This is a genomic window from Salmonella sp. SAL04157, from assembly GCF_046551635.1.
In the GTDB taxonomy this organism is placed as follows: Bacteria; Pseudomonadota; Gammaproteobacteria; order Enterobacterales; family Enterobacteriaceae; genus Salmonella; species Salmonella enterica.
Map to the genome: position 1 here is coordinate 1 of NZ_JBGDVS010000011.1, position 115343 is coordinate 115343.

The 115343-nt window shown below is 52.1% G+C and carries 108 protein-coding genes, 5 pseudogenes and 1 riboswitch (1 of these 114 running past the window's edge); of the genes and pseudogenes, 50 read left to right on the top strand and 63 right to left on the bottom strand.

All coding sequences use genetic code 11. The annotated features are described in order from the left end of the window. Window positions 1-180: 180 nt before the first annotated feature. The 3 genes from clpA to ACLJRE_RS19150 all read right to left on the bottom strand — a co-directional run bounded on the left by clpA (window position 181) and on the right by ACLJRE_RS19150 (window position 2981). Complete coding sequence (gene clpA, locus ACLJRE_RS19140) at window positions 181-2457, bottom strand: ATP-dependent Clp protease ATP-binding subunit ClpA (RefSeq protein WP_000934064.1); 2277 nt, start codon at window positions 2455-2457, stop codon at window positions 181-183. 30 nt (window positions 2458-2487) lie between these two features. Then, complete coding sequence (gene clpS / locus ACLJRE_RS19145; protein ID WP_000520789.1) at window positions 2488-2808, bottom strand: ATP-dependent Clp protease adapter ClpS; 321 nt, start codon at window positions 2806-2808, stop codon at window positions 2488-2490. 95 nt (window positions 2809-2903) lie between these two features. Continuing rightward, entirely contained in the window at window positions 2904-2981 is a 78-nt protein-coding gene (locus tag ACLJRE_RS19150; protein WP_212742690.1) for a hypothetical protein, read from the bottom strand. Between the two features lie 150 nt (window positions 2982-3131). Between ACLJRE_RS19150 and cspD the strand changes: the two genes are divergently transcribed. Continuing rightward, on the top strand, window positions 3132-3353 hold the full coding sequence (gene cspD / locus ACLJRE_RS19155; protein ID WP_000447499.1) for a cold shock-like protein CspD: 222 nt from the start codon (window positions 3132-3134) through the stop codon (window positions 3351-3353). 129 nt (window positions 3354-3482) lie between these two features. Here cspD and macB read toward each other — a convergent pair whose 3' ends face one another. Continuing rightward, window positions 3483-5429, bottom strand: coding sequence for a macrolide ABC transporter ATP-binding protein/permease MacB (macB, locus tag ACLJRE_RS19160; protein ID WP_000125891.1), 1947 nt, complete (start codon window positions 5427-5429; stop codon window positions 3483-3485). Beyond that, window positions 5426-6544, bottom strand: coding sequence for a macrolide transporter subunit MacA (gene macA / locus ACLJRE_RS19165; RefSeq protein WP_023212628.1), 1119 nt, complete (start codon window positions 6542-6544; stop codon window positions 5426-5428). Before macA ends, macB begins: the two co-directional genes overlap by 4 nt. A 145-nt stretch (window positions 6545-6689) precedes the next feature. Between macA and ACLJRE_RS19170 the strand changes: the two genes are divergently transcribed. Continuing rightward, window positions 6690-7640, top strand: coding sequence for a VirK/YbjX family protein (locus ACLJRE_RS19170; protein ID WP_001542594.1), 951 nt, complete (start codon window positions 6690-6692; stop codon window positions 7638-7640). Here the strand turns inward: ACLJRE_RS19170 and ACLJRE_RS19175 are convergent. Further along, entirely contained in the window at window positions 7637-9295 is a 1659-nt protein-coding gene (locus tag ACLJRE_RS19175) for an ATP-dependent endonuclease (RefSeq protein WP_000599759.1), read from the bottom strand. The genes ACLJRE_RS19170 and ACLJRE_RS19175 overlap by 4 nt on opposite strands. Window positions 9296-9495: 200 nt before the next feature. Between ACLJRE_RS19175 and ACLJRE_RS19180 the strand changes: the two genes are divergently transcribed. The 7 genes from ACLJRE_RS19180 (at window position 9496) to ACLJRE_RS19210 (ending at window position 18640) form a co-directional block, all read left to right on the top strand. Then, window positions 9496-10395 (top strand): lysine exporter LysO family protein, encoded by a 900-nt coding sequence (locus ACLJRE_RS19180; RefSeq protein WP_000491118.1) that lies wholly within the window; start codon window positions 9496-9498, stop codon window positions 10393-10395. Window positions 10396-10538: 143 nt separating this feature from the next. Beyond that, window positions 10539-12191: a hydroxylamine reductase gene (gene hcp, locus ACLJRE_RS19185; protein ID WP_000458787.1), complete on the top strand. Its 1653-nt coding sequence runs from the start codon at window positions 10539-10541 to the stop codon at window positions 12189-12191. 11 nt (window positions 12192-12202) lie between these two features. Continuing rightward, window positions 12203-13171, top strand: a complete 969-nt coding sequence (gene hcr, locus ACLJRE_RS19190; RefSeq protein ID WP_001538209.1) for an NADH oxidoreductase — start codon at window positions 12203-12205, stop codon at window positions 13169-13171. 157 nt (window positions 13172-13328) lie between these two features. Further along, a complete protein-coding gene (poxB, locus tag ACLJRE_RS19195) occupies window positions 13329-15047 on the top strand; it encodes a ubiquinone-dependent pyruvate dehydrogenase (protein ID WP_000815324.1) in 1719 nt (572 codons plus the stop codon). Between the two features lie 38 nt (window positions 15048-15085). Further along, entirely contained in the window at window positions 15086-16087 is a 1002-nt protein-coding gene (gene ltaE / locus ACLJRE_RS19200; protein ID WP_000566346.1) for a low-specificity L-threonine aldolase, read from the top strand. A gap of 10 nt (window positions 16088-16097) precedes the next feature. Beyond that, entirely contained in the window at window positions 16098-17531 is a 1434-nt protein-coding gene (locus ACLJRE_RS19205) for an SDR family oxidoreductase (protein ID WP_000068993.1), read from the top strand. 95 nt (window positions 17532-17626) lie between these two features. Further along, window positions 17627-18640 carry an NAD-dependent epimerase/dehydratase family protein gene (locus ACLJRE_RS19210; RefSeq protein ID WP_000866907.1) on the top strand — a complete coding sequence of 338 codons (1014 nt, stop codon included), beginning with the start codon at window positions 17627-17629 and terminating at the stop codon, window positions 18638-18640. Here the strand turns inward: ACLJRE_RS19210 and ACLJRE_RS19215 are convergent. Together ACLJRE_RS19215 and ACLJRE_RS19220 are read right to left on the bottom strand one after the other, a co-directional pair. Then, on the bottom strand, window positions 18637-19467 hold the full coding sequence (locus tag ACLJRE_RS19215) for an N-acetylmuramoyl-L-alanine amidase (RefSeq protein WP_001202296.1): 831 nt from the start codon (window positions 19465-19467) through the stop codon (window positions 18637-18639). The two genes, ACLJRE_RS19210 and ACLJRE_RS19215, sit on opposite strands and share 4 nt — an antisense overlap. Then, window positions 19464-19787, bottom strand: coding sequence for a heavy metal-binding domain-containing protein (locus ACLJRE_RS19220; RefSeq protein ID WP_001160725.1), 324 nt, complete (start codon window positions 19785-19787; stop codon window positions 19464-19466). The genes ACLJRE_RS19215 and ACLJRE_RS19220 overlap by 4 nt, the downstream gene beginning before the upstream one ends. 127 nt (window positions 19788-19914) lie before the next feature. Between ACLJRE_RS19220 and ACLJRE_RS19225 the strand changes: the two genes are divergently transcribed. The 6 genes from ACLJRE_RS19225 to artJ all read left to right on the top strand — a co-directional run bounded on the left by ACLJRE_RS19225 (window position 19915) and on the right by artJ (window position 24495). Beyond that, window positions 19915-20430, top strand: coding sequence for a lipoprotein (locus ACLJRE_RS19225; protein ID WP_001270724.1), 516 nt, complete (start codon window positions 19915-19917; stop codon window positions 20428-20430). Window positions 20431-20658: 228 nt separating this feature from the next. Then, on the top strand, window positions 20659-21387 hold the full coding sequence (gene artP, locus ACLJRE_RS19230; RefSeq protein ID WP_000027186.1) for an arginine ABC transporter ATP-binding protein ArtP: 729 nt from the start codon (window positions 20659-20661) through the stop codon (window positions 21385-21387). A 17-nt stretch (window positions 21388-21404) separates the two neighbouring features. Then, window positions 21405-22136 carry an arginine ABC transporter substrate-binding protein ArtI gene (artI, locus tag ACLJRE_RS19235; RefSeq protein ID WP_000756586.1) on the top strand — a complete coding sequence of 244 codons (732 nt, stop codon included), beginning with the start codon at window positions 21405-21407 and terminating at the stop codon, window positions 22134-22136. 6 nt (window positions 22137-22142) lie between these two features. Continuing rightward, window positions 22143-22859 (top strand): arginine ABC transporter permease ArtQ, encoded by a 717-nt coding sequence (artQ, locus tag ACLJRE_RS19240; protein ID WP_001001677.1) that lies wholly within the window; start codon window positions 22143-22145, stop codon window positions 22857-22859. Further along, on the top strand, window positions 22859-23527 hold the full coding sequence (gene artM, locus ACLJRE_RS19245) for an arginine ABC transporter permease ArtM (RefSeq protein ID WP_000895393.1): 669 nt from the start codon (window positions 22859-22861) through the stop codon (window positions 23525-23527). Before artQ ends, artM begins: the two co-directional genes overlap by 1 nt. A 236-nt stretch (window positions 23528-23763) precedes the next feature. After that, window positions 23764-24495 (top strand): arginine ABC transporter substrate-binding protein ArtJ, encoded by a 732-nt coding sequence (gene artJ, locus ACLJRE_RS19250; RefSeq protein WP_000737539.1) that lies wholly within the window; start codon window positions 23764-23766, stop codon window positions 24493-24495. A gap of 218 nt (window positions 24496-24713) precedes the next feature. Here artJ and ACLJRE_RS19255 read toward each other — a convergent pair whose 3' ends face one another. The 13 genes from ACLJRE_RS19255 to ACLJRE_RS19315 all read right to left on the bottom strand — a co-directional run bounded on the left by ACLJRE_RS19255 (window position 24714) and on the right by ACLJRE_RS19315 (window position 36931). Continuing rightward, on the bottom strand, window positions 24714-26201 hold the full coding sequence (locus ACLJRE_RS19255) for a sulfatase (protein WP_023212629.1): 1488 nt from the start codon (window positions 26199-26201) through the stop codon (window positions 24714-24716). 9 nt (window positions 26202-26210) lie between these two features. Continuing rightward, entirely contained in the window at window positions 26211-26531 is a 321-nt protein-coding gene (locus ACLJRE_RS19260) for a PTS sugar transporter subunit IIB (RefSeq protein ID WP_000655399.1), read from the bottom strand. 29 nt (window positions 26532-26560) lie between these two features. Further along, window positions 26561-27904, bottom strand: coding sequence for a PTS sugar transporter subunit IIC (locus ACLJRE_RS19265; RefSeq protein WP_000399318.1), 1344 nt, complete (start codon window positions 27902-27904; stop codon window positions 26561-26563). 294 nt (window positions 27905-28198) lie between these two features. Further along, window positions 28199-29326: a 23S rRNA (uracil(747)-C(5))-methyltransferase RlmC gene (gene rlmC / locus ACLJRE_RS19270; RefSeq protein ID WP_001633252.1), complete on the bottom strand. Its 1128-nt coding sequence runs from the start codon at window positions 29324-29326 to the stop codon at window positions 28199-28201. Window positions 29327-29368: 42 nt separating this feature from the next. Further along, complete coding sequence (locus ACLJRE_RS19275) at window positions 29369-29842, bottom strand: YbjO family protein (RefSeq protein ID WP_000505788.1); 474 nt, start codon at window positions 29840-29842, stop codon at window positions 29369-29371. Between the two features lie 73 nt (window positions 29843-29915). After that, window positions 29916-30761, bottom strand: coding sequence for a putrescine ABC transporter permease PotI (potI, locus tag ACLJRE_RS19280; RefSeq protein ID WP_023212630.1), 846 nt, complete (start codon window positions 30759-30761; stop codon window positions 29916-29918). Beyond that, on the bottom strand, window positions 30758-31711 hold the full coding sequence (potH, locus tag ACLJRE_RS19285; RefSeq protein ID WP_000105453.1) for a putrescine ABC transporter permease PotH: 954 nt from the start codon (window positions 31709-31711) through the stop codon (window positions 30758-30760). The genes potI and potH overlap by 4 nt, the downstream gene beginning before the upstream one ends. A gap of 9 nt (window positions 31712-31720) precedes the next feature. After that, window positions 31721-32854 carry a putrescine ABC transporter ATP-binding subunit PotG gene (potG, locus tag ACLJRE_RS19290; protein ID WP_001000698.1) on the bottom strand — a complete coding sequence of 378 codons (1134 nt, stop codon included), beginning with the start codon at window positions 32852-32854 and terminating at the stop codon, window positions 31721-31723. 87 nt (window positions 32855-32941) lie between these two features. Continuing rightward, window positions 32942-34054 carry a spermidine/putrescine ABC transporter substrate-binding protein PotF gene (potF, locus tag ACLJRE_RS19295; protein WP_000125769.1) on the bottom strand — a complete coding sequence of 371 codons (1113 nt, stop codon included), beginning with the start codon at window positions 34052-34054 and terminating at the stop codon, window positions 32942-32944. A 348-nt stretch (window positions 34055-34402) separates the two neighbouring features. Further along, window positions 34403-34879 carry a YbjN domain-containing protein gene (locus ACLJRE_RS19300; RefSeq protein WP_000624810.1) on the bottom strand — a complete coding sequence of 159 codons (477 nt, stop codon included), beginning with the start codon at window positions 34877-34879 and terminating at the stop codon, window positions 34403-34405. A 95-nt stretch (window positions 34880-34974) separates the two neighbouring features. Further along, window positions 34975-35877, bottom strand: a complete 903-nt coding sequence (rimK, locus tag ACLJRE_RS19305) for a 30S ribosomal protein S6--L-glutamate ligase (protein WP_000684366.1) — start codon at window positions 35875-35877, stop codon at window positions 34975-34977. 57 nt (window positions 35878-35934) lie between these two features. Beyond that, window positions 35935-36657, bottom strand: a complete 723-nt coding sequence (gene nfsA, locus ACLJRE_RS19310) for a nitroreductase NfsA (RefSeq protein ID WP_000075300.1) — start codon at window positions 36655-36657, stop codon at window positions 35935-35937. Continuing rightward, complete coding sequence (locus tag ACLJRE_RS19315) at window positions 36641-36931, bottom strand: YbjC family protein (protein WP_001259137.1); 291 nt, start codon at window positions 36929-36931, stop codon at window positions 36641-36643. The genes nfsA and ACLJRE_RS19315 overlap by 17 nt, the downstream gene beginning before the upstream one ends. 169 nt (window positions 36932-37100) lie before the next feature. Between ACLJRE_RS19315 and ACLJRE_RS19320 the strand changes: the two genes are divergently transcribed. After that, a complete protein-coding gene (locus ACLJRE_RS19320; RefSeq protein WP_000495513.1) occupies window positions 37101-37364 on the top strand; it encodes a GrxA family glutaredoxin in 264 nt (87 codons plus the stop codon). Between the two features lie 31 nt (window positions 37365-37395). Here the strand turns inward: ACLJRE_RS19320 and ACLJRE_RS19325 are convergent, their stop codons facing one another. Next, window positions 37396-37773, bottom strand: a complete 378-nt coding sequence (locus ACLJRE_RS19325; protein ID WP_000680850.1) for an inner membrane protein YbjM — start codon at window positions 37771-37773, stop codon at window positions 37396-37398. Between the two features lie 270 nt (window positions 37774-38043). On the opposite strand from ACLJRE_RS19325, the gene ACLJRE_RS19330 reads away from it, so the two are divergent. Then, window positions 38044-39729 (top strand): aspartate:alanine antiporter, encoded by a 1686-nt coding sequence (locus tag ACLJRE_RS19330; protein WP_001024853.1) that lies wholly within the window; start codon window positions 38044-38046, stop codon window positions 39727-39729. Between the two features lie 116 nt (window positions 39730-39845). Here the strand turns inward: ACLJRE_RS19330 and ACLJRE_RS19335 are convergent, their stop codons facing one another. Further along, entirely contained in the window at window positions 39846-40466 is a 621-nt protein-coding gene (locus ACLJRE_RS19335) for a TetR/AcrR family transcriptional regulator (protein ID WP_023212631.1), read from the bottom strand. A 167-nt stretch (window positions 40467-40633) separates the two neighbouring features. Between ACLJRE_RS19335 and ACLJRE_RS19340 the strand changes: the two genes are divergently transcribed. Together ACLJRE_RS19340 and ACLJRE_RS19345 are read left to right on the top strand one after the other, a co-directional pair. Continuing rightward, on the top strand, window positions 40634-41845 hold the full coding sequence (locus tag ACLJRE_RS19340) for an MFS transporter (RefSeq protein WP_000217430.1): 1212 nt from the start codon (window positions 40634-40636) through the stop codon (window positions 41843-41845). Next, window positions 41842-42657, top strand: coding sequence for a Cof-type HAD-IIB family hydrolase (locus ACLJRE_RS19345; RefSeq protein WP_000023542.1), 816 nt, complete (start codon window positions 41842-41844; stop codon window positions 42655-42657). Before ACLJRE_RS19340 ends, ACLJRE_RS19345 begins: the two co-directional genes overlap by 4 nt. Before the next feature lie 53 nt (window positions 42658-42710). Here the strand turns inward: ACLJRE_RS19345 and ACLJRE_RS19350 are convergent, their stop codons facing one another. After that, entirely contained in the window at window positions 42711-43943 is a 1233-nt protein-coding gene (locus tag ACLJRE_RS19350) for an MFS transporter (RefSeq protein WP_001181284.1), read from the bottom strand. A 312-nt stretch (window positions 43944-44255) separates the two neighbouring features. Between ACLJRE_RS19350 and ybjG the strand changes: the two genes are divergently transcribed. Both ybjG and deoR read left to right on the top strand, forming a co-directional pair. After that, window positions 44256-44864, top strand: coding sequence for an undecaprenyl-diphosphate phosphatase (ybjG, locus tag ACLJRE_RS19355; RefSeq protein WP_001531378.1), 609 nt, complete (start codon window positions 44256-44258; stop codon window positions 44862-44864). Between the two features lie 71 nt (window positions 44865-44935). Then, window positions 44936-45694, top strand: coding sequence for a DNA-binding transcriptional repressor DeoR (gene deoR / locus ACLJRE_RS19360; protein WP_000450106.1), 759 nt, complete (start codon window positions 44936-44938; stop codon window positions 45692-45694). A gap of 44 nt (window positions 45695-45738) precedes the next feature. On the opposite strand, the gene dacC is transcribed toward deoR, so the two are convergent. Continuing rightward, window positions 45739-46941 carry a serine-type D-Ala-D-Ala carboxypeptidase gene (gene dacC, locus ACLJRE_RS19365; RefSeq protein ID WP_000195712.1) on the bottom strand — a complete coding sequence of 401 codons (1203 nt, stop codon included), beginning with the start codon at window positions 46939-46941 and terminating at the stop codon, window positions 45739-45741. A gap of 243 nt (window positions 46942-47184) precedes the next feature. Between dacC and ACLJRE_RS19370 the strand changes: the two genes are divergently transcribed. Beyond that, the gene (locus ACLJRE_RS19370; RefSeq protein ID WP_000631907.1) at window positions 47185-47811 is read left to right on the top strand and encodes a glutathione S-transferase family protein; all 627 of its coding nucleotides are present in this window, start codon (window positions 47185-47187) and stop codon (window positions 47809-47811) included. Here ACLJRE_RS19370 and ACLJRE_RS19375 read toward each other — a convergent pair. Beyond that, entirely contained in the window at window positions 47808-48347 is a 540-nt protein-coding gene (locus ACLJRE_RS19375; protein WP_176209279.1) for a PQQ-dependent sugar dehydrogenase, read from the bottom strand. The genes ACLJRE_RS19370 and ACLJRE_RS19375 overlap by 4 nt on opposite strands. A gap of 60 nt (window positions 48348-48407) precedes the next feature. After that, window positions 48408-48503: pseudogene (locus ACLJRE_RS19380) on the bottom strand (IS1 family transposase); the annotation flags it as partial. 343 nt (window positions 48504-48846) lie between these two features. Between ACLJRE_RS19380 and ACLJRE_RS19385 the strand changes: the two are divergent. Together ACLJRE_RS19385 and ACLJRE_RS19390 are read left to right on the top strand one after the other, a co-directional pair. After that, window positions 48847-49272 (top strand): GntP family permease, encoded by a 426-nt coding sequence (locus ACLJRE_RS19385; protein WP_000287110.1) that lies wholly within the window; start codon window positions 48847-48849, stop codon window positions 49270-49272. 264 nt (window positions 49273-49536) lie between these two features. Further along, window positions 49537-50427, top strand: coding sequence for a LysR family transcriptional regulator (locus ACLJRE_RS19390; RefSeq protein ID WP_023197647.1), 891 nt, complete (start codon window positions 49537-49539; stop codon window positions 50425-50427). Window positions 50428-50432: 5 nt separating this feature from the next. Here ACLJRE_RS19390 and ACLJRE_RS19395 read toward each other — a convergent pair whose 3' ends face one another. From ACLJRE_RS19395 to bssR, 8 genes and pseudogenes are all read right to left on the bottom strand, one after another. Next, window positions 50433-52118: an electron transfer flavoprotein-ubiquinone oxidoreductase gene (locus tag ACLJRE_RS19395; RefSeq protein WP_085336053.1), complete on the bottom strand. Its 1686-nt coding sequence runs from the start codon at window positions 52116-52118 to the stop codon at window positions 50433-50435. A 448-nt stretch (window positions 52119-52566) separates the two neighbouring features. Continuing rightward, complete coding sequence (locus ACLJRE_RS19400) at window positions 52567-53730, bottom strand: acyl-CoA dehydrogenase family protein (protein ID WP_000835387.1); 1164 nt, start codon at window positions 53728-53730, stop codon at window positions 52567-52569. After that, the gene (locus ACLJRE_RS19405; RefSeq protein ID WP_001528824.1) at window positions 53727-53990 is read right to left on the bottom strand and encodes a hypothetical protein; all 264 of its coding nucleotides are present in this window, start codon (window positions 53988-53990) and stop codon (window positions 53727-53729) included. The genes ACLJRE_RS19400 and ACLJRE_RS19405 overlap by 4 nt, the downstream gene beginning before the upstream one ends. 32 nt (window positions 53991-54022) lie before the next feature. Next, complete coding sequence (locus ACLJRE_RS19410; protein WP_000157772.1) at window positions 54023-54976, bottom strand: electron transfer flavoprotein subunit alpha/FixB family protein; 954 nt, start codon at window positions 54974-54976, stop codon at window positions 54023-54025. Window positions 54977-54986: 10 nt separating this feature from the next. Continuing rightward, a complete protein-coding gene (locus ACLJRE_RS19415; protein WP_001523061.1) occupies window positions 54987-55736 on the bottom strand; it encodes an electron transfer flavoprotein subunit beta/FixA family protein in 750 nt (249 codons plus the stop codon). A 22-nt stretch (window positions 55737-55758) separates the two neighbouring features. After that, window positions 55759-56274 (bottom strand): CoA ester lyase, encoded by a 516-nt coding sequence (locus ACLJRE_RS19420; RefSeq protein WP_001521476.1) that lies wholly within the window; start codon window positions 56272-56274, stop codon window positions 55759-55761. A gap of 325 nt (window positions 56275-56599) precedes the next feature. Beyond that, window positions 56600-56885, bottom strand: a pseudogene (locus ACLJRE_RS19425) (IS4 family transposase); the annotation flags it as partial. A gap of 102 nt (window positions 56886-56987) precedes the next feature. Further along, on the bottom strand, window positions 56988-57371 hold the full coding sequence (bssR, locus tag ACLJRE_RS19430; protein ID WP_000259651.1) for a biofilm formation regulator BssR: 384 nt from the start codon (window positions 57369-57371) through the stop codon (window positions 56988-56990). 230 nt (window positions 57372-57601) lie between these two features. Here bssR and rimO point away from each other — a divergent pair, with 230 nt between their 5' ends. Continuing rightward, on the top strand, window positions 57602-58927 hold the full coding sequence (gene rimO / locus ACLJRE_RS19435) for a 30S ribosomal protein S12 methylthiotransferase RimO (protein ID WP_410957486.1): 1326 nt from the start codon (window positions 57602-57604) through the stop codon (window positions 58925-58927). A gap of 90 nt (window positions 58928-59017) precedes the next feature. Here the strand turns inward: rimO and gsiD are convergent, their stop codons facing one another. From gsiD to iaaA, 5 genes are read right to left on the bottom strand one after another with little or no spacing between them, the layout of a single operon-like run. Continuing rightward, complete coding sequence (gene gsiD, locus ACLJRE_RS19440) at window positions 59018-59929, bottom strand: glutathione ABC transporter permease GsiD (protein ID WP_001236024.1); 912 nt, start codon at window positions 59927-59929, stop codon at window positions 59018-59020. Window positions 59930-59931: 2 nt separating this feature from the next. Next, window positions 59932-60852 carry a glutathione ABC transporter permease GsiC gene (gene gsiC / locus ACLJRE_RS19445; protein WP_000936069.1) on the bottom strand — a complete coding sequence of 307 codons (921 nt, stop codon included), beginning with the start codon at window positions 60850-60852 and terminating at the stop codon, window positions 59932-59934. 60 nt (window positions 60853-60912) lie between these two features. Continuing rightward, window positions 60913-62451, bottom strand: coding sequence for a glutathione ABC transporter substrate-binding protein GsiB (gene gsiB, locus ACLJRE_RS19450; protein ID WP_000191427.1), 1539 nt, complete (start codon window positions 62449-62451; stop codon window positions 60913-60915). 32 nt (window positions 62452-62483) lie between these two features. After that, window positions 62484-64355 carry a glutathione ABC transporter ATP-binding protein GsiA gene (gsiA, locus tag ACLJRE_RS19455; protein ID WP_023212633.1) on the bottom strand — a complete coding sequence of 624 codons (1872 nt, stop codon included), beginning with the start codon at window positions 64353-64355 and terminating at the stop codon, window positions 62484-62486. 10 nt (window positions 64356-64365) lie between these two features. Beyond that, entirely contained in the window at window positions 64366-65307 is a 942-nt protein-coding gene (gene iaaA / locus ACLJRE_RS19460; RefSeq protein ID WP_001030503.1) for a beta-aspartyl-peptidase, read from the bottom strand. 203 nt (window positions 65308-65510) lie between these two features. On the opposite strand from iaaA, the gene moeA reads away from it, so the two are divergent. The 4 genes from moeA to ACLJRE_RS19480 all read left to right on the top strand — a co-directional run bounded on the left by moeA (window position 65511) and on the right by ACLJRE_RS19480 (window position 71110). After that, complete coding sequence (moeA, locus tag ACLJRE_RS19465; protein ID WP_000395790.1) at window positions 65511-66746, top strand: molybdopterin molybdotransferase MoeA; 1236 nt, start codon at window positions 65511-65513, stop codon at window positions 66744-66746. Then, on the top strand, window positions 66746-67495 hold the full coding sequence (moeB, locus tag ACLJRE_RS19470; RefSeq protein ID WP_000829280.1) for a molybdopterin-synthase adenylyltransferase MoeB: 750 nt from the start codon (window positions 66746-66748) through the stop codon (window positions 67493-67495). The genes moeA and moeB overlap by 1 nt, the downstream gene beginning before the upstream one ends. A gap of 277 nt (window positions 67496-67772) precedes the next feature. Continuing rightward, complete coding sequence (locus ACLJRE_RS19475; protein WP_023212634.1) at window positions 67773-68672, top strand: glycyl-radical enzyme activating protein; 900 nt, start codon at window positions 67773-67775, stop codon at window positions 68670-68672. Window positions 68673-68677: 5 nt separating this feature from the next. Continuing rightward, the gene (locus tag ACLJRE_RS19480; protein WP_023212635.1) at window positions 68678-71110 is read left to right on the top strand and encodes a glycyl radical protein; all 2433 of its coding nucleotides are present in this window, start codon (window positions 68678-68680) and stop codon (window positions 71108-71110) included. 77 nt (window positions 71111-71187) lie between these two features. On the opposite strand, the gene ACLJRE_RS19485 is transcribed toward ACLJRE_RS19480, so the two are convergent. Then, window positions 71188-71997, bottom strand: a complete 810-nt coding sequence (locus tag ACLJRE_RS19485; RefSeq protein WP_000217910.1) for a Cof-type HAD-IIB family hydrolase — start codon at window positions 71995-71997, stop codon at window positions 71188-71190. A gap of 261 nt (window positions 71998-72258) precedes the next feature. On the opposite strand from ACLJRE_RS19485, the gene ACLJRE_RS19490 reads away from it, so the two are divergent. Next, a complete protein-coding gene (locus tag ACLJRE_RS19490) occupies window positions 72259-73524 on the top strand; it encodes a DUF1479 domain-containing protein (RefSeq protein WP_000210949.1) in 1266 nt (421 codons plus the stop codon). 121 nt (window positions 73525-73645) lie between these two features. Here ACLJRE_RS19490 and ACLJRE_RS19495 read toward each other — a convergent pair whose 3' ends face one another. Then, window positions 73646-75241: an ABC-F family ATPase gene (locus tag ACLJRE_RS19495; RefSeq protein WP_000961434.1), complete on the bottom strand. Its 1596-nt coding sequence runs from the start codon at window positions 75239-75241 to the stop codon at window positions 73646-73648. Window positions 75242-75459: 218 nt separating this feature from the next. On the opposite strand from ACLJRE_RS19495, the gene ldtB reads away from it, so the two are divergent. Continuing rightward, window positions 75460-76380, top strand: coding sequence for a L,D-transpeptidase (ldtB, locus tag ACLJRE_RS19500; RefSeq protein ID WP_001056404.1), 921 nt, complete (start codon window positions 75460-75462; stop codon window positions 76378-76380). 43 nt (window positions 76381-76423) lie between these two features. On the opposite strand, the gene ACLJRE_RS19505 is transcribed toward ldtB, so the two are convergent. Then, complete coding sequence (locus ACLJRE_RS19505; RefSeq protein ID WP_023212636.1) at window positions 76424-77536, bottom strand: anion transporter; 1113 nt, start codon at window positions 77534-77536, stop codon at window positions 76424-76426. Next, window positions 77533-78006 (bottom strand): manganese-binding transcriptional regulator MntR, encoded by a 474-nt coding sequence (mntR, locus tag ACLJRE_RS19510; protein WP_000533542.1) that lies wholly within the window; start codon window positions 78004-78006, stop codon window positions 77533-77535. The genes ACLJRE_RS19505 and mntR overlap by 4 nt, the downstream gene beginning before the upstream one ends. 185 nt (window positions 78007-78191) lie before the next feature. Between mntR and mntS the strand changes: the two genes are divergently transcribed. Next, window positions 78192-78320: a manganase accumulation protein MntS gene (gene mntS, locus ACLJRE_RS19515; protein ID WP_001001755.1), complete on the top strand. Its 129-nt coding sequence runs from the start codon at window positions 78192-78194 to the stop codon at window positions 78318-78320. A 264-nt stretch (window positions 78321-78584) separates the two neighbouring features. Then, the gene (locus ACLJRE_RS19520; RefSeq protein WP_023212637.1) at window positions 78585-80165 is read left to right on the top strand and encodes a phosphoethanolamine transferase; all 1581 of its coding nucleotides are present in this window, start codon (window positions 78585-78587) and stop codon (window positions 80163-80165) included. A 62-nt stretch (window positions 80166-80227) separates the two neighbouring features. Here ACLJRE_RS19520 and ompX read toward each other — a convergent pair whose 3' ends face one another. After that, window positions 80228-80743, bottom strand: coding sequence for an outer membrane protein OmpX (gene ompX / locus ACLJRE_RS19525; RefSeq protein ID WP_000716763.1), 516 nt, complete (start codon window positions 80741-80743; stop codon window positions 80228-80230). Window positions 80744-81096: 353 nt separating this feature from the next. Here ompX and rhtA point away from each other — a divergent pair, with 353 nt between their 5' ends. The 6 genes from rhtA to ybiO all read left to right on the top strand — a co-directional run bounded on the left by rhtA (window position 81097) and on the right by ybiO (window position 87878). Then, the gene (rhtA, locus tag ACLJRE_RS19530) at window positions 81097-81984 is read left to right on the top strand and encodes a threonine/homoserine exporter RhtA (protein ID WP_001119555.1); all 888 of its coding nucleotides are present in this window, start codon (window positions 81097-81099) and stop codon (window positions 81982-81984) included. A gap of 302 nt (window positions 81985-82286) precedes the next feature. Then, window positions 82287-82790, top strand: coding sequence for a DNA starvation/stationary phase protection protein Dps (gene dps, locus ACLJRE_RS19535; RefSeq protein ID WP_000100805.1), 504 nt, complete (start codon window positions 82287-82289; stop codon window positions 82788-82790). 476 nt (window positions 82791-83266) lie between these two features. Next, window positions 83267-84013 carry a glutamine ABC transporter substrate-binding protein GlnH gene (gene glnH, locus ACLJRE_RS19540; protein WP_000838671.1) on the top strand — a complete coding sequence of 249 codons (747 nt, stop codon included), beginning with the start codon at window positions 83267-83269 and terminating at the stop codon, window positions 84011-84013. A 145-nt stretch (window positions 84014-84158) separates the two neighbouring features. Beyond that, window positions 84159-84818, top strand: coding sequence for a glutamine ABC transporter permease GlnP (glnP, locus tag ACLJRE_RS19545; protein ID WP_001159076.1), 660 nt, complete (start codon window positions 84159-84161; stop codon window positions 84816-84818). Continuing rightward, window positions 84815-85537 (top strand): glutamine ABC transporter ATP-binding protein GlnQ, encoded by a 723-nt coding sequence (gene glnQ / locus ACLJRE_RS19550; RefSeq protein ID WP_000569093.1) that lies wholly within the window; start codon window positions 84815-84817, stop codon window positions 85535-85537. Before glnP ends, glnQ begins: the two co-directional genes overlap by 4 nt. 118 nt (window positions 85538-85655) lie before the next feature. After that, window positions 85656-87878 (top strand): mechanosensitive channel protein, encoded by a 2223-nt coding sequence (gene ybiO, locus ACLJRE_RS19555; RefSeq protein ID WP_023212638.1) that lies wholly within the window; start codon window positions 85656-85658, stop codon window positions 87876-87878. On the opposite strand, the gene rlmF is transcribed toward ybiO, so the two are convergent. Continuing rightward, window positions 87875-88801 carry a 23S rRNA (adenine(1618)-N(6))-methyltransferase RlmF gene (rlmF, locus tag ACLJRE_RS19560; RefSeq protein ID WP_001275974.1) on the bottom strand — a complete coding sequence of 309 codons (927 nt, stop codon included), beginning with the start codon at window positions 88799-88801 and terminating at the stop codon, window positions 87875-87877. The genes ybiO and rlmF overlap by 4 nt on opposite strands. 204 nt (window positions 88802-89005) lie before the next feature. Here rlmF and ACLJRE_RS19565 point away from each other — a divergent pair, with 204 nt between their 5' ends. Continuing rightward, complete coding sequence (locus ACLJRE_RS19565; protein ID WP_000146332.1) at window positions 89006-89272, top strand: DksA/TraR family C4-type zinc finger protein; 267 nt, start codon at window positions 89006-89008, stop codon at window positions 89270-89272. A 284-nt stretch (window positions 89273-89556) separates the two neighbouring features. After that, on the top strand, window positions 89557-89817 hold the full coding sequence (ybiJ, locus tag ACLJRE_RS19570; RefSeq protein WP_000849089.1) for a DUF1471 family protein YbiJ: 261 nt from the start codon (window positions 89557-89559) through the stop codon (window positions 89815-89817). A 157-nt stretch (window positions 89818-89974) separates the two neighbouring features. On the opposite strand, the gene ybiB is transcribed toward ybiJ, so the two are convergent. The 3 genes from ybiB to rhlE all read right to left on the bottom strand — a co-directional run bounded on the left by ybiB (window position 89975) and on the right by rhlE (window position 94692). Beyond that, window positions 89975-90949 carry a DNA-binding protein YbiB gene (gene ybiB, locus ACLJRE_RS19575; protein ID WP_023212639.1) on the bottom strand — a complete coding sequence of 325 codons (975 nt, stop codon included), beginning with the start codon at window positions 90947-90949 and terminating at the stop codon, window positions 89975-89977. Between the two features lie 29 nt (window positions 90950-90978). Next, window positions 90979-93123, bottom strand: a complete 2145-nt coding sequence (gene dinG / locus ACLJRE_RS19580) for an ATP-dependent DNA helicase DinG (protein WP_058108902.1) — start codon at window positions 93121-93123, stop codon at window positions 90979-90981. Between the two features lie 207 nt (window positions 93124-93330). After that, window positions 93331-94692, bottom strand: coding sequence for an ATP-dependent RNA helicase RhlE (gene rhlE, locus ACLJRE_RS19585; protein WP_000007065.1), 1362 nt, complete (start codon window positions 94690-94692; stop codon window positions 93331-93333). A gap of 229 nt (window positions 94693-94921) precedes the next feature. On the opposite strand from rhlE, the gene cecR reads away from it, so the two are divergent. The 5 genes from cecR to ACLJRE_RS19610 all read left to right on the top strand — a co-directional run bounded on the left by cecR (window position 94922) and on the right by ACLJRE_RS19610 (window position 100649). Then, the gene (cecR, locus tag ACLJRE_RS19590) at window positions 94922-95596 is read left to right on the top strand and encodes a transcriptional regulator CecR (RefSeq protein WP_001028037.1); all 675 of its coding nucleotides are present in this window, start codon (window positions 94922-94924) and stop codon (window positions 95594-95596) included. Beyond that, complete coding sequence (hlyD, locus tag ACLJRE_RS19595; RefSeq protein ID WP_000743431.1) at window positions 95596-96591, top strand: secretion protein HlyD; 996 nt, start codon at window positions 95596-95598, stop codon at window positions 96589-96591. The genes cecR and hlyD overlap by 1 nt, the downstream gene beginning before the upstream one ends. Then, complete coding sequence (locus ACLJRE_RS19600; RefSeq protein ID WP_001287612.1) at window positions 96584-98320, top strand: ATP-binding cassette domain-containing protein; 1737 nt, start codon at window positions 96584-96586, stop codon at window positions 98318-98320. Before hlyD ends, ACLJRE_RS19600 begins: the two co-directional genes overlap by 8 nt. Continuing rightward, complete coding sequence (locus ACLJRE_RS19605; protein ID WP_000045765.1) at window positions 98313-99443, top strand: ABC transporter permease; 1131 nt, start codon at window positions 98313-98315, stop codon at window positions 99441-99443. Before ACLJRE_RS19600 ends, ACLJRE_RS19605 begins: the two co-directional genes overlap by 8 nt. Window positions 99444-99542: 99 nt before the next feature. Then, window positions 99543-100649: an ABC transporter permease gene (locus ACLJRE_RS19610; RefSeq protein ID WP_000469050.1), complete on the top strand. Its 1107-nt coding sequence runs from the start codon at window positions 99543-99545 to the stop codon at window positions 100647-100649. Here ACLJRE_RS19610 and ACLJRE_RS19615 read toward each other — a convergent pair. After that, complete coding sequence (locus tag ACLJRE_RS19615; protein ID WP_000871970.1) at window positions 100611-101021, bottom strand: YbhQ family protein; 411 nt, start codon at window positions 101019-101021, stop codon at window positions 100611-100613. The genes ACLJRE_RS19610 and ACLJRE_RS19615 overlap by 39 nt on opposite strands. A gap of 132 nt (window positions 101022-101153) precedes the next feature. Between ACLJRE_RS19615 and ACLJRE_RS19620 the strand changes: the two genes are divergently transcribed. Genes ACLJRE_RS19620 through ACLJRE_RS19630 form a run of 3 tightly spaced genes read left to right on the top strand, consistent with a single transcriptional unit; the run spans window position 101154 to window position 104112 of the window. Then, window positions 101154-101912 carry an endonuclease/exonuclease/phosphatase family protein gene (locus ACLJRE_RS19620; protein WP_000192039.1) on the top strand — a complete coding sequence of 253 codons (759 nt, stop codon included), beginning with the start codon at window positions 101154-101156 and terminating at the stop codon, window positions 101910-101912. Beyond that, on the top strand, window positions 101909-103150 hold the full coding sequence (gene clsB / locus ACLJRE_RS19625) for a cardiolipin synthase ClsB (protein WP_000649639.1): 1242 nt from the start codon (window positions 101909-101911) through the stop codon (window positions 103148-103150). Before ACLJRE_RS19620 ends, clsB begins: the two co-directional genes overlap by 4 nt. Then, window positions 103150-104112, top strand: a complete 963-nt coding sequence (locus tag ACLJRE_RS19630; protein ID WP_001129824.1) for a YbhN family protein — start codon at window positions 103150-103152, stop codon at window positions 104110-104112. The genes clsB and ACLJRE_RS19630 overlap by 1 nt, the downstream gene beginning before the upstream one ends. Window positions 104113-104114: 2 nt before the next feature. Here ACLJRE_RS19630 and ACLJRE_RS19635 read toward each other — a convergent pair. The 9 genes and pseudogenes from ACLJRE_RS19635 to moaA form a co-directional block, all read right to left on the bottom strand. Continuing rightward, a pseudogene (locus ACLJRE_RS19635) lies at window positions 104115-104363 on the bottom strand (hypothetical protein); the annotation flags it as partial. Then, window positions 104290-104523: pseudogene (locus ACLJRE_RS19640) on the bottom strand (hypothetical protein); the annotation flags it as partial. The pseudogenes ACLJRE_RS19635 and ACLJRE_RS19640, both read right to left, overlap by 74 nt. Before the next feature lie 23 nt (window positions 104524-104546). Further along, a complete protein-coding gene (locus tag ACLJRE_RS19645) occupies window positions 104547-105254 on the bottom strand; it encodes a Bax inhibitor-1 family protein (protein WP_023212641.1) in 708 nt (235 codons plus the stop codon). A gap of 145 nt (window positions 105255-105399) precedes the next feature. Then, window positions 105400-106104, bottom strand: a complete 705-nt coding sequence (locus ACLJRE_RS19650; protein WP_023212642.1) for a Bax inhibitor-1 family protein — start codon at window positions 106102-106104, stop codon at window positions 105400-105402. A gap of 47 nt (window positions 106105-106151) precedes the next feature. Next, window positions 106152-106604: a molybdopterin synthase catalytic subunit MoaE gene (gene moaE / locus ACLJRE_RS19655; protein ID WP_001209385.1), complete on the bottom strand. Its 453-nt coding sequence runs from the start codon at window positions 106602-106604 to the stop codon at window positions 106152-106154. A gap of 1 nt (window position 106605) precedes the next feature. Next, entirely contained in the window at window positions 106606-106851 is a 246-nt protein-coding gene (gene moaD, locus ACLJRE_RS19660; RefSeq protein ID WP_000598600.1) for a molybdopterin synthase sulfur carrier subunit, read from the bottom strand. Further along, window positions 106844-107329, bottom strand: coding sequence for a cyclic pyranopterin monophosphate synthase MoaC (moaC, locus tag ACLJRE_RS19665; RefSeq protein WP_000080894.1), 486 nt, complete (start codon window positions 107327-107329; stop codon window positions 106844-106846). Before moaC ends, moaD begins: the two co-directional genes overlap by 8 nt. Before the next feature lie 2 nt (window positions 107330-107331). Further along, complete coding sequence (gene moaB / locus ACLJRE_RS19670) at window positions 107332-107844, bottom strand: molybdenum cofactor biosynthesis protein B (RefSeq protein WP_000084604.1); 513 nt, start codon at window positions 107842-107844, stop codon at window positions 107332-107334. 21 nt (window positions 107845-107865) lie between these two features. Next, a complete protein-coding gene (gene moaA, locus ACLJRE_RS19675) occupies window positions 107866-108855 on the bottom strand; it encodes a GTP 3',8-cyclase MoaA (RefSeq protein WP_000168180.1) in 990 nt (329 codons plus the stop codon). Further along, a riboswitch (molybdenum cofactor riboswitch) is annotated at window positions 108843-108987 on the bottom strand. (Overlaps the previous gene by 13 nt.) 264 nt (window positions 108988-109251) lie before the next feature. On the opposite strand from moaA, the gene yvcK reads away from it, so the two are divergent. Continuing rightward, window positions 109252-110160, top strand: a complete 909-nt coding sequence (gene yvcK / locus ACLJRE_RS19680) for a uridine diphosphate-N-acetylglucosamine-binding protein YvcK (protein ID WP_001246033.1) — start codon at window positions 109252-109254, stop codon at window positions 110158-110160. A gap of 91 nt (window positions 110161-110251) precedes the next feature. On the opposite strand, the pseudogene ACLJRE_RS19685 reads toward yvcK, so the two are convergent. The 4 genes and pseudogenes from ACLJRE_RS19685 to bioD all read right to left on the bottom strand — a co-directional run. After that, a pseudogene (locus ACLJRE_RS19685) lies at window positions 110252-112149 on the bottom strand (NEL-type E3 ubiquitin ligase domain-containing protein). Window positions 112150-112156: 7 nt separating this feature from the next. Beyond that, window positions 112157-112330, bottom strand: a complete 174-nt coding sequence (locus ACLJRE_RS19690; protein WP_001563585.1) for a hypothetical protein — start codon at window positions 112328-112330, stop codon at window positions 112157-112159. 308 nt (window positions 112331-112638) lie between these two features. Then, window positions 112639-114660 carry an excinuclease ABC subunit UvrB gene (uvrB, locus tag ACLJRE_RS19695; RefSeq protein WP_000042502.1) on the bottom strand — a complete coding sequence of 674 codons (2022 nt, stop codon included), beginning with the start codon at window positions 114658-114660 and terminating at the stop codon, window positions 112639-112641. Window positions 114661-115310: 650 nt separating this feature from the next. Then, a protein-coding gene (bioD, locus tag ACLJRE_RS19700) for a dethiobiotin synthase (protein WP_000167212.1) crosses the window boundary here: on the bottom strand, window positions 115311-115343 show its 3' portion. 654 nt of this gene lie beyond the right edge of the window; only the last 33 of its 687 coding nucleotides appear in the window; its start codon lies off the right edge, out of view — the gene reads right to left on this strand; its stop codon occupies window positions 115311-115313.

The window sequence follows — 115343 nt, forward strand, 5'->3', positions numbered from 1 at the left end:
TTTTGATTTCTTGTTGAACTTTTGCAGTTGCCAGACCGCAAGATGTTTTAACAAATCAAAAGGGGTTTTAATAACTGGCTTAAAGCTGAAAGCTTTCCGGAACCCCCAGCCTAGCTGGGGGTTTTCCATAGACAAAAAACCGGGCGCTAAGGCCCGGTTTGTACGGCAGTGAAACGAAGATTAATGCGCGGCTTCCGGCTTGTGCTTTTGCGCACTCTGGAAGCCATACGTCAACGCATTTTTCTCTTTATCCAGCGCGACGGTGACCTGTCCGCCATCAACCAGCGATCCAAACAGCAACTCATTGGCCAGCGGTTTTTTCAGGTTATCCTGAATCACACGCGCCATCGGTCGTGCGCCCATCGCCCGGTCATAGCCCTTTTCCGCCAGCCAGTCGCGCGCTTCCTGACTGACTTCCAGGGAGACGCCTTTCTGATCCAACTGGGCCTGCAACTCGACGATAAACTTATCGACAACCTGATGAATCACCTCGCCAGACAGATGATCGAACCAAATAATGTTGTCGAGACGGTTACGGAACTCCGGCGTAAACACTTTCTTGATCTCGCCCATCGCATCGGTACTGTTGTCCTGATGAATAAGACCAATAGATTTACGTTCGGTTTCTCGCACGCCGGCGTTGGTGGTCATCACCAGCACCACGTTGCGGAAATCCGCCTTACGGCCGTTGTTATCGGTCAGCGTACCGTTATCCATCACCTGCAGCAGCAGGTTAAAGACATCCGGGTGCGCTTTTTCGATCTCATCCAGCAACAGCACCGCATGAGGATGCTTAATCACCGCATCCGTCAGCAGCCCACCCTGGTCGAAACCGACGTATCCCGGAGGCGCGCCGATCAAACGGCTCACCGTATGACGCTCCATATATTCGGACATATCGAAGCGCAACAGCTCAATACCCAACGCTTTTGAAAGCTGTACCGTAACTTCAGTTTTCCCTACACCAGTTGGCCCGGCGAACAAGAATGAGCCGACAGGTTTATGCTCATGGCCCAGACCCGCACGACTCATCTTAATAGCTTCGGTCAGCGCCTCAATCGCGTTATCCTGGCCGAAGACCAGCATTTTCAGACGATCGCCCAAGTTCTTCAGCGTATCGCGATCGCTCTGCGAGACGCTCTTTTCAGGAATTCGCGCAATTCGCGCCACTACGGACTCAATATCCGCCACGTTGACCGTTTTCTTACGTTTGCTCACCGGCATCAGACGCGCCCGCGCGCCCGCTTCGTCAATCACGTCAATGGCTTTATCCGGCAGATGGCGGTCATTGATATATTTTACCGCCAGCTCGACCGCCGCACGCACCGCTTTCGCGGTATAACGCACGTCGTGGTGCGCTTCGTACTTAGGTTTCAAGCCGTTGATAATTTGCACCGTCTCTTCTACCGAAGGCTCGGTAATATCAATTTTCTGGAAACGGCGCGCTAATGCGCGGTCTTTCTCAAAAATATTGCTGAACTCCTGATAGGTCGTTGAGCCGATCACCCGGATCTTGCCGCTGGAAAGCAGCGGTTTAATCAGATTTGCCGCATCCACCTGTCCGCCCGACGCCGCGCCAGCGCCGATAATGGTATGGATTTCATCGATAAACAGGATGCTGTTGGTATCCTGCTCAAGCTGTTTCAGCAACGCCTTAAACCGTTTTTCAAAATCGCCGCGGTATTTGGTGCCCGCCAGCAGCGAACCGATATCCAGCGAGTAAATGGTGCAATCGGCCATCACTTCCGGCACATCGCCCTGCACGATACGCCAGGCCAGCCCTTCGGCAATCGCCGTTTTGCCAACGCCGGATTCCCCCACCAGCAGCGGGTTATTTTTACGGCGACGACACAAGACCTGGATCGCGCGTTCCAGTTCTTTTTCACGACCAATCAGCGGATCGATGCCGCCCACGCGAGCAAGTTGGTTAAGATTCGTCGTGAAGTTTTCCATACGTTCCTCCCCACCAGCTTGTTCGTCGCCAGTTGGCTGATTGCCGAGATCGGAAGATTGGCTCGGTTCGTCTTTTCGCGTCCCGTGAGAAATAAAGTTCACGATATCCAGACGGCTCACTTCATGCTTACGCAGCAGATAAGCCGCCTGTGATTCCTGTTCGCTAAAGATAGCCACCAGCACATTCGCGCCAGTCACTTCACTACGCCCGGAAGACTGAACGTGGAAGACGGCACGTTGCAGGACACGCTGGAAACTTAACGTCGGCTGCGTATCACGCTCTTCTTCACTGGCAGGCAGTACGGGTGTGGTTTGTTCAATGAAGGCTTCGAGTTCCTGACGGAGCGCCACCAGATCCACGGAGCATGCTTCCAGCGCTTCGCGAGCCGATGGGTTGCTGAGCAGCGCCAGCAACAGATGCTCGACGGTCATAAACTCATGACGGTGCTCGCGCGCTCTGGCGAAAGCCATGTTTAAACTGAGTTCCAGTTCTTGATTGAGCATAGGCACCTCCCCCAATTTTTATACCTGCATTCAGGCTTTTTCCAGCGTACACAGCAACGGATGCTCGTTCTCCCTTGCATACTTGTTCACCATCGCCACTTTGGTTTCCGCCACCTCGGCGGTGAACACGCCGCAGATGGCTTTGCCTTGATAGTGAACCGCAAGCATCAATTGCGTTGCACGTTCTACATCATAAGAAAAGAATTTTTGTAACACGTCAATAACAAACTCCATCGGAGTGTAATCATCATTGACTAATATCACTTTATACATAGATGGCGGTTTTAGCGCGTCGCGCACGCTATCTTCCACCAGCTGGTCAAAATCCAGCCAATCGTTCGTCTTACCCATCGTCAGTCGTCATTATCGGTTACGGTTGTCGGCAGGAAAATCTGCCGCTGACCAGAGTCTATGCACACAATCAATCTACCTCAATTGATAGATAACTAACATCTATCAGTACCATCCGCGACATCTGTCACATTCCCGGCAATAGCGTTAACTGCTTCAAATTTTTGATTCATTTTTACCCGATCCCCCCTGCCTGATGCTTGACGCCTCGCCTGATTTCTCTAAATTGTAATGTCGAGAGTTGGTGAGGTTTTGAACAGCCCCCACTCCGTCACCGGTTCATTCCATCTTACTTATATAAGATTTACGAAGGATGTCGAAGCATGGAAACGGGTACTGTAAAGTGGTTCAATAATGCCAAAGGGTTTGGTTTCATCTGCCCTGAAGGCGGCGGCGAGGATATTTTCGCCCATTATTCCACCATTCAAATGGATGGTTACAGAACGCTTAAAGCCGGACAGTCTGTCCGGTTTGATGTACACCAGGGGCCAAAAGGCAATCACGCCAGCGTCATCGTGCCCATCGAAGCAGAGGCCGTTGCATAGCTCCTCTGTCTCATTGTGTACATCCAGGAGGCAAAATGCCAGCCCGATCGGCTGGCATTTTTATTTAACGCCAGTTCCTGATAGCAACACTGTTACATCTTATCAGGCCGACAAATGACGTCAGCAAGATTACTCCCTTGCCAGCGCATCCACCGGGTCCAGTCGCGCCGCGTTTCTCGCCGGTAGCCAACCAAACAGTATCCCAGTAAACGTCGAACATAAAAACGCGCTCGCCAGCGCAGTCAGTGAAAAACCGATCTCCCAGCCGGGCAGGAAAAGCTGTAGCATAAATGCGATGAACATCGACAAGCTAATCCCCAGCGCTCCCCCAACCAGGCAAACCAGCACCGCTTCAATAAGAAACTGCTGTAGCACATCGCTGGCGCGCGCGCCTACCGCCATACGGATGCCGATTTCACGCGTTCGCTCGGTGACGGAAACCAGCATAATATTCATAACGCCGATGCCGCCGACAACCAGCGAAATGACGGCCACCAGCGTCAGAAATAACTGAAGAGTATAGGTGGTTTTTTCAGCCGTTTTCAGGACGCTGTCCATATTCCAGGTGAAGAAGTCTTTTTTACCGTGGCGTAAGGTGAGCAGGCGGGTAAGCTGCTGTTCAGCCTGATCGCTATCAACGCCATCTTTCACACGAACGGTGATCGAGTTAAGCCATGACTGACCCATTATGCGATCTGACATCGTGCTATAGGGCAACCAAACTTGCAACAGATTGCTATTGCCGTACATGGACGGTTTCTCTTCCGCCACGCCAATAACAATAACCGGCATATTACCCACCAGCACCACTTCCCCTACGACATTCGCTTTATTTGGAAATAGCTGGCGTCGCGTGTTGGCATCCAGCACCACCACCTGCGCGCGATCCTGTTGCTGTACAGCATTGAAGGTGTTCCCCTCCCTAAAGGACATGCCGTAAACGTTAAAATAATCGCCACTGACGCCATTAGCATTTACGGCAATATCAATATTGCCATAGCGAAGACGTAGGCTCTTTGAAACGCTGGGCGTCGCAGAGTTAACCCACGGCTGTTTCTGAATAGCCACCAGATCGTCATATTTCAGCGCCTGTCGATACTGCGGGTTGTCGTCGCCAAAATCTTTGCCTGGATGAATATCAATCGTGTTAGTGCCCATAGCGCGGATATCCGCCAGTACCATCTTTTTTGCGGCGTCGCCGACCACCACAATCGACACCACCGACGCAATACCGATAATAATTCCCAGCATGGTCAGTAAAGTACGCATTTTGTTAGCGGCCATCGCTAACCACGCCATCGACAGCGCTTCGCGAAAGCTGCTGGCAAATTGCCGCCAGCCGGGAGCCGTATTAACTACGGCAGCGTCAACGCCCTGTTCGCGTTTCTTTTCCTGCGCGGGCGGATTATGGACAATCTTGCCATCGTGAATTTCAATAATCCGCTCCGCCTGGGCGGCAATCAGCGGATCGTGCGTCACAATGATCACCGTATGTCCGCGATCGCGCAGTTGGCGCAAAATCGCCATCACCTCTTCGCCGGAATGACTATCCAGCGCGCCGGTCGGCTCATCCGCCAGAATCACCTGTCCGCCGTTCATCAGCGCGCGGGCAATACTGACACGCTGCTGCTGTCCGCCAGAAAGCTGTGAAGGTGGGTAATCGACGCGATCGCTTAATCCCAGCCGCAGAAGTAACTCTCTGGCGCGCGCCTGGCGTTTTTTGCGTTCAATGCCGGCGTAGACGGCGGGGATTTCAACATTTTGCGCTGCCGTTAAATGCGACAACAGATGGTAGCGCTGAAAGATAAAGCCAAAATGCTCACGCCGCAGCTGCGCCAGCGCGTCCGGGTCCAGCGTCGAGACGTCCCGCCCCGCCACCCGATAAGTGCCGCTGGTCGGTTTATCCAGGCACCCGAGGATATTCATCAGCGTTGATTTTCCAGAACCGGAAACGCCGACGATCGCCACCATCTCCCCGGCGTGGATTTGCAGGGAGATATCTTTTAACACCGCCACCTGCTCTTCTCCGGAGGGGTAGCTGCGACTCACATTGCGCAGTTCAAGCAATGCCGTCATGGCGTCGCTCCTGGCCTGCTTTCGCCGATGATCACCTCATCGCCCGCTTCCAGACCTTTAACCACTTCCACGTCTGTATCGTTACGCTCGCCAATGATCACTTCGCGCTCACGTTTTTCGCCGTTACGCAACAGCGCCACTTTATAACGATTGCCGCCCACCGGTTCGCCAAGCGCGGCGAGAGGAATAATCAGCACATTTTTGACATCCATGAGTTGAATATAAACCTGTGCGGTCATATCAAGACGCAAGATTCTTTTGGGATTCGGCACTTCAAACCGGGCGTAATAAAAAATAGCGTCGTTGACCTTTTCCGGCGTCGGCAGAATATCTTTTAAAACGCCTTCATAGCGCGTTTGCGGATCGCCTGCAATGGTGAACCATGCTTTCTGCCCCGCCCGAAGATGGATCACGTCCGCTTCCGAGACCTGCGCTTTTACCAGCATGGTGCTCATATCCGCCAGCGTCAGAATATTGGGCGCCTGCTGAGCTGCAATCACCGTTTGTCCTTGCAGGGTAGTGATTTGCGTCACTTCCCCCGCCATGGGAGCAACAATACGGGTATATTCCAGGTTGGTTTTCGCGGTGTCCAACGAGGCCCGATTACGTTTGATCTGGGCATCTATGGTGCCAATACGCGCCTGTTTAACCGCCATCTCCGTCGCCGCGGTATCCAGATCCTGTTGCGATACCGCCTGAGTCTTAGCTAACTGCTGCTGGCGCGCCAGCGTAACCCGCGCCAGCTTTAACTCAGCGGCTGCCTGCTGACGCTCCGCGTTCAGCTCCATCAGGGTGGCCTCGACCTCTTTTATCTGGTTCTCCGCCTGATCTGGGTCAATCACGCCGAGTAGCTGATCTTTTTTAACGTTATCTCCAATGGAGACCAGCAGCGTTTTCAACTGGCCGCTCACCTGCGCGCCGACATCCACTTTACGCAACGCGTCCAGTTTTCCAGTCGCCAGTACACTCTGTTCAAGATCGCCTGGCCGCACGATTAATGTCTGATAAGTTGGCAGCGGCGCATTTATCATTCGCCAGCTAACCATCCCCCCCACTAAAAGAATTAAAATAATGACCAGATAACGCTTTTTAAATTTCTTTCCCTTAGCACGCATAGAAACCCTGACGGCAAAATTTTAACCAGAAAGTAAACCGTATCTAAACAAACCTGACACAATAAAGATAGCGTCGGCTGTATTGACGATTGGTTAATGTTTCCTGTGGTTCAATCTCGACAATCTTATGTCGCGGATTACGATCATGACACAGCTTACAGATAATACCTGGTACACTTCAGATCACATCTCTCCTTTACAATTATTTATTCGTCTGACGCGCGGGCAATTACAGCCAGGAAAATTCTGGCGTAAAGCCAGCTTTCGTCGCAAGTTTTTAATCCGCTCATTAGTCATGCCGCGTGCGACCAGCCAATTACTGACCAATCTCACCCAATGGCCGGAGTTAAATACGTTACTTGCTCGTCAGCCGCGTTTGCCTATTCGGCTACATCGTCCTTATATGGCTGTAAATATTAAACGCGATTTCGCCTTAGATGCGCTGTGTTTTCATTATCAACAGATGCGCCAACTTTTATCGCGGGAACAACAGGTTAGCTATTTAAGTCAGTATGGCCTGAATCTTGCTAAATTTGAAACTAAAACCGGCGAGTTGTTTCAACTTGATTTAGTCAGTCTGGTCTCACTGGATAAAGAAGGTGAAAGCACTATTGTTGTTCGCGACGCACAGTTACGTATTCTGGCAGAGATCACATTTACCCTGTGTCGCTTTAACCAACAACGCACACTATTTATCGGCGGATTACAGGGCGCGGCAAACGACGTTCCTCACGAAATTATCCAGCAGGCGACCAAAGCCTGCCATGGTCTTTTTCCCAAACGCATCGTGATGGAGGCTCTCTGTCAGTTTGCGCAAGTCTTTCAGGCGGAGCAGATTATAGCCGTGAGTAACGATGCGCACGTTTACCGTAGCTGGCGATACATGGATAAAAAGACGCAAATGCATGCCGACTATGACGCGTTTTGGGAATCGTTAGGCGGTGAAAGAATTAAAGGAAATTACTATGCGCTACCGCTGGCGATCGCCCGAAAAAGCGAAGCGGAGATCGCCAGTAAAAAACGGGCCGAGTATCGCCGCCGCTATGCTTTACTCGATAGCGTTGTCGAACAGGTTCCGGCCACATTCAAACGCTAATCCGCCCGGCCCCGCGCCAGCCAAACCACGCGCGAGAACATCTTTCTGAACAGCGGCGGCACGGCGTCAATTCCCCGCCGCCCGGCTTCCATCGCGACTTCAATCGCCAAATCCGGCTTTGACGAGCGGTGGATAGCTTTAGTGATAATTTTCCGGGTATTCATCGGTACATTAGGCGGAAGCTGCGCAACCCGGTGAAAAACATCGGCAAAGCCCTGACGATACATAAAATGTTCCATATCCAGCGCAGGCAGCGCCGTGAGATGTTCGCGTTCTTCTTCCCGATCGTTATTAAGCAGGCTGCGGACCGTCGCGGCATATTTTTTCCCCGCTTCGTCGCCATCCACCAGGACATGCCACTCGATTCCCATACGGCGGGCGAACTTCACCAGCGGTTTCAGACCGGACTGAGCAAACTCAATGACTTTAATGCCCTCCGCATCAAAATGATGTCCACACTGACGCGCCAGCTCATTAATAACCCAGGTTTCCGTCTCGCCTTCCACCAGTAGCCAGCAACGCGCAAACAGCGACGACGCGCGATTAAAGCGGATATGAAAGGCGATGCGCCGTCCATCTTCCGCGCTTAACCCGCCCGGGCCCAAACGCCAGGCGGCGACGCGGGAAGATTCGCGCACCAGCCGTACGACATGCTCCACCGGCGTTAGCGAGAGCAATTCGCCTGAGTTAGTCGTCGCTATCCGCTGTAGCGGCAACAGATTGAGCAATTGCCAGGCGACTGAAAGCATAATGGGATGTAAACGGGTTTCCGGATCTTCCACCAGAAGTAATGGTCGCGCGTCTTTATGTAACCGCAGCGTCCCTTTCGCCTGTAACAGCGTGGAGAAAAGCCCCAGCAGGATCACCCGATGCGACCGGCTGCCCGGTTTGTCGATCATCCGATTAATAATATCCAGATAGCGCCAGCTACGCTGCTCATTTTGCGAACGTCGGCGCATGAGTCGGTGACGCGCCTGTCCTGCGCCCTGCTCTGAGAAATAGTGTTCAAGCAGTTGCACCATCGCGGACAGTCCCTGACGAATCTGCCCGTCGGTTAAATTTTGCGGCCGGGTCGCCAGCTCACGCGCCAGAAAATCCAGCTGTCGGGCCGTGACTTCAACATCCGGCACATTGGGCACCGTACCGTTGCGAATACGTCGCATAAAGCGCGCATCGCGCAAACGTAGCACTGGCATCAGACGAACCAGGTGGCGCACCTGATCGTTAATATTTTCCACCGGCAATGGCTGCCCATCGCTATTGAGAAAACTGCGCAGCGTCATCACGCTACCATCGGCGCCGCATTCGCCCTCTAGCCGATAAAAAATACGGTGAAAATCATCCTCGCAAGGCGACCAGCATGCTTCCAGCGCTCGATAACGACGTACCCGATGCCGCCCTAGCTGCGTTTCGCGAAAAGTCAGAATAATATGCAGGTGATGCTCGCGTCCTTTTATGTCGCCAGGCGGAAACCAGAAATCCTCACGGACAAAATGGTAGAGATCGAGTTCCGGCGACAATAACAGAGTCAGCGCATCCAGCAGGCTGGATTTGCCCCAGGCGTTTTCCCCAATCAGCACGTTGTTTTGCTCCAGCATCAACGACAGTCGGTTGATACCGCGAAATCCCACTATTTCAACGCGTTCGAGAATCATGCTTCCTCCAGAAAAGCGTCACCACTCCATTAAACTCACCGCAGTATAACGGCAAATGCTTCCGCCTGGCGTGATATTCCCCCCTTTGCCTGAGGCAACTGTATGATAAATGTACGGCTGACGGTGTCGCTTTACTGATAGTCTGGAATTCGGTAGTGTCATGTACGCTATTCAAACAATAAAAAAGGGCCCGGCTGTTCATGTTTTCAGGACTTTTAATCATTCTGGTTCCACTGATTGTGGGCTATCTCATTCCACTGCGACATAAAGCCGCATTACAACTTATTAACCGGCTACTGAGCTGGATCGTGTATCTTATTCTCTTTTTTATGGGAATAAGCCTGGCGTTTTTGGATAACCTCGCCAGTAATCTGGTGGCGATTTTTCATTATTCCGCCGTCAGTATTACGATTATTTTATTGTGTAATATCGCTGCCTTATTGTGGCTGGAACGTATCCTCCCGTGGCGTCACCATCATCAGCAGGAAAAACTGCCTTCGCGTATTGCCATGGCGCTGGAGTCGCTGCAACTGTGCGGCGTAGTGGTATTGGGGTTTGTTATCGGCCTGAGCGGACTCTCTGTTTTACAGCACGCCACCGAAGCCAGTGAATATACGCTGATCTTTTTATTGTTCCTGGTGGGGATTCAGCTACGAAATAGCGGCATGACCTTAAAGCAAATTGTGCTTAACCGCCGGGGAATGATGGTCGCGGTCGTTGTCGTGGCAAGCTCATTACTGGGCGGCGTGATTAATGCGTTTATCCTGGATTTACCGCTAAAAACCGCCCTGGCGATGGCGTCAGGTTTCGGCTGGTACTCTCTTTCCGGTATTTTGCTGACGGAGTCGTTTGGACCGGTTATCGGCAGCGCGGCATTTTTTAACGATCTGGCCCGCGAACTCTTAGCCATTATGCTTATTCCCGGCCTAGTTCGCCGCAGCCGTTCAACGGCGTTGGGCCTGTGCGGAGCGACCTCAATGGACTTTACGTTGCCGGTATTACAGCGCTCCGGCGGCGTAGAGATTGTTCCGGCGGCTATCGTACATGGCTTTATCCTCAGCCTGCTGGTCCCCCTCTTAATGGCGTTCTTCTCGGCCTGATACCTCTTTGGCGGTAGGCATCTGCCGCCAAAATTGCGCTAAATCAATCTCCTTGCACATTATGGCAGAAATCCCTTTTATCCCTTTGTTCACAGGCATAACCTTAAACATGTATATTAAATATAACTTTAAAAGGTGTGACCATGTTTTGTGTGCAATGTGAACAAACCATCCGTACACCAGCCGGAAACGGCTGCTCCTACGCGCAGGGAATGTGCGGTAAAACAGCTGAAACGTCCGATCTGCAGGATCTGCTGATTGCGGCTTTGCAAGGTTTGTCTGCCTGGGCGGTGAAGGCCCGTGAATATGGCATCATTAATCACGACGTTGATAACTTTGCGCCGCGCGCGTTTTTCTCCACGCTGACCAACGTTAACTTCGACTCTCCGCGTATCGTCGGCTACGCCCGTGAAGCGATTGCCTTGCGTGAAGCGTTGAAAGCGCAGTGCCTGAGCGTGGATGCCAATGCGCATTGCGACAATCCGATGGCCGATCTGCAACTGGTTAGCGACGATCTGGGCGAACTGCAACGTCAGGCGGCGGAATTTACCCCGAATAAAGACAAAGCCGCCATTGGCGAGAATATCCTCGGCCTGCGTCTGCTGTGCCTGTACGGTCTGAAAGGCGCGGCGGCGTATATGGAGCACGCGCACGTTCTCGGTCAATACGACAACGACATTTACGCCCAGTACCACAAAATCATGGCCTGGCTCGGCACCTGGCCTGCTGATATGAACGCGCTGCTGGAGTGCGCAATGGAAATCGGCCAGATGAACTTTAAAGTGATGAGCATTCTGGATGCCGGTGAAACCACCAAATACGGCCACCCAACGCCGACTCAGGTCAACGTCAAAGCGACTGAAGGCAAGTGCATTCTGATCTCCGGTCACGATCTGAAAGATCTCTACAACCTGCTGGAGCAGACCGAAGGCACCGGCGTTAACGTCTACACTCACGGTGAAATGCTGCCCGCACATGGCTATCCGGAACTGCGTAAATTCAAGCATCTGGTCGGTAACTACGGCAGCGGCTGGCAGAACCAGCAGGTCGAGTTCGCCCGCTTCCCTGGCCCAATCGTGATGACCTCTAACTGCATTATCGACCCGACCGTGGGCAGCTATGACGACCGTATCTGGACCCGTAGCATCGTCGGCTGGCCGGGCGTTAGCCATCTTGAAGGTGATGACTTCGGGCCGGTCATTGCCCAGGCGCAGCAGATGGCGGGCTTCCCGTATAGCGAAATTCCGCATCTCATCACCGTCGGTTTTGGCCGTCAGACCCTGCTCGGCGCTGCCGATACGCTCATCGATCTGGTCAGTCGTAAAAAACTGCGCCACATCTTCCTGGTCGGCGGCTGTGACGGCGCGCGCGGCGAGCGTAACTACTTTACCGATTTCGCCACCAGCGTACCGGATGACTGCCTGATCCTGACTCTGGCGTGCGGTAAATACCGTTTCAACAAACTGGAGTTCGGCGACATCGAAGGGCTGCCGCGTCTGGTCGATGCCGGTCAGTGTAACGATGCTTACTCCGCGATTATCCTGGCGGTGACGCTGGCGGAAAAACTGGGCTGCGGCGTCAACGATCTGCCGCTATCGCTGGTGCTCTCCTGGTTTGAGCAGAAAGCGATCGTGATTCTGCTGACGCTGCTGTCATTAGGCGTGAAAAATATTGTCACCGGGCCGACCGCGCCGGGCTTCTTCACGCCGGATCTGCTGGCTATCCTCAACGAGAAGTTCGGTCTGCGCTCCGTGACCACCGTTGAAGAAGACATGAAGCAATTGCTGAGCGCGTAAGGAGGCCAATGATGACGATGCCAACCTCACAATGTCCCTGGCGAATGCAGGTGCATCACATCCGTCAGGAGACGCCGGATGTATGGACAATTGCGCTATTATGCCATGACTACTACCCTTACCGCGCCGGGCAGTATGCGCTGGTGAGCGTGCGTAATTCAGCGGAAACGCTGCGCGCCTACACCCTTTCGTCTACGCCGGGCGTCAGTGAATATATCACGCTGACCGTTCGTCGGATTGAAGATGGCACGGGTTCACAGTGGTTGACCCATGACATCAAGCGCGGCGATTACATCTGGCTGTCTGATGCAATGGGCGATTTTACCTGTGACGATAAAACAGAAGATAAGTTTCTGCTGCTCGCCGCCGGTTGTGGCGTAACGCCAATCATGTCGATGCGTCGCTGGCTGGCGAAATACCGCCCGCAGGCCGATGTGCAGGTCATCTTTAACGTCCGTTCGCCGGATGATGTGATTTTTGCCGACGAGTGGCAACAGTATCCGGTCACGCTAGTGGCGGAAAATCATGCCACGGAAGGTTTTGTCGCGGGCCGTCTGACCACGGAATTGTTACAGCGCGTACCGGATTTGGCATCGCGCACCATCATGACCTGCGGCCCGGCGCCCTATATGGATTTCGTCGAACAGGGCGTGAAAGCGCTTGGCGTAACGCGCTTCTTTAAAGAGAAGTTCTTCACGCCGGTGGCGGAAACGGCAACCAGCGGCCTGAAATTCACCAAACTACAGCCAGCGCAGGAATTTTATGCCCCGATCGGTACAACGCTGTTGGAGGCGCTGGAGAGTAATAAAGTACCGGTTGCCGCTGCCTGTCGGGCAGGTGTTTGCGGCTGCTGTAAAACCAAAGTCGTTTCCGGCGACTATACGGTGAGCAGCACCATGACGCTGAGCGAGGCGGAGATTGCCGAAGGTTACGTACTGGCCTGCTCCTGCCATCCGCAGGGCGATCTTGTTCTCGCATAATCGGTAAACGTTCCATAGTAGGCCCGGTAAGCGTTAGCGCCACCGGGCGATTTACCACTCACTTCATCCTTTCGCCCCTCTCTTCGCCAAAGAAAAACGTCATCGTCATCTTCAACTAAACTTGTAACCGTTATCACATTTAAGGAGATGGAGAACCATGAAACAAACCGTTGCTGCTTTTATCGCCAAAACGCTGGAACAGGCTGGCGTAAAACGAATCTGGGGCGTCACTGGCGACTCCCTGAACGGCCTGAGCGATAGTCTTAATCGTATGGGAACCATTGAATGGATGCCAACCCGCCACGAAGAGGTCGCCGCTTTCGCCGCCGGCGCACAAGCGCAGCTTACCGGCGAGCTGGCAGTGTGCGCCGGTTCATGTGGACCGGGCAACCTGCACCTGATCAATGGCCTGTTTGATTGCCACCGTAACCACGTCCCTGTTCTGGCGATCGCCGCCCATATTCCGTCCAGTGAAATCGGTAGCGGTTATTTCCAGGAGACCCACCCGCAGGAGTTGTTCCGTGAATGCAGCCACTATTGCGAGTTGGTTTCCAGCCCGGAGCAGATCCCGCAGGTACTCGCCATCGCCATGCGCAAAGCGGTGCTAAATCGCGGCGTCTCCGTGGTCGTACTTCCGGGTGACGTAGCGCTGAAACCCGCGCCTGAAAACGCCGTCACTCATTGGTACCATGCCCCGCACCCCGTCGTCACGCCGGCGGAGGAAGAGCTGAAAAAACTGGCGCAACTGCTGCGCTACTCCAGCAATATCGCATTGATGTGCGGTAGCGGCTGCGCGGGCGCGCATGAGGAGTTGGTCGCGTTGGCGGCAAAACTAAAAGCGCCAATCGTTCATGCCCTGCGCGGCAAAGAGCACGTTGAGTACGATAACCCTTATGATGTGGGAATGACCGGCCTGATTGGCTTTTCTTCTGGCTTCCACACCATGATGAACGCCGATACGCTGATCCTGCTCGGCACCCAGTTCCCCTACCGCGCCTTTTATCCGAGCGATGCCAAAATCATTCAGATTGACATCAACCCGGGTAGTATTGGCGCACACAGCAAAGTCGACATGGCGCTGGTGGGCGATATTAAAGCCACGCTTCGCGCCCTGCTGCCGCTGGTGGAAGAAAAAAGCAATCGTAAATTCCTCGATAAAGCTCTGGAGCACTATCGGGACGCCCGTAAGGGACTTGATGACTTAGCCAAACTCAGCGACAAAGCCATCCATCCGCAATATCTGGCGCAACAAATTAGTCATTTCGCCGCTGACGACGCTATTTTTACCTGCGATGTCGGCACGCCGACCGTCTGGGCGGCCCGCTATCTAAAAATGAACGGCAAGCGCCGCTTGCTGGGCTCGTTTAACCACGGGTCAATGGCCAACGCGATGCCGCAGGCGCTCGGCGCTCAGGCCACCGCGCCTGGTCGTCAGGTTATCGCGATGTGCGGTGATGGCGGCTTCAGTATGCTGATGGGCGATTTTCTCTCGGTGGTACAGATGAAGCTGCCGATAAAAATCGTCGTCTTTAATAACAGCGTGCTGGGCTTTGTGGCGATGGAAATGAAAGCCGGCGGCTACCTTACCGACGGTACCGAACTGCACGACACCAATTTCGCGCGGATCGCCGAAGCCTGCGGCATTACCGGTATTCGCGTGGAAAAAGCCGCAGACGTGGACGGAGCGCTACAGCGCGCGTTTTCCATTGACGGCCCGGTACTGGTTGACGTGGTCGTGGCAAAAGAAGAGCTGGCGATCCCGCCGCAGATCAAACTGGAACAAGCGAAAGGCTTTAGCCTGTACATGCTACGCGCCATTATTAGCGGCCGCGGCGATGAAGTGATCGAACTGGCGAAAACGAACTGGCTAAGGTAAAACAGTGCACATCACCTTTTAAAATCCAGGGATGTGCCATGATTGATTTACGCAGTGATACCGTTACCCGACCGGGCCGCGCCATGCTCGAGGCGATGATGACCGCCCCGGTCGGGGACGACGTATACGGCGATGACCCTACCGTTAACGCCCTTCAGCGCTACGCCGCCGACCTTTCCGGTAAAGAAGCGGCGCTTTTTTTACCCACCGGCACCCAGGCCAATCTGGTCGCGCTACTTAGCCATTGTGAACGCGGCGAAGAGTATATCGTCGGTCAGGGCGCGCATAATTATCTCTATGAAGCTGGCGGCGCTGCGGTGCTCGGCAGCATTCAGCCGCAGCCCATCGACGCCGCCGCGGACGGTACACTGCCGCTGGAGAACGTGGCGGCGAAGATTAAAGCGGATGACATCCACTTCGCGCGCACGCGCTTGCTCAGTCTGGAAAATACGCATAACGGGAAAGTGCTGCCGCGCGCGTATCTGAAAGACGCCTGGACATTTACCCGCGAACGTGGACTGGCGCTGCACGTTGACGGCGCCCGAATTTTTAACGCGGTGGTTGCCTACGGCTGTGAGTTAAAAGAGATTACGCAGTATTGCGACTCTTTTACCATCTGCCTGTCAAAAGGTCTCGGAACGCCGGTCGGTTCGCTGCTGGTCGGCAACCGCGATTACATTAAACGCGCGACGCGCTGGCGTAAAATGGTCGGCGGCGGAATGCGTCAGGCCGGGATTCTGGCAGCGGCCGGACTGTATGCGCTGAAGCATAACGTGGCGCGTCTGCAAGAGGACCATGATAACGCCGCCTGGCTGGCGCAGCAGCTTCGGGAAGCAGGTGCGGAGGTCATGCGCCACGAAACGAATATGCTGTTTGTTCGCGTTGGCGAAGCACAGGCCGCCGCGCTTGGCGACTATTTACGGGAACGGAATATCCTGATTAACGCCGCGCCGATTGTGCGTCTGGTGACGCATCTGGATGTTTCTCGCGAACAGCTTGCCGACGTCGTCGCCCACTGGCGCGCCTTTTTAGCCCGCTAAGGAGAGCAACGTGGCGCAACGCATTCTGGTTCTCGGCGCCAGCGGCTATATCGGCCAGCACCTGGCCTTTGCGCTAAGTCAGCAAGGACATCAGGTGCGGGCGGCGGCGCGGCGCGTGGAACGTCTGGAAAAGCAGCGCCTCGCCAACGTCAGTTGTCATAAGGTCGATCTGCACTGGCCGGAAAATTTACCCGCGCTGCTTCGCGACATTGATACCGTTTACTATCTGGTACACGGCATGGGCGAAGGCGGCGATTTTATCGCCCATGAGCGTCAGGCGGCGCTCAACGTGCGCGACGCGCTGCGCCAGACGCCGGTTAAACAACTTATTTTCCTCAGTTCATTGCAGGCGCCGACGCATGAGCAATCCGATCACCTGCGCGCCCGCCAGCTTACGGCTGACACACTGCGCGACGCAGGCGTGCCGGTGACGGAATTACGCGCCGGGATCATCGTCGGCGCAGGCTCCGCCGCCTTCGAAGTCATGCGTGACATGGTTTACAACCTGCCAATACTCACGCCGCCGCGCTGGGTGCGTTCGCGCACCACGCCCATCGCTCTGGAAAATTTACTCTACTACCTGGTCGGCTTGCTGGACCACCCTGCGCGCGAGCATCGTATTCTGGAAGCCGCCGGGCCGCAGGTATTAAGTTATCAGCAGCAGTTTGAACGTTTTATGGCCGTCAGCGGTAAACGGCGTCCGCTGATCCCGGTTCCTTTTCCGACCCGCTGGATTTCGGTCTGGTTTTTAAACGTCATTACCTCTGTGCCGCCGACTACCGCAAAAGCCTTAATCCAGGGGTTAAGGCACGATTTGCTGGCCGATGACGCCGCGTTAAAAAAGTTGATCCCCCAAACGCTTATCACCTTTGATGACGCCGTTCGCCGCACGCTAAAAGAAGAAGAAAAACTGGTGAACTCTAGCGACTGGGGCTACGACGCGCTGGCCTTCGCCCGCTGGCGTCCCGAATACGGCTATTTTCCAAAGCAGGCGGGCTTTACCGCGCAGACCCCGGCCAGCCTATCGGCGCTCTGGCAGGTCGTAAATCGGCTGGGTGGCAAAGAGGGCTATTTTTTCGGCAATATTTTGTGGCAGACGCGCGCCGCGATGGACCGTCTGGTGGGGCATAAACTGGCGAAAGGCCGCCCGTCGCATGCCTTGCTCAAGCCAGGCGATACGGTAGATAGCTGGAAAGTGATCATTGTCGAACCAGAAAAACAGCTCACGCTCTTGTTTGGCATGAAAGCGCCGGGCCTGGGGCGGCTTAGCTTCACGCTGCACGATAAAGGTCGCTACCGCGAAATTGACGTGCGCGCCTGGTGGCATCCACACGGAATGCCGGGCCTGATTTACTGGCTACTGATGATCCCGGCGCACCTGTTTATTTTCCGGGGAATGGCAAGGCGTATTGCCCGACTTGCAGAACAAATCACAGAAAAATGAGAAAAAGTTGCTGTATTCTTTCGTGTTTCCCATTGCATACCGACGTAATTCACGGAAGAATGCGCACGACGGTTTATTAAACACAGTGGATTGATATGAAGGTACTGGTTACCGGCGCCACCAGCGGCTTAGGTCGAAACGCGGTTGAATTTTTGCGCAATAAAGGCATCAGCGTCAGAGCGACGGGTCGCAATGAAGCGATGGGCAAGCTGCTTGAAAAAATGGGCGCGGAATTCGTCCATGCGGATTTAACCGAACTGGTCTCCTCGCAGGCTAAAGTGATGCTCGCCGGGATCGACACGTTGTGGCACTGCTCCAGCTTTACCTCGCCCTGGGGAACCCAACAAGCTTTCGATCTGGCGAATGTTCGCGCCACCCGCCGTCTGGGAGAATGGGCGGTCGCTTGGGGCGTGCGCAATTTTATTCATATCTCCTCTCCCTCACTCTATTTTGATTACCACCACCACCGTGATATCAAAGAGGATTTCCGTCCGCATCGGTTTGCCAATGAGTTCGCCCGCAGTAAAGCCGCCGGCGAAGAGGTGATTAATCTGCTGGCGCAGGCCAATCCGCAAACACGTTTTACGGTGTTGCGTCCGCAAAGCCTGTTTGGCCCGCACGATAAAGTATTTATCCCACGTCTGGCGCATATGATGCACCATTACGGTAGCGTCTTATTACCGCACGGGGGCAGCGCGCTGGTCGATATGACCTACTATGAAAATGCGATCCACGCCATGTGGCTGGCCAGCCAGCCGGGCTGCGATCATCTGCCTTCTGGCCGCGCTTATAACATCACTAACGGCGAAAACCGCACCTTACGCAGCATCGTACAAAAGTTAATAGATGAACTGACTATCGACTGCCGCATTCGCTCTGTGCCTTACCCGATGCTGGATATGATCGCCCGCAGTATGGAGCGCTTCGGCAAAAAATCCGCCAAAGAGCCCCCGCTAACGCATTACGGCGTGTCAAAACTGAATTTTGATTTTACGCTCGATACGACTCGCGCGCAGGAAGAGCTGGGCTACCAGCCCATCGTCACGCTGGACGAAGGCATTGAACGCACCGCCGCCTGGCTACGCGATCACGGAAATTTACCGCGTTAATCCTGGCCGTACTTCTCCAGTAATGCTTCGGCAATCGCCTGCGTTTCGGCATCTGCGATACCGTTCCATTGCGCCGGACGGAAGTGCATCTGGAACGCCATAATCACCCGCTGCTGCTCGCGTGTCGTCATATCGGCTTTGACTTCATAACCATAGCGCGAGAGTAACGCAAGCACCGTTGCGGTATCGACTGGCGTATACGGCGCGCGTCCAGCCAGATAAAACGCTACACGCTGGGCGTCAGGCCAGGCGCCAATCCCCTGCGCCGCCAGCTCGCGCCACGGGAAGCGCGGGCCGGGATCGTCTTTACGCTGCGGCGCGATATCCGCATGGGCCACCACATTCTGCGGTTTGATGTCATAGCGCGCGATAATGTCCTTCGCTAACGGAATCAATGCCTGAATTTGCGCGGATTCAAACGGCGCGAAAGATTTCACCCCGCCGGACATTCGCCAGCCGCGATTTTCCAGCTCAATGCCAATAGACGTATCATTGAGACGCGTGGCGCCTCGCCAGAAACTGACGCCCGCATGCCAGGCCTGATCCTGTTCCGGCACCAGTTGCCAGATGCGCGGTTTACCGCCATATAATGGCGGGGTTGCGGGAATCAGGTAATGCGAACTGACGTTGCGACCCGTTAACGTCGCCAGCGAAACGTCAAAGTTTTCCGCCGTATAGTGAATCACCAGGACTTTAATGCGCGGATAGGCCGCCTGCGCCCGATGTCGGGTATCAAGCTGATATCCCTCTTTATCGATAATTCCTTTTTCGCTCGCGCAGCCTGTTAACAGCAACGCGAGACCCACCAGCCACAGTAGCGCTCTCATCGGCGCGTTTTCACCGCCGTTCCGCTGACGCTGACCATCAGCATACTGCCATCCTTGCCGACAGTTTCGTAATCAATATCGATGCCTACCACCGCATCGGCGCCCAACGCTTTAGCCTGCTCGCCAAGTTCCTGGAAAGCGATTTCACGCGCTTTACGCAGCTCTTTCTCATACGCGCCGGAACGTCCGCCGACGATATCCCGAATGCCGGCGAAAAAATCGCGGAAAATATTGGCGCCTAAAATGGCTTCGCCCGTTACCACACCGCAATACTCCACGATGCTTTGTCCTTCCAGCGTTGGGGTTGTTGAAAACTGCATAGTGAATCTCCCATGTTAGCTAAGCACACGATCTCAAACGCATTATCAAGCTGATACGCTATCATTGAAAGGATATAATTGATTATCGTAGATCGGTTTTTGCTCGATCGCCTATAAGGAAATCATCATGCGCTATTCTAAACTCTCTTTGCTCATCCCGTGCGCGCTTCTGCTTAGCGCCTGTACGACCGTCACTCCCGCCTACAAAGATAATGGCCCGCGTATCGGCGCGTGTGTGGAAGGCGGCCCGGACAGCGTGGCTCAACAATTTTACGACTACCGTATTCAACACCACAGCAATGATATCGCCGCGCTTCGCCCCTACTTGAGTGATAACCTGGCGAAATTGTTGACCGACGCCAGCCGCGATACGGAGCACCGCCAGTTGATGAGCGGCGATCTGTTCTCCAGCCGCGCTACGCTGCCGGATAGCGCCAACGTCGCCAGCGCATCAACCATTCCGAACCGAGATGCGCGCAACATTCCTCTGCGGGTAGCGTTAAAACAGGGCGATCAAAGCTGGCAGGATGAGGTCCTTATGATTCACGAAGGCTCATGCTGGGTGATTGACGACGTTCGCTATCTGGGCGGAGATGTCCATGCCCCTGCCGGTACGCTGCGCCAGTCGATAGAAAACCGTTAACAGCCAGTATTCCCCGCTTTTGCACCCATAACCCCGTAAATTGTCTGGCATTCTGCCCGGGATGCCGACAATTCTTCTTACCTACTATTCCTCCTGCTATTTTGTGCTATGTTTAGGGAAGAATGTGGGATATATTTAACTTTTAACGCATAAATATTGCATAACTATTCTGCGAAAGGTACTATCTGCGGCTTCAATAGCTATCAGACTGCCTGTATACGAGTGTCAATGAGTATTCAATTAAACGGCATTAATTGCTTTTACGGCGCGCATCAGGCGCTGTTCGATATCACGCTGGATTGCCCCGAAGGCGAAACGCTGGTGTTGCTTGGCCCAAGCGGGGCGGGTAAAAGTTCGCTGCTGCGTGTACTCAATCTGCTTGAGATGCCGCGCTCCGGCACTCTGACTATCGCCGGGAACCATTTTGATTTTACGAAAACGCCGTCCGATAAGGCGATTCGTGAGCTACGTCAAAATGTCGGAATGGTCTTTCAGCAATATAATCTTTGGCCGCATCTCACCGTTGTGCAGAATCTGATTGAAGCGCCCTGCCGCGTACTGGGTCTGACAAAAGATCAGGCGCTGGCGCGCGCAGAAAAGCTGCTGGAGCGTTTACGTCTGAAGCCCTATAGCGATCGTTATCCGTTGCATCTTTCCGGCGGTCAGCAGCAGCGCGTCGCGATTGCCCGCGCACTGATGATGGAGCCGCAGGTGCTGCTGTTTGATGAACCGACCGCCGCGCTGGACCCGGAAATTACCGCTCAAATCGTCAGCATTATTCATGAGCTGGCGGAAACGAACATTACTCAGGTGATCGTTACGCATGAAGTCGAAGTGGCGCGTAAGACCGCCAGTCGTGTGATTTATATGGAAAATGGTCACATCGTCGAGCACGGTGATGCGGGTTGCTTTGCCCACCCTCAGACCGAAGCGTTCAAAAACTATCTCTCTCACTAAGATTCGGGACAATGACAATGAAAAAAGTTCTGATTGCCGCGCTAATTGCAGGCTTTAGCCTTTCCGCTACAGCAGCCCAGACCATTCGTTTTGCGACCGAAGCGTCCTATCCGCCGTTCGAATCGATGGATGCTAATAACAAGATTGTCGGCTTTGACGTCGACCTGGCCAACGCGCTATGTAAAGAGATCGACGCCTCCTGTACCTTTACCAATCAGGCGTTCGACAGCCTGATCCCCAGCCTGAAATTCCGCCGCTTCGACGCTGTAATGGCGGGAATGGATATCACGCCGGAACGTGAAAAGCAGGTGCTGTTTACCACGCCATATTACGACAACTCCGCGCTGTTCGTGGGTCAGCAGGGCAAATACACCAGCGTCGATCAACTGAAAGGCAAGAAAGTCGGCGTACAGAACGGTACGACGCACCAGAAATTCATCATGGATAAGCATCCGGAAATCACCACCGTACCGTATGACAGCTATCAGAACGCGAAGCTGGATCTACAAAATGGCCGTATCGACGCTGTTTTCGGCGACACGGCGGTCGTGACCGAATGGCTGAAAGCCAATCCTAAGCTGGCGCCGGTCGGCGATAAAGTCACCGATAAAGATTATTTCGGCACCGGCCTGGGTATCGCGGTACGTCAGGGCAACACCGAGCTGCAGCAGAAATTCAATACTGCGCTGGAAAAAGTGAAGAAAGATGGGACTTACGAGACCATCTATAACAAATGGTTCCAGAAGTAATCTTTGATGAACGAATTTTTTCCTTTAGCAAGCGCCGCCGGGATGACCGTCGGCCTTGCCGTCTGTGCGCTGATCATTGGCCTCGCGTTAGCCATGTTCTTTGCCGTCTGGGAGTCCGTAAAATGGCGCCCGATTGCCTGGATAGGCTCCGCGCTGGTCACTATTTTGCGCGGCCTGCCGGAAATTCTGGTGGTGCTGTTTATCTATTTCGGCTCCTCGCAACTCCTGCTTACGCTGTCTGACGGGTTTACCCTCCATCTCGGCTTTACGCAGATCCCGGTGCAAATGGAGATTGAGAACTTTGACGTCAGTCCGTTCCTGTGCGGCGTGATTGCGTTGTCCCTGCTGTATGCGGCCTATGCGTCGCAGACGCTACGCGGCGCGCTGAAAGCCGTTCCGTCTGGTCAGTGGGAGTCGGGTCAGGCACTGGGATTATCAAAGACGGCGATTTTTTTCCGTCTGGTGATGCCGCAGATGTGGCGTCACGCTCTGCCAGGGCTGGGTAATCAGTGGCTGGTGTTGCTAAAAGATACGGCTCTGGTCAGCCTTATCAGCGTTAACGATCTAATGTTGCAGACCAAAAGTATTGCCACACGCACCCAGGAACCGTTTAACTGGTACATTATTGCGGCGGCTATTTACCTGGTCATTACGCTGATCAGTCAGTACATTCTCAAACGCATAGACCTGCGCGCGACACGTTTTGAGCGGAGGCCGGACTAATGCTTGAGTATTTACCTGAACTGCTAAAAGGGCTACACACCAGCCTGACGCTGACCGTGGCTTCTATTGCCGTCGCTTTGGTGCTGGCGTTAGTTTTTACCATTATCCTGACACTAAAAACGCCGTTCGTGGTGTGGCTGGTGCGCGGCTATATCACGTTGTTTACCGGTACGCCGTTGTTGGTGCAAATTTTCCTGATCTACTACGGACCCGGTCAATTCCCGACACTGCAAGAGTATCCGCTACTCTGGCATCTACTGTCTGAACCGTGGCTGTGCGCACTGATCGCGTTGTCGCTAAACAGCGCCGCTTATACCACGCAGCTATTTTATGGCGCGATTCGCGCGATTCCGGAAGGTCAGTGGCAGTCCTGCGGCGCGCTGGGGATGAGTAAGAAAGATACGCTGGCGATTTTGTTGCCCTATGCGTTTAAACGCGCCCTCTCCTCCTATTCTAATGAGGTGGTACTGGTCTTCAAAAGTACCTCGCTGGCCTATACCATCACCTTGATGGAGGTCATGGGGTACAGTCAGTTGCTCTATGGTCGTACCTACGATGTGATGGTATTTGGCGCGGCAGGCGTAATTTATCTGGTCGTCAACGGTCTATTGACGCTGATGATGCGTTTGATTGAGCGTAAAGCCCTGGCGTTTGAGCGGCGCAATTAACCAGGCAGGATAAGACATTCTCGCCGCCGTTCGACAATGGTCAGATGGCGCTGCGCTTATCAAGCCTACGATGCATAATTTTGAATAAATCTGACGGACAAGTGGTTAACTTGTCCGTCTTTTTTTATCCATTTAAAAATATTTAATCATTTTTATTGCATATAAATTCAATTGATGGCATTGTAAATCTATGCCGCAGACACGGCGCATAATCATAAGATTACGGGAGTGACATCATGAAAAAGTTAGTTCTGGCCGCATTACTCGCCTCTTTCGCCACTGGCAGCATCGCCGCTGAAAAAATCAATTTCGGGGTTTCCGCCACCTATCCCCCGTTTGAATCCCTGGATGCGAGTAATAAAATTGTGGGCTTCGATATCGATCTGGCAACCGCATTATGCAAGCAAATGCAGGCAGAATGTACTTTTACCAATCATGCTTTCGATAGTCTTATCCCGGCGCTGAAATTCAGAAAATATGATGCCGTCATTTCCGGAATGGACATTACCCCGGAGCGCAGTAAGCAGGTCGCCTTTAGCAATCCCTATTATGCGAATTCCGCGCTGGTGATTGCCAAAAAAGACACCTATAAGACCTTTACCGATCTAAAAGGTAAGCGTATCGGTATGGAAAATGGCACCACGCATCAAAAATATCTCCAGGATAAACATCCGGAGGTCAAAACCGTGGCCTACGACAGCTACCAGAATGCGATTATCGACCTGAAAAATGGCCGTATTGACGGTGTCTTTGGCGATACCGCAGTGGTCAATGAGTGGCTGAAAACGAATCCGCAACTGGGTCCGGCAACAGAGAAAGTGACCGATCCGCAATACTTCGGTACCGGACTTGGCATCGCGGTGCGCCCGGACAATAAGTCGTTGCTGGAAAAACTGAATAATGCGCTGGCCGCCATTAAAGCGGACGGCACTTATCAGAAAATCAGCGATCAGTGGTTCCCGCAGTAAGACATATGTGATTAGCCCACCGTGTTGCGAAATGGCAGTATAAATACCTTATTCAGCCCACGGGCCGCCATCGGAAACTATCCTGGCCTGATAAGCGCAGCGCCATTGAGCATTCTACAGTTTGTCATCAGTCTCAAACGCCTGCATCAACAGGCGATTCGGACTAATACTTGCCGGGTGACGCTAACGCGTACCCGGCTTACAACATTGTTACGTTTTTAGATAACATCCAGACCCAGACGGCGATACTGCTCCGCCGGAGCATCATTTTCTTTCATCAAACGGATAAGTAAGTTGATCATCCTTGCTTCGATGGCCTCATCATGAATAGGATGTTGCTGCTGCGGATCATCTCTGAGATCAAACAAGAGATGACCAAAGCTATTCACACCTTTATATTTTTCCCTGGCCGGAATACGTAATACCTGAAGCCCTTTAGTGAATTTAAACGGAGGTGCCAGAGATAATTTTCCCAGTTCATCCACGTCATAACGCGCATTCATCTTGATCGGCATTAACGTGTAGTTCGCAATGTCATGCTCACGCCCCGGTTGCGCGGCCCGCATATAAACATAGCGTCCGTCGGTAACATTAACATGTCCGCTAAACACGCCAAACAGCGCGCCTTCCCTGACGGGTTCATCACTGGCAATGACTTTCGCCAGCGGTTGGCCCTGCATATCTGCGGGAATAGGTTGCTGAAAATAATCCAGTAGCGTTGGCGCCCAGTCAATCATCTGCACCAGCGACTGCCGCCGCGCTCCGCATACCGCGCTGCGCGGGTCCCAGATAAACAGCGGGTTATTCGCCACCTCGTTATAATAGGGCATTTGATTTTTAGCCCACCAACCGTGCTCCCCCAGCAAGAAGCCGTGATCGGTACCGACAATCAGCATCGTATCGCGCCAGAGATCGTGTTCATCCATCAGATTAAGGATACGTCCCAGATTGCGGTCGCACATGGAAACCAGGGCCCGATAACGACAGCGAATATGCGCTATCGCCTCCTCGCTTTCACTGACTTTGCCGCGCGGCCAGTCATAATGCGGGCCTTGCCACTCATCGTCATAGAGCGATAAATATTCCTCGGTGGCATAAAACGGTTCATGCGGATCGAACGTCTCAACCTGCAATAACCAGTTATCTTCGGCATGATTTTTATGGATAAAATCGCACCCGGCGTCAAAAACTTTCGTCTGGGGAAAATCGGCTTCCTGCTGGATGTATTCGCGGTTCGCCCAGTCGTGACGCCATAGCCCGGAAACGCCGCCTCCGGTTTGTTTTTGTGGAACGCGCAGTACTTCCGGAATGGGCGGCTCGCCAACGCTCGCCTTCCAGTGATCGCCCTCCTGACCGCGTACTACGTCCCAGGAGCTATAGCGGTTATGGTAGTTACCGCCGCCGTCTTCCCAGTAATGCAAATGATCGCTGATAAGATGGGTGTAGATCCCCGCTTTTTTCAATAATTCCGGCATGGAATCATCAAAGGGTTCCAGCGGCCCCCACTCACGATGCAGGAAATTATAGCGCCCGGTGTGCAGTTCCCGACGGGCTGGCATACAGGGCATACTGCCGACATAACTATTGTCAAAGGTGGCGGCATGTGCCGCCAGGCGTTGAAAGTTAGGCGCTTTCGTTAGCAAATCGCCATAGGGCGGCAAATAGTTTTTATTCAGACTGTCAAACAGCAGAATAATCGCTTTCATGACTCAGCCTCATTTGTTGAGCAGGTGCGGAAAATTTTTCTCTACCACATCGTAAATCTGTTTACCTATTGATTCGCCATCCATGATATTTTCAATGGGAATGAGATATTGTCCGTGTTTAGGATCGAGGCTAACGACATCAAGCAATTTTTTTGAAATCGCATAAATATCTGCCCAGTCGGTAAATCCACCGACCTCTCCCGCTGCCGTATGCTCCATATCAAAAGAGAAGTCATATTTTGCTAACGCTTTTTTAACCACAGTCTGTAACATTACGCTACTGCCTACACCATAACCGCATACGAATAAAATATTTACAGAATCTTTCATAATAAAATCCTTTATATAAACCGAATCAATTAAATGGAATAAGGACCAAGATGGAACGTTGAAGCAATAAATTTCAGTAATTCACAAATCGCAGGCCACAGAGTCGCCCAGTCAAATATTCCCGTCCAGCCCACACCTTCTTTTGCCAGCCCGGTTAAAGGAATGGCCCATACCGTACCGAAAGTCTGAATAATCCCTAACAGGAAAGTACAAATAATAACGGAACGATATCCCCCCATTCGGTTGGCTAATACGCCGATGGGACCGCCGGAAAAGAAGAGCGGAACAAAACCAGGCAATACCATAATAGGGCTATGGATGAGCAGCAGAATGCCCATGGAAAAAATCGTGCCGAAGGTACAAAAGACGAATCCCAGCGTGGCCGCGTTCGGCGAAAAAGGTAATAAAGCAGCAACATCCACAGCCGGTATAGCGTTAGGAATAAAGCGATCCTGCCATCCTTTAAACGAACCGTTAATTTCGCCTACCATCATCCGCACGCCCTGCAGCAAGATGACCATATACATAGAGAATTGCAGGCCCAGATTGATGATATAGATATACCAGGGTTTGCCTTTCGCCATTAACTGTACGTTATCGATTCCTGTCGCCAATAAAAAACCGCCAACGAAGAGCGTCATCACAATGGCGATTGCCGTCACGTTGTGGTTAAAAATGGCTAACCAACCGGGAAGTTTCAGGTTTTCGGCGTCATGCTTTTCCGGATCGCCGAATTTATGCGCGAATTTCGAGAAAAACCACAGTCCCAACATCTGGTTATGCGCGATGGTAAAACCGGCGTTATTGGTCACTTTGGCGATGGGTTTAACAATAAGCGTGGTTGAAAACGCCCAAAAGACCCCGGTCAATACCCCGGCAATCACAATGGATTGTACCCAACCGAACCCCAGCCAGAAGACAATTAACCACAGTACCGCCTGTGAATGTGAGACCCCGGTATTACCGGTAAGAAATATACCTTTTGCGCCAGTATAACGACCAAATAAAACTAATATCAGGTTAGTAAAAAACGCCAGTACAAAAACGTATCCTACATAGCCGAAATTATCGCCCAGCGCTATTTGCGTCGCGGCTTTCATGGCGTATGAATCCATTAAGTATCCATGCACGCCATAAGCCTTGCTGACTGCCTCTGCAACCGGTTTAAAAGTGGCTGAAAATTGAAAGCCGCCAAATAACACCATCATCAAACCGACCATCGCGCTGATCATACCGGTGATAATTTTTATAGGCGTCTTTTTATCCAGCGCATAGCCAACACCGACTAATATCCCAATTAATATCGCCGGTTCAGTTAAAAACGTTTGAATAACATCTATAAATTTGGCAAACATCGTCTGAACGCCCTCCATAAGCGTGCCTATTCGTTGTCATGATTGACCCCTTTACTGACGTTACGTATTGCTTCGCTGATGCTATTGAAATTTACCCGATAAACCACCTTGTCTAATTTTGCCTTACACGCACTGTAATAATCAAAATTAGTCATTAAAAGATTTAAAGTGATTATTTGTGATTTGATTTGCAAAAATAGGATAATATATAACCATGATCGATCGGAGTTTTTTATCGATCGATCATGGTTATTATTATTTATGGATAATTAGACAGTTAATATAGATATTTTGTATGTCTGGCTTTTGGCGCTACAGCCTGCAAAGCAATGTTAACACTTCATAATGCGCGGTATGCGGGAACATATCGAAAAGCTGAACACGTTGAATACGGTAGTTCGGCAGATGGCGAATATCCTGCGCCATCGTCTGCGCGTTACAGCTTGAATAAATAATAAAACGCGGCGCCATTTGTGCAAGGTAATCGCACAACGGCTTGCCAATGCCACGGCGGGGAGGATTCACCAACACCAGGTCGGGCGTTTCGCCTTGTGCGGTGGCGAATTGGGTGGAATCCAACGCCTGGAAATGAAGGCGGGTCAATCCCAGCTCGGCAGCGGATTGCTTCGCGCAGGCAATCGCCTCCGGCGCGATCTCAATACCGGTTAATTGCATCTGCGGCGTCGCGCAGTGCAGGCCGAATCCGCCCACTCCGCAAAAAAGATCCCACATATGGCGTACCGGCAGTTGCCCTACCCAATCGCGCGCCGTTGCATATAATCGGCTGGCGACCGTAGGGTTGGTCTGAAAGAAACTTTGCGGACGAATCCACAGCGGCACATCGTTAAAACGTTCCGCCAGCGCCTGCTGATCCGTCAGATAGATTTCCGTCTCCCCTTCCATAATCGCCATATGTACCGGCTGAATATTTGCGGTGATCACCCTGAGCTGCGGCAGTTGCGCACGCAGCCACGGTAACGCTGCGCGAAGTTGCGTAAGTTTGGTTTCTGAACGCAACACGAAGCGTAGCATCATGCCGCCATCGAACTGACTTTCCGTCAGCAACAGGTATTTCAGTTCGCCACGTTTTCGCGCCACGTTATAAGGCGTGAGTCCGGCACGGGCAATAAAAGGTTTTAGCGCGCTGAATACGGGGGCAAAGGAGGCGGGATACAGCGGGCAGCCGCAAAGATCGACTGGCGTACCGTCGCGATGCAGCATCCCGAAGAGCGGTTTTTCTACACTACCGCTCACGACCATTTTCGCTTTGTTGCGGAAATGCTGTTCCGGGCCGCCAATCGACGCGCACCACTGTTCAACAGGCAGCCCGGTCAGCAAACGATGTAAATCGGCTGTTTTTGCGGAAAGTTGTTCATTAACCGACTGCGTAATCCATTGACAGGAACGGCAGCGACCCGCGTCATAGAGTGCGCACTGCATACCAAAAAACCTTCATATTATCCGGGGCGACGATTATACACATTATTGCAGCCGGAAGAACCGACGGCTGGGAGCGGGAATAAACAGCAGAAACAGAATTAAAAGATCGGGGAGTTTTTGCATGACCAGGGAATGCAGGATATCACGCTTCGATTCTCCCGCGATGCTAAACAACTCCGGATACCCGTAGCCTAACGACGCCGCCCACAGATATCCGCTCACAATAATTTGTGTCGCCAGGTACACCCAGCGCGCCCAGCTACGGCCTTTCACCAGCGAAAACGCACAATAAATTTCAACAAAGACCAGCACTAAGCTTGCCAGAAAGACAAGGGTTAAGCTCCACGTCTGCACACTGCGATGAATAAACTCGCCCATCCCGCGTATGCCGAGGGTATTCATAATCATCAGCACATCGAGACCGCGAATCAAAATAATCGCCATAGCCGCAACCTGCACCAGCGTAGGCACATTTAAACGGGCATGTGATGAGGTTGATTGCTTTATAAATCCCAATGAATGTCTTCCCTGAAAATGATGCCGCGACCCGCGCGGCAACGCATTGCCATAGTGGAAGATTTTAGTGGCTTCAGCCGCGTCTTGCACGCTGGATATCGCGAATCCGCTGTTTTTCCGCTCGCGCCATCAGGTACCAGGCAATAAATCCGACGATTCCTACCACGCCGAGGATTAACGTCGCCAGCGCGTTGATTTCCGGGTTCACGCCCATGCGCACGCTGGAGAAAACTAGCATCGGTAGCGTGGTGGCGCCGGGACCGGAAACGAAGCTGGCAATCACCAGATCGTCAAGGGAAAGCGTAAAGGCCAACAGCCAGCCCGAGATCACCGCTGGCATGATCATCGGTAACGTAATGACAAAAAAGACCTTCAACGGCGCCGCGCCAAGATCCATCGCCGCCTCTTCAATCGAACGATCCAGTTCGCGTAATCGCGAAGCGATCACCACTGCCACATAGGCGGTACAGAAAGTGACGTGCGCCAACCAGATGGTCAGCATTCCGCGATCGGAGGGCCAGCCGATAGCATGACCGAGCGCGACAAACAGCAGCAGCAGCGACAGCCCGGTAATCACATCCGGCATCACCAGCGGCGCGGTGATCATAAACGCAAAGCCGTTTGCGCCGCGAAATCGTCCAAATCGCACCATCACCACCGCGGCGATAGTACCGAGCACCACCGCCATCGTCGCCGCGCAGGCGGCAATTGTCAGGCTTAGTCCCACTGCGCTCATCATGGCGGTATCCCGAAAGAGCTCGCCATACCAACGCGTCGACCATCCCGCCCACACCGTCACCAGCTTCGAACTGTTAAACGAGTAAATCACCAACATTAACATCGGCGCATAGAGAAAAGTAAACCCCAGCACCAGAATCAGAATGCGCCAGGGCGAGCGAGCGAGCGGTAAGTTATTCATCCGTGCTCCCCCACACTTTTTTGCTGATGTTTATGGAACCACATGATCGGTACTATCAGCAGCAGCAACATAATAATGGCGACCGCAGAAGCCACCGGCCAGTCGCGGTTATTGAAAAACTCCTGCCACAGGACGCGACCAATCATGATACTGTCCGGCCCGCCAAGCAGTTCCGGGATCACGAACTCGCCCACCGCCGGGATAAAAACCAGCATCGAGCCGGCGATGATTCCGCCTTTGGTGAGCGGTACAATGATGCTAAAAAACGTTTTCAGCGGTCGGGCGCCGAGATCCAGCGACGCTTCCACCAGCGAATAATCAATGCGCGTCAATGCGGTATAAATGGGCAGAACCATAAACGGCAGATAAGCATAAACAATGCCGATATAGACGGCCAGGTTAGTGTGCAGGATCGTCAGCGGCTGATCGATAACCCCTAGCCACAGCAACACATTGTTCAGCACGCCGTTGTTTTTCAAAATGCCCATCCAGGCATAGACGCGTATTAAAAAAGACGTCCACGAGGGCAGGATCACCAACAGCAGCAGGATATTGCGCGTGGAGGGCTTGCTGTGCGCCACCGCCCACGCCAGCGGGTAGCCCAACAGCAGGCAGCAGATGGTGGAAATACCGGCAATTTGTAACGATTGCAGATAGGCTTCGAAATAAAGCGGATCGTCGGTCAGTTGCAAAAAATTGCCGAGATTGAGCGTAATCGACAACTGACCGTCAGCCCATTCCAGCAGATCGGTATACGGCGGGATCGCCCTCGCCATTTCCGCCAGGCTTATCTTAAAGACGATAAGAAACGGCAGTAAAAACAGCAGAATGAGCCAGATATAAGGCAAAGCAATAACCAGCTTACGCCCATGTTTCATTTGCATCCGCGCCAACCATAGCGCCGCGCCGCCAGGTTTACTGATGCGTGCCGGAGGTTCAAGTGTGCTCATGTTTCCCCCTTATACCGTCAGGACCACGCAGCTATCCGCTTCCCAGCACAAACGCACTTCATCGCCCCAGGTCGGTAACCCTTTCCGGTAACGGTGCGCATTCTGCAGTTGAGCGCTGATCATCTGCCCGCTTTTTAGCCGCACATGATAAATAGACAGATCGCCGAGATACGCAATATGCGCCACTTCGCCGACGGCGAAATTATAGCCATCGGCAGGCGGCGACTCACACAGCATGATTTTTTCCGGACGTAGCGCCACATATACCGGCACATTATCAACGACAGAGGCATCTGCATCGACTTTTAACGGATGAACCAAACCGGGCGCGTCAATGACCAGACCGTCCTCTTCACGCGCTTTCAGTAAGCCCTCAAAAACATTTACCGATCCGATAAATTCGGCGCTGTAGCGGGTCGTCGGATGCTCGTAAATCTCCTCCGGTTCGCCAATTTGCACAAATTTTCCACGGTTCATGATGGCAATGCGCCCCGCCATCGTCATCGCTTCTTCCTGATCGTGCGTCACCATGACGCAGGTCACGCCGACGCGCTCAAGGATATCCACCACTTCAAGCTGCATCCGGTCGCGTAATTTTTTATCCAGCGCGCCCATCGGTTCATCCAACAAGAGCAGCTTAGGACGTTTCGCCAGACTGCGCGCCAGGGCCACGCGCTGACGCTGACCGCCGGAAAGCTGATGCGGCTTACGTTTCGCAAACTCCTGCATGTGCACCAGACCCAGCATTTCATTGACGCGGCTGGTAATCTCCGCCTTCGGCAGTTTGTCCTGCTTCAGACCAAAAGCGATGTTCTGCTCTACCGTCATATGCGGAAACAACGCATAGGACTGAAACATCATATTAATCGGACGCTGATACGGCGGAACATGCGCCAGATCGACGCCGTCGAGCATAATTTGCCCGCTGCTCGGTGGTTCAAAACCTGCCAGCATCCGTAGCAGAGTCGATTTTCCACAACCTGACGCGCCCAGCAGGGCAAAAATCTCGCCTTTATAGATAGTCAGACTGACATCATCGACAGCATGTTGCCCGTCGAATGACTTCGTCAGGTTGCGAATTTCCAGAAGCGGCGTCAGCGCTTTACGGGTTTTCACCTGCGGGCGGTGGGGGACATCATTCACAAGGCGCTCTCCGGCATAACACAATCAAACGATACAAACGGTGGAATGCCCGATAGCGCACGCTTATCAGGCCATACCGTTAATCAATTACTTACCGCTTTTCACCTTCGTCCATGCGCGGGTGCGGACACGATCAATCTTCGGCTCCTGCACTTTCAGGGTAAACAACTTGGCCCGCACATCCGCCGGCGGATAAATTCCCGGGTTATCGCGCACCTGCTGGCTGACCAGCGCCGTCGCCTCTTTATTCGCATTGGCGTAGAAAACGTGATCGGAAATATGGGCAATCACATCAGGGCGCAACAGATAATTAAGGAACTGGTAGGCCTCGTCTTTATTTTTGGCGTCAGCCGGCATGGCAAACACATCAAAAAATGCCATTGCCCCCTCTTTGGGGATCGAGAAAGAGATATTGACGCCATTTTTCGCCTCTTTCGCCCGGTTAGCGGCCTGCCAGACATCGCCCGCCCAGCCGATGGCCACACAGGTATCGCCATTAGCCAGATCGTTAATGTATTGCGAGGAGTGGAAATAGCGAATGTTTGGCCGTAGCTTCAACAACAGATCGGTTGCCGGGCCGGTGTAGTCATCCGCTTTGCTGCTATTCGGATCTTTACCCAGATAGTTCAGCACGGTGGCAAAAATTTCTTCAGGCGCATCAAGGAAAGAGACGCCGCAGCTTTTTAGCTTCTCCAGATTTTCTGGCTTGAGGACTAAATCCCAGCTATTCACTGGCGCATCATCCCCCAGCACCGCTTTCACTTTATCAACGTTATAGCCAATGCCCGTCGTGGCCCACATGTAGGGCATGGCGTATTTGTTGTCAGGATCGTGCTTCGCTACCAGTTTCAGCAGTTCAGGATCGAGGTTTTTCCAGCCGGGAAGTTTGCTTTTATCCAGCGGCTGAAAAACGCCCGCGGTGAGCTGGCGCTCAAGAAAACTGGCCGATGGCACCACCAGATCGAACCCGGTGCTGCCTGCCATTAACTTGCCTTCCAGCACTTCGTTAGAGTCAAAGACATCATAGATAACGTTAATCCCGGTCTCTTTTTCAAAGTTCGCCACCGTGTCCGGCGCGATATAATCTGACCAGTTATAAATGTGCAGCGTTTTTTGTTCGGCAGCGAGCGTGCCGACAGAGACGACCATCAAAGCACCCGCAACCAGACCCGATAGCCATTTTTTCTTTAAGGCGGTCATCATCGCTTTCCTTCTGAAATCCGTTAACAAATGAACCCATTAGGCGTGGTTTAAAACATGCCTGAAATGTGCATACCTTTTCATTTGATACAAATAAAGAAGAGAGGTCGCCCTCCCTGCCATCAAGCTCGCTATAGAAGCTTCGCAAGAATAACTTTAGCTAAGGTTTGAGGCTATAGCCCAGATTAAAAAACGCCTTTTATCAATTTTTTATGCAGGTTTTGTCTATGTGATAAAGCGAAATGGTCAGAAATGAGGTGAATAATTCTTTAAATAAAGGTTAACTGCAGCATAAAAAAACGTAAACAGCAGCCGCGCTGGCAGCGACTGCCTGATTATCGGGAGGGATCAGTGAAGAAAATGGTCAACCGCGCTGGTTTTTTGCGCGTCTTCTTCCGCGTTAAACAGAAGCTGATGCGCCCCGGCCTCAAGGATCACCATAGAAATCTGCTCTTCACTTTGGCGAACAAACCATTCGAACTGTTCGTAGGTGACGCCTTGCATAACGGATAAAGACTGGCACACAACCAGTTTTGGCAGATTATCATCCTGCATATCGAGAAAGGCTTTTACCGTCAACGAACTGGCGTTGATAGCAGAGAGATCGGCCGCCAGCGGCAGCAACGCGGAAGGCCTGACCTCCGCCATCGCGGAAAAAAGAATGGTGTTGTCCACCAAATCGATTTTAGCATCGTAGACGCCGTCAAAATTCTGCATATGCGGCAAATGCAGCGCCTGGCAGGTATCACATTCGAAGAAATTCATGCCCAGGTCGTCGAGCCATTGACGCAACGTATCCAGAGTGGGAACGACCAGTGATATCATAATAATGTGCTACCTCTTACGATGACGATGAAAAATTACCGGCACAGCTTACGCAAAAAGCGTGCTTCGTACTACGGCGGAATCCACGATTGCGATTAGCCGCCGATTTTAAGGCAAAATTCAGGCGTAGCGTGACGTTCTATCCACTGAATCATTCGCCCCGCGATATCCACGCCCGTAGTCTTTTCGATACCTTCCAGTCCCGGCGAGGCATTCACCTCCATCACCAGCGGCCCGCGCGCGGCGCGTAAAATATCGACACCCGCCACATCCAGCCCCAGCGTCTGTGCGGCTTTGATGGCGATATCCCGTTCACGGGGCGTGATCGTCGCGATGCTGGCCACCCCGCCGCGATGAAGATTGGAGCGAAAATCACCGGCTTTCGCGCACCGCTCAATCGCCGCCACAACCTCATTGCCGACGACCAGACAACGAATATCGCATCCTTTAGCTTCGGCAATGTATTCCTGAACCAAAATATGGGCATTCAGCCCCCGAAACGCATCAATAACGCTTTCAGCAGCCTGACGCGTCTCCGCCAATACCACGCCGATCCCTTGCGTGCCTTCTACCAGCTTCACGACCAGCGGCGCCCCGCCAACCATCTTAATAAGATCGCTGGTGTCATCCGGAGAATGGGCGATCCCGGTAATGGGAAGATCGATCCCCTGGCGCGCCAGAAGTTGTAGCGATCGCAGCTTATCGCGCGCGCGGGTAATGGCGACGGATTCATTCAGCGGATAGCTACCCAGTAGCTCAAACTGACGTAGCGCAGCGGTACCATAAAAGGTAATGGCCGAACCAATACGGGGAATAACGGCGTCATAATGGGGCAGACGACGCCCCTTGTAATGGATCGACGACGCAGCCGGATTAATATTCATATAGCAGGAAAGAGGATCGAGTATCTCGACCAGATGGCCGCGCCGCATCGCCGCTTCGCGCAGACGTTTGCAAGAATAGAGCGTTCCATCCCTGGACAATATGGCAATTTTCACCCTGCACCTCGCTGAAAACCCTGAAAAGCCCGCGTATCATACACTGGCCCGCAGGTTTTAGCGCGTCGCCCAGCCCTGTTTATGCAAATATTCAAGGATAAATGGGCGATTTTCTTTAATCAGGGTGCGACGGATATGATCGCTCCAGGTATCGCGTCGCGTATTACTGCCTCGGGTCAGATAATACTCAGCCAACTGCTCGTCATAGCGCGCCAGCAGCTTTTCATCAAGCGGTTGATACTGGTTCTCATGAACCACAAGCTCTGCAGGCAGGCGCGGTTTCAGATCCGGATTATCCGCAGGCCATCCCAAACACAGGCCAAAGAGCGGCAATACATGCTTCGGCAATTTTAACAGTTCGGTAACAGATTCAATATTGTTACGAATGCCGCCGATATACACGCCGCCTAACCCCAGTGATTCCGCCGCCGTCAGCGCATTTTGCCCCATCATCGCCGTATCGACGACACCGAGCAGCAGTTGTTCGGCAAGCCCCAACTGCGCGTCAGGGCAGATCTGCAAATGACGATTAAAATCGGCGCAAAATACCCAGAACTCAGCGGCCTGCGCCACATGCTTTTGCCCGCCCGTCAGGGGCACTAACGCCTCGCGCAGCGCCCGATCGGTAATACGGATAATAGAGCTGCACTGTAAAAAACTGGAACTGGACGTGCTGCGCGCGGCGGCAATAATGGCCTCTCGCTGCGCGTCAGTCACGGGTTCATCGGTGAAATGGCGAATAGAACGATGGCCACAAAGAAGTTCAATGGTCGGACTCATTATGCTTTTCTCTATCTGAACGGGAAGAAATGTCGGGTGGACGTTTCATCAACTGCGGCGCCAGTAACTGCGCAATACGCCACATCATCGCCACCGCGGCGGGGAGGATCAACACGACGCCCAGGAAAACCATCAATACGCCAGCCAGCGGCGTATTGAACGGCGCGGGCAGCGTAAGGTAATGATTAAGCGATAGCAGAGCAAGCGCCAGCAAAATCATACCGAGGTATTCCAGTATCAGTACGCTTTTGGGTAACACGCCAATCGTGCGCATATCAAGCCTCCCGGTAAACTGACGCACAGTGTAGAACGTTCTGGTCCGGCGTGCTTAACAGATATAGCCCTGGGTTATCAAAGGAACAGGCGTAACCTGCTTTTCATCTGCCGTAAATCGCGGCATGATAACACCTGTTCGCCGTCTGGCTTTATGTTCGAGGAGAGATATGTTTACTGTTATTTTTGGCCGCCCAGGGTGCCCTTATTGCGTGCGTGCAAAAGAGTTGGCGGAAAAACTGAGCAAAGAACGCGACGATTTCAACTACCGCTATATTGATATCCATGCCGAAGGCATTACTAAAGCGGATTTGGAAAAAACCGTAGGTAAACCTGTAGAAACCGTACCGCAGATTTTTGTCGATCAAAAACATATCGGCGGCTGTACAGATTTTGAAGCATGGGCAAAAGAAAATCTGAATCTTTTCGCCTGATTGCTCTGGCAACGCCCTCTACCGGAGGGCGCTACCGGCGTTTTTTTCGCCGGTGGCTAAACAGGCTGCTAATAAACAAATAACAGAGCGCGCCTAACGCACACCAGAATACGGCGCTAAATAACCACGCCAGTTCTTGCCAAAACGATCGGGTAGGCATAAATACCACGCGCATTAACACCAGGCAAAACGGCGCCGCCAGCATCGCCCCGATCAGCGGTCGGATCACCTCGCGTCGGTGAGAACAAAAACTGGCCACCGCACCAGGCAACGTAAAAAATAACAGTCCAATCTCAGGATGCCCTGCCGCGCGAAAAGCGCCTTGTACATGCATAGTTAATGAAAGACACACCACAATAAAGAGTACAAAGCAGCAGACAACGCTTGCCCACCCGTGTTTATGTTTCAATCGTTCCTCCTGACACTCTCTATCGAACACGCTTTCCGCCGTGAGGCATCCAGTCAGATAAAGTCATGTGGCATTCCATGCCAAAAACACACCTGCACGATTCTTATAGCCGTTAGTACGCAATAAGATTAAACTAGCAGGATATATTGTTGTGTTGTTTTTATTTGGATGCTGTATGCAATACGATTGCACCCTTAATTCATGATAAAAACAGTAGCGTAAATTACCATTTCTTTCAACAGCTTACTCGTAAACAAGAAGTTAGTCTCCGTGAATATAAACGTCGCAGATTTGTTAAATGGGAATTACATCCTGTTATTATTTGTGGTCCTGGCTCTTGGCCTGTGTCTTGGCAAGTTACGTCTGGGTTCAGTCCAACTTGGTAATTCCATTGGCGTTTTAGTGGTCTCTCTATTATTAGGGCAGCAACACTTCAGTATTAACACCGACGCGCTAAATCTGGGATTTATGCTGTTTATTTTTTGTGTCGGCGTCGAGGCTGGCCCCAACTTTTTTTCGATTTTTTTTCGCGACGGTAAAAATTATCTGATGCTTGCCCTGGTCATGGTCGGTAGCGCTCTGCTAATCGCCTTAGGCCTTGGTAAGCTATTCGGCTGGGATATCGGCCTGACGGCCGGTATGCTGGCCGGCTCAATGACATCCACGCCCGTGCTGGTTGGCGCAGGCGATACCCTGCGACATTCCGGCATCGCCAGCACCCAACTCTCCTCCGCTCTTGATAATCTGAGCCTGGGCTATGCCCTGACCTATCTGATTGGCTTGGTCAGTCTGATCGTGGGCGCGCGCTACTTGCCTAAACTACAGCATCAGGATTTGCAAACCAGCGCCCAGCAAATTGCTCGCGAGCGCGGTCTGGATACCGATGCTAATCGCAAGGTTTATTTGCCGGTTATCCGCGCCTATCGGGTTGGCCCGGAGCTGGTGGCCTGGACTGACGGCAAAAACCTGCGCGAGCTGGGTATTTACCGTCAGACAGGCTGCTATATCGAACGTATTCGCCGTAACGGTATTCTGGCGAACCCGGATGGCGATGCGGTGCTGCAAATGGGCGATGAGATTGCGCTGGTCGGCTATCCGGACGCGCACGCCAGGCTCGATCCCAGCTTCCGTAATGGTAAGGAAGTGTTTGATCGCGATCTGCTTGATATGCGCATCGTGACGGAAGAAATTGTGGTGAAAAACCACAATGCGGTCGGTCGCCGCCTCGCTCAGCTCAAGCTGACCGATCATGGCTGCTTCCTTAACCGCGTCATCCGCAGCCAGATCGAAATGCCTATCGACGATAACGTCGTGCTGAATAAAGGCGACGTGTTACAGGTGAGCGGCGACGCCAGACGCGTAAAAACCATCGCCGATCGCATTGGTTTTATTTCGATCCATAGCCAGGTGACGGACCTGCTCGCCTTCTGCGCTTTTTTTATCATCGGGTTAATGATCGGGATGATTACCTTCCAGTTCAGCAATTTTAGTTTCGGCATCGGCAACGCGGCCGGATTGCTGTTCGCCGGGATCATGCTCGGTTTCCTGCGCGCTAACCATCCTACCTTTGGTTATATTCCGCAGGGCGCGCTTAACATGGTGAAAGAATTCGGCTTGATGGTATTTATGGCAGGCGTTGGTTTAAGCGCCGGCAGCGGTATCAGCAACGGTCTGGGCGCGGTCGGCGGACAAATGCTGATCGCCGGGCTTGTCGTCAGCCTGGTACCGGTGGTGATCTGCTTCTTGTTTGGCGCTTATGTGCTGCGCATGAACCGGGCGCTGCTGTTTGGCGCCATGATGGGCGCGCGTACCTGCGCCCCGGCGATGGAAATCATTAGCGATACGGCGCGCAGCAATATTCCAGCGCTGGGTTATGCGGGGACTTACGCCATCGCCAACGTTCTGCTAACGCTGGCGGGGACGCTTATTGTCATCATCTGGCCGGGGTTAGGATAAAACTGAAGTTTGCCTTTAAGTGAAAAAATTTTGCCAATAGGTCGAACTTTTCGTTAAAGCATCAGTCATACCTATTGCCACTGCTTTTCTTTGATGTCCCCATTTTGTGGAGCCCATCAACCCCGCCATTTCGGTTCAAGGTTGGTGGGTTTTTTGTTGCCCGACGCAGAGTGACACGACATTGACTCTCCGGCGATTCGCTTTATCATCTGTAAAATCGCTTCACGCGCCAGCGGCGTTCGATCCGTTACAAAATGCAGCGTCATCCCCTCGATAAACGCATCCAGTGCGCGGGCGGTCTGCGCGTCAAACCACTGCGCCAGCGTATTCTGGCTACGCTGCATCCAGTTTTGCATGACTATTTTTAACGCTGGCTTATCGCTGGCATAGGCATATAACTGATACATTAACGCCATATTATCCGGCGTCGTAACCTGCGAGCCGTAAATCATTTCCGTTATCGCCTGGCACGCCCCCTCCGCATCCGTCACCTGCGCAAAAAAGTCCTGGTATTGACGCGACATGTTCTCGGTGAAAAGTGTAAAAGCTTCACTCAATAACGCATCCATACCGGCAAAATAGTAGGTCATCGAGCCAAGCGGCACCTGAGCAATAGCGGCGATTTTCCGGTGCGTCACGGCATGAACGCCATAGGTCTTTACCGCTTCCAGTGTGGCCTGAATTATTTTTTCCCGTCGCTTAGGATCATTGGCGCGTCTTACGGCATTTTCTTTCATGATGAGTTCCACATCTCATTCAGGATGCAGGCTATAGTAACCTGCCGCTTACGCTGAAAAAATAGACAGTAAAAACTGTCTGCACAACGAAGTATGACGACGATATGTACAAATGTACACAAGCTTGCTAATGTTTACCTCTCGCTTCTATTTTCTGGCCTGACGCTATGACCGTCCTCTCCTCACGTAACGCCTTAAAACGCCGTACCTGGGCGCTGTTTATGTTCTTCTTTTTACCCGGACTGCTGATGGCCTCCTGGGCAACCCGAACGCCTGCTATTCGGGATATTCTTTCCGTCTCTACCGCGGAAATGGGGGCGGTCTTATTCGGGCTTTCTATCGGTTCAATGAGCGGTATTCTTTGTTCCGCCTGGCTGGTGAAACGATTTGGCACCCGAAAGGTTATTCGCACAACGATGACCTGCGCAGTAACCGGGATGGTTATTCTTAGCGTCGCGCTGTGGTGCGCCTCGCCGCTGATTTTTGCCCTTGGATTAGCCGTTTTCGGCGCCAGTTTTGGCGCCGCCGAAGTGGCGATTAATGTCGAAGGCGCGGCGGTCGAACGCGAGCTGAATAAAACCGTTCTGCCGATGATGCATGGTTTCTACAGTTTCGGCACGCTGGCGGGCGCTGGTGTCGGCATGGCGTTAACCGCATTAAGCGTCCCGGCTAACATCCATATCATCCTCGCGGCTGCCGTGGCGATCGCGCCCATTTTTATCGCCATTCGGGCGATCCCTGACGGTACGGGTAAAAACGCATCGGAAGATGCTCACCTTCAGGAAAAAGGATTACCTTTTTATCGGGACATCCAGCTTTTGCTTATTGGCGTGGTGGTGCTGGCAATGGCATTCGCCGAAGGCTCTGCGAATGACTGGCTGCCGCTACTGATGGTAGACGGACACGGTTTTAGCCCAACCTCCGGCTCTCTGATCTACGCCGGTTTCACGCTAGGTATGACCGTTGGCCGCTTTACCGGCGGCTGGTTTATTGACCGCTATAGCCGGGTGACGGTTGTTCGCGCCAGCGCGTTGATGGGAGCGCTGGGCATTGGTCTGATTATTTTTGTCGATAGCGACTGGGTTGCCGGCGTCTCGGTCATTCTTTGGGGCTTAGGCGCTTCGCTCGGCTTCCCGCTGACCATTTCCGCCGCCAGCGATACCGGTCCCGACGCGCCGACGCGCGTGAGCGTTGTCGCCACGACCGGCTATCTGGCGTTTTTGGTCGGGCCGCCGCTGTTGGGCTATCTGGGAGAGCACTATGGATTACGCAGCGCCATGATGGTTGTGCTGGCGCTGGTTATTCTGGCGGCGCTGGTGGCGAAGGCCGTCGCCAAACCTGTATCGACTCCGCAACCGGTGATGGAGCATAACGCATGAGTATCAAATTAATCGCCGTCGACATGGACGGCACTTTTCTGAGCGATCAAAAAACCTATAACCGTGACCGGTTTATGGCGCAGTACCAACACATGAAGCGGCAAGGCATTCGCTTTGTCGTGGCCAGCGGCAACCAGTATTACCAGTTAATCTCCTTCTTTCCGGAAATTGCGCACGAAATCGCTTTTGTCGCGGAAAACGGCGGCTGGGTGGTCAGCGAAGGAGAGGATATTTTTAACGGCGAGCTGACAAAAGCCGACTTCCAGACGGTTGTCGAACACCTGCTCACACGCGCCGATGTGGAGATTATCGCCTGTGGAAAAAACAGCGCCTACACGCTGAAACGGTATAACGATGCGTTAAAAGCCGTTGCGGCAATGTATTATCATCGTCTGGAGTTTGTGGATAATTTTAATAATATCAACGATGTCTTTTTCAAATTCGGCCTTAATATTACCGATGAACGGATACCGGAAGTACAGGCGGCGCTGCACGACGCCATTGGCGATATCATGGTCCCTGTTCATACCGGCTATGGCAGTATTGATTTAATAATTCCCGGCGTGCATAAAGCCAACGGCCTGCGTCTGTTACAGCAGCGCTGGGGCATTCATGATAGTGAAGTGGTGGTATTCGGCGACGGCGGCAACGATATTGAGATGCTGCGTCAGGCCGGGTTTAGTTTTGCCATGTCGCACGCCAGCGAAGCGGTCGCGGCGGCGGCGAAATACCGCGCCGGATCGAACAACCAGGAAGGCGTGCTGGATATTATCGACAGCGTATTAAACAACGAGCCGCCGTTCAACGTCTAGCGGATGCCTCTCTATGCCTGATAACAGAAAGCTTATCAGGCGTAGCCGCTCTCTCAGACTGTTTGCAAATTCCCCGTCCGCTTATCTTTTAAGAAGACCAGCATCAGCAGTAGCCAAAGAATACCGTTTGCCAGATTAAACAGGCTAAATAGCCCATTGCCGCCGCTTAACCAGGCGTGTTTACTTACTTCAATGCCAACGGTAAAAATCAGCATTTGTAGCATTCCCATCGCCGCCGAGACCGTTCCTTTACTCATATCGCTGGAGAAGAGCGTCAGACGCACCAGTCCGGCATTCGCCAGCCCAATGCCAAAAGCGTATACGCTTAATCCCGCCGTCATCCATAAATAAGCATGGGATGAAACCACCGTCGCCGCCGCGGCGATGATCAGCCCCGCGACGATAGGCCAGCCGCCCATCACGATCAGCGAGCGAACCGTACGTCGGGAGGTTAAACGCGCCAACACCAGATTACCGGCAATGAGCGCGCCAAAAACGGGCACCTGTAGCAGACCATATTCATAGCTGCTGAGCTGTTCGCCGCTAATGATGATAATCGGCGACTGCGCAATCCAGGCCAACAGCGGCAGGCTGACAAATCCCAGCGCTAACGCCCCTGCGACGAACCGCCGGTTTTTTATCACCAGCCGATAATCCCGGCCCAGCGCCTTAAATGACAACGTTTCGCCCCGCCGCGTGGCGGTCTCCGGCATTGCGCGCTGTAGCCCGAAAAAGGCGATAGCGGCCAGTGCGGCAAATAAAATAAACATCCCCTCCCACGGCAGAACATGCACCCATGCCGCCCCAACCAGTGGTCCCAGTAGCGGCGCGATTAACGCCACGTTCGCCATCAGCGCGGTAATTTTTATACACACCGCTTCCTCAAAGGATTCCTGAATCGCGGCATACCCTACAGCGCCGATAAAACACAGGCTAATCCCTTGCAAAAAACGCAGGAAGGTAAATTGTTCGATGTTTTTCGCCAGTAACGTCGCCAGGCAGGTGACAATAAACCACACAACGCCCGCCAGCATCACAGGACGACGGCCAATCCGGTCAGACAACGGGCCAAGCAGCCACTGTAAGAACATACCGCCCGCCAGATAAGCGGTCATGGACGTCGGAACCCAGTCCAGGCCCGCCTGATACTGCTCAACCACCGCCAGCATACCCGGCTGGATCATGTCGTTGCCAATATAAGTAGAAAATTCGTACAGCACCAGACAGAGAGGAAAAAGCAACGCCTGACGTCCCAGCCTGCCGCCTGATTGTAAACGATTCTGCATACCATCTCTTCGCCAATAAAAACCGCGCAGAGTGTAATGAAAGTCGGGGAACTGAGATAGCGAATTATGAGGCTGCAAGGGAAATAGCGCACATTTTTACAGAAAGCCGCTTAGCGCTTGCGTACTTTAAGGTTAATTTAAGTTTGCGCCGTTATCATCAACGTTATTTTATGCCATTGTCTTAAATCTCTTCATGTTGCCGCCAAATAAGACAATACTGCTTTTCCTCTCTGTTACGCTGCATTTATGCTCAGTTTGCACGGGGATGAGCTGGCTATCCCTTTTGATTTCATTGCTCCGAGCCTGGATGTTATGCTGGAAAACCTTAACAACTCGCTGTTTTATTTTATTAACGCCACGCCTGATTCCGCGCAGTGGACAATTTCGCTCGCTATCTTTATCGCCAAAGATGTCATCAACATCGTCCCGCTCTTAGCCGTTGTACTCTGGCTGTGGGGGCCCCGCGATCGGGTCTGCGCCCAGCGCCAGCTGATCGTTAAAATCGGCATCGCGCTGATTATCAGTCTGGCGGTCTCCTGGACAATGGGACACCTTTTCCCGCACGACCGTCCATTTGTCGATCATATCGGCTATAACTTCCTGCATCATGCCGCCGATGACTCGTTCCCCAGCGATCACGGTACGGTGATTTTTACCTTTGCGCTGGCGTTTTTGTTCTGGCACCGCCTCTGGTCAGGCATCGTGATGATGGCGATAGCCATTACCATCGCCTGGTCGCGCGTCTATCTCGGCGTACACTGGCCGTTAGATATGATTGGCGCGCTGCTGGTAGCGATGCTTGGCTGCCTGAGCGCACAGCTGATCTGGCAATGGTACGGCGCGCCGCTCTACCAGGCGCTGCAACGTTGTTACCGTTTCTGTTTCGCGTTGCCCATTCGAAAAGGCTGGGTACGTGACTAAACAGCGAAAAAAAGAGTAATATTAAGCGCTCTGTATGGTGCGGAGCGCTTATTTAACTCTCCAGGGGAACTATGGAAACGCGACGCGACGAGCGTATTGGTCAATTGCTGCAGGCCTTAAAACGCAGCGATAAACTTCACCTTAAAGAAGCCGCGACCCTGTTGGGCGTCTCTGAAATGACCATTCGTCGCGACCTGAACCATAAAAGCGCGCCTGTCGTATTGCTGGGCGGCTATATCGTACTGGAGCCCCGCAGCGCCAGTCATTATCTGTTAAGCGATCAAAAATCTCGTCTGGTGGAAGAAAAACGCCGAGCCGCTCAGTTGGCTGCGGGCCTGGTACAAGCGCATCAGACGGTATTTATTGACTGTGGCACCACCACGCCGTGGATCATCGAAGCCATTGATAATGACCTTCCCTTTACGGCGGTGTGCTATTCACTTAATACCTTTCTGGCGCTGCAGGACAAACCCCATTGCCGCGCCATCCTCAGCGGCGGGGAGTTTCACGCCAGCAACGCCATTTTCAAACCGCTTGATTTCCATGAAACGTTAAACAATATTTGTCCGGATATCGCGTTTTATTCCGCCGCCGGCGTTCATACCAGTAAAGGCGCTACCTGCTTTAATCTGGAAGAGCTGCCGGTAAAACATTGGGCCATGACAATGGCACAGAGCCATGTACTGGTGGTGGATCACAGTAAATTCGGCAAGGTACGTCCGGCGCGGATGGGGGAATTATCACGCTTTGATACGATTATCAGCGACCGCCGTCCCGATGAGGCCTTTGTGGCCTACGCTAAAGCGCAACAAATTACTCTGATGTATTAACTGCCCGTTGCCGGATGCGACGCGCACCCGGCAACGGAGTTATTTTACGAGAACCAACTGCCAAACCACTGATGGAGTTTCATCAGCACAAAATCCCACATCCGGCTGAAAAATCCCCCCTCCTCGACGTTTTCCATCACCATTAACGGGCGTTGCTCAATGGATTTTCCGTTAAGCTGGAAATCGATGGTGCCGACAACCTGCCCTTTCTTCAACGGCGCCGTGAGCTGTGGTTCGTTCAACGTAAAGCTGGCCTTCAGGTTTTTAAGCTGCCCACGCGGAATCGTCACAGACCCCGCATCGCCCGCCCCCAAATTGACCTCACGCTTATCGCCAAACCAGACCCGTTGCGTCACGAATGTCGCGTCAGGTTTAATCGGCGTGACCGTTTCAAAGAAGCGGAAACCCCAGGTCAGCAGTTTTTCTGACTCATTAAAACGAATACGGTCCGTTTTCGCCCCCAGCACGACAGAGATCAGGCGCATATCGCCCTGGGTGGCGGAGGCGACAAGGTTATATCCAGCCCCTGCCGTTGTCCCCGTTTTCATGCCGTCGACATGCAGATTGGTGCTCCACAACAGGCGGTTGCGGTTCGGTTGACGAATATTATTAAAAGTAAATTCTTTCTCTTTATGAATGGCGTATTCGTCAGGCACATCGTGAATCAAGGCCTTGCCGAGCAACGCCATATCGCGAGCGGTACTGAACTGCCCTGGCGCATCAAGACCGTGTACCGTCTGGAAGGTTGTATTGGTTAACCCCAGTCGTTTCGCATAGGCGTTCATCAGGCCGATAAAGGACTCCTGGCTTCCGGCGACGTAGTCGGCAAGCGCGATACAGGCATCATTACCTGACTGAATGATGATGCCTTTATTAAGATCCGCCACCGACACCTGATCGCCTGGCTTCAGAAACATCACCGACGACCCACGTAGCGCCGGGTTCCCCGTCGCCCAGGCATCTTTGCCCACCGTTACCATATCGGTCAACTTGATTTTCCCTGCCTTCAGCGCCTGGCCCACCACGTAGCTGGTCATAATTTTTGTCAAACTGGCAGGGTCAAGTTTCTCATCGGCGTTGCCTTCCGCCAGTACTTTACCGCTGGCGTAATCCATTAAGATCCAGGCTCGCGCATCAACGCCCGGCGGCGCGATCGTTTGTTCCTCTGCCTTTACAGGCGAAGCGAAAAGGAATAAGAGAACCGAACCTGCCGCGAGGCTACGAAGGGAAGAAGCGTATTGTGTCATAGTACCACCCGAGTATCCATTCCAAAAACACACGTCACACCACCGTGTAATAAGTGCGGTGAGTAATAACGCACTCACGACGTTAAAGAAACCGTAACTTGGTAAAGTTTTTAAAGTTTATGCAATAACATCCCGTTACGCTTCCTTCATAACGATTTTTTTACAGACCATTGTGTAAATGTTAGGTTTATCTCACGGTAGGCCGATTACTGTCATCATCCTGATAAAACAGAAGGGGTTAATATGATTACGCTGTGGGGCCGGAACAACTCGACTAATGTTAAAAAAGTGTTGTGGACGCTTGAAGAGCTGGAACTGCCATACGATCAAATTCTGGCAGGCGGAAAATTCGGCGTTAACCAGGATGCCGACTATCTGGCGATGAATCCTAATGGGCTGGTGCCGCTGCTTAAAGATGATGAAACCGACCTGTTATTGTGGGAATCCAATGCCATTGTCCGCTATCTGGCGGCGCAATACGGCCAGAACCGGCTATGGGTTGATAATCCGGCGCGGCGTGCGGAGGGCGAAAAATGGATGGACTGGGCGAATCAAACGTTAAGCCCGGCGCACCGCGTGATCCTGATGGGACTGGTCAGAACCCCGCCGGAAAAACGCGACCAGGCGGCAATTGAAGCCGGTATCGAAAAGTGTGATAGCCTGTTTGCGCTTCTTGATGATGCTCTGGCCCACCAGCCGTGGTTCTCCGGGGATAACTTTGGCACCGGTGATATCGCTATTGCGCCTTTCGTCTATAACCTGCTGAACGTGGGTCTGAAATGGACGCCGCGCCCGAATCTGGAACGCTGGTATCAACAGCTTACCGAGCGCCCTGCTTTTCGCAAAGTGGTGATGATCCCAGTCACCTAACGCGTAGCCGCGGCCTCAAGTGAAGGACTTACCTTGAGTAACTGCCCGTCGGACTCATCGGTTAACACATATAAGTAGCCGTCAGGTCCGACACGCACATCGTAGATACGTTGCTTTCTGTCACACAAAATACAGTCTTCTTCCGTCACCGTATTGCCATTAACGCGCATCACAATAACCTCTTTATCTTTTAGCGCGCCGATAAACAGTTTGTGCCGCCACGGCGCAAAAACGTCGCTGGCATAAAAAGCCATCCCGCTGATCGCCGGAGAATCCTTCCAGTAGTAAACCGGTTGCTCCGTTCCCTCGACAATTTCACCTTTGGCTTCCGGCACTTTCAGACCACTATAGTTGACGCCCCATGTGGCCAGCGGCCAGCCATAATTTTTGCCTTTTTCCGGAATGTTAATTTCATCGCCGCCGCGCGGACCGTGTTCATGCAGCCATAGCGCGCCGCTCCAGGGATTGATGGCCAGCCCCTGCGGATTACGAATACCGGCATTGTACATGGCAAGATCAACAACCTGCCCTTTCATGCCGGGCTGACAGGCGCGGTATTCATAGTCGACCTGAAAGCTGCGGCAACATGCCTGACAGCGGTAATGCTGGTGCCCTGCACTCCCCGGACCATACTTTTTAACGGATGCCGTTTGCGCGCAAAACGGGCATTTCACATCGACTTTAGCCATCATAAATCCTGCGATAAAAGTCGGTATTCGAAACGATAATCAACGATTGAATACATGATCGTTTTCTGGGGATTTCACTGCATGTCATGATGGTTTACTCCTGCGATGAATAAGAGAACGGCGTTTAACCGTAAAATCAACATGCAGCGGGTCGAGAATAAAGATTATTAACGGAGTGATACCGACTTGAATCCGCCGAGTACTTTTTAGAGTATGTTCCATTCTTCGCGCCGGAATCCCTGAGTAATAGCCTGTCTGATCTAAAATGGAGATCAGAAAAATATGACACAAGCTGTTGCATAACATGGATAAAATGGGTAGTCATGCAAGCGAGATAAGACAATGAATGTATTCATTACTGATGCTGGTCGCTTATCGTGGTTACAGTGTGATCCTTTTTGCTCCGCTGGTAGCACTTGGCGCAGTTCTGTTCACCCGTCCAGTGACGGTCGCCCCGGTTTTCAGTGATATATTTATGGATAAGTTGATCGGTTTTGTAAAACTTTATTTTCCTGTCTTTCTGCTGGGTGCAGTATTTGGCAAGCTGATTGAATTTGCTGGTTTTTACTACTCAATTGTCAGTGCTGTGACCTGTATGGTGGGCCAGAACAAAGCCATGCCGATGATTATTCTTGTATGCGCTTTATTGACCTATGGAGGCGTATCATTGTTTGTGGTGGCGTTTGCCAATCTGTTCTTTACTTGGCTGATTCCACATATTTACGGTGATCAGTTTATGATAAATCTGCCGGGGCTGAAAAAACCGCTGTAAACGGGTTAACCTGATGACCACGGGGAGCAGGTATTAGCATCTACGTTACAACGGTTCCGACAATATGTCTGACCTGACCCCCTGTCAGCGGTCACCAGCGTCCTACCAGATCCGCCCCGGATCATGGTAGGGCGGTGACACCGTCAGCCTACATTTTGTAGTTATCTCGACGTGACAGGAATTCGGATAGGCCGAAATACTCAGTCTGACTGAGTCTATAAAAAAGCAGCACACTGTATTATACGTTAATTATGAGCCACAACGATGCACTTTGATATAAAAGATTTAAAATTATTCCTTGCTATCAGTGAAGAAGGGAGCTTAACACGTGGAGCGGAAAAAACTTACATGTCTGCCGCATCTGGTAGCGTGCGTATACGTAATCTTGAACAGAGTATCAATCTGAGATTGCTGTATCGTAGTAGCAAGGGGATAACGTTATCCTCTGCTGGTGAAACATTTAAACACCACGCCAGCCTTATTGTGAATCAGATGGAAATGTTACGTAGCGATATGCAGGAGCATGTTAAAGGCATCAAAGGACATGTCAGAATATTTTCCAGTATAACTGCTATTGCAGAGTATCTCCCCCCATTGTTGAGCCATTTCCTTACACTATATAACGATGTGAATATTGATTTCAGGGAGTATCCAAGTCCGGAAATTGTACGTTCTGTTATTGAGGGGAAAACTGATCTCGGAATTGTTGCTGGTAATATTACAACAGATAATCTTGAAATACTGCCGTTCCGTACTGATAGGCTAGTGCTTATCACCGCGACAGACCATCCCTTTGCTGACAGAAAAAGCGTGACCTTTCATGAATTAATTCAATATGAACAAATCAGCCTGCCTGAAGGGACAGGAATGTTTGAATTTATCCGAAAAAAGGCAGAACTAGTACCATCTAAACTGAAAATTAGAATACAGGTCGGCAACTTTGAAACATTTTGCCGTATGGTTGAAGCAAAAGTGGGCATTGGTATAATGCCTCACTCTGCTGCATCCCGTTTGCGTCAGTTGCATGAATTTTCGATTATTGATCTTGATGAATTTTGGTCATTAAGAAAATTACAAATCTGCGCCAGAAGCTTTGACAAATTACCCGGCTTCACACAAAAACTGGTTACTATGCTCACAGCTCAGACTGAGTGATAGCGTTACATCCCTGTATAATTTGGTCCGTTGCCACCTTCAGGCGTAGTCCAGGTTATATTTTGTTTAGGATCTTTAATGTCACAAACTTTACAGTGAATACAGTTCTGTGAATTTATTTGCAGACGCATGTTTTGTGTTTCACTATCCTGTAAAAATTCATATACTCCGGCAGGGCAATATCGTTCTTCGGGGCCACCATAAATATCCAGATTAATGGATATAGGGATATTCTGATCACTGATTTTCAAATGTACTGGCTGGTCGTCATCATGCCAGGTGTTACTGAGATAGACGGATGACAAAATATCAAACGTCAGTTTACCGTCAGGTTTGTCGTACAGTTTTTTCTGGCTTTTGTTGGCCGGTTGCAGAGTGATATTGTCCGGTCGGTTATTTTTTACACGCCAGGGGATTTTTTTTATACCCATTCGGGGAAGCAGCCAATGCTCAATGCCAGTCATGATAAAACCTATCACACGCCCTTTTTTAAACCAGGGTTTGAAATTACTACCATTTTCCAGTTCCTGCCAAAGCCAGCTCTGTCGCAGTAATGTTTGATATTCTGTCAGTATGTCGTTTTTCCTGTTGTCCAGCAAAGCATTAAATATAGCGTCAGCCGCTATCATGCCACTTTTGATAGCTGTATGGATGCCCTTGATTCTACTTGCATTGAGCGTACCGGCATTACAACCAATCAGCAGACCACCAAGTAAACAGGGATCAGGCATAGACGCAATCCCGCCGTTATTGATTGCTCTTGCGCCATAACCAATACGCTTACCACGGTCAATGTATTTGCGTATAGAAGGGTGTGTTTTCAGGCGCTGCATTTCCTGAAAAGGGCTTAACCAGGGATTTGAATAATCAAGTCCCACAACCAAACCTAGTGCAATTTTATTATCATTAAGATGATAGAGAAACCCACCCCCGAACGACTCTTTATCCAGAGGCCAACCTGTGGTGTGAATTACAAGCCCCGGATGGGACTGGTCTGATGGAACCTCCCACAACTCTTTTATGCCTATGCTAAAACTCTGGGGTGCTTTGCCTGTATCAAGATGAAATTTTTTGATCAGTTCTTTAGCCAGACTACCGCGGGCCCCTTCGGCAAAAATTGTATATTTTGCCAGAATTTCTATTCCACTCTGGAACCCCTCTTTCTTGCTGCCATCCCGATGACGTCCCATATCACCAGTTACTACACCGATAATGTTAGTATCCTGATCATACAGTATCTCAGTTGCCGAAAAGCCTGCATAAATATCCACGCCTGACGTTTCTGCCTGACCGGCGAGCCATTTAATGAGATTACCGAGGCTTACGATAAAGTTTCCATGGTTGCGAAAATTATCAGGAATCAATGCATCCGGCAAATTAATACATTTTTCATTCGTCAGTAACAGTAATTTATCCTGAGTAACAGGCTGTTTAATGGGTGCGCCTCTTTCCTGCCAATCAGGAATTAGTTCATTCAGCGCTCGGGGATCCATGACTGCCCCACTGAGAATATGAGAACCAGGCTCAGCTCCTTTATCAAGGACGATAATGGACAGTTCTTTTCCTGCGTCATTTGCCTGTAATTTAAGTTTAAGAGCTGCAGATAATCCGGCGGGTCCTGCTCCCACAATAAGAACATCACATTCTATTGTCTCACGTGATTGCTGGGTATTAGAAAGTGTATCGTTCATTATTAACTCCTTAATTTTTCAGCACCGTAGGAACAGCTATATTATGTAAATAAAATTGCATTCATATTGTAACCAATGAAATAAATATCATAGTGATAAAACAGATGAAATGGTATAGGAATGTTCAACCTTAGAAAAAGGTGCCTATAAGACTATATAGCCAGTTATCAACTATTAAAAAAATGTCGGTGATGATGAAGCATTCCATAACATTTATATTTAGCTTTCTCCCTCAGATGAAAAATAATATACACAAATCATTTTTAAGCCGTTCATCATAATTGCAGGAAAAGTCCCTATTTTCTTGGCATTCTATTATAGTTACCCGCGAGAAATAATCAGCCAACTGTCGGGTACAGAAGGGAGTGGCAATGACATGTTCAATCGAGACTATAATGACTCCGGACAGAGGTAACTGTTTCATAATATTTTTCCAATTGATTTGACATCAGAATGAACGTGGCATCTCCAGCACATGCTCAGCGATATAGCTCAGGATCAGGTTGGTAGATATGGGAGCAACCTGATATAAACGTGTTTCTCTAAACTTTCGTTCGATATCATACTCACAGGCAAAACCATATCCACCATGAAATTGCAGGCAGGCATTGGCTGCTTCCCAGCTGGCTTTCGCAGCAAGGTATTTCGCCATATTAGCCTGTGCTCCACAATCAAGATGCTGATCAAAAAGCTCGCACGCTTTAAAACGCATCAGATTAGCCGCTTCCACTGCAATAAATGCTTCTGCAATAGGAAACTGCACCCCCTGGTTCTGACCAATGGGACGACCAAAAACCTCACGCTCGCAGGTATAGCGGGTAACACGATCCATAAACCAATATCCATCGCCTATACATTCTGCCGCAATCAAGGTACGCTCTGCATTTAAACCATCAAGTATGTAATGAAAACCCATACCCTCTTCACCAATAAGATTTTCTTCGGGAATTTCCAGGTTGTCAAAAAAGAGCTCGTTGGTTTCATGATTGACCATATTGGGAATAGGTCGTACTGTCATTCCATTTTTCATAGCTTCTTTAATATCAACCATGAAAATAGACATCCCTTCGGATTTACGTTTTACATTTGCAAGCGGAGTAGTTCGAACCAGAAGAATCATCCAGTCTGAATGTTGAACACGTGAAATCCAGACTTTTTGTCCGTTTATCACATACCGGTCTTCTCTTTTTACAGCTGTAGTTTTAATTCTGGTGGTATCTGTACCTGCTGTGGGTTCTGTGACGCCCATCGACTGCAGGCGCCATTCACCAGTAGCTATCCGTGGCAGCCAGAATTCTTTCTGTTTATCGGATCCATGACGTAACAACGTATTCATGTTATACATCTGACCATGGCAGGCTCCAGAGTTTCCACCCGATCTATTGATCTCTTCCATGATAATAGATGCTTCAGTTAAACCAAGCCCTGACCCTCCAAATTCCTCCGGGATGAGCGCAGCCAGCCAACCAGCTTTGGTTAGTTTATTAACAAACTCTTCAGGATAGGCTTTTGCTTCATCTATCTTACGGTGATATTTATCATCAAATTCACTACATAATGAACGAACCGCATCACGAATATCCTGATATTTATCCTTTTCAATACTTTTCATAATTTTTTCCTCAATAAACCAGCGCCAACAGGGGGTAGAAAATGACCTTTTATCGGATGACCATCAGCAGATAGATCTGACTGGCGGTCGACAGGAAGAAAATAGAGCCAGTGCCATAATTCTGGCAGAACGCCCCCCTCTTTAAAGATTTTGATGTCTTTATCCAGAGTGGCGGCCAGCAGCTTAGCGGGACCGGGGTTAAGATAATCGGTGTTGCGCAGAATGCCAGGCTGCCAAATTTGAATATCAGTATATTGCATAAAAGTTACCTTTAAGGAGGAAAAAATATGATTTATAATTTATCGATAAGTTCAGGTACAGCTTTGAAAATATCAGCTACCAAACCATAATCCGCAATAGAAAAGATAGGAGCGTCAGGATCCTTATTAATAGCGACAATGACGCCTGACTCTTTCATCCCGGCAAGATGTTGTATGGCGCCAGAAATTCCCAGAGCAATATAAAGTTGAGGCGCAACGATTTTTCCGGTCTGGCCAATCTGATAATCATTTGGTGCATAACCAGCATCTACAGCAGCCCGGCTTGCCCCCACGGCAGCGCCTAATTTATCTGCCAGGTTATCAACAAGTTCTTTGAATGCCTGTGCACTTCCTACTCCTCGTCCACCTGATACTACAACTCTGGCGGATTGTAAGTCTGGACGGTTACTTTTATTAACATGTTGGCTAATAAATTTTACCTGATCTGAACCAAGAACAACCTCTGTAAATTCAATGGGGGCTTTTCCCTCATCTTCCGCAACCGCAGCCGCAGCCGCAAATGAGGTAGGACGAACAGTTATCACTTTATATTCATCATCACTGTGTACTGTGGCAATAGCGTTACCCGCATAGATTGGACGTTCAAAGGTATGTTGATCAATGACACGCGTAATATCACTAATCTGAGATACATCAAGTTTTGCTGCTAAGCGTGGCGCACAGTTTTTTCCAAAAGAGCTTGCAGGAAAAAGAATGGACTGATAATGATTTTTCCCACTATTCAAAAAATAGCTGATCTGTTTTTCCACATTCTCTGCCAGAAGGTGTTCGAATAGTGGGCTGTCAGCAACAAATACAGTGGATATCCCCTGAATATGACTGGCTTTAACTGCAATACTTTCTATACCATATCCTAACATAAGTATATCTATATCACTATTAATGGCTTTTGCCGCAGTGATAGTACTGAGTGTTGAAGGTAAAAGAGTATTGCCGTTATGTTCAGCAATAACTAAAGAAGCCATATTTTTCTCCTTAAATTACTTTTTCTTCGTTTTTTAATTTATCTAGCAGCGTGTTAATATCTGGAACGATTATGCCTGCTTTCCTTCTTGCTGGCTCATCAACTTTAATAATAGTCAATCTGGATGACGGGTTAATACCAAGTGAATCGAAATCTATCTCCTTAACAGGTTTCTTTTTGGCTTTAATAACATTCGGCAAGCTGATATTCCTCGGTGTATTCAGACGTAGATCTGTAGTGAGTACTGCAGGCAGGGATAAATTTAACGTTTCTAATCCTCCATCAACCTCACGAACAGCAGTTAATGAATTATCAGAAATAGTAATTTCACTAACATTAGTGGCTTGGGGAAGATCGAGTAATGCTGCCAGCATTTGGCCTACCTGATTACAATCATCGTCAATAGCTTGCTTGCCTAATAATATAATATCGGGTTTTTCATTCCGGGTAATAGCGGTGATAGTTTTGGCCACAATTAGTGGTGTAAGAGAGTTTTTTGTTAATATGTGTATTGCCCTGTCTGCCCCTGCTGCCAGTGCTGTACGCAATACATCCCCTACACCTGTGTTTCCTATAGACACTACAACAACCTCACTGATTAATCCCCGTTCTTTTAAACGTACTGCTTCTTCAACTGCAATTTCATCAAATGGATTGATACTGAGTTTTGAATCAGAAATATCAACATCAGAATGATCTTGCTTTATTCTAATTCTAACGTTATGATCGACAACTTGTTTTACACAAACTAAAGCTTTCATTGGTGACTCCTTCATATATTTACTAAATGCTATGAGCCAAAATCCTTTTTGCTTTTTCCAGTAACGGTTTATCCACCATTTGCCCTTCATGACTAAACGCTCCATGGGGATATTGAGCCAGTCGCATAATCTGGGGAACCCACTCGATTTCTTGTTTTAAATAGCTGAATGCTCTGTTTACATGTGAAATTTGTGGAGGGTGAATACATACCTTGCCACTGAACCCCATTTTACAGGAGTGAATAGCATTTTGTATTGTCAACTCGTTTTTCATAAATTCAGTTGTGATACCGTCAACAGAAGGATATGATCCAGCCAGGCGTGAAGTTATTACAATTTTTGCACGTACAGCAATCAGTACTTTTTCATCATTACTCATGAAATTCAGAGCATTTTCTCTGGCAATTATTTTTTTCTCAGATGACACCGCATTTTCTAAATCAAGGATTACGCTATCAGCACAACTGCTATTTGCTTTTTCAAATCGTTCAGGTTGGTCTCCCGTAACGAAAAGAAAAAACCGTTCTAACGTTTGCATTCTCGTCTCTCATTTGAATGGAGCATCTGATAATTCAATATATCTTAAAAAAATAATTTTCTGAATTAGCTTTTATCTAACCCCCCATTAAAATTGGTTCAGGTTCGCTGATAACAGAAAGAAACATGTAATTTATTGTTACAATAACAAAGATAAAAATAAAATTTAATTATTTGATATAAATAACGTTTCAGAATAGTAAACGGCCGACATTCCGTACCTGTTTCAGGAGTGAATTCGACTATACCGTTCCCTAAGAACATCAACGATTGTCTGGTGAACCGAATTTAGTCACCTTTGGCGGAGAACAGGCTGGCATATAGGAGAGCATGACAACCCGGGTCATTCCCTCCGTGATTTTTTAGTAACACGCTGAAAAAGTATCTGAAACTTCATTCTGCAAGTGAGACTTTCCCCGAAGTCGATCGATACGTTTTATCTTGTGCCTGACCGATGCTACTCCTGACAAATCACGCCCAATACTGAATAAGTGTAAGAGATGCACCGTTAATCACTACACTGGTAGCCTCAATCAGAGATTGACGGCGGTAAAGGTGCAAAGGCTCCAGTATATTTTTAAAGGATTTTTGGCATAATGAACGAGCAGGCATAGTGATGATTTCCTTGAAAGTGTTAGCGCAATCAATTAGATCACATAACACTATGCCTGTCCTGGTTTGCTGGGGATTCCTCAGGAGTCGCCTCCCCCTTATTCAGACCTGTGTAAGCGGTGAATGTGCTTTCAGACTCTGAATACTCAGCGTCAAAGTTGTCAGACAGTTTTCAAGTTTATCTGCGTTGACGGCAATAAAGGTCGGACAATCATGGTGTCCGCTCATTAAACAAACGGCGGCGGCTGCAAGCGCGCCTTCGGCACGGCGCAGCGCGTTCCACTCTTCCTGATCGAGATGCAGTCCCTGCCGTAAAGCGTGATCGTGGAGCTCGCGATTCAGTTCAAAAAAATTGTCACGCAGAGTGTCACTTTCGCTGACTGACATATACCCCTTCGCTTTTCGCAATTGCAGATAAGCGGCAAGATCGATACGCGCGTTTATCAGCTTGTTGAGAAGATCGGTTCTCAGTCTGTCAACGACCATACCTTTTTTCCTCCTCTTTTCTACCAGGGTTCAACTTAATAGTATGGTCGTTTTTTAGACAAAGGGGTGTCAGAGATCAAGAATTTTCTTAGAATTGCCCTTTTTCACCTTTTGCTGACAACCACAACGGTTGATGCCGCCGCTCCTGATGAGATTGCGATACAATTTTTGTTCGGATATCTGTAGAATCCCTGCCCTGACCATTCCAATAAATGAACACTTTTTAAGCTATGAGTAATGTAACCCACCAGCCAAAGATCGGCTTCGTTTCCCTGGGCTGTCCGAAAAACCTCGTTGATTCGGAACGCATCCTGACTGAGCTGCGTACCGAAGGCTATGACGTTGTGCCACGCTATGACGATGCGGATATGGTTATCGTTAATACCTGTGGCTTTATTGACAGCGCGGTACAAGAGTCGCTGGAAGCCATTGGCGAAGCGCTGAACGAAAACGGTAAGGTAATCGTCACCGGCTGCCTGGGCGCAAAAGAAGATCAGATCCGCGAAGTGCATCCGAAAGTACTGGAAATCACCGGGCCGCATAGCTATGAGCAAGTTCTGCAGCACGTACATCATTACGTACCGAAGCCGAAGCACAATCCATTTTTAAGCCTCGTACCGGAACAGGGTGTAAAACTGACGCCGCGCCATTATGCGTATCTGAAAATTTCTGAAGGCTGTAATCACCGCTGCACGTTCTGCATCATCCCGTCGATGCGCGGGGATCTGGTCAGCCGTCCGATTGGCGACGTATTAAGCGAAGCGAAACGTCTGGTTGATGCCGGGGTCAAAGAGATTCTGGTGATTTCGCAAGATACCTCCGCCTACGGCGTAGATGTGAAGCACCGCACCGGATTCCATAATGGCGAACCGGTGAAAACCAGTATGGTGAGCCTGTGCGAACAGTTATCAAAACTGGGCGTCTGGACACGTCTGCACTACGTCTACCCCTACCCACACGTTGATGATGTGATTCCGCTAATGGCGGAAGGCAAAATCCTGCCCTATCTGGACATTCCGCTGCAACATGCCAGCCCGCGGATTCTTAAACTGATGAAACGTCCCGGTTCCGTTGACCGCCAACTGGCGCGCATTAAGCAGTGGCGCGAAATCTGCCCGGAACTGACCCTACGCTCCACCTTTATTGTCGGCTTCCCCGGCGAAACGGAAGAAGACTTCCAGATGCTGCTCGACTTCCTGAAAGAGGCGCGCCTCGATCGTGTAGGCTGCTTCAAGTACAGCCCGGTGGAAGGCGCAGGCGCGAATGACCTGCCGGATCAGGTGCCGGAAGAGGTGAAAGAAGAGCGCTGGAACCGCTTTATGCAACTGCAACAGCAAATCTCCGCTGAGCGCTTGCAAGAAAAAGTGGGCCGCGAAATTCTGGTGATCGTCGATGAGGTTGACGAAGAAGGCGCTATCGGGCGTAGCATGGCGGATGCGCCGGAAATTGACGGCGCGGTCTATTTGAACGGCGAAACCAACGTCAAGCCGGGCGATATCGTGCGCCTGAAAGTGGAAAACGCCGACGAATATGATTTGTGGGGCAGTCGGGTTTAACGCCACCTCCCCCGGCGCGGGTGTCGGATGTGTTACCCCACCTGGCGAGCCCGTTCCAGGCCCGCCAGGCGTCAACGCCACCGGGCTGGCTTACCCCTTAATCTTCGGGTCCAGCGCATCGCGCAACCCGTCGCCTAACAGGTTAAACGCCAGCACAGTCAGGAAAATCGCCACCGCCGGGAAGAGCGCTACGTGCGGCGCGATGACCATATCCGCCCGCGCTTCATTGAGCATCGCTCCCCACTCCGGCGTTGGCGGCTGCGCGCCTAATCCGAGAAATGACAGGCTTGCCGCGGAAATAATTGACGTACCGATACGCATCGTAAAGAAAACCACAATTGACGAGACCGTTCCCGGCAAGATATGGCTAAACAAAATCGTCGTGTCGCTGGCGCCGATACTGCGGGCAGACTCAATAAACGTCTGCTGTTTTAAGACCAGGGTATTTCCGCGCACCAAACGTGCAAACGCCGGAATAGAGAAAATCGCCACCGCAACGATCACATTAGCAATACCGCTGCCTAACACCGCCACAACGGCAATCGCCAGCAAAATGCCGGGGAAGGCGAACAGCACATCGCAAATGCGCATAATGAAACGATCCCACCAGCCTTCATAATATCCCGCCAGCAATCCCAGCACCGTGCCGATTATCGCGCCGATAAATACCGCGAACACGCCCGCCGCCAGTGAGATCTGCGCCCCAACGAGAACCCGGCTAAAGATGTCTCTTCCCAGCGAGTCAACGCCAAACCAGTGCTGCAAAGAGGGGCCATTGTTCAGGCTATCGTAGTCAAAATAGTTTTCCGCATCGTAGGGCGTCAGCCAGCGGGCAAAAATCGCCACCAGAATTAACGCCAGTACGAATCCCCCGGCGACCAACGCGACATGCTGGCGGCGAAAACGACGCCAGAACTCCCGCCATGGCGTGCGTATCTGGTCGGGTTTTACCACCGGCATAGCATGTAAAATCGCCTGACGGCGCCAGTTAAATAATCGCATCCTTACTTATACCTGATAGCCGGATTAATGGCGGCATAGAGGACATCCACCACTAAGTTGATAAGAATAAATTCCAGAGAAAACAGCAGCACTTCCGCCTGAATCACGGGGTAGTCGCGCATGTCGACCGAGTCGACCAGTAATCGCCCAAGCCCCGGCCAGTTAAACACTTTTTCGACGACGATCGATCCGCCAAGCAGAAAGCCAAATTGCAGTCCCATCATGGTGACGACCGGGATCATCGCATTGCGCAGGCCATGTTTTAACACCACCCACGTTTCACTGACGCCTTTCGCCCGCGCGGTCCTCATGTAATCCTCGCTCAGGACATCGACAAACGAGGAGCGCGTAAAACGCGCCATGACTGATGCCACCGCCGCGCCAAGCGTCAGGGAGGGTAAAATATAATGTTGCCAGCTATCCGCCCCCACGGTCGGTAGCCAGCCCAGATCCACGGAAAAAATCTGCATTAACAACATTCCCAGCGCAAAAGCCGGGAAAGAAATGCCGGTCACGGCAAGCGTCATTCCTACCCGGTCAGGCCAGCGATTACGCCACACGGCGGCGGCGATGCCGATCGCCATGCCAAACAGAACCGCCCATATCATACTGGTTATCGTCAGCCACAGCGTCGGCAAAAAGCGGCTGGCGATCTCCTCAGAAACCGGGCGGCGGGAAACCATTGACGTACCGAAATCGCCTTGTAAAACATGGGTGATGTAACGCCAAAACTGGACATGAAGCGGCTGATCAAGCCCCAGCTGCTGACGAACCAGCGCGATCACCTGCGCGTCGGCTTCTGGTCCGGCTATCAGCCGCGCCGGGTCGCCGGGCAACAAATGAACAAATAAAAACACCAACACTGCCACAATCAACAGCGTAGGAATTAATCCCAGCAGGCGCTTGAGAACATAGTTAAGCATCACACGAACCTTTTACCGGATGGCGGACAACGCGCGCGCCATCCAGCCCCATCGCATTACTTACTTCAAATCCGCATCGTCAAAGCTGAAACCGGTATCCGGCATAATCCAGAAACCGGTCAAATTTTTACTGTGCGCAGAAACCAATTTCTCCACCACCAACGGTATCCAGGGCGACTCTTTCCAGATAATATCCTGCGCCTCTTTGTATAATCGTGTTTTCTCCTGCGGATCGTTGGTCTTTAAGGCCGCCGCCAAATCGCTGTCGACCTGCTTGTTGCTGTAAAAAGCGGTATTAAACTGCGTCGGCGGCCAGTTTTGTGATGCGAAGAGCGGCGATAACGCCCAGTCAGCTTCGCCCGTCGACGCCGACCAGCCGGTATAGAACATTCGCACGCCGCTCTCTTTTTGCCCTTTGCCCTCAACTTCCGCGGCGCGCTGGCCAGCGTCCATCGCGGTTATCCGGGCTTTAATGCCAATCTGCGCTAGTTGCTGTTGGGTAAACTGCAACACTTTTTGCGCGGTGCTATGGTTGTGCGATGACCACAGCGTGGTACTGAAACCGTCTGGATACCCCGCCTCTTTCAACAGTTCGCGCGCTTTAGCCGGATCATAGGGCCACGGCTGATAGCTTTGCGCATAGGCTATCGACGGCGGCACCACGCCCGTCGCCGGCGTGGCGTATCCGGCAAACGCCACTTTAACCAGCGCCTGACGATTAATAGCGTAATTCAACGCCTCACGCACCTTAGGATTATCAAACGGCTTCTGCGTCACATTCATACTGATATAACGCTGCATAATGGACGGGCTGGCGACCAGTTCGAGGTTTTTATTTTTCGCCAGTAACGCGGCCTGCTCATAAGGGATAGGAAAAGCAAATTGCGCTTCGCCGGTTTGCAGCATCGCCGCGCGGGTATTGTTGTCAGTAACCGGACGCCAGGTAATAGAATCCAGCTTGGGTAAGCCCTGCTGCCAGTAACCGGCGAACTTTTTCACTTTGACAAAGTCGGTCTGATTCCAGGTTTCAAGCTGGTATGGACCGGTACCGACCGGATGAAAACCAATATCCTTGCCATATTTTTCCAGCGCTTGCGGCGAGATCATCGCCGTCGCCGGGTGCGCCAGAATATTAATGAAAGCGGAGAACGGCTGTTTCAGGGTAATTTTTACCGTTGCCGGGTCGACAACCTCCGTTTTTGCGATATTTTTATACAGGTTATAACGCTTGAGGTGGTTATCCGGATTGCTGGCGCGATCGAGATTCGCTTTCACCGCCGCCGCATCAAAATCCGCGCCGTCCTGAAATTTCACCCCCTGCCGTAGGGTAATGGTGTAGGTCAGACCGTCATCAGAAACGGTGTAGCCCTCCGCCAGGACGTTTTTTACCTTCATGTCTTTATCCAGGCCAAACAGCCCCTGATAAAATGACTTCGCCACCGCCTGCGAGAGCGTATCGTTGGCGTCATACGGATCGAGCGTGGTGAAATTAGACCCTACCGCCACCACCACATCTTTGGCCGCCAGGGCCGGAAAAGCCGCAATGGATGAGGCCAGTCCCAGCGCCGCCAGCCATTTATGCGTAATAAATTGCGTCATGTTGTTCTCCTGAAACCCTGCCTGTCTGAATGTTATAAGCGCGAGAGCGCATTATCCTGCAGCGGCCGCGCAACATAATGTCCCGGCCCGACCAACTGCAATGAAACGGCGGGCGTCTCTTCGCCACGTTTATGAATATTGCTGGGTATATCATCTGATAGCAGAACGCGCCGCGGCCGGTGTCTGGAAGGATCGGCAACCGGCACCGCCGCCATCAATTTACGCGTATAAGGATGCTGCGGGTTTTCAAAAACGGCGCGCCGCGGCCCCATCTCAACAATTTGACCAAGATACATCACCGCCACGCGATGGCTAATTCGCTCCACGACCGCCATATCATGCGAAATAAACAGGTAGGCGATCCCCATTTCCCGTTGTAAATCGAGCAGTAAATTAATGATCTGTCCGCGAACGGAAACATCCAGCGCGGAGACCGCCTCATCGGCAATAATCACTTTAGGATTCAATGCCAGCGCGCGAGCTATGCAGATGCGCTGACGTTGACCGCCGGAAAACTCGTGCGGATAACGCCAGGCATGTTCAGGACGTAATCCGACACGCTCAAGCAACCAGGCCACGCGCTTTGCCGCAGCGTCCCCCTGCCCCAGGCCATGAATCCGTAAAGGTTCCATAATGGAATACCCCACGGTCTGGCGCGGGTCGAGCGAGGCGTAAGGGTCCTGGAAAATACATTGAATATCGCGGCGCAACGGCTGGAGTTTACCCGCAGACAACGTGTCAATGCGCTGTCCGTTAAAGATAATCTCCCCCTGCCGGGATTCAACCAACCGCAGCAGCGCGCGTCCGGTCGTCGATTTTCCGCTACCGGACTCGCCCACCAGCGATAGCGTTTCGCCAGGCCAGAGATCGAAACTGATATTCTCAACGGCATGAACTTCACGCGTAACGCGGTTAAAGAGACCGCTACGCAGCGGGAATCGCGTCACCAGCCCCCGAACCTGGAGAATAGGCTCGCCTTCCACCACCGTGTCTTGCTCAATCTGCGATTCATAAAGGGCCGGTTCGTCAGCGGAAATCAACGGGAAACGGCGTGGCAGCGAGTGGTCGTGCATCGCGCCAAGCTGAGGGACGGCGGCCAGTAACGTTTGGGTATAAGGATGCGTCGGCGCATGGAAAATCTGCTCTACGCTGCCGGTTTCCACAGCCTCGCCCTGATACATCACCAGCACGCGATCGGCAATATCCGCCACGACGCCCATGTCGTGGGTGATAAAAATCACGCCCATCGACATCTCTTGCTGCAACACTGTGATAAGTTGCAGAATTTGCGCCTGGATAGTGACATCCAGCGCCGTGGTGGGTTCATCGGCAATCAATACCGCCGGACGGCAGGATAGCGCCATCGCGATCATGACTCGCTGGCGCATCCCACCGGAAAGCTGATGCGGATAACGCGATAAAATCGCCTGCGACTCCGGGATCCGTACCTGATCGAGCATACGTTTCGCTTCCGCCAGCGCCTCTTCGTGGCTGGCGCCCTGATGCAAACGAATAGATTCGGCAATTTGCTCGCCAACGGTAAATACCGGGTTGAGCGAGGTCATTGGCTCCTGGAAAATCATGGCGATATCCGCGCCGCGCACACGCCGCATCTGCGCGTCACTCTGCTCAGACAGCTCAATCACCTGGCGATTACGCCGACGCAACAGCATTTCGCCGCAGCGCACGTTCGCGCCCGACTGCTCAATCAGCCGCATTAACGCCAGCGCCGTCACCGATTTTCCCGATCCCGACTCGCCGACAATCGCCAGAGTCTCTCCACGCTTCAGGCGTAATGACACATTACGCACGGCGTCTACCTGTTGCCCTTCGTGGTGAAACGCGATATTCAGGCCACTGACGGACAGAACATCGCGGCTATCCAGTTCATCGCTGTGCGGCACCTGCGGCTCCTTATTCCCGGTAAATTCCTGTGGTAGGGGTATCCCCGGCATATCCCCAGGCGCGATACATCCCTTCGCTGTTAAACGGCAACGCGACATTACCTTCGTGATCAACGGCGATTAATCCACCGCTGCCGCCCAGTGCCGGTAATTTTTCCATCACCACGCGCTCACAGGCATCGGCAAGGCTGAGTCCGCCATATTCCATCAATGCGGCGATATCGTAAGCCGCGAGCGTGCGAATAAAGACCTCTCCCGTTCCGGTACAGGAAACGGCGACGCTGGCGTTGTTGGCATAACACCCGGCGCCGACCAGCGGGCTGTCGCCGACGCGCCCGGGCAATTTATTGGTCATCCCACCGGTAGACGTTGCCGCCGCCAGATTGCCGAATTTATCCCGCGCCACCGCGCCGACTGTACCCATTTTTTTCGTTTCGTCCAGCGGCGCGCCGCTGTGATCGAGCGCCATTTCGCCCGCCGCACGCGCCGCCAGCAATTGCTCGTAACGCGCCGGGGTGGAAAAGATATCCGGCGAAACGCGCGCCATCCCCTGTGAAAAGGCAAAGTTTTCCGCCCCTTCCCCCACCATGAGTACATGCGGGCTGCGCTCCATCACCAGTCTGGCGGCGAGCACAGGATGGCGAACATGACTCACGCCCGCGACGGCTCCGGCTTTCAGGGTATTGCCGTCCATCACGCAGGCATCCAGTTCATGAGTCCCGTCTCGGGTATAGACCGCGCCGATACCCGCATTGAAGAGCGGACACGCTTCCAGCAGGCGCACCGCTTCCGTCACTACATCAAGCGCGCTGTCACCTGCTTCCAGCATCTTTTGCCCGCTTTCGACAATCTCTGACAGCGCCTGGATATAGCGTAGCTCCTGCTCATGGCTCATTTGCGCGCGAGCAATCGCGCCTGCGCCGCCGTGAATCGCAATCACTGCTTTATTCATTTTTAGGGTCCATTAACGGTGGCACACAACTTTTACTATAACTATCAGAATTGTTGTGAGTTATTCATTCGATTTTTGAATATAGAAAGATGCGTAAGGTATGTAAAGGCGCAAGGCCGTCTCTAAGACCGAGGTAGCATACTGCCCGCCACTGTTTTCTGACATAATAGCCGGATTCGATTTTGCCTCGCAGGAGTATGTTCATGGAATTTTCCGCCGGATTGATGCCGCTTGAAACGGCGCTGACCCAGATGCTTTCACGTATTACCCCGCTCACCGCCGTAGAAACGTTGCCGCTGGTGAACTGCTTTGGCCGCATCCTGGCGACCGATATCGTTTCTCCCCTCGATGTCCCCGGCTTTGATAATTCAGCTATGGATGGTTATGCAGTACGCGTGGCGGATTTGTCCGCCGATAAGCCGCTGCCCGTCGCCGGCAAAGCATTTGCCGGTCAGCCTTACCAGGGAGAGTGGCCTGCGGGCACCTGCATTCGCATTATGACCGGCGCCCCGGTACCGGCAGGTTGCGAGGCGGTAGTTATGCAAGAGCAGACGGAACAAACCGATGATGGCGTGCGTTTTACCGCCGATGTTCGTTGCGGACAAAACATCCGCCGCCGCGGCGAGGATATTCGCCAGGATGCGGTGGTCTTTCCGGCCGGTACGCGCCTGACTACTGCCGAACTGCCGGTGCTGGCGTCGCTGGGAATTGCCGATGCGCAGGTTGTACGTAAAGTGCGCGTAGCGCTGTTCTCGACCGGCGACGAGCTCCAGCTTCCGGGCCAGCCGCTGGAGGCGGGACAAATTTATGACACTAACCGTTTAACCATACATTTGATGCTGCAACAGCTTGGCTGCGAAGTGATCAATTTAGGCATTATTCCTGACGATCCTGGTAAGCTCCGCGCCGCGTTTATCGACGCCGACAGCCAGGCCGATGTAGTGATAAGCTCCGGCGGCGTCTCGGTTGGTGAAGCGGACTATACCAAAACCATCCTTGAGGAGTTGGGCGAAATCGCCTTCTGGAAGCTGGCTATCAAGCCAGGCAAACCGTTTGCCTTCGGCAAACTCAGTAATAGCTGGTTCTGTGGCCTGCCGGGGAATCCAGTCTCTGCGGCGCTCACTTTTTATCAACTGGTTCAGCCTTTACTGGCGAAGCTTGGCGGCAACACGGCAAGCGCTGTACCGCCGCGCCAGCGTGTACGCACAGCATCTCGCCTGAAGAAAACGCCGGGGCGTCTCGATTTCCAGCGCGGCATCCTGCAACGTAGCGCCAACGGCGAACTGGAGGTCACGACCACCGGGCACCAGGGTTCACATATTTTCAGCTCGTTTAGTCTGGGCAACTGCTTTATTGTGCTGGAGCGTGAACGCGGCAATGTTGAGCCGGGAGAATGGGTGGAAGTCGAGCCGTTTAATGCTCTGTTCGGAGGCCTGTAATGGCGGAACTTAGCGACCAGGAGATGCTGCGCTATAACCGACAAATTATTCTGCGCGGCTTCGATTTTGAAGGGCAGGAAGCGTTAAAAGATGCGCGGGTATTAGTGGTCGGGCTGGGCGGACTCGGCTGCGCGGCAACGCAGTATCTGGCCGGCGCTGGCGTCGGGCAACTGACGCTACTCGATTTTGATACCGTTTCCGTTTCCAATCTCCAGCGTCAAACCTTGCACAGCGACGCCACGGTCGGGCAGCCAAAGGTAGAGTCCGCCCGCGACGCGCTGGCGCGAATCAACCCGCATATTACCATTACGCCCGTTAACGCGCGGCTGGACGACGACGCCATGACCAGCCTGATTGCCGGGCATTCGCTGGTACTGGACTGTACCGATAACGTTAGCGTACGTAATCAACTTAACGCCGGGTGCTATACCGCGAAAGTGCCTCTAATCTCCGGCGCGGCAATTCGTATGGAAGGACAAGTTACCGTCTTTACGTATCGGGAAAACGAACCCTGTTACCGCTGCCTGAGCCGTCTGTTTGGCGAAAACGCTCTGACCTGCGTAGAGGCAGGGGTGATGGCGCCGCTGATTGGCGTGATCGGTTCGCTACAGGCAATGGAGGCCATTAAGCTGCTGGCGCATTACGGTCAGCCTGCCAGCGGAAAAATCGTCATGTACGATGCGATGACCTGTCAGTTCCGCGAAATGAAGTTGATGCGCAACCCCGGCTGTGAGGTCTGCGGTCAGTAGTCACTTTACGGATAAACATACCGAAGCACGGTTTATGGCCGTGCTGTATCAACAGATAATTACTGTCATCAGACGCAAAGCCAGCTTACCCAAGCTCCGACTGACGATCGGCTCAAGCAGCGCGGCATCATCTTAAACGCCATATCACAGCCTCAAACCGTGATGTTGTACCTCATTTAACGCCTCTTTATCAGAACCTCTCCATTCGTTGACGCACATCAAGATAACTTTCATTCGAAAGTAATTTAATCTTTATATGAAATAAGAGAGGCCGTTTATGATCTTCAATATTCAGCGCTATTCTACCCACGATGGCCCCGGTATCCGTACCGTAGTATTTTTCAAAGGCTGTTCGTTGGGCTGTCGCTGGTGCCAGAACCCGGAAAGCCGCGCCCGCGCTCAGGATCTGTTATACGACGCGCGGCTGTGTCTCGAAGGATGCGACCTGTGCGCGCAAGCCGCGCCGGACGTCATTGAGCGCGCGCTAAACGGCCTGCTCATCCATCGCGAGAAACTGACCGACGCCCATTTTTCCATCCTGGCGCATTGCTGCCCCACACAGGCGTTAACCGTGTGCGGCGAAATAAAAAGCGTGGATGAGATCATGGCGACGGTACTGCGCGATAAACCTTTTTACGATCGCAGCGGCGGCGGTCTTACGCTTTCCGGCGGCGAACCGTTTATGCAGCCGGAGCTGGCGGCAGAGCTGTTTAAAGCCAGCCATGACGCCGGTATTCATACTGCGGTTGAGACCTGTCTGCATGTCCCATGGAAATACATTGCGCCCTCACTGCCTTATATCGATCTGTTTCTGGCTGATTTAAAGCATGTCGCCGACGGGCCGTTTAAGCAGTGGACCGATGGCAGCGCCTCGCGGGTGCTGGAAAATCTCAGGAAACTCGCCGCCGCGGGCAAAAAAATGGTGATTCGCGTCCCGCTGATTCAGGGATTTAATGCCGATGAGGAGGCCATTAAAGCCATTACCGACTTTGCCGCCGACGAACTGCACGTCGGGGAAATTCATTTTCTGCCCTACCACACGCTGGGCATCAATAAATACCACTTACTCAGTCAGCCCTATCATGCCCCGGATAAACCACTGGATGCGCCGGCGTTACTTGATTTTGCCCAGAAGTACGCCTGCCAAAAAGGTTTAACCGCGACCCTACGAGGATAATTATCATGACCCAACTGAAACTGGACACGCTCAGCGACCGCATTAAGGCGCACAAAACCGCGCTGGTACATATCGTGAAACCGCCGGTCTGTACCGAACGCGCACAGCATTATACCGAAATGTACCAGCAGCATCTGGATAAACCGATTCCGGTACGCCGCGCGCTGGCGCTGGCCCATCACCTGGCGGAACGCACTATCTGGATAAAACACGATGAACTGATCGTCGGCAACCAGGCAAGTGAAGTCCGCGCCGCGCCGATTTTCCCGGAATATACCGTCTCGTGGATTGAAAAAGAGATCGACGACCTGGCGGACCGGCCCGGCGCAGGTTTTTCCGTAAGTGAAGAAAACAAACGTATTCTGCACGACATCTGTCCGTGGTGGCGCGGTCAAACCGTCCAGGATCGCTGCTACGGCATGTTTACCGATGAACAAAAAGGGCTTTTGGCGACTGGCATTATCAAAGCCGAAGGCAATATGACTTCCGGTGACGCGCACCTGGCGGTGAACTTCCCGCTGCTGCTGGAAAAAGGGCTTGATGGCCTGCGCGATAAAGTCGCCGAGCGCCGCTCACGCATCAACCTGACCGTGCTGGAAGATCTGCATGGCGAGCAGTTCCTGAAGGCGATTGATATAGTGCTGGACGCGGTAAGCCAGCATATCACGCGCTTTGCCGCGCTGGCGCGCCAGATGGCAAGCGAAGAGTCCCGTGAAAGCCGTCGTAAAGAACTACTTACCATCGCCGAAAACTGTGAGGTGATCGCCCACCAACCGCCGCAGACCTTCTGGCAAGCACTGCAATTGTGCTACTTCATTCAACTGATTCTACAAATTGAGTCTAACGGTCACTCGGTGTCATTTGGTCGTATGGACCAGTATCTTTACCCCTATTATCGTCGCGATGTCGAACTAAACCAGACGCTGGATCGTGAGCACGCCATTGAACTGCTGCACAGCTGCTGGCTGAAACTGCTGGAAGTAAACAAGATCCGTTCCGGTTCGCACTCTAAAGCTTCCGCGGGCAGCCCGCTGTATCAAAACGTCACCATTGGCGGTCAGAATCTCATCAACGGTCAGCCAATGGACGCAGTGAATCCGCTGTCTTACGCCATTCTGGAGTCCTGCGGACGTCTGCGTTCTACCCAGCCCAACCTCAGTGTGCGTTATCACGCCGGAATGAGTAACGATTTCCTTGACGCCTGCGTCCAGGTCATCCGCTGCGGCTTTGGGATGCCGGCGTTTAACAATGATGAAATCGTCATCCCGGAATTTATCGAGTTGGGGATCGAACCGCAGGACGCTTACGATTACGCGGCGATCGGTTGTATCGAAACCGCCGTCGGCGGGAAATGGGGTTATCGCTGCACCGGCATGAGCTTTATTAACTTCGCCCGCGTCATGCTGGCGGCGCTGGAAGGCGGTCGCGACGCCACCAGCGGCAAAGTATTTCTGCCGCAGGAAAAGGCGCTCTCCGCAGGCAACTTTAACAATTTTGACGAAGTGATGGCCGCCTGGGATACCCAAATTCGCTACTACACGCGCAAATCGATCGAAATTGAGTATGTGGTCGACACCATGCTGGAAGAGAATGTCCACGATATTCTCTGCTCAGCGCTGGTAGATGACTGTATTGAGCGAGCGAAAAGTATCAAGCAAGGCGGCGCGAAATATGACTGGGTATCCGGTCTGCAGGTCGGTATCGCCAACCTGGGCAACAGCCTCGCCGCCGTGAAAAAACTGGTCTTCGAACAGGGCGTTATCGGTCAACAGCAGCTTGCCGCCGCGCTGGCCGATGACTTCGACGGTCTGACTCACGAGCAGTTGCGCCAGCGTCTGATTAACGGCGCGCCGAAGTACGGCAACGACGATGACAGTGTCGATACCCTGCTGGCGCGCGCTTATCAGACCTATATTGATGAGCTGAAGCAATATCATAACCCGCGCTATGGTCGTGGCCCTGTCGGCGGCAACTATTACGCCGGTACGTCCTCTATCTCAGCAAACGTGCCATTTGGCGCCGCGACCATGGCTACCCCGGACGGTCGCAAAGCGCATACACCGCTGGCGGAAGGCGCAAGCCCTGCATCAGGTACGGATCATCTCGGCCCGACGGCGGTGATTGGTTCCGTAGGCAAATTACCTACCGGTTCCATTCTCGGCGGCGTGCTGCTCAACCAGAAACTGAACCCAACGACGCTGGAAAACGAATCCGACAAACAGAAACTGATGGTTCTGCTACGGACGTTCTTTGAGGTGCATAAAGGCTGGCATATTCAGTACAACATCGTGTCACGCGAAACGCTGCTGGATGCGAAAAAACATCCGGACCAGTACCGCGATCTGGTCGTGCGTGTGGCAGGCTACTCCGCCTTCTTCACCGCGCTGTCGCCGGATGCGCAGGACGATATCATCGCCCGTACCGAACATATGCTGTAATTTGCCCTGGCGCCATCGGCAATATGTCCGAATTGCCTGATGGCGCTACGCTTAACAGGCCTGCGCAGGCCTGTTAATCAGAAGGGATCGGTGCCGTCAAGCACGGCCTGAATGACGTTGAGCGCGCCTTGATGGTTATTATCATCAGTGTGATAGCGTGAAAGCGCTTTGATATTGTCTGCGGCATTGCCCATGGCAAAAGAGTAATGCGCCATTTTCAACATTTCCGCATCATTACCGCTGTCGCCAATGGCGACGACATTCTGTGGCGACCTGTTCCAGCGCTTTAACAGACGACTGATGCCATTCGCTTTATGCAGTCCCGGGATAATCAGGTCGATAAAACCGAAGCCGCTGGTGACGGGCTTCATGATGCCATCCAGAGATACGTGCAGTTTGTCGATAACCAGCGGAATTTGTTCATCAGGCAAATTCAGGGAGAACTTAAACAGGATATCGTCAATGTCGTGATAATCGTTTACCGGCTGCAGGCGGTGATAATGTTTGGCCATCAGCGCCACGAAAGTCTCGGGAGCGTTTTTGCTGACATAAGCGCTTTTCAGACCGCAGGCGACAAAATTAAGCTGCTTATCCTTCAGCAGTTCGCCAATCACAATACGCGATTCATGCCGGGTTAGCTCCCCGTGAAACAACTGTTTGCCATGTTCATACACCAGCGCGCCATTTTCTGCGACGAAGGAAATTTCGTCTTTCAGCTCGGGGAAGAAGGAGATCAACTGGTAGTACTGATTACCGCTAGCGACCACAAATTCGATATTACGTTTTTTCAGTTCCTGGTATTGCGCCATGAAGCGTACACGATCGTACTGCTTGGCATCGTCGAGAAAAGTGCCGTCCATATCGGTAACGACAACGTTAACGGTCATACTTAAGCTCCTGGCTGTAACTGCGACCAGAAACATTTTAATAACAATGTGAGCAGAACCACAAATTTATTTCGAATGAAAAGTGGCTGAACGAAAGGAATAGCCGCATAAGACATTAAGGCGTCCTGGCCACCTTACGTTTTCCTCTCGCTTCCCTCTTTGTGTTCCCCTGCAATATTTTAAACTTGCATTAACCTTATTTTAACTTAAAGTATCACATGTAACTAATTTTACTTTCGAACGAAAGATGATGAGGTTGATATGACGACTCCTTTTACCCACGAAACGCTGCCCGCCGACCCAAAAGCGGCCATTCGTCAGATGAAGCAGGCGCTACGCGCGCAAATCGGCGACGTACAGGCGGTGTTCGACCGTTTGAGCGCCACCATAGCAGCCCGGGTGGCGGAAATTAACGATCTGAAGGCGCAGGGACAGCCGGTATGGCCAATTATCCCTTTTAGCGAACTGGCGATGGGCAACATTAGCGATGCCACCCGCGCCGAGGTTAAGCGCCGCGGGTGCGCGGTGATTAAAGGTCATTTTCCACGCGAACAGGCGCTGGCGTGGGACCAGTCGATGCTCGACTATCTGGACAAGAACCATTTTGACGAGGTGTATAAAGGACCGGGGGATAATTTTTTCGGTACGCTGAGCGCCTCCCGGCCTGAAATCTATCCTGTCTACTGGTCGCAGGCGCAAATGCAGGCCCGCCAAAGTGAAGAGATGGCGCTGGCGCAGTCGTTCCTCAACCGTCTGTGGCAGGTAGAGCACGACGGCAAGCGATGGTTTAATCCGGATATCAGCATCATTTATCCGGATCGCATCCGTCGCCGCCCGCCGGGCACCACATCCAAAGGACTGGGAGCGCATACCGACTCCGGCGCGCTGGAACGCTGGCTGCTGCCAGCCTATCAGCAGGTATTCGCCAGTGTGTTTAACGGCAACATCGAACAGTACGATCCGTGGAATGCGGCACACCGTACCGAAGTTGAAGAGTATACGGTGGATAACACCACAAAATGCTCGGTATTTCGCACCTTCCAGGGCTGGACCGCGCTCTCCGATATGCTGCCCGGTCAGGGGTTGCTTCATGTCGTCCCTATCCCGGAGGCGATGGCGTATATTCTGTTGCGCCCGCTGCTGGATGATGTCCCGGAAGATGAATTATGCGGCGTCGCGCCGGGCCGGGTGCTGCCGATTTCTGAACAGTGGCATCCTTTACTGATGGCGGCGTTAACCAGCATTCCGCCACTGGAAGCCGGGGATTCCGTGTGGTGGCATTGCGATGTCATCCACTCCGTCGCCCCCGTAGAAAATCAGCAGGGCTGGGGCAATGTGATGTACATTCCTGCCGCGCCAATGTGTGAGAAAAATCTGGCCTATGCGCGTAAGGTGAAAGCGGCGCTGGAGACAGGCGCATCACCGGGCGATTTCCCGCGCGAGGACTATGAAACCACCTGGGAAGGGCGCTTCACGCTGCGCGATCTGAATATTCACGGTAAACGGGCATTAGGTATGGACGTTTGATGGTCGTACAGCCCTGCCCGCTTAACTGCGGTGCGCCCTTTGTCTGGGCGCACCCGTCTTACCGGACCTACGCGCCAGGATACGTAGGCCCGGTAAGCACAACGCCACCGGGCGTCAGTGTTTAGCTTTCAATCCCTTTACTACGCAAATAATCGTCGTAGTTGCCGCTGAAGTCCACCACGCGCTCCGGCGTAATTTCAATGACGCGGGTTGCCAGCGAGCTGACGAACTCACGGTCGTGCGAAACAAAGATCAGCGTGCCCTGATACAGCTCCAGCGCCATATTCAGCGATTCGATCGACTCCATATCCAGGTGGTTAGTCGGTTCGTCCATAATCAGGATATTCGGCTTTTGCATCATCAGTTTGCCGAAAAGCATACGGCCCTTCTCGCCACCGGAAAGGACTTTCGCAGGCTTTTTGATATCATCCTGGCTAAATAGCAGGCGGCCCAGAATACTGCGCACTGCCTGCTCGTCGTCGCCTTCCTGCTTCCACTGACTCATCCATTCAAACACCGTCAGGTCATTTTCGAATTCATATTCGTGGTCCTGCGCGTAGTAACCAATACGCGCGTTTTCCGACCATTTAACGGTGCCATGATCGGCGTCCAGATCGCCAACCAGCGTCTTCAGCAGCGTAGATTTACCCACGCCATTGGTGCCGAGTACCGCCAGCTTCTCGCCGACTTCGAGCAGCAAATTGACATTTTTAAACAGCGGACCGTTATCAAAACCTTTCGTCAGCGCTTCCACTTCCAGAGCGTTACGGAACAGTTTTTTATCCTGCTCGAAACGGATGAACGGGTTCTGACGGCTGGAGGCTTTCACCTCTTCCAGCTTGATTTTATCAATCTGCCGCGCGCGCGACGTTGCCTGACGCGATTTAGAGGCATTGGCGCTAAAACGGCTAACAAAAGATTGCAGCTCGGCAATTTGCGCTTTTTTCTTCGCATTATCGGCCAACAGACGTTCACGCGCCTGAGTCGCCGCCGTCATATACTCATCATAGTTACCCGGATAGACGCGCAAGTCGCCGTAATCCAGATCCGCCATATGCGTACAAACCATGTTCAGGAAGTGACGGTCGTGCGAAATGATAATCATCGTGCTATCGCGCTCGTTCAGCACCTGCTCCAGCCAACGGATAGTATCAATATCCAGGTTGTTGGTCGGTTCGTCGAGCAACAGGATGTCCGGATTAGAGAATAACGCCTGCGCCAGCAGCACACGCAATTTCCAGCCTGGCGCGACTTCACTCATCAGACCGTAATGCTGCTCCAGCGGGATGCCCACCCCCAACAGCAATTCGCCTGCACGCGCCTCAGCGGAATAACCGTCCATCTCGCCGTATTTTACTTCCAGATCGGCGACTTTATAGCCGTCTTCTTCGCTCATTTCCGGCAAAGCGTAGATACGGTCGCGCTCCTGCTTGACTTCCCACAATTCGCCATGCCCCATAATGACAGTATCAAGTACGGTGAATGCTTCAAAAGCGAACTGGTCCTGACGCAGCTTACCGATGCGCTCATTCGGATCAAGGGAAACATTGCCCAGCGTCGGCTCCAGGTCGCCGCCGAGGATTTTCATAAAAGTGGACTTTCCGCTACCGTTGGCGCCGATCAGGCCGTAACGGTTGCCGCCGCCAAATTTGACGGAAATGTTTTCGAACAGCGGCTTACTGCCGAACTGCATGGTAACGTTGCTGGAAACTAACACAGGCTTATCCTGAAAAAAGATGTGACAAACCGCTTATTATGCCACAAGTCTGAAATAAGATCGCGCCCTGTACAAAGGGCTACACTGAACCGTAAGGGAAAAAAACGTGATTTCGTACACATCTGAATTCCCTGTTTACTGGAATGCACCTATAATGCGCTCCCAACATGACAGAATTCTCAACCTACTAGCCTGCTTGGCACAGAATCTCGCATAACATGAATATGAAATTAACAACGCTTTTCGCGGCGGCTTTCGCTGTAGTTGGTTTTTGTAAAACAGCCTCAGCAGTCACTTACCCGCTGCCTACCGATGGTAGCCGTTTAATTGGGCAAAATCAGGTCATCACCGTGCCGGAGGGCAATACCCAGCCGCTGGAGTATTTTGCCGCGGAGTATCAGATGGGGCTGTCCAACATGCTGGAAGCCAACCCGGGCGTGGATACCTTCCTGCCGAAGGGCGGTACCGTGCTGAATATTCCGCAGCAGCTGATCCTGCCGGATACCGTACACGAAGGCATTATCATCAATAGCGCGGAAATGCGCCTCTATTACTACCCGAAAGGCACAAACACCGTTATCGTCCTGCCGATTGGGATCGGTCAGTTAGGTAAAGACACGCCTATCAACTGGACGACCAAAGTTGAACGTAAAAAAGCCGGTCCGACCTGGACGCCTACGGCAAAAATGCACGCTGAATATCGCGCCGCCGGCGAGCCGCTGCCTGCCGTCGTGCCTGCGGGCCCGGATAACCCGATGGGCCTGTACGCGCTGTACATTGGTCGCCTGTATGCTATTCACGGCACCAACGCCAACTTCGGCATCGGGCTTCGCGTGAGCCACGGCTGCGTGCGTCTGCGCAACGACGATATCAAATTCCTGTTTGAAAATGTGCCGGTCGGCACCCGCGTGCAGTTTATCGATGAACCGGTAAAAGCCACCACCGAGCCGGACGGTAGCCGTTACATTGAGGTGCATAACCCGCTGTCAACGACGGAAGCGCAGTTTGAAGGTAAGGAAGCGGTGCCGATCACGCTTAATAAGAGTATCCTGGCCGTCACCAACGAGCCTGACGTTGATCAGACCGTCGTACAACAGGCGGTTCAGGATCGTTCCGGGATGCCGGTTCGTTTGAACTGACAGACTCTGCCTGCGAAGCCCGATAGATACTATCGGGCTTCTCTTACGGTATCAGTTGCAATAATCCATATCCCACCAGCGCCGCCCATGCCAGCATCGGCAGTGAATAGAAATGAAATCGCCACCAGATTCGGCGATCGTTCGCCATCCGTAAAGCAATAAGATTTGCCAGCGACCCCGGCAGCAGACCAAACCCGCCGATATTCACCGCCCACGACAGCAGCGTCGAGGCCGGTACATAGTTCAGCAGGAGAATGGTACTGGGCACATTACTGATAACCTGAGACAAGCCGATAGCGGTTAGCCAAAGTCCTAGTTGAGACAGTGCGCCAACCTGGTTGAAAACGCCCTGCAACGCCGGCAATTGCGTTAGCAGATGGACATCAATAAACATCGCCATAAATACCAGCAGCAGCGTCCAGTCCACGCTGACTATCACCCTGCGCGCCAGCACAATAAACCCAGCCGCCACCAACACCAGTCCCCATAACTCTTGCCTGAGCTCCAGCGCGGTAAGAAAAACGACATATAATCCCAGGCAACTCCACACCAGACGGGGCTGCCACTGCGGCGAACGCGTACCGGTATGGTACTGTAACGCCCTACCCGGAAAACAAAACCAGCACAGGAGCAGTAACGTCAGCATCATCATGACGGCAAGCGGCGCCATTTGCCCGCTAAATTCAGCAAAGGTTAAGCCGGAGCGTCCCCACAACAGAATATTTTGCGGATTACCGACAGGCGTCAGCAGCGAACCGGCGTTCACCGCCAACGCCTCAAAAATAATCAATCGGTTGACCGGAATCGCACACAGCTTTTTCAACGTTATCGTCAGCGGCACAACGATAAACAGCGCGACATCGTTTGTCAGAAAGGTCGACAGCGCCGCCGCAGCCAGCACCAGGAACATCGCCAGTTGCCGCTCGGTATGAAATCGGCGCGTCATCTTGCGTCCCAGCACATCAAAATAGCCGCTCAGCTCAACGCCTTTAGTGAGCAACATTAACCCACTGAGGGTAATAATGGTGTGCCAGTCAATCGCGCCAGGCCAGGCGCGGGGCGCAAAAGGAACAAACAGGCTTAGCGCCATCCCCACAATGATCAACAACTGAAAAAAACGGTCACGCCGCAGCGCCCGTAAAAAGGCCAGATTCATTCTGCAGATGTTCCATGCTGTTGCGTGAAGGCCAAAAAGGCATCCAATGTCTCCTGGCTGACATGGTGTTCCATCCCTTCCGCATCACGACGCGCGATCTCCGGGCTTACGCCTAATACCAGTAAAAAATTTTCGACAATTTGATGCCGCTCGCGGCTTTCCTGCGCCAGCTTCTCCCCTTCCGGCGTCAGAAAAACGCCGCGCCAGGGGATCATTTGAATAAATCCTAACGATGCCAGGCGCTTAAGCATTTTGGCCACAGTCGGCTGGGAGACGCCGAGCCGCGCCGCCATATCCACCTGACGCGCTTCCCCTACCTCAATAATTAAATCGGAAATCAGCTCAACGTAATCGTCTATCAACTCACGGCGATGCGCCTCTCTGACCTGACGAAATCCTTCAACGTGTTCTTCTACGTTCACCAATTGCGTCACTTTTTTTGTTGTTGGCGTACCTGCGCGACGACCCATTTTGCTTCCTCGTTTCTGTGACGCGTTAACGCGTCAGCTGACAGAGCGCTCATTGTAAACCAGAGTTGTCCGGGCACAAAAAATTAACGTTTTAGCAATAGCTATAAAACATAGCCTGTGCTATATCTGTATGTAATGCAGACATCCCTCACGGATCGATGGGATAGAAACATCAGGAGGTTTATATGAACGAATTTAAGAGGTGTATACGCGTGTTCAGTCACTCTCCCTTTAAAGTCCGGTTAATGCTGCTCTCTATGTTGTGCGATATGATCAACGGCAAACCGGAACAGGATAACCCTTCCACGAAATAACGCGGCGGTGCGGTACGCCGCTTTATTTTGCATCCTCAACGGAAATGGCGCCCATTTCCCCTGTTTTTTTGTGGTTTTGCTATTCTCTTCGCAAAACATTTTCTTTCCGGCGGTTGACCTTCTTACCCGCACGCTCTATCTTCTGGCAGCCCTGAATATTTTGCGACTCGCCGTTGCGAACCCAATACCTTTTTTACGCATAATCAGGCAGGTAATGACCCTTCGCGCCAGGGTTAGCACATGGCGTTTTTGCAATAGTGGCATATGAATTCAACCCTTATCGATTCACTTCTCGCCCGTCGTCGGGCTGTAAGCCCGTGGACGGGCCTCTACTTTTTACAGTCGCTGCTGATTAACCTCGCGCTCGGCTATCCCTTTAGCCTGCTTTATACCGCGGCGTTTACCTGCCTGTTGCTGCTGCTCTGGCGCTACCTGCCTCGCGGACAAAAAGCGCTGCTCGGCATCTGTTCGCTGGTAGCCGCTTGCTATTTTCCCTTTGGCCAGGCTTACGGCGCGCCGAACTTTAATACGCTGCTGGCGCTGCACTCCACCAATATGGAAGAGTCGAGCGAAATCCTGACCATCTTCCCGTGGTATAGCTACCTGACCGGACTTTTTATTTTTGCGCTGGGTATTATTGCGCTTCGCCGCCGAAAAGAAGAGGTCAGGCCGCGCTGGAATAGCCTCGACAGCCTGTGCCTGCTGATTAGCGTCGCGGCATTTTTCGTCGCGCCGGTACAAAATCTGGCGTGGGGCGGCGTTTTTAAGGTTATTGATACCGGCTATCCGGTTTTTCGCTTCGCCAAAGACGTTATCGTCAATAACAACGAAGTCATTGAAGAGCAGCACCGTATGGCGCAGCTATCCGGCATAAAAGATAGCTGGACGGTTACTGCGGTGAAACCCAGATATCACATCTATGTCGTGGTGATTGGTGAAAGCGCGCGACGGGATGCCATGGGCGCTTTCGGCGGCCACTGGGATAATACCCCCTTCGCCAGCCATGTGAATGGCGACTTCTTTATGGATTACATCGCCGCCAGCGGCTCAACGCAAAAATCGCTCGGTTTAACGCTCAATCGCGTGGTGGATAACAAACCGCAGTATCAGGATAACTTCGTCACGCTGGCTAACCGCGCCGGTTTTCAGACATGGTGGTTTTCCAATCAGGGGCAAATCGGTGAATACGACACGGCCATCGCCAGTATCGCCAAACGCGCCGATGAAGCGCATTTCCTGAAAAACGGCGATTTTGAAGCGGATAAAAATACTCGCGACGACGCGCTGTTAAGCATGACGGCGCAGGTATTGGCGACAGAACGCACGCAACCGCAGTTGATTGTGTTGCATTTAATGGGGTCGCATCCCCAGGCCTGCGACCGTACTCAGGGAAAATACGCGACGTTTGTCCAGTCGAAAGAGACGTCTTGTTATTTATACACCATGACGCAAACCGATGATTTACTCCGTCAGCTCTATACTCAGCTTCGTCATAGCGGCGACAGTTTTTCGCTCGTCTATTTCTCCGATCACGGGCTGGCGTTTAAAGAGCGCGGCAAAGCGGTACAGTACCTGGCGCATGACGACAAATTCCAGCAAAACTTCCAGGTGCCGTTTATGGTGCTATCCAGCGACAGTAAAGCGCATCGGATCATTAAAGCTCGCCGTTCTGCGAACGATTTCCTGAGTTTTTTCTCGCAATGGACAGGAATTAGCGCTAAAGAGATCAAAAATCGCTATCGATTTATTTCGGAGCAGAAAGCCGGGCCCGTTTATATCACCAATTTCAAATTACAAAAAGTGGACTATAACCATCTGGGCAGCGATATTTTTTCACTAAAATAATGCACGTTTCAGGCAAAAAAAATCCGCCCCGAAAGGCGGATTTTTCATTTTCACCGACGTGATTAGAAGCGGTAACCCACGCCAGCAATCCAGGTGCCAACGTCAACGCTACGAATACGGCTCTGCTCGTAAGAGAAGTCCAGAGCAACATTTTCCATCGGGTTGAATTGCAGACCAGCGCCATAGGAGAAGCCATAATCGCTGGTGTCATGTTTGTAGGTTGGGTAATCGGTCGTCTGGAATTTACCGTAACCCACACCGACTACACCGTAGATGCTCGCCCAATCGTTCAGACGGTAAGCCGGGCCGGCAGTGATGCCGTAGTACTGACCTTTGTTGTAATCGCCCGCACCGTTAGTACGATCTTTTTCGGTGTAGGTGAAGGAACCGATTACGCCCAGCGGGTTGTCGTCCTGCTCATAACGATACTTCAGGTTAAAACCGCTCATTTTATTCGCTACGCCCTGCGCGTCGCTCTGAGCGTAACCACCGGTAACGGTAGAAGTAGCAGCTACTGCAGTACCTGCGGAAAAAGCCAGAACAGCGGCCAGTGCTGAAAGACATGCAATTTTTTTCATAACCACCTCAAATGTGCTTCAAGTAAGTCCTAAGTTTTAAATATATCAAAAATTAATGGGAAACTCTTTGCGATTCACGGTGTCTAAGGGCGCCTTTCATGTAACAGAACGTTTCCATATCGCGCTATCTTATTCAATTAACATCACTTTTCCGGCTGATTGCACCAATAATGCGCGTGCGGCGCGATACATTCATCCAGATTATTCCTAAACTAACAGTCTATTTATCCATCAATTTAAGTTCATTTTATGGAATCCTGGAAATTTTTTTTCAACGAATCCTCAACCGCCGCGGGGAATTTCCATTACACTGCCACCTTTACTCGTACTGACATTTTTTGACAGGAGAAAGGATGCCGGGGTCAACACGTAAACTACCAGTCTGGTTGCCCATTTTGGTTTTGCTCATTGCCATGTCCTCTATTCAGAGTGGCGCTTCACTGGCGAAATCGTTATTTCCTCTTGTCGGCGCGCCGGGCGTAACGGCGCTTCGTCTGGCGTTGGGAACGCTTATCCTTATCGCCTTTTTCAAACCCTGGCGTTTGCGTTTTGCCAAAGAGCAGCGGCTGCCTTTACTGTTTTATGGTCTGTCGCTGGGCGGGATGAACTATCTATTCTATCTGTCGATTCAGACGGTGCCGTTGGGTATTGCGGTCGCGCTGGAATTTACCGGTCCTCTGGCGGTCGCGCTGTTTTCATCCCGGCGGCCGGTAGATTTTATTTGGGTCGTACTGGCTGTGCTTGGGCTCTGGTTCCTGCTGCCATTAGGGCAAGATATGTCTCACGTCGATCTTACCGGGGCCGCGTTAGCGCTCGGCGCTGGCGCCTGTTGGGCTGTCTATATTCTTACTGGCCAGCGAGCAGGCGCGGAACATGGTCCGGCCACGGTGGCGGTAGGCTCGCTGATTGCCGCCATCATTTTCGTGCCGATTGGCGCAGTTCAGGCTGGCGACGCGCTATGGCACTGGTCGATTCTTCCCTTAGGGTTAGCGGTCGCTGTGCTTTCTACGGCGCTGCCTTATTCACTGGAAATGATTGCGCTGACGCGCCTGCCAACCCGCACCTTCGGTACGCTGATGAGCATGGAACCCGCGCTGGCCGCCGTTTCCGGGATGATTTTTCTGGGCGAAACGCTTACGGGCATACAAATCATGGCCCTGTGCGCCATCATTGCCGCTTCAATGGGATCTACCCTAACGATTCGCCGCGAACCGCAAATTAAACAAGTTGACGTAAAATAGTTTCTTATTCTGCATGATGTGCATAATCATGCAGAATATCACCTCGTTATTCACCTTTTATTATCGCGCTATTACTTCGTCATTTTTTGTCATATTTTTTCTCATTTTTTACATTAAAATGAGAATTATTACCCACCAAACAGCAAACTCGTCTAACTAATTGATTTTTAATCATAATAAATATTAAATCTTGTCTGTACTATTAAAGTGATAGGTAAATTCAAAAAAGCAAAGTTAAAAACCGGTGCTATACTTATTTTCGTTAATTACCTGGGACACAAACATCAAGAGGATATGAGATTATGAGTACCGCTAAACTGGTAAAAACAAAAGCGTCTAATCTGCTTTATACCCGTAACGATGTATCAGAGAGCGATAAAAAAGCGACGGTTGAGTTGCTTAATCGTCAGGTGATCCAGTTCATTGACCTGTCGCTGATCACGAAACAGGCCCACTGGAACATGCGCGGTGCTAACTTTATTGCCGTTCATGAGATGCTGGATGGCTTCCGTACCGCACTGACCGATCATCTGGATACTATGGCCGAGCGCGCCGTACAGCTTGGCGGTGTGGCGTTAGGCACCACGCAAGTTATCAACAGCAAAACTCCACTGAAAAGCTATCCGCTCGATATCCATAACGTGCAGGATCACTTAAAAGAACTGGCCGATCGCTACGCTGTTGTCGCTAATGATGTTCGCAAAGCTATCGGTGAAGCCAAAGATGAAGACACTGCCGATATCTTTACCGCTGCATCACGCGACCTCGATAAATTCCTGTGGTTTATCGAATCCAACATCGAATAAATCTATCTCTACCCTGAATACTTCGAGTTGCAGGAAGGTACAAACGCAGCGAATCCGCAGGAGCCTGACTTCCGTCGGTAACTGAAGCGAACGCACCTGCAACTTGATGTACACAGGTATATAAGTCATCCCTATACCCCTGCCTGTCACAGGGGTTTTGCACTTAAATAGTGCACACGTCTTGTACTCCCCTCCGATAAAAGTGAATTATTTGTAATAATTACATCACACAATCGTTAATTAAAGATTGTTTTAACAACAATTTTTACGCTAAATAGACCCTGTATCTCTACTTTGTTATTCATGCACTAAATCAGTGCCCCGAAACGGTGCAGCATACTGGTTTTGCCCGACTTATTGTGCACAGGAATGATTCATGCTTCTGTTAAAACAATGAGTTACATAATTGGCATGATTTTTTCATTACGCTACATGTTCTCGCAGGGGATCGCCCCGTGGATAGAAAAGGAAATGCTATGAAGTCTCTATTAAAAGTTTCACTGGCTGCACTTACCCTGGCTTTTGCGGTGTCTTCGCACGCTGCGGATAAGAAACTCGTTGTGGCAACCGATACGGCGTTCGTTCCGTTTGAATTTAAACAGGGCGACAAATACGTCGGTTTTGATGTTGATCTGTGGGACGCTATCGCGAAAGAACTGAAGCTGGACTACACCCTGAAACCGATGGATTTCAGCGGCATTATTCCGGCATTACAAACCAAAAATATCGATCTGGCGCTGGCGGGTATTACGATTACGGACGAGCGTAAAAAAGCGATCGACTTTTCCGATGGCTATTACAAAAGCGGCCTGCTCGTGATGGTGAAAGCCAATAATAACGACATTAAAAGCGTGAAAGACCTCGATGGCAAAGTCGTTGCCGTGAAGAGCGGAACCGGGTCGGTGGATTACGCGAAAGCGAATATCAAAACCAAAGATCTGCGTCAGTTCCCGAACATTGATAACGCGTACATGGAATTAGGCACCAACCGCGCAGACGCCGTTCTGCACGATACGCCGAACATCCTGTACTTTATCAAAACCGCAGGCAACGGCCAGTTCAAGGCGGTAGGCGAATCGCTGGAAGCACAGCAATACGGAGTTGCCTTCCCGAAAGGCAGCGATGAACTGCGCGAGAAAGTCAACGGCGCGCTGAAAACGCTGCGTGAGAATGGCACCTATAACGAAATCTACAAAAAATGGTTCGGTACAGAACCTAAATAAAACGACCTGATGTTGGCTTGTAGCCCGGTAGTGAGGACGCTCACCGGGCCTACAGCTCTTTTTCGTGACGGATAAGACACTTTCACGCCATTTCCGCGCCGGATAGAGCATTTGACTATTTACACCACGGTAACAGGAACGACATATGCAGTTTGACTGGAGCGCCATCTGGCCCGCCATTCCGCTTTTACTTGAGGGCGCTAAAATGACCCTGTGGATCTCGGTCCTCGGTCTGGCTGGCGGCCTGGTTATTGGACTGGCGGCAGGTTTTGCCCGTACGTTTGGCGGCTGGTTCGCCAACCATATCGCCCTGGTTTTCATTGAAATTATTCGCGGCACGCCCATCGTTGTCCAGGTCATGTTTATCTACTTTGCCCTGCCGATGGCATTTAATGATTTGCGTATTGATCCGTTCAGCGCAGCGGTCGTGACAATTATGATTAACTCCGGCGCTTATATCGCGGAAATTACTCGTGGCGCAGTACTATCCATTCACAAAGGCTTTCGCGAAGCGGGTCTGGCGCTGGGCCTTTCTCGCCGGGAAACCATCCGCCATGTTATTTTACCGCTTGCTCTGCGCCGTATGCTGCCGCCGCTGGGCAACCAGTGGATCATTAGCATCAAAGACACCTCGTTGTTTATTGTTATCGGCGTAGCCGAGCTGACCCGTCAGGGCCAGGAAATTATTGCCGGTAACTTTCGCGCCCTGGAAATCTGGAGCGCCGTGGCCGTCTTCTATTTGATCATTACGCTGGTGCTGAGCTTTATTTTGCGTCGTCTTGAAAGAAGGATGAAAATCCTGTGATTGAATTTAAAAACGTTTCCAAGCACTTTGGCCCCACCCAGGTGCTGCATAACATTGATTTAAACATCCGTCAGGGCGAAGTGGTTGTGATTATCGGCCCTTCCGGTTCGGGTAAATCCACGTTATTACGCTGTATCAATAAACTGGAAGAGATCACCTCCGGCGATCTGATTGTCGATGGTCTGAAAGTCAACGATCCTAAAGTAGACGAACGGCTGATTCGCCAGGAAGCCGGCATGGTGTTTCAACAGTTTTATCTGTTCCCGCATCTGACCGCGCTCGAAAACGTGATGTTCGGTCCTCTGCGCGTGCGCGGCGTAAAGAAAGAAGAAGCGGAAAAACAGGCGAAAGCTCTGTTAGCGAAAGTTGGACTGGCGGAACGGGCGCACCACTACCCCTCCGAGCTTTCCGGCGGTCAACAACAGCGCGTCGCCATTGCCCGAGCGCTGGCCGTGAAGCCGAAAATGATGCTCTTTGACGAGCCAACCTCCGCTCTGGACCCTGAACTGCGCCATGAAGTGCTGAAAGTCATGCAGGATCTGGCGGAAGAAGGCATGACCATGGTCATTGTCACTCACGAAATCGGCTTTGCCGAAAAAGTCGCCTCACGGCTGATTTTCATCGATAAAGGCCGTATTGCCGAAGATGGCAGCCCGCAGGCGTTGATCGAAAACCCGCCAAGCCCACGTTTACAGGAATTTTTACAGCACGTCTCCTGAGATATCGCCCTTCCTGCCCTGCGGCAGGGAGGGCATCATGGAATAGTCCCATTTCATTTTCCCTTCCCTGCGCCATCTATACTTAGTGTTTTGCGTCTCTTTTCTCACTGGAGGAGTCATGCGGTGGACCCTGTTCATCCTTTTTTGTCTACTGGGCGCGCCTGCCCATGCGGTCGCCATACCCGGCGTGACCACGGGGACATCAACCAGCCAGCAAGCAGCGCCAGAGCCCAGTCCTGAACAAAAAAAAGCGGCCTATGCGGCCCTGGCTGACGTACTGGAGAACGAGGCTTCACGTAACGAATTAATAGCGCAACTCCGCGAGGCCTCAACCACGCCGCCGACCGAGCCAGCGCCAGCGCTTGCGCCGCCTGCGGCCAAAGATGAGAAAACGGTACTGGAGAACGTCACCACCGTTACCCGTCAGTACGGCGATGCTTTCGCTACCCGTTTCGCCCAGCTTTATCGCAACATCACCGATGCGCCGCACAAGCCGTTTAACTCGCAAACCTTCACCAACGCGTTAACCCACTTTTTATTTCTGGCCGTCGCGGTATTTGGTTTTTATAGCGTGATACGGCTTTGCGCCCTGCCGTTATATCGAAAAATGGGCCTGTGGGCACGCAAGAAAAACCGTGAACGCAGCAACTGGTTACAGCTCCCGGCGATGATCGTCGGCGCGTTTATTATCGACCTCCTGCTACTGGCGCTCACCTTATTTATCGGTCAGATGCTCAGTGATAATTTCCATGCGGGAAGTCGAACTATCGCTTTTCAGCAAAGCCTGTTCCTGAATGCCTTCGCGCTGATAGAGTTCTTTAAAGCGATTCTGCGGCTTATTTTTTGCCCTAATGTACCGGAATTACGCCCATTCGCGATTCAGGATGCGACAGCGCGTTACTGGAATCGCCGTATGAGTTCGCTTAGCAGTTTGATTGGCTACGGGCTGGTTGTTGCCGTTCCGATTATTTCCAACCAGGTGAATGTTCAGGTTGGCGCGATGGCTAATGTGGCGATCATGCTCTGCATCACCATCTGGGCGCTGTACCTGATCTTTAAAAACAAAGCGGAGATTACGCAACATTTATTAAGTCTGGCGGAACGATCATTAGCCTTTTTTAGCCTGTTTATCCGCGCCTTTGCGCTGGTGTGGCACTGGCTGGCCAGCGCTTACTTTATCGTGCTGTTTTTCTTCTCGTTATTCGACCCAGGCAATAGCCTGAAGTTTATGATGGGCGCGACCGTGCGCAGTCTGGCGATTATTGGCATCGCGGCGTTTATCTCCGGTATGTTTACCCGCTGGATAGCGAAAACCATCACCCTGTCGCCCCATACGCAGCGCAATTACCCGGAATTACAAAAGCGGCTTAACGGCTGGCTCTCCTCGGCGCTAAAAGTCGCACGCTTTTTGACCGTCTGCGTCGCCGTTATGCTGTTGCTCAACGCCTGGGGATTATTCGATTTTTGGCACTGGCTACATTATGGCGCGGGGGAAAAGATGGTCGATATCCTCATCCGTATCGCGTTAATCTTATTCTTCTCCGCCGTGGGATGGACGATTCTCGCCAGTCTGATTGAGAATCGCCTGGCCTCCGATATTCATGGTCGCCCGCTACCCAGCGCCCGCACGCGCACGCTGCTGACGCTGTTCCGCAATGCGCTGGCAGTGATTATCAGTACCATAACCATCATGATCGTGTTATCGGAAATCGGCGTCAATATCGCGCCATTGCTGGCTGGCGCGGGGGCGTTAGGTCTGGCTATCTCTTTCGGTTCGCAAACCCTGGTGAAAGATATTATTACCGGCGTCTTTATTCAGTTTGAAAACGGGATGAATACCGGCGACTTAGTCACCATAGGCCCGCTGACGGGGACGGTCGAAAGAATGTCGATTCGTTCCGTCGGCGTGCGGCAGGATACCGGGGCATACCATATTATCCCGTGGTCCTCGATCACCACTTTCGCCAACTTTGTGCGCGGTATCGGCTCTGTTGTCGCCAACTATGACGTGGATCGCCATGAGGATGCGGATAAAGCGAATCAGGCGCTGAAAGACGCGGTAACGGCGCTGATGGAGACGGAGGATATTCGCGGGCTGATTATCGGCGAACCCACGTTCGCCGGTATTGTCGGTTTAACGAACACGGCGTTTACTTTACGCGTATCGTTCACCACCCTACCGCTCAAGCAGTGGACGGTGCGTTTTGCCCTTGATAGCCAGGTGAAAAAGCATTTTGATCTAGCCAATGTGCGCGCGCCGGTGCAAACGTATCAGGTTCTGCCCGCCCCCGCTGGCGGCCCGTCGCCTGATTCGCCGCCGCCGCGCGAACCGACGATTTAGCGTTTACGGGTGATAAAACGGCGACGCTGGTCGTCATCCATAAAGGTCCAGGCAATAAAGCGGCTTTGCTTTTGCCCCTGGGCCATCTCTTTTTTCACCACTTTCACCGCGCCAGCCTCCGTCAACGCCCGGTAAAGCGGCGGTAAATTCTCGCCGCGCGACACCAACGTCGTAAACCACAACACCTGACGGCGGAAGGATTGGCTTTCAGCAATCATTTTTTTAATAAAGGCGACTTCGCCGCCTTCGCACCATAGCTCCTGCTGTTGACCGCCAAAGTTCAGCGCATCATCTTTATTCTGCCCCAAATTGCGGCGCTTACGCTCGCTGCCCGCGCGGGCTGCGGCGGCGGAGTCGTGAAAAGGCGGGTTACAAAGCGTTGCGTCATAAAATTCATTTTTATGAATGATACCGGTAAAAATGGCCGCCGGATCTTTTTGCCGACGCAGACGAATGGCGCGGCTTAACCCCGTATTAGCCTGAATGATAGCCTGCGCGCTGGACATCGCTGCGTCGCTGACTTCACTACCGGTAAATCGCCAGCCATATTCATGAACGCCGATAAGCGGATAAATACAATTGGCGCCCACGCCCACGTCCAGAATAGTTGCCTGCGCCGGAATACTCCCTGTCGTTTCGCCAAGCAGATCCGCCAGATGATGGATATAATCCGCACGGCCAGGCACCGGCGGACATAAAAACCCTGGCGGAATGTCCCAGTGTGTGACGGCATAAAAATGCGCCAGCAACGCCTTATTGAGCGCTTTTACCGCTTGCGGATTAGCAAAATCAACGCTCTGTTCACCGGCGGGCGTGCGGATAAGAAAGGACGTCAATTCCGGCGTGGTCTGACACAGTGCGGCGAGATCATAACGGTGTTGATGGCGGTTGCGCGGGTGTAACCCCGATTTCTGGGCGGACATGGCATTCTCCTTTTAGCAGCGGCGTAAGATACCCGTATAACGCCACGGGGTAAATATACCACCGCGAATTCCCTGCCTCGCTCGTTTGATCGGATATCTGAATGACATTGGTTCTGCTCATGGTCTGAAAAGATCGCGCGATGCGATTTTTTCACCTGACGGCGCTACACTTAACCTCAGGTACCCTAAAATCAGGAGAGCGTGATGGCATCCGGCTGGGCAAATGACGACGCAGTGAATGAACAAATCAACAATACCATTGAAGATGCCGTTGCCCGCGCTCGCGGCGAACTTCCCCACGGCGAAAGTCGCGATGAATGCGAATCTTGCGGCGATCCTATCCCTGAAGCGCGGCGTAAAGCCGTACCGGGCGTTCGGTTATGCATATCCTGCCAGCAGGAGAAAGATTTACATAACGCAACATTTTCAGGATATAATCGCAGAGGTTCAAAAGACAGCCAGTTACGCTGACTTTTCTTTACCGAAACCGCCAGTATCATCCATTCCTTTACGCTCATGCTTTTTAGCATTCTGCGTCGCAGAATGTGCCGTTAACCTCGACTCTGTAAAGCCAGATGACAAGAACGGTAAATTCCACCGTTGAATTAATTAATAATCAATATGTTATTTGTCATTCAAAAATTTTGAGCAAGGCCGTCAATTCTATTCGATTTTATCTTTCGCAAAAAACCGTGATACTCATCACATCGACGGAACATCGTCCCATAAACAGAATAACCTGCGAGAGATTAATCATGAAAACCATTAAATATGCTGTTGCAGCCATCGCGCTCTCCACCCTTTCTTTTGGCGCTTTTGCCGCAGAACCGGTTAGCGCGTCTCAGACGCAAAACCTGCATAAAATCGGCGTAGTGTCTGCCGATGGCGCCACCACGCTAGATGGCCTGGAAGCTAAACTGGCTGAAAAAGCCGCCGCTGCTGGCGCAAGCGCTTATAACATCACCTCCGCCGTAGGTAATGACAAAATGAGCGGCACTGCGGTGATTTATAAATAATTTACCTGCCCGCCAGATTTCAGGCTGTAACATCGCTGTTGTTTGAATTCTGACGGGTATTACCCTCGTCTGTTTGCCAACAGACACCCACTGCTCCAACCCTCATTAACCCTGTTTGTTACCCTTATTTGCCCGTCCGTCACTGGACGGGCTTTTTTTATTCGCTAAAAGCCTGTTCGACGCGCGCAAGCCCGTCTTCTAACGTCGCCGCCTCTCTCGTCGCAACCAGACAACAGGCCATTTGCGTTTTTAATGATTGCGGCACCGGCTCGTGGCCGGCAAGGCAGCGCTCAATCCAGCGCGCGGTGATTTCAGGATCTTTAGTCGCAGGCAGTAAAAGCGGCTCGTCGTGCGTGTCGCTCTGACGCTCATGCAGTACCTGCACACCACGGCTATCAATCAGGCTGATTTGCGGACAGCGTTGCGGGTTGGCATAGACTTCGCCTTCGGTACCATGCATCAGCAAAGCCCGCCCGCCGATGCGGCTAAAAAAGGTCGCCACACGCGGGACATATTCAGGGTGAGAAACGCTTGATAAACGCAGCGCGGCATCCTCAGCAAATGGCGTCGCCAGCTTGGCCAGTGAATGCGCGCTGTTGCGCACGCCCATCCGCCAGCGCATCGCCAGCTGTTTTTCCAGCGGCGGGCAGAGCGCGCTCACCGGGATAAACACCGGCTGGTGCCCGTCCAGTTTGGCCTGCGCTTGTCCACCGTGTAGAGTGGGGACAATCCCCATCAGCGCAAATATTGTTTCCGTCAGTACACGGGTCGGATCTTCGCTGACGCCGTGTACTACGACTGGAAAGCCCAATTTATGCAGCAGGATAGCCAGCAGCGGCGTTAAATTCGCCTGTTTACGCGCGCCGTTATAGCTGGGAATAACGACCGGCAACGGCCTATCTGCGGGCGGTGTCAGTTTGATGGTATGATTCTGCGTGGCCTCATAAAAGCCCAGCATTTCGGCTTCGCCTTCGCCTTTAATACGCAGCGCCATCAATATACTGCCCATTTCCAGGTCGGGGATGTCGCCATTCAGCATTCGGGTATACAAACCGCGCGCGGTATCCAGATCCAAATCGCGGGCGTGATTTTTACCTCGCCCGATCTCTTTGATGATCTTGCGATAATCCATTGAAAGCTCCTTGAAGTGTGCTCACAGCATTAACGCCGTCGGCTGCGTGCAGGTTTTGCTTTTGGTTTTACTATAACGTCTGGCACGGCAGGCTGCTCTATCGGAAAAACAGGTAAGGCATTCAGTAAACGCTGTCCGTAGTTTTTGGTCAACAACCGCTTATCATAAATGACCACTTCTCCCCGACAAGCGTGGCTACGGATCAATCGCCCTACCTGCTGAATTAAATTAAAAGACGCGCTTGGTAAACTTTGTACCTCAAACGGATAACGATTCAGACTTTTTAGCCATTCGCCTTCGGTGATCACGACCGGGCTGTCGATCGGCGGGAAGGCAATTTTATGGATATGGACCTGCGTCAGCAGCTCGCCTTTAAGATCCAGCCCTTCGGCAAAAGACTGAAGCCCAACCAGCACGCTGCGTTCGCCGCTCTCCACCCGTTTACGGTGTAGCTCCACCAGCCGGTAACGCGGCTGGTCGCCCTGAACCAGGAGGAGTAAGCGCACATCAGCGACATGCTCCAGAAAACGCTGCATCGCCCGCCCGCTGGCAAACAGTACCAGCATACCATGATGTTTTTTGCTCTCCAGTTGCTCAAGAAAATAGGTCGCCATTTCGGCAATATGCTGCTCTTCGTTATCAATGGTGGGTTCGTAGCGCATTTGAGGAATCACCAGTTTCCCCTGTTCCACATGATTAAACGGCGAATCCAGCGCCACAAAGCGGTCGCCGGCTTTTTCTTTTAAGCCGCTCATTTCCTGCAGGCGCGAAAAGCTATTGAGCGAGCGCAGTGTCGCCGAGGTGACAATAATGTGCGGTACGCTGCGCCATAACAATCTTTCCAGCTGATCGCTGACGCGGATACCGACACAATGGAACCAGACGTGGAGTTGCCCTTCGCGTATTTCACGCGTCGCCCATTTGGACACCGGCGCGCCTGAAGACTGCGCCATCGAAGCCAGTCGCCATAATTTACTTTGCGCCTCGAACATTCCCAGCGCCCGATTCATCTGTAAAATCACCCGATGCAAACGCACAATATCGTGCGACCCGGTTTTTTCGCTGAGATCGTTGAGAAAGGATTCCGCCAGCCCACGCAGCGTCTCGGTCAGCTTCGCCAGTCGCTGACAGATTTCCATGACCTCATCAGGCAACTCGCCCATTGCAAAACGGTGCTCCGCCTCCTGCGCTGCGGGCATATACAGATTAAGAATGGCATTGAGCGAGGCGATCAGTTCGTATACCTCCTCGCAATGTGCGTTAAGTCGCTCAGGATTCGCTAACGGCGGCGTGGTTTTAGGGCGAAATTGCTCCATGCAGGTCGCCACCAGTTTGCTGAACAGATCCAGTTGCAAGCGATACCAGGAGGCGGTAATTTCCGCGCTCATCTCCAGCGCATCGCGAGCGACATCGGGCAGATGATGACCTTCATCCAGTACCAACAGCAGATGCTTTGGTTCCGGCAGTACGGCTTCACTTTCCATCGCCGCCATTACCAGCGCGTGATTCGCCACCACGACTTCCGCTTCCTGTATTTCACGTCGGGCGACAAAGAATGGACATTCGCGGTAATAGTGACAGTTGCGGTTCAGACAACTGGCTTTATCGGTACTTAATCGCCGCCACAGATCGTCGTCAATAGCAATGTCGGTATGATCCCGCAGACCATCCCATTTGTAACCGTCAAGATCCCCTTTCAGCCTGGCGCAGCGCTTTTGCTCTTCCTGGTTGTTAGGCGTCAGTTCGTCATCAAGAAAGGCGAGCAGATCCTGCTGCGTAGGCTCGCTACTGGCGAGCGCCGCCAGGTTTCGCGGACACACGTAGCGCCCGCGGCCAAAGGCGGCGGTAAAACGCAGATCGGGGATGATTTTTCGTAGCAGCGGCAAATCTTTGCTAAAGATCTGATCCTGTAACGCCACGTTAGCGGTACTGACCACCAGTGTTTTTTGCTCTTCCCGGGCAATGGCAATACCGGGAATAAGATAGGAGAGGGTTTTCCCGACGCCGGTCGGCGCTTCAATAGCCAGATGTCTCCCTTCTTCCCCGGCCAGCGTTCTGGCGACGTCAGCAATCATCTGCCGCTGCGGCGCACGGGGAATAAAGTCGGGAATCTGGTCCTGAAGCGCCTTATACCAGGCGGCGATTTGCGCTTTCAGCGCAGCGGTCAATGCCATGAGAAAACCTGAAGTACTGTATAAACAGCCACTATTGTGTCACATTTCAGGGGCGGGAAGTACCTTTTTTACCGGTTCTGGAAGGCGGCTCGCAACGCGATGTGTATTTTGCCGGATGACGGTGCAAGCACCTTATTCGGCCTACGTATTTGCATAGTCCGTAGGCCCGGTAAGCGTCGCGCTACCGGGCATGTTGCCGGATAAAATTTACTGGGCAGGCGTGATTCTGCGCGGGCGACGCGGCGGACGTGCTTTGTCGCCAGCGGGTTTCCCCTCGCCTGTGCGCGGTTTTGGTTTCGCCTTCGCCGCCCCGCTATCCTGACGTCGCGGCTGCTGACTGCGCCCCGCTCCCCCCTGATTTTGTCCGCGACCACGACCGCCGCCGCCGCGCTGCTGACGGCCATTCTGAATCGGCTCCGCTTTAATCGACGGGTCGGGCTCATAGCCCGGCGTCGTAATGCGTGGGATCTCTTTTTTCAGCAATTTTTCGATATCACGCAACAGTTTATGCTCGTCAACACAGACCAGCGACAGCGCCTCGCCAGTTGCCGCCGCGCGACCGGTACGGCCAATACGGTGTACATAATCTTCCGGCACGTTCGGCAGCTCATAGTTGACCACGTGCGGCAGCTCTTCAATATCCAGACCACGCGCCGCAATATCCGTCGCCACCAGCACGCGAATATCGCCGGATTTAAAATCGGCCAGCGCGCGGGTACGTGCGCCCTGCGATTTATTACCGTGGATCGCCGCGCTGCGAATACCGTCTTTGTTAAGCTGTTCCGCCAAATGGTTCGCGCCATGCTTGGTGCGGGTGAAGACCAACACCTGCTGCCAGTTGCCCTGGCCAATCATCTGCGACAACAGTTCACGTTTGCGTTTTTTATCGACAAAGTGCACGTGCTGCGTTACCTGCTCTGAGGCGGTGTTGCGGCGCGCCACTTCGATTTCCAGCGGGTTGCGCAACAGCTTTTCGGCGAGCGCTTTGATGTCGTCGGAGAACGTGGCGGAGAACAGCAGATTCTGACGCTTCGCCGGCAGTTTCGCCAGCACGCGACGAATGTCGTGAATGAAGCCCATATCCAGCATACGGTCGGCTTCATCCAGTACCAGAATCTCAATCTGATCCAGCTTCACGGCATTTTGATGTTCCAGGTCGAGCAGACGTCCCGGCGTCGCCACCAGCACATCCACGCCACCGCGCAGTTTCATCATCTGCGGATTGATGCTTACGCCGCCAAATACCACCAGCGAGCGAATATTGAGATATTTACTGTAATCTCTGACGTTTTCGCCAATTTGCGCCGCCAGCTCGCGGGTTGGCGTGAGGATCAACGCGCGCACCGGGCGACGACCTTTAGCATGCGGCTGATGGGTAATCAGATGCTGCAACAATGGCAGGGTAAAACCCGCCGTTTTACCGGTTCCGGTCTGGGCGCTGGCCATCAGATCGCGGCCTTCCAGCACGGCAGGAATCGCCTGTTGCTGAATAGGGGTAGGTTCACGGTAACCCTGCTCGGCAATGGCGCGCAGGATATCAGGGTTTAATCCCAGGGAATCAAAAGACATAACTACTCCGGACCGCCCCGACCGTTGCCGGTGTAGTTTTCAGGGAGATGCTCAAATTTGGAATGACAAAAACCACAATGTCATGAAGGGGCGGAGTGTAGCAGTTTTTGTGATGCGGCGCATAAATTATCCCGGAAGGTGGCAAAGACAAATTAATCGACCACACTGGACAAGTGCCATTATGAGTCATAGTCTTAATCAATCGATTGATTAAGAATTAGGGCGTGTGATGAATATTACCACCACGACCACCAAGGGCGAGCAGGCGAAAAGTCAGCTCATTGCCGCCGCGCTGGCGCAGTTTGGCGAGTATGGCCTCCATGCCACCACGCGCGATATCGCCGCGCTGGCGGGGCAAAATATTGCCGCTATTACTTACTATTTCGGCTCAAAAGAGGATTTATACCTCGCCTGCGCCCAGTGGATTGCCGATTTTCTTGGCGAAAAATTTCGCCCCCATGCTGAAAAAGCGGAACGTCTGTTTAGCCAGCCTGCCCCTGACCGGGACGCCATACGCGAGCTCATTCTGCTCGCCTGCAAGAACATGATTATGCTGCTGACGCAGGAAGACACCGTTAACCTGAGCAAATTTATTTCACGCGAGCAGCTCTCTCCCACGTCGGCCTATCAATTGGTTCATGAACAGGTTATCGATCCGTTGCATACCCATCTGACAAGATTGGTTGCCGCTTATACCGGCTGCGACGCCAATGATACGCGCATGATTTTGCATACCCATGCCTTACTGGGCGAAGTGCTGGCGTTTCGTCTCGGCAAAGAAACTATTCTGTTACGTACCGGCTGGCCGCAGTTTGATGAAGAAAAAGCGGAGCTGATTTACCAGACGGTAACCTGCCACATCGATCTTATTCTGCATGGTTTAACGCAAAGGAGTCTGGACTGATGAAAAAACCTGTCGTTATCGGACTGGCAATCGCAGCGATCGTCGCTGTGATTGCCGGTGGAACCTGGTGGTATCAAAGTCGGCAGGACGATGGGCTGACGCTATACGGTAATGTCGATATCCGTACCGTCAATATCAGCTTTCGCGTCGGCGGCAGGCTGGCGTCGCTGAATGTTGATGAAGGCGATGCCATCAAAGCCGGACAGGTGCTCGGCGAACTGGATCACGCGCCATACGAAAACGCGCTGATGCAGGCGAAAGCTGGCGTGTCGGTCGCGCAGGCGCAATATGATTTGATGCTGGCAGGCTATCGCGATGAAGAGATAGCCCAGGCCGCCGCCGCCGTCAGACAGGCACAAGCCGCCTATGACTACGCGCAAAACTTTTATAACCGTCAGCAAGGATTGTGGAAAAGCCGCACCATTTCCGCTAACGATCTGGAAAACGCCCGCTCATCGCGCGATCAGGCGCAGGCGACTCTGAAGTCCGCGCAGGATAAACTGAGCCAGTACCGTACCGGTAATCGTGAACAGGATATCGCCCAGGCGAAAGCCAGCCTGGAACAGGCAAAGGCCCAACTGGCGCAGGCGCAGCTTGATTTACAGGACACCACGCTTATCGCGCCTGCCAACGGAACCTTGCTCACCCGCGCGGTCGAGCCTGGCAGTATGCTGAACGCCGGCAGCACGGTATTAACGCTCTCGCTGACCCGCCCCGTCTGGGTGCGCGCCTATGTCGATGAACGCAACCTCAGTCAGACGCAACCGGGGCGCGACATTCTGTTGTATACCGACGGTCGTCCTGACAAACCTTACCACGGCAAGATTGGTTTCGTTTCGCCCACCGCGGAATTTACGCCGAAAACCGTCGAAACGCCGGATCTGCGTACCGATCTCGTCTATCGCCTGCGCATTATCGTCACCGATGCGGACGATGCGTTACGCCAGGGGATGCCAGTCACGGTGAAATTTAATGACGAGGCACGGCATGAGTGAGGCCGTTATTACGCTGCACGGTCTGACGAAGCGCTTTGCGGGAATGGATAAACCCGCCGTCGCGCCGCTCGACTGTACCATTCATTCCGGTTATGTCACCGGGCTGGTAGGGCCGGACGGCGCAGGAAAAACCACGCTGATGCGTATGCTGGCGGGCCTGCTCAAAGCCGATGGCGGCAACGCGTCCGTATTAGGCTTCGACCCGATACAAAACGACAGCGAGCTGCACGCGGTTCTGGGCTATATGCCGCAGAAATTCGGTCTGTATGAAGATCTTACCGTCATGGAGAACCTTAATCTCTATGCCGATTTACGCAGCGTTACCGGCGAGATACGGGAAAAGACCTTTGCCCGTTTGTTGGAGTTTACCGCCCTCGGCCCTTTCACTGGCCGTCTGGCAGGAAAATTGTCCGGCGGGATGAAGCAAAAACTGGGGCTGGCCTGTACGCTGGTCGGCGAACCGAAAGTGCTGCTGTTGGATGAACCGGGCGTTGGCGTTGACCCGATTTCACGGCGCGAGTTGTGGCAAATGGTTCACGAACTGGCGGGCGACGGGATGCTGATTTTATGGAGCACCTCCTATCTGGATGAAGCCGAACAGTGTCGCGATGTGCTGCTGATGAATGAAGGCGAGCTGCTCTATCAGGGCGAACCTAAAGCGCTGACGCAAACGATGGCCGGGCGTAGCTTTCTGATGAGCAGTCCACAGGAAAACAACCGTAAGTTACTACAGAGAGCGCTCAGACTGCCGCAGGTGAGCGACGGCATGATTCAGGGACGTTCGGTACGTCTGATCCTGAAAAAAGAGGCGACCGCAGCAGATATTCGTCAGGCCGAAGGGATGCCGGAAATCACCCTCAATGAGACCGCGCCGCGCTTCGAAGATGCGTTTATCGATCTGCTTGGCGGAGCGGGAACCTCGGAGTCTCCGCTGGGTTCAATCCTGCATACGGTTGAAGGCACTGCCGGCGAAACGGTGATTGAAGCGCAGGAACTGACAAAAAAATTTGGTGATTTCGCGGCCACGGACCATGTTAATTTCGTCGTACAACGCGGCGAGATTTTTGGCCTGCTCGGCCCGAACGGCGCGGGTAAATCAACCACCTTTAAAATGATGTGCGGCCTGCTGGTGCCGACATCCGGCAAGGCGCTGGTGCTGGATATGGATCTGAAAGTCAGCTCCGGCAAAGCCCGTCAGCATCTGGGCTATATGGCGCAAAAATTTTCGCTTTACGGCAACCTGACGGTTGAGCAGAACCTGCGTTTTTTCTCCGGCGTCTACGGTTTGCGGGGCCGCGCGCAAAATGAAAAAATTCAGCGCATGAGTGAAGCGTTTGGTCTGAAAAGCATCGCGTCGCATCCCACCGATGCGCTGCCGCTGGGCTTTAAACAGCGACTGGCGCTGGCCTGCTCGCTGATGCACGAACCGGATATTTTATTCCTTGATGAACCAACGTCCGGGGTTGATCCCCTCACCCGCCGTGAATTTTGGCTGCACATTAATAGCATGGTGGAAAAAGGGGTCACGGTAATGGTGACGACCCACTTTATGGATGAGGCGGAATATTGCGATCGCATCGGACTGGTTTATCGCGGGAAGCTTATCGCCAGCGGTACGCCGGACGATCTCAAAGCGCAGGCCGCCGATGAGCAACAGGCCGATCCGACGATGGAGCAGGCCTTTATCACTCTCATCAATGACTGGGATAAGGAGCATACGCATGAGTAAGTCTCTCTCCTGGCGCCGCGTGCGTGCGTTGTGCGTCAAAGAGACGCGCCAGATCGTGCGCGATCCCAGTAGCTGGCTGATTGCGGTGGTGATCCCGCTGCTGTTGCTGTTTATTTTTGGTTACGGCATTAACCTTGACTCCAGCAAGCTGCGGGTGGGGATTCTGCTTGAACAGCAAAGCCAGGAGGCGCTGGATTTCACTCATGCGATGACCGGTTCACCCTATATCGACGCGACCATTAGCGATAATCGCCATGAATTAATTGAAAAAATGCAGGCCGGACGCATTCGCGGACTGGTGGTGATTCCGGTGGATTTCGCGCAGCAAATGGCGCGCGACGGTGACAGCGCGCCGATTCAGGTGATTACCGACGGCAGCGAGCCAAACACCGCCAACTTCGTTCAGGGTTATGTGGAAGGCATCTGGCAAATCTGGCAACAGCAGCGGGCGGAAGATCGCGGCGACACCTTTGAACCGCTCATTGACGTCCAGACGCGCTACTGGTTTAACCCGGCGGCGATCAGTCAGCATTTTATTATTCCCGGGGCGGTGACCATTATCATGACGGTAATTGGCGCAATCCTCACCTCGCTGGTCGTTGCCCGCGAATGGGAGCGCGGCACGATGGAGGCGCTGCTCTCAACCGAAGTGACGCGTGTTGAACTGCTGCTGTGTAAGCTTATTCCCTATTATTTTCTCGGTATGCTGGCGATGCTGCTCTGTATGCTGGTATCGGTGTTTATTCTCGGCGTGCCGTATCGCGGTTCGCTGGTGATTCTGTTTATTATCACCAGTCTGTTTTTACTGAGTACGCTGGGGATGGGGCTGTTGATTTCCACCATCACTCGCAACCAGTTTAACGCCGCGCAGGTGGCGCTGAACGCCGCCTTTTTACCCTCGATTATGCTGTCCGGATTTATCTTCCAGATAGACAGTATGCCTGCGGTGATCCGCGCGGTGACCTATATTATTCCGGCGCGCTATTTTGTCAGCACCCTGCAAAGTCTGTTTCTGGCCGGCAATATTCCGGTCGTGTTAGGCGTTAACGTACTGTTTTTAATCGCCTCGGCGGTGATGTTTATTGGCCTTACGTGGCTAAAAACCAAACGACGGCTGGATTAACTCTGGCGCTCGTATTTTGCCCGGTGGCGCTATGCTTACCGGGCCTACGGGCCATGTAGGTCGGGTTAGCGTAGCGCCACCCGACATGAGGAAGGTTCTATGTTTCATCGCTTATGGACATTAATTCGCAAAGAACTGCAATCGCTTTTACGCGAACCACAAACGCGCGCGATCCTGATTCTGCCGGTGCTGATTCAGGTCATCCTGTTTCCATTCGCCGCGACGCTTGAAGTCACTAACGCGACTATCGCTATCTACAACGAAGATAACGGCAAACATTCGGTAGAACTTACCCAGCGCTTTGCCCGCGCGAAAGCGTTTACCCATGTGCTATTGCTGAACAGTCCGCAGGAGATCCAGCCGACTATCGATACGCAAAAAGCGCTGCTGCTGGTGCGCTTCCCGGCGGATTTCTCGCGGAATCTGGATACCTTCCAGCCTGCGCCGATGCAACTCATTCTTGATGGACGTAACTCTAACAGCGCGCAAATCGCCGCCAATTATCTGCAACAGATCGTCAAGGAGTATCAGCAGACATTGATGGACGGCAAGCCAAAGCCCAACAATAGCGAACTGGTGGTACGCAACTGGTATAACCCGAATCTGGACTACAAGTGGTTTGTGGTGCCCTCGCTGATCGCCATGATCACCACTATTGGCGTGATGATCGTCACTTCGCTGTCCGTCGCCCGCGAGCGTGAACAAGGCACTCTGGATCAGCTACTGGTCTCTCCGCTCACCACCTGGCAGATTTTCGTTGGTAAAGCGGTGCCGGCGCTGATTGTCGCGACCTTCCAGGCCACGATCGTGCTGGCTATCGGCATTTGGGCATACCAAATTCCCTTCGCCGGTTCGTTAGCGCTGTTTTATTTCACGATGGTGATTTACGGGCTGTCGCTGGTAGGCTTTGGCTTACTGATATCATCGCTTTGCGCCACGCAACAGCAGGCGTTTATCGGCGTCTTTGTCTTTATGATGCCGGCGATTTTGCTCTCGGGTTATGTCTCGCCGGTGGAAAATATGCCGGTCTGGCTGCAAAACCTGACGTGGATAAATCCTATCCGCCACTTTACTGATATTACCAAGCAAATTTATCTTAAGGATGCGAGTCTGGGAATTGTCTGGGGAAGTTTGTGGCCGCTACTGGTGATAGCGGCCACCACGGGTTCAGCGGCGTATGCGATGTTTAGACGCAAAGTGATGTAGCTTTTTATCTTTCGCCAGTAGCGAGACTACGGCGGGCCCGGCCAGGATAGCCAGCCCCGCCAGAGCCAGTAAGACATTGTTTTGCAATACGCGGGATAGCAGCCAGAGGACAATCAGCGCGGTGCCGAAGTACCAGGTGGTAGTCAGCTCTTCCAGCACATCCGCCACATCGCGCCAGCGTTGCTCATGATGGCGCTGCAACGCCAGCATCAGCAGTACCGTCACGCCATAAAGCACGCATAATCCCAGGCCGACGCGCACTAATGTGCCGCTCATCCAGCCTATTACCAGCATCGCCACTACCAGTAAATGCAACATAATCTGCCAACAACCGAGGCCGGTTGCGACACGAACGCGTTGTTGCCACTTCATGGCTTTTCTCCTGAAGCATTTTTCTCTCATTATTCAGAGTACCGAACTTTACGGAAAATTCCGTAAGACCGCATCTTTTTGTGACGACGACTACACTATTTCAATCAGGATAGTGACGCGGACAGGAAGAAAATGACTCAACACACGCGAAATTTTTCATTCAAAGTGCTCACAATTAATACGCACAAAGGTTTTACCGCCTTTAATAAACGCTTCATCCTGCCGGAGCTGCGCGACGCCGTCAGAACGGTCGGCGCCGATATCGTCTGTCTGCAAGAAGTGATGGGCGCGCATGAAGTACATCCGCTGCATATCGAAAACTGGCCGGACACTACCCACTATGAATTTTTGGCCGACACCATGTGGAGTGATTTCGCCTATGGCCGCAATGCGGTCTATCCGGAAGGCCACCACGGTAACGCGGTTCTTTCTCGCTATCCCATTGAACATTATGAAAATCGCGACGTCTCGGTCGGCGGTAGCGAAAAACGCGGCGTGCTCTATTGCCGCATTACGCCGCCCATGCTCAACCGCCCTATCCACGTCATGTGCGTACATCTCGGCCTGCGGGAGAGTCACCGCCAGGCACAGCTAACCATGCTGGCGGGATGGGTGAATGCCTTGCCGGAATCAGAACCGGTGCTGGTGGCCGGAGACTTTAATGACTGGCGGCAAAAGGCCGGCCCGCCGTTAAACGCGGCCGGGCTGGAGGAGATATTCACCCGTGCCCATGGCCGACCGGCGCGCACATTCCCGGTGAGTATGCCGCTGCTGCGACTCGATCGTATTTACGTCAAGAATGCGAACGCCAGTTCTCCTACGGCACTACCGCTGCGGAACTGGCGACATTTATCAGACCATGCCCCCCTTAGCGCGGAGATCCATCTATGAAATGCGGCTGGCGTGAAGGTAATCAAATTCAGCTACTGGAAAACGGCGACCAGTTCTATCCTGCCGTGTTTGAGGCTATCGCTCAGGCACAGCAAAAAATCATTCTGGAAACCTTCATCTTGTTTGAAGATGAGGTGGGTAAAAAACTCCATGCCGCTCTGCTAAAAGCCGCACAGCGCGGCGTAAAAGCCGAAGTATTACTCGACGGCTACGGCTCTCCCGATCTCAGCGACGCGTTTGTCGGCGAATTAACCTCGGCGGGCGTGATTTTCCGCTATTACGACCCCCGCCCGCGTCTACTGGGGTTGCGAACCAATATCTTCCGCCGAATGCACCGCAAAATTGTGGTGATTGATGATCGTATTGCTTTTGTCGGCGGCATTAACTACTCCGCCGAACATATGTCGGATTACGGCCCGCAGGCGAAACAAGACTACGCGGTACGGGTCGAAGGACCTGTTGTGGCCGATATCCTGCAATTCGAAGTCGAGAATCTGCCGGGGCAAAGCCCCGCGCGCCGCTGGTGGAAGCGCCATCACCAGGCTGAAGAAAACCGTCACCCCGGCGAAGCGCAGGCGCTGTTTGTCTGGCGGGATAACGAAGAGCACCGTGACGATATCGAACGTCATTATCTGAAAATGCTGACCCAGGCAAAGCGTGAAGTGATTATCGCTAACGCCTATTTTTTCCCCGGCTATCGCTTGCTCCACGCAATGCGTAAAGCCGCCCGCCGTGGCGTGAGCGTAAAACTGATTGTCCAGGGGGAACCAGACATGCCGATAGTCAAAGTCGGCGCGCGGTTGCTCTATAACTATCTGGTGAAGGGCGGCGTGCAGGTTTATGAATACCGACGCCGTCCGCTGCATGGCAAAGTGGCGCTGATGGACGATCACTGGGCCACGGTAGGGTCGAGTAATCTCGATCCGCTCAGCCTGTCGCTTAACCTTGAAGCTAACCTGATCATTCACGATCGTACTTTTAACCAGACCCTGCGCGATAATTTACAAGGCATCATCGTGAACGATTGTAAGCAGGTCGATGAGTCTATGCTGCCGAAACGCACCTGGTGGAACCTGACCAAAAGCGTGCTGGCGTTCCACTTTTTACGTCATTTCCCGGCGCTGGTCGGCTGGCTACCTGCGCATACCCCGCATCTGGCGCAGGTTCCCCCGCCTGCCCAGCCAGAAATGGAAACCCAGGATCGCGTTGATCCAGAAAATACAGGAGTGAAGCCCTAATGGCTAAATCGCATCCGCGCTGGCGGCTGGCTAAAAAAGTGCTGACCTGGCTGTTTTTTATTGCGGTCGTCGTTCTGCTGGTGGTTTATGCTAAAAAGGTCGACTGGGGTGATGTCTGGACCGTCATCCGCGACTATAACCGCACGGCGCTTTTAAGCGCTGTAGGACTGGTGATCGTTAGCTATCTTCTGTACGGCTGCTACGACCTGCTTGGACGGCTTTATTGCGGCCATAAACTGGCGAAGCGACAGGTGATGTTGGTATCGTTCGTCTGCTATGCCTTTAACCTGACGCTCAGCACCTGGGTCGGCGGGATCGGGATGCGTTACCGACTATACTCTCGCCTCGGGTTGCCCGGCAGTACTATCACGCGCATTTTCTCGCTCAGCATTACCACTAACTGGCTGGGCTATATTCTGCTGGGCGGCATCATTTTTACCTTCGGCGTTGTCCAGCTTCCCGACCACTGGTATATCGATGAAGGCACGCTACGTATTCTCGGTATCGTTTTATTGTTGATTATCGCGGTCTATCTGTGGTTTTGCGCCTTTGCAAAGCGGCGGCATATGACGATTAAAGGGCAGAAACTGGTGCTGCCATCATGGAAATTCGCGCTGGCGCAGATGGCGATCTCCAGCGCGAACTGGATGGCGATGGGCGCCATCATCTGGCTGCTGATGGGTCAGGATGTGAACTATTTCTTTGTGCTGGGCGTACTGCTGGTGAGCAGTATCGCGGGCGTCATCGTGCATATTCCGGCAGGCATCGGCGTGCTGGAGGCCGTATTCCTCGCGTTGCTGGCGGGCGAACATACGTCGCAAGGCACGATTATCGCCGCCCTGCTCGCGTACCGCGTGCTTTACTATTTTATTCCCCTGTTGCTGGCGCTGGTGTGCTACCTGATCCTGGAAAGCCGGGCGAAGAAGCTGCGGGCGAAAAACGAGCGGGCGATGGCGAAATAAATCTAAGCAGACGCGTTTTCGCTTTCCAGCACAACGCGTTTTATCCGGTAAAAATAAACATATGCTGAGAAAAAAGACGTATTCATCTGTAAGCGGGAAAAAAGCAGCAATGACCAGCTAAACAGCAGCAGGAGCACTTCGTGAAACTCGCCCATGAATACTGATGACAGGGTACAGAACGTTGCCAACGTAACGGAAATAATGGCCAGCAATAGCGCATACCGGTAAATAATGACCCCGTTCATATTCCCATGAAAATCCGGTAATGAAATGAGAAATCAGCGCTGGTGGGCATTTCTTATTAAAATCCTCGCCGCCATTTTTAATGGCGCGAGTGACGTCTTTAGCTTCACAAAACGCTAACCAAAATTGTTTGCCACATAATTTACTCATTATACCCATCATCACCAACCTGAATAAAAAACCTGCAACGCCTACGGCCTGAAAGATAATAGTATTTCCAGAATCATCAAAATGATATAACGACACAGCGTAACCACAGCATTAATAATGCCAAGGTAAAGCGTCAGCGCGCCAAATAAAGCGCAACGAGACAGGGATGAAAACTCGCTGTGGTATAACATGCGGGCATAACCATGAAGTGTCGATTTTTCTAGTGCTGTAATCAATGTCCACACCAATACCGTCAGTACACTGACTATCCAGACCAGAGTGCTACTGGCCACCAGGCTATTGACAACTATCGCAGCGATGATCCCGCTTACCGCCATAAAAATTAACGGCCTGAATAGACCAGAACTGATATTCAGGTAGAAAATAAATAAGGCATTAAGACTAAACATGATTCCAACAATCACGAAAATGGTCGCGCCACCTGAGAAAAGGTAAGCTAATGACACGCCGGTAAGCGTAATGATGGCAATATATATCAACGTTGCGACAACAGTGCCAAAGCGGGAAAGACAGGTAACGGCCCCATACCCCAGGCCAAGCAAAAGTGCTGATATCCACAAAACAACAACAGGTTGAACGTGAGGTATCAAAAAATGAGTATACAACGTTAACCATATAATGCCGGCGGTACACCATAGTCCCAACGCAGTATACCAATAGGTAAGGGATAACATTGTCGCGGGAATAAATGCTATTTGCCGTATACGTATTGCAGCCAGAGGGCCCACTTGTCATTTATCACTCTTCACATGATCACGGTGATAAGAATGGCAAGCGCAGGAAAACATTTCTAAGATATTTATGCTGTTTCGCCCTAAATATATTCCTAAAAAAATCCTGGCGCAGGGCCAGGATTTTAAGAGATCAATATAATTAGCGGCGATTGCCAAAAATACGCAGTAACATCAGGAACAGGTTGATAAAGTCCAGGTACAGCGTTAACGCGCCGAGAATCGAATATTTACGCAGATTAGCGCTATCGCGGGTATCTATTTGCTCGCCGATATTCTTCAGTTTCTGCGTGTCATAGGCCGTCAGACCGACAAACACCACCACCCCGATATAGGTTACCGCCCACATCAGCGCTTCACTCTTCAGCCAGAAATTGACCAGCGAGGCCAGAACGATACCAATAAGCGCCATAAACAGCATATTGCCGAAACCGCCAAGATCGCGCTTAGTGGTGTACCCGTACAGGCTCATGGCGCCAAACATTCCCCCCGTCACCACAAACGTGCTGGCAATAGAGGAGTAGGTGTAAACGATAAAAATACTGGATAACGTCAATCCGGTTAGCGCCGAATAGAGCATAAACAGCGTGGTCGCCATTCCGGCGCTAAGCTTATGCACCAGTCCCGACAGAACAAACACCAGCGCAAGCTGGGCAATAATTAAGCCAAAGAAGGTGATCTTACTGGAAAAGACAAACATCATGACGGCTGGCGTATTAGCCGCATACCACGCGATAAACGCGGTCAGTAACAGTCCGACCGTCATCCAGCCATACACTTGCGCCATATAGGTCTGCAGGCCGGACCGCGCCTGCACTATTGAATCAGATCGTGGAAATCTGTCCATGATGAACTCCTGTGTGGAAATGATACCCTAAAGCGTATCACATTCTGCTACCAACGTTTCGCCGACTGCTGGTCGCTGTCGCGCGCTTCGACCCAGCGATCGCCTTCCGGCGTGGCTTCACGCTTCCAGAACGGCGCACGGGTTTTCAGATAATCCATAATGAACTGGCCGGCGTCGAACGCGCTACTGCGGTGCGCGCTGGTGACGCCGACAAACACAATCTCATCGCCCGGCCATAATTCGCCAACGCGATGAATCACCGTGACCCGCCCCAGCGGCCAGCGGGAACGCGCCTTCGCGACGATCTCCGCCAGAGCTTTCTCAGTCATGCCGGGATAATGCTCCAGCGTCAGCGCCTTAACGCTATCACCCAGGTTATGATTGCGCACTTTTCCGGTAAAGGTGACGACCGCGCCGTCTTCGTCGCGCGCCGCCAGCCAGGAATATTCTTCCCCGACGCTAAACGGCGCAGGGCCGACTACAATTCGCGTTTCGCGCATGTTAGCCCCCCGTGACTGGCGGGAAAAACGCCACTTCATCGCCCGCCGTCAGCGGGTGGTCAAAACTTACCAGCGTCTGGTTGACCGCCGCCAACAGCTTGCCGTCTTCCAGCGCCAGCGCCCAACGATCGCTGTTTGTCGCCAGATGCTGTCGCAGCGACTCAACGGTGGAAAAATCTGCTGGAAGCTCCAGCGCGTCAGTTCCTGTAAGCTCGCGAACCTGGGCGAAGAAAAGCACCTTAATCATGCGCATCCACCTTAAAATCCCCCGATTTGCCGCCGCTTTTCGCCAGCAGGCGCACCGGACCAATTACCATATCTTTTTGTACCGCTTTGCACATGTCGTAGATGGTTAACGCCGCGACGGACGCCGCGGTTAATGCTTCCATTTCGACGCCGGTTTTACCGGTCAGACGGCACAGAGACTCAATACGCACGCGGTTATGCTCCGGCTCGGCCTGAAGCTGAATCTCCACTTTACTTAGCAGTAGCGGGTGGCACAGCGGGATCAGCTCCCAGGTGCGTTTGGCGGCCTGAATACCGGCAATACGGGCGGTCGCGAAAACATCGCCCTTGTGGTGTTTGCCATCAACAATCATCGCCAGCGTTTCACTACGCATGGTAACGAATGCTTCCGCACGCGCTTCACGAACGGTTTCCGCTTTCGCGGAAACGTCCACCATGTGCGCTTCGCCTGCGGCGTTTATATGGGTTAATTGCGACATCGTTATTTCTTTAAATGAGGGTGAAAATTACATGGGCGTGTACGGGCATCCAACTGCGGCGCAATGATATTCTCCCATGCGGTTCTGCACGCTTTTGTGGAGCCCGGCATGGCGAAAATCAAGGTGTTATTCGCCACGCCAGCTACCGCGCGCGACTGCAGAGTTGCGGTGCCGATCTCTTCAAACGAGAGCATGCGAAACACTTCGCCAAATCCTTCCACTTCACGATCGAACAGCGGCAACAGCGCTTCCGGCGCCTGATCGCCTTCGGTCAAACCGGTCCCGCCAGTTATCAATACGACCTGCACCTCATCACTGGCGATCCAGGCGGAAACCTGGGCGCGAATCGCGTAACGGTTTTCTTTAACGATGGCTTTCGCCACCACTTCATGCCCGGCCTCCTGCGCCGAATCACGCAGATAATGACCGGAGGTGTCGTCTTCTTCGCCGCGTCGGCTGGAAACAGTAAGAATAGCGATGCGGGTCGGGATAAATTCAGCGCTGACCTGACTCATCTGAAATCTCCTTATTAAGGATTAACCGCCAATGTAAGATAAATTTTGCGTAATACCAGTATTGCTCTGGTGAAGGAAATGGGTCTGCTTTTTCTCCCGCAACGCGTCGGAAATACGTTCCTCAAGCGCGTATTGCTGCGCATCATCCTGTAACAGGTCGCGTAAACTCACGCCGCCGTCGCCAAACAGACATAAATGCAGCTTACCGACGGACGAAACACGCAGGCGGTTACAGGTGGCGCAGAAATCTTTTTCGTACGGCATAATGAGACCGATCTCACCGGCGTAATCGGGATGACAAAAAACCTGCGCCGGGCCATCGCTACGCTGGCGGAGCTGGTGGATCCAGCCGCGCTTAATCAGCTCGTCGCGTAATACCTGACCCGAAATATGATGTTTGCGGAAGAGATCGCTCCCCTCGCCCGTCTCCATAAGTTCAATGAAGCGTAGCTGAATGGGGCGAGGCTGAATCCAGGCAAGGAAGGTATCCAACTGATGGTGATTCACGTCGCGCATCAGCACGGTGTTGACTTTCACCTTTTCGAAACCGGCGTCAAAGGCGGCATCGATGCCCGCCATCACCTGGCGGAATTTGTCCTGACCGGTAATCGCATGGAACTGACGCGCATCCAGACTATCCACGCTAACATTGACGCCCGTCAGCCCCGCTTCGCGCCAGTTCGCGGCATCGCGCGCCAGTCGATAACCGTTAGTGGTCACCGCGATCTGGCGAATAGCATCATTTTCACCTACGGCGGCAATGATGTCGGTAAAATCGCGGCGTAATGAAGGCTCGCCGCCGGTAAGACGCACCTTCTCCGTGCCAAGACTGGCAAAAGCGCGCGTAACGCGACGAATTTCATCGACGGTAAGGAAACCGTTGTTAGTAACGCCGCCAGGTTTGTAGCCATCCGGCAGACAGTAGGTGCAACGAAAGTTGCACACATCGGTAATCGACAAACGCAAGTAGTAAAACTTACGCGCGAAAGCATCGGTAAGTTGTGAAGCCATGTACACCTTTCCAAATACGGGAGGCGGAGTCATTTCTTCCTGCGCCCTGGTGGCAAACGTTAAACGTTGTCACGGCCAAAGCACCATATCAAAAATGACCCAGGTGCAGAGGCTAGAGTGTTTACTGTGGTTACGCCGATACTAGCGTGTAAATGACAATTTCGCCATCACGCTTTCGCTATATAAACATATACATAGCGATATGATCGTGCTATTTAGCGACAGAATACGTGAAAATCACACTTTTACATTGATATATATCATTTAGCCGTGGTAACGCCCTCGCTATAAAGGGGTAGTCGGGAATAATTAATTGTCTTTTAGCCGGTCGGCTAATTGCTGAAAACCCGCGACTTGCGCTACTGTAGCGCTGCTTATTTGACTTCAGGAATTTTTATGCGCAATCGTACGCTGGCTGACCTTGATCGTGTCGTTGCCCTCGGCGGAGGGCATGGATTAGGACGCGTCCTCTCCTCGCTTTCTTCATTAGGTTCGCGCCTGACCGGCATTGTGACTACCACAGATAACGGGGGGTCAACTGGCCGTATTCGCCGCTCGGAAGGCGGAATCGCCTGGGGCGATATGCGCAACTGTCTGAATCAGTTAATTACCGAACCCAGCGTCGCATCCGCTATGTTTGAGTATCGTTTTGGCGGTAATGGCGAACTTTCTGGTCATAACCTCGGAAATTTGATGTTAAAGGCGTTAGATCACCTGAGCGTGCGGCCTCTGGAAGCGATTAATTTAATTCGTAATCTGCTTAAAGTGGACGCGCAGCTGATCCCGATGTCGGAGCTACCGGTAGATCTGATGGCGATTGACGATCAGGGGCATGAGATTTATGGCGAGGTGAATATCGATCAGTTAGCGACGCCGCCGCAGGAGATCATGTTAACGCCAAACGTTCCGGCGACGCGGGAAGCGGTACAGGCCATTAATGACGCGGATCTGATTCTGATTGGCCCTGGCAGTTTTTATACCAGCCTGATGCCTTGCCTGCTGCTTGATGAACTGGCGCAGGCGCTGCGGCGCACCCCAGCGCCAATGGTGTATATCGGCAATCTGGGTCGCGAACTGAGTCTGCCCGCCGCCAGTTTAACGCTGGTCGATAAGCTGGCAATGATGGAGCAATATATTGGCAAAAAAGTCATTGACGCAGTAGTGGTTGGGCCGCGAGTTGACGTCAGTGCGGTGAACGATCGGCTGGTGATTCAGGAAGTGCTGGAGGCCAGCGATATCCCCTATCGCCACGATCGTCAGTTACTACACAATGCGCTGGAAAAAGCGCTACAGGCGTTGGGTTAAGCCCGTTTACCGACGACGCTGCGCTTATCAGATGCCTGTTTACACCGAAGGGTAAACAGGCTCTCTCCCCCTTCTGATAAACTGCGTTCAGCTATCGCCAGTAGGCGCTCATGAGCGAGCTCACCTCTTTTTTCAGCAATATATTCTCCATGATCCCAGTAAAGTGGGTCTGATTGATCTCTTCCATTATCCGCATCCCAGCCATGCGCTCTGCGTCAGGATCACCCGCTATTCCTAACGCTTCCAGTTCAGCATTGACCCGGATCTGATACTCATCCGTTTCAATATACTCAGCCCTTTTAGCCATCATTTCACGCCACTCTTCTGGCGCTATACGCTCCAGCACTTTATGCCACGGCCCCCACAGCGCAAACCATTTGTGAAAATCCCTATTTTCAGCAATTTTTATCCTTAATTCCGCCTCGTCAAGGTCAGACTCAGTGATACCCGAAACGTTATAAAATCGCATATCCTGGGTCATTGTTGTCAGCGACAGCGACTCTCGTAACTGATTCTGAAAACCCAGAAATACTTCGATTTCGTCAATAAAAAACAGCCGTTTTACCTTTTCTCTCGCGAGCGATTCTATTTGCTCCAGCCGAAAGATTTCACGCCCCGCCATAATCAGTTCCGCTAAGTGGCTATCAAAGACGCCTCTTTCAGCATCATGAACCAACGTCGCTTCCTGCATTTGGTGATATGCCAGTGTGACCCGATCTTCACAGCTTATCGTTGCATCCATCGCTATAATAAATGCGGTTTCTCTTAGTGTGCTATCATCAGCCAGGCGCATTAGCCAGGCGGAGACTTGCTCCTTAAAATCCGAATGTCGGGTGTTCTGCGTATCGCCAAGACGATCCAGAAACATGCTGAAGGCTGCCGCGTTTACTTCCGTCTCAAACGCCCGCCATTGGTTGACGTCTTCCTCCTCGAGATTGGTTAGCCACCCCCGGACAGCTTGATGCAGTGGTCGAGTTACCCGAACAGTTGAAAAGTCGCCCATGGCAAACAATACCCGGGGTCCCTGATAACCCGCAGAGGACATTAGCCGCTGCATATTCTGTATTGTTCGTTCTGAAAAAGGATTACGTTCTACGATTATTCTTGTAGGTTGAGGTCCTTCACCACGAAAATGGGGTAACGACTCCGGGAGACGGACCAGGCGATTGCGAGAGGCCTGCATTATTTGTAATGCCGCCGGGAGGTTTTCCGGTAGATTACTCAATGCGTTACGGGAAACGTCCAGCGTTGTTATCGTGGGAGGTAGTGTTTCAGGCAGAACAGTAATCTGATTTTTACTTACATCCAGGAACTGTAATTCTGGTGGTAACGATGCGGGCAGACTGGTTAAGGCATTTTCGCCGGCCTCCAGATTCTTCAGGCCCGGCGGCAATGTTTCAGGCAGAGCGGTTAACGAATTACTCTGCACATTCAAATGGGTAATCCCTGACGGAAGATGTTCTGGCAGTCACGCATCCGTTGTACGGCTTCTTCACGATTTGCTGCCTCTTCCGCTGGTGCCTCTTTTACCCACTCAGACCAGATTAACTCATAATTCACAGCAACTTTGGAGCCGGAAGCGCTACTCGCCTGCTCGCTTTCTGTTACACGGGTATAGGTGACTGACTTTCCCCCTCCCTCAACGGTATAGCCCTCTGTATTAAAAATTATAGACAGAATTTCCTGACTATTTTCATTCAAAATACAGTATTGGTCTGTCCCCCCTCTATTACTCTGAATATTATCCGCATACGCCGGGAAGGCTAACTCCCTCAAACATTCAAACTTGCTTTTGATCTCTTCTGGCGAGGCGGTTTCAGGTGGATGACAAAGATAAGCGATGCAGCTTTGTGCTTCAACCTGATGTTCTGAAGAGAAAAAGGCACTTATTTTATTCCATATCTCTTCTTTTAAAGGCACCTCTGTTGATGCCTCATTGCTAATACTTTGATGCCTTGCCGTAGATTGTATATTAGTAATATTAAACATATTTTCCCTACCTGATCTGAACGTAACCTAAAGTAACAGATAAGGATATTCTCAACTTTAAACAAGAGGTCATAGTCATCATTATTTCGGACAAATCATTCAGTATTTGCAGCGCTTGACTTATAAATGCTCGCGCTTCCATCACCTCTTTTTTAAGTAGAATGATGTAATCTGTTGCCATGACACGCTTTCAACGAACTCACATAAGATTAAAATGACGATCATAAGGATAGCTATACCGATAATACGGGGCGTTTTTTTTCATAGCCGAGGAGAGAGGGAAAATTAGCGTTGGGTTCAGCCTCAACGCTAATTTTCTTCAGTTGTGATTAAACTAGCTACCCCATTGATGTTTTGAGTTTTTCGACAATCCCGTTAGTCAAAGCCTGTCACTGTTTTTCATTCCTGACTGACTTAGCCCTTACTATTGCACTGAAATTCTCAAAAGCGAGCCATGGTAACGATGACTCGCTGCCGATCGACACATTGTCAGGACGCCGCGATAAACAACTCGCGTAACTGGTGCAACTGGTCGCGAATTTGCGCGGCTTCTTCAAACTCCAGATTTTGCGCGTGCTGCATCATTTGCCCTTCCAGTTCATGAATTTTCTGCTGCAACGCTTTCGGCGTCATATCCAGTTCGACAATTCCGGCTTTTGCCGTAGAACGGCCCTTGCCTTTCCCCTTCGCTTTGGTTTTCGCAATGTTCTGCCCCAGCGCCAGGATGTCGACCACTTTTTTATTCAGCCCCTGCGGAGTGATACCGTGCTCTTCGTTGTACTTCTGCTGCTTCTCGCGACGTCGCTCGGTTTCGCCAATCGCCTTCGCCATCGACGGCGTGATTTTATCGCCATACAGAATCGCTTTACCATTAACGTTACGCGCCGCGCGTCCTATGGTCTGAATCAGGGAGCGCTCGGAGCGCAGGAAGCCCTCTTTATCGGCGTCCAGAATCGCCACCAGCGAGACTTCCGGCATATCCAGCCCTTCGCGCAGCAGGTTAATCCCCACCAGAACGTCAAACTCGCCCAGACGCAAATCGCGGATGATTTCCATGCGCTCCACGGTATCAATATCTGAGTGCAGGTAACGCACGCGCTCGCCGTGTTCTTCCAGATATTCGGTCAAATCTTCCGCCATCCGTTTGGTAAGCGTAGTGACAAGGACACGCTCATTAATGGCCGCACGCTGACGAATTTCGGACAGCAGATCGTCCACCTGGGTCGCCACCGGACGCACTTCAATAATCGGGTCCAGCAGCCCGGTCGGTCGCACGACCTGATCCACCACCTCATCACCAGATTTTTCCAGCTCATAGTTGCCGGGCGTGGCGGAAACATAGATAGTTTGCGGCGCTAAGGCTTCAAACTCCTCAAACTTCAGCGGACGGTTATCCAGCGCCGAAGGCAGACGGAAGCCATACTCGACCAGCGTCTCTTTGCGCGCCCGGTCGCCGCGATACATGCCGCCTATCTGCGGGATGGTGACATGAGACTCATCCACCACCAGCAGTCCGTCGGCGGGCAGATAATCGAACAAAGTTGGCGGCGGTTCGCCCGGCCCGCGGCCCGACAGAAAGCGGGAATAGTTTTCAATGCCTGAGCAGTAGCCCAGCTCGTTCATCATCTCTAAATCGAACTGCGTGCGCTGGCTTAATCGCTGCTCTTCAAGCAGCTTATTATTTGCCAGCAAGACTTTACGCCTGTCCGCCAGCTCATCTTTTATCTCTTCCATCGCCTGCAGAATACGCTCGCGCGGCGTCACGTAGTGCGTTTTGGGATAGATGGTATAACGTGGCACCGTTGACTCTACCTGCCCGGTTAACGGGTCGAACAGCGACAGGCGTTCCACTTCTTCATCAAACAGCTCAACGCGTAACGCGATATCGTCAGATTCAGCCGGGAAGATGTCGATCACTTCGCCGCGCACGCGAAAGGTACCACGCTGAAAAGCTTGATCGTTACGGGTGTATTGCAATTCCGCCAGCCGACGCAAAATCGCGCGCTGGTCAATCAGCATTCCCACCGTCAGATGCAGCATCATTTTCAGGTAGAGATCCGGATCGCCCAGACCGTAAATCGCGGACACGGAAGCCACCACCACGACATCGCGTCGCTCAAGCAACGCTTTCGTTGCCGACAACCGCATTTGCTCAATATGTTCGTTTACCGAAGCGTCTTTTTCGATAAACGTATCCGAACTTGGCACATACGCTTCCGGCTGATAGTAGTCATAGTAGGAGACGAAATACTCCACCGCGTTTTCCGGGAAAAACTCTTTCATTTCGCCGTAGAGCTGCGCCGCCAGGGTTTTATTGGGCGCAAGCACCATCGTTGGCCGCTGCAAGTCCGCAATGACGTTGGCAATGGTGAATGTCTTCCCGGAACCGGTCACGCCCAATAACGTCTGATGCGCCAGCCCGTCCTCCAGCCCTTCTTCCAGACGACGTATAGCGTCCGGCTGATCGCCAGAAGGTTTAAAAGCGGAATTCAGTTTGAACGGTTTACTCATGAGCGGCTACCTGAAGGAGTGAGCGGGCAGGGGTGTAATTTTACTCTCGACGGTGAATATTGCCAATAAAAAATACTGGATGAAAAAACAGTAACACTCCAGTGTATAATGGCTATCGGCAGATACCCCACGCTATTTAGAGGTAAAACATAGACAGTCGCGGGGTAAAATTCCAGCAGTGTGCTGGTTATCCCCAGACCAGAGTCTTTTTTAACATTTGTCAAGTCGGATGATGAAAGTTTTATGTCAACGTATCCCCCTTCCTTTACAACCATTGATTTTATATAACTTGCTGTCTAGAAAGGGATATTTTCTCAAGCCGTCTTTCGCGCCAATTTAGTCGCAGGCCGCGTCGCCTCTCGCTTACGTTGTGTTTTCTAACTCTAATACACAAGGTTATCCACAGGAATAGTGGATAACTGCTTCCAGCCCGTATCCCCTGCCGCCTGGCAAAATCAGCCCCTGACGTTTTCGCCGGGCGATAAAAAAAAATTATCGCTATTTTTGGCAGATTATTGGCTAACGAGAAGGGAAAAATTGAGGCGTAGACGCTCACATTTTGCACATTTTTAGCCTGGCGACGTCAGGAGGGTCTGGCGAAAGAACAGCAGGATCGTCTGATCCTGCAAGAAGGCGGTTTTTAAGCGCGGTCAGGCGCGTTCCAGGGGGCTAAGGTCCAGATA

Excerpts from the sequence above, each read along its gene's own strand:
- clpA (WP_000934064.1), bottom strand. The coding sequence starts at position 2,457 with ATGCTCAATCAAGAACTGGAACTCAGTTTAAACATGGCTTTCGCCAGA.
- clpS (WP_000520789.1), bottom strand. The coding sequence starts at position 2,808 with ATGGGTAAGACGAACGATTGGCTGGATTTTGACCAGCTGGTGGAAGAT.
- ACLJRE_RS19150 (WP_212742690.1), bottom strand. The coding sequence starts at position 2,981 with ATGAATCAAAAATTTGAAGCAGTTAACGCTATTGCCGGGAATGTGACA.
- cspD (WP_000447499.1), top strand. The coding sequence starts at position 3,132 with ATGGAAACGGGTACTGTAAAGTGGTTCAATAATGCCAAAGGGTTTGGT.
- macB (WP_000125891.1), bottom strand. The coding sequence starts at position 5,429 with ATGACGGCATTGCTTGAACTGCGCAATGTGAGTCGCAGCTACCCCTCC.
- macA (WP_023212628.1), bottom strand. The coding sequence starts at position 6,544 with ATGCGTGCTAAGGGAAAGAAATTTAAAAAGCGTTATCTGGTCATTATT.
- ACLJRE_RS19170 (WP_001542594.1), top strand. The coding sequence starts at position 6,690 with ATGACACAGCTTACAGATAATACCTGGTACACTTCAGATCACATCTCT.
- ACLJRE_RS19175 (WP_000599759.1), bottom strand. The coding sequence starts at position 9,295 with ATGATTCTCGAACGCGTTGAAATAGTGGGATTTCGCGGTATCAACCGA.
- ACLJRE_RS19180 (WP_000491118.1), top strand. The coding sequence starts at position 9,496 with ATGTTTTCAGGACTTTTAATCATTCTGGTTCCACTGATTGTGGGCTAT.
- hcp (WP_000458787.1), top strand. The coding sequence starts at position 10,539 with ATGTTTTGTGTGCAATGTGAACAAACCATCCGTACACCAGCCGGAAAC.
- hcr (WP_001538209.1), top strand. The coding sequence starts at position 12,203 with ATGACGATGCCAACCTCACAATGTCCCTGGCGAATGCAGGTGCATCAC.
- poxB (WP_000815324.1), top strand. The coding sequence starts at position 13,329 with ATGAAACAAACCGTTGCTGCTTTTATCGCCAAAACGCTGGAACAGGCT.
- ltaE (WP_000566346.1), top strand. The coding sequence starts at position 15,086 with ATGATTGATTTACGCAGTGATACCGTTACCCGACCGGGCCGCGCCATG.
- ACLJRE_RS19210 (WP_000866907.1), top strand. The coding sequence starts at position 17,627 with ATGAAGGTACTGGTTACCGGCGCCACCAGCGGCTTAGGTCGAAACGCG.
- ACLJRE_RS19215 (WP_001202296.1), bottom strand. The coding sequence starts at position 19,467 with ATGAGAGCGCTACTGTGGCTGGTGGGTCTCGCGTTGCTGTTAACAGGC.
- ACLJRE_RS19220 (WP_001160725.1), bottom strand. The coding sequence starts at position 19,787 with ATGCAGTTTTCAACAACCCCAACGCTGGAAGGACAAAGCATCGTGGAG.
- ACLJRE_RS19225 (WP_001270724.1), top strand. The coding sequence starts at position 19,915 with ATGCGCTATTCTAAACTCTCTTTGCTCATCCCGTGCGCGCTTCTGCTT.
- artP (WP_000027186.1), top strand. The coding sequence starts at position 20,659 with ATGAGTATTCAATTAAACGGCATTAATTGCTTTTACGGCGCGCATCAG.
- artI (WP_000756586.1), top strand. The coding sequence starts at position 21,405 with ATGAAAAAAGTTCTGATTGCCGCGCTAATTGCAGGCTTTAGCCTTTCC.
- artQ (WP_001001677.1), top strand. The coding sequence starts at position 22,143 with ATGAACGAATTTTTTCCTTTAGCAAGCGCCGCCGGGATGACCGTCGGC.
- artM (WP_000895393.1), top strand. The coding sequence starts at position 22,859 with ATGCTTGAGTATTTACCTGAACTGCTAAAAGGGCTACACACCAGCCTG.
- artJ (WP_000737539.1), top strand. The coding sequence starts at position 23,764 with ATGAAAAAGTTAGTTCTGGCCGCATTACTCGCCTCTTTCGCCACTGGC.
- ACLJRE_RS19255 (WP_023212629.1), bottom strand. The coding sequence starts at position 26,201 with ATGAAAGCGATTATTCTGCTGTTTGACAGTCTGAATAAAAACTATTTG.
- ACLJRE_RS19260 (WP_000655399.1), bottom strand. The coding sequence starts at position 26,531 with ATGAAAGATTCTGTAAATATTTTATTCGTATGCGGTTATGGTGTAGGC.
- ACLJRE_RS19265 (WP_000399318.1), bottom strand. The coding sequence starts at position 27,904 with ATGGAGGGCGTTCAGACGATGTTTGCCAAATTTATAGATGTTATTCAA.
- rlmC (WP_001633252.1), bottom strand. The coding sequence starts at position 29,326 with ATGCAGTGCGCACTCTATGACGCGGGTCGCTGCCGTTCCTGTCAATGG.
- potI (WP_023212630.1), bottom strand. The coding sequence starts at position 30,761 with ATGAATAACTTACCGCTCGCTCGCTCGCCCTGGCGCATTCTGATTCTG.
- potH (WP_000105453.1), bottom strand. The coding sequence starts at position 31,711 with ATGAGCACACTTGAACCTCCGGCACGCATCAGTAAACCTGGCGGCGCG.
- potF (WP_000125769.1), bottom strand. The coding sequence starts at position 34,054 with ATGACCGCCTTAAAGAAAAAATGGCTATCGGGTCTGGTTGCGGGTGCT.
- ACLJRE_RS19300 (WP_000624810.1), bottom strand. The coding sequence starts at position 34,879 with ATGATATCACTGGTCGTTCCCACTCTGGATACGTTGCGTCAATGGCTC.
- nfsA (WP_000075300.1), bottom strand. The coding sequence starts at position 36,657 with ATGAGTCCGACCATTGAACTTCTTTGTGGCCATCGTTCTATTCGCCAT.
- ACLJRE_RS19315 (WP_001259137.1), bottom strand. The coding sequence starts at position 36,931 with ATGCGCACGATTGGCGTGTTACCCAAAAGCGTACTGATACTGGAATAC.
- ACLJRE_RS19320 (WP_000495513.1), top strand. The coding sequence starts at position 37,101 with ATGTTTACTGTTATTTTTGGCCGCCCAGGGTGCCCTTATTGCGTGCGT.
- ACLJRE_RS19335 (WP_023212631.1), bottom strand. The coding sequence starts at position 40,466 with ATGAAAGAAAATGCCGTAAGACGCGCCAATGATCCTAAGCGACGGGAA.
- ACLJRE_RS19340 (WP_000217430.1), top strand. The coding sequence starts at position 40,634 with ATGACCGTCCTCTCCTCACGTAACGCCTTAAAACGCCGTACCTGGGCG.
- ACLJRE_RS19345 (WP_000023542.1), top strand. The coding sequence starts at position 41,842 with ATGAGTATCAAATTAATCGCCGTCGACATGGACGGCACTTTTCTGAGC.
- ACLJRE_RS19350 (WP_001181284.1), bottom strand. The coding sequence starts at position 43,943 with ATGCAGAATCGTTTACAATCAGGCGGCAGGCTGGGACGTCAGGCGTTG.
- ybjG (WP_001531378.1), top strand. The coding sequence starts at position 44,256 with ATGCTGGAAAACCTTAACAACTCGCTGTTTTATTTTATTAACGCCACG.
- deoR (WP_000450106.1), top strand. The coding sequence starts at position 44,936 with ATGGAAACGCGACGCGACGAGCGTATTGGTCAATTGCTGCAGGCCTTA.
- dacC (WP_000195712.1), bottom strand. The coding sequence starts at position 46,941 with ATGACACAATACGCTTCTTCCCTTCGTAGCCTCGCGGCAGGTTCGGTT.
- ACLJRE_RS19370 (WP_000631907.1), top strand. The coding sequence starts at position 47,185 with ATGATTACGCTGTGGGGCCGGAACAACTCGACTAATGTTAAAAAAGTG.
- ACLJRE_RS19375 (WP_176209279.1), bottom strand. The coding sequence starts at position 48,347 with ATGAAAGGGCAGGTTGTTGATCTTGCCATGTACAATGCCGGTATTCGT.
- ACLJRE_RS19385 (WP_000287110.1), top strand. The coding sequence starts at position 48,847 with ATGTATTCATTACTGATGCTGGTCGCTTATCGTGGTTACAGTGTGATC.
- ACLJRE_RS19390 (WP_023197647.1), top strand. The coding sequence starts at position 49,537 with ATGCACTTTGATATAAAAGATTTAAAATTATTCCTTGCTATCAGTGAA.
- ACLJRE_RS19395 (WP_085336053.1), bottom strand. The coding sequence starts at position 52,118 with ATGAACGATACACTTTCTAATACCCAGCAATCACGTGAGACAATAGAA.
- ACLJRE_RS19400 (WP_000835387.1), bottom strand. The coding sequence starts at position 53,730 with ATGAAAAGTATTGAAAAGGATAAATATCAGGATATTCGTGATGCGGTT.
- ACLJRE_RS19405 (WP_001528824.1), bottom strand. The coding sequence starts at position 53,990 with ATGCAATATACTGATATTCAAATTTGGCAGCCTGGCATTCTGCGCAAC.
- ACLJRE_RS19410 (WP_000157772.1), bottom strand. The coding sequence starts at position 54,976 with ATGGCTTCTTTAGTTATTGCTGAACATAACGGCAATACTCTTTTACCT.
- ACLJRE_RS19415 (WP_001523061.1), bottom strand. The coding sequence starts at position 55,736 with ATGAAAGCTTTAGTTTGTGTAAAACAAGTTGTCGATCATAACGTTAGA.
- ACLJRE_RS19420 (WP_001521476.1), bottom strand. The coding sequence starts at position 56,274 with ATGCAAACGTTAGAACGGTTTTTTCTTTTCGTTACGGGAGACCAACCT.
- bssR (WP_000259651.1), bottom strand. The coding sequence starts at position 57,371 with ATGGTCGTTGACAGACTGAGAACCGATCTTCTCAACAAGCTGATAAAC.
- rimO (WP_410957486.1), top strand. The coding sequence starts at position 57,602 with ATGAGTAATGTAACCCACCAGCCAAAGATCGGCTTCGTTTCCCTGGGC.
- gsiD (WP_001236024.1), bottom strand. The coding sequence starts at position 59,929 with ATGCGATTATTTAACTGGCGCCGTCAGGCGATTTTACATGCTATGCCG.
- gsiC (WP_000936069.1), bottom strand. The coding sequence starts at position 60,852 with ATGCTTAACTATGTTCTCAAGCGCCTGCTGGGATTAATTCCTACGCTG.
- gsiB (WP_000191427.1), bottom strand. The coding sequence starts at position 62,451 with ATGACGCAATTTATTACGCATAAATGGCTGGCGGCGCTGGGACTGGCC.
- iaaA (WP_001030503.1), bottom strand. The coding sequence starts at position 65,307 with ATGAATAAAGCAGTGATTGCGATTCACGGCGGCGCAGGCGCGATTGCT.
- moeA (WP_000395790.1), top strand. The coding sequence starts at position 65,511 with ATGGAATTTTCCGCCGGATTGATGCCGCTTGAAACGGCGCTGACCCAG.
- moeB (WP_000829280.1), top strand. The coding sequence starts at position 66,746 with ATGGCGGAACTTAGCGACCAGGAGATGCTGCGCTATAACCGACAAATT.
- ACLJRE_RS19475 (WP_023212634.1), top strand. The coding sequence starts at position 67,773 with ATGATCTTCAATATTCAGCGCTATTCTACCCACGATGGCCCCGGTATC.
- ACLJRE_RS19480 (WP_023212635.1), top strand. The coding sequence starts at position 68,678 with ATGACCCAACTGAAACTGGACACGCTCAGCGACCGCATTAAGGCGCAC.
- ACLJRE_RS19485 (WP_000217910.1), bottom strand. The coding sequence starts at position 71,997 with ATGACCGTTAACGTTGTCGTTACCGATATGGACGGCACTTTTCTCGAC.
- ACLJRE_RS19490 (WP_000210949.1), top strand. The coding sequence starts at position 72,259 with ATGACGACTCCTTTTACCCACGAAACGCTGCCCGCCGACCCAAAAGCG.
- ldtB (WP_001056404.1), top strand. The coding sequence starts at position 75,460 with ATGAATATGAAATTAACAACGCTTTTCGCGGCGGCTTTCGCTGTAGTT.
- ACLJRE_RS19505 (WP_023212636.1), bottom strand. The coding sequence starts at position 77,536 with ATGAATCTGGCCTTTTTACGGGCGCTGCGGCGTGACCGTTTTTTTCAG.
- mntR (WP_000533542.1), bottom strand. The coding sequence starts at position 78,006 with ATGGGTCGTCGCGCAGGTACGCCAACAACAAAAAAAGTGACGCAATTG.
- mntS (WP_001001755.1), top strand. The coding sequence starts at position 78,192 with ATGAACGAATTTAAGAGGTGTATACGCGTGTTCAGTCACTCTCCCTTT.
- ACLJRE_RS19520 (WP_023212637.1), top strand. The coding sequence starts at position 78,585 with ATGAATTCAACCCTTATCGATTCACTTCTCGCCCGTCGTCGGGCTGTA.
- ompX (WP_000716763.1), bottom strand. The coding sequence starts at position 80,743 with ATGAAAAAAATTGCATGTCTTTCAGCACTGGCCGCTGTTCTGGCTTTT.
- rhtA (WP_001119555.1), top strand. The coding sequence starts at position 81,097 with ATGCCGGGGTCAACACGTAAACTACCAGTCTGGTTGCCCATTTTGGTT.
- dps (WP_000100805.1), top strand. The coding sequence starts at position 82,287 with ATGAGTACCGCTAAACTGGTAAAAACAAAAGCGTCTAATCTGCTTTAT.
- glnH (WP_000838671.1), top strand. The coding sequence starts at position 83,267 with ATGAAGTCTCTATTAAAAGTTTCACTGGCTGCACTTACCCTGGCTTTT.
- glnP (WP_001159076.1), top strand. The coding sequence starts at position 84,159 with ATGCAGTTTGACTGGAGCGCCATCTGGCCCGCCATTCCGCTTTTACTT.
- ybiO (WP_023212638.1), top strand. The coding sequence starts at position 85,656 with ATGCGGTGGACCCTGTTCATCCTTTTTTGTCTACTGGGCGCGCCTGCC.
- rlmF (WP_001275974.1), bottom strand. The coding sequence starts at position 88,801 with ATGTCCGCCCAGAAATCGGGGTTACACCCGCGCAACCGCCATCAACAC.
- ACLJRE_RS19565 (WP_000146332.1), top strand. The coding sequence starts at position 89,006 with ATGGCATCCGGCTGGGCAAATGACGACGCAGTGAATGAACAAATCAAC.
- ybiJ (WP_000849089.1), top strand. The coding sequence starts at position 89,557 with ATGAAAACCATTAAATATGCTGTTGCAGCCATCGCGCTCTCCACCCTT.
- ybiB (WP_023212639.1), bottom strand. The coding sequence starts at position 90,949 with ATGGATTATCGCAAGATCATCAAAGAGATCGGGCGAGGTAAAAATCAC.
- dinG (WP_058108902.1), bottom strand. The coding sequence starts at position 93,123 with ATGGCATTGACCGCTGCGCTGAAAGCGCAAATCGCCGCCTGGTATAAG.
- rhlE (WP_000007065.1), bottom strand. The coding sequence starts at position 94,692 with ATGTCTTTTGATTCCCTGGGATTAAACCCTGATATCCTGCGCGCCATT.
- cecR (WP_001028037.1), top strand. The coding sequence starts at position 94,922 with ATGAATATTACCACCACGACCACCAAGGGCGAGCAGGCGAAAAGTCAG.
- hlyD (WP_000743431.1), top strand. The coding sequence starts at position 95,596 with ATGAAAAAACCTGTCGTTATCGGACTGGCAATCGCAGCGATCGTCGCT.
- ACLJRE_RS19600 (WP_001287612.1), top strand. The coding sequence starts at position 96,584 with ATGAGTGAGGCCGTTATTACGCTGCACGGTCTGACGAAGCGCTTTGCG.
- ACLJRE_RS19605 (WP_000045765.1), top strand. The coding sequence starts at position 98,313 with ATGAGTAAGTCTCTCTCCTGGCGCCGCGTGCGTGCGTTGTGCGTCAAA.
- ACLJRE_RS19610 (WP_000469050.1), top strand. The coding sequence starts at position 99,543 with ATGTTTCATCGCTTATGGACATTAATTCGCAAAGAACTGCAATCGCTT.
- ACLJRE_RS19615 (WP_000871970.1), bottom strand. The coding sequence starts at position 101,021 with ATGAAGTGGCAACAACGCGTTCGTGTCGCAACCGGCCTCGGTTGTTGG.
- ACLJRE_RS19620 (WP_000192039.1), top strand. The coding sequence starts at position 101,154 with ATGACTCAACACACGCGAAATTTTTCATTCAAAGTGCTCACAATTAAT.
- clsB (WP_000649639.1), top strand. The coding sequence starts at position 101,909 with ATGAAATGCGGCTGGCGTGAAGGTAATCAAATTCAGCTACTGGAAAAC.
- ACLJRE_RS19630 (WP_001129824.1), top strand. The coding sequence starts at position 103,150 with ATGGCTAAATCGCATCCGCGCTGGCGGCTGGCTAAAAAAGTGCTGACC.
- ACLJRE_RS19650 (WP_023212642.1), bottom strand. The coding sequence starts at position 106,104 with ATGGACAGATTTCCACGATCTGATTCAATAGTGCAGGCGCGGTCCGGC.
- moaE (WP_001209385.1), bottom strand. The coding sequence starts at position 106,604 with ATGCGCGAAACGCGAATTGTAGTCGGCCCTGCGCCGTTTAGCGTCGGG.
- moaD (WP_000598600.1), bottom strand. The coding sequence starts at position 106,851 with ATGATTAAGGTGCTTTTCTTCGCCCAGGTTCGCGAGCTTACAGGAACT.
- moaC (WP_000080894.1), bottom strand. The coding sequence starts at position 107,329 with ATGTCGCAATTAACCCATATAAACGCCGCAGGCGAAGCGCACATGGTG.
- moaB (WP_000084604.1), bottom strand. The coding sequence starts at position 107,844 with ATGAGTCAGGTCAGCGCTGAATTTATCCCGACCCGCATCGCTATTCTT.
- moaA (WP_000168180.1), bottom strand. The coding sequence starts at position 108,855 with ATGGCTTCACAACTTACCGATGCTTTCGCGCGTAAGTTTTACTACTTG.
- yvcK (WP_001246033.1), top strand. The coding sequence starts at position 109,252 with ATGCGCAATCGTACGCTGGCTGACCTTGATCGTGTCGTTGCCCTCGGC.
- ACLJRE_RS19690 (WP_001563585.1), bottom strand. The coding sequence starts at position 112,330 with ATGGCAACAGATTACATCATTCTACTTAAAAAAGAGGTGATGGAAGCG.
- uvrB (WP_000042502.1), bottom strand. The coding sequence starts at position 114,660 with ATGAGTAAACCGTTCAAACTGAATTCCGCTTTTAAACCTTCTGGCGAT.